Origin of the sequence: Methanobacterium bryantii, from assembly GCF_002287175.1 — an archaeon.
Classification (GTDB): Archaea; Methanobacteriota; Methanobacteria; order Methanobacteriales; family Methanobacteriaceae; genus Methanobacterium_D; species Methanobacterium_D bryantii.
Map to the genome: position 1 here is coordinate 1 of NZ_LMVM01000003.1, position 88,781 is coordinate 88,781.

Genomic DNA, 88,781 nt, shown 5'->3' on the forward strand with positions numbered 1-88,781 from the left:
AAGCCGTCGAAAATTCGTAGAATTTTTGGGCCGCAAAATTAGAAATTTTGCAAGCTGTCAAAATCTTTGATTTTGACGCGACAAATACGAATTATTTGTCCGCTGCGATTTTTACGGTCACAAAAACCTTCGAAAACTCTTCAATCTTTGATTTGACGCATCGAAAATTGTAAATTTTCGAATGCTTTGTTTTCGAGGTTTCAAAAATCGAAAATTTTTGAAGACCGACAGTTTTTGTGAACATGAGCGTAAATTAAATATCATTTAATCTAAAAGCAGTATTTAATAGCTTATTTTAAAAAATAAAATTAATTTTTTGTTTTATATTGTTATAAATTTATATATCCTTTATTTTTATAAAAAAAGATTTAATACTAAGATTAGAGGGCATTTAATAATTTTAATTCTTTTAATATTGCCATAAATTTTATTAACATATTTTTATATATTATTACATAGTGCAAAATGGAATAATTTAGTAAGTAATTAATTCCAGTTGATAAATCTCCAGTATATTTGAAGGAGGCCAATATGTCTAATTCACCATTGCAGCCTTCAGGCATTGAAGAGGCAGGGTATAGATTAAGTAAAGAAGAAGCTGCAAGAAAGATGGGAGTTTCCCCTGAGGAAGGGCTTAGTTCTACTGAAGCCGCCAGCCGATTAAAGAGTTATGGGCCCAACATACTTGAAGAAGAAAAGGAAAAACCCGCCTGGAGAAAATGGTTAGAGCAGTACAAGGCTTACATGCAGATAGTCCTCGTTATTGCAGCTATAGTAGGCCTTTTAATTGGTGAGATCAGAACTTTTATACTTCTTATTCTTTTAACAGTTTTCATTGCTAATTTGGGATATCGTCAGGAGGCCAAGGCTTCAAAAAGCGTTGCTGAACTTAATAAAATGATGAAAGTTGTTTCTAAAGTGCGCAGGGATGGTTCTGTTTCCTCGATTGATGCTGATAAAATTGTACCTGGAGATATGGTGATTTTAGATGCTGGTGATCGTGTCCCTGCTGACGGCAGGGTGATGGTCTCTGCCAATCTCCAGGTGGAAGAGGCTGCCCTTACTGGAGAGAGCATGGCTGTGGATAAGAAAACTGATATGATCACCAAAAAGGATATTCCACTTGGCGATAGGGTTAACATGGCTTTCATGAACACTAACGTGACCAGGGGACATGGGGAGGTCTTGGTTACCCAAACTGGCATGAGCTCAGAAGTGGGGCACATTGCCACCATGCTAAAAGAACATAAAGCAGGGAAAACGCCCCTCATGCAGCAGATCGACAGGGTCACATTATTTATTATAGGAATAGCAGTGATTGCATTTATATGTATTCTAACAATTGGGCTTTCCCAGGGAGGATCCTTCACAAACCTCTTCAATATAGGCATATCCCTAGCTATAGGTTCTATTCCTGACGCACTGCCAGCTGTCGTAACCACCATATTGGCCATGGGCATGGTGGCGATGGCAAAGAAAAATGCCATCATCAAAAACCTGCCTGCAGTAGAAACGCTGGGATCCACCTCAGCAATCAATTCAGATAAGACTGGGACACTGACAATGAACCAGATGACTGTACGGGACATTTCAACAGCACAACACCATTACACTGTCTCTGGGGAAGGTTACAGTTTTGATGGAAAAATAAAAAGAACTGAAGGGGGACCAGAAGAGAACCTTGATTATGTCCTTTTTCCATGTGCTCTTTGCATTGACACTGATATTAAGGATGGAGAAGTTGTTGGAGACCCGACTGAAGCTGCTCTTTATGTACTTGCTGAAAAAGGAGGCCTGAATGTCAGGGAGTTCCGGAGGAATAATCCTCGAATTGCAAGCATTCCATTTGATTCAGAATATAAATTCATGGCAACCTTCCATAAAATGAAAACACGCGAAGGTATGCCTGTAATTCGAGCATATGTTAAGGGGGCTCCTGATGTGATCATTGGGTTGTCTTCATATGGACGGATGCCTGATGGATCGGCTCATGAGCTTAGTACAGACAGCAGAAAGAAAGTTGAAGATGAAAACGAACGTATAGCAGGTGAAGGATTAAGGGTTCTTGCCCTTGCCCAGAAAGATTTTGACCCTTCATCTTTTGATCCCAATCGTGAGTTGATGCCCCTCATGCAGGGGCTCATGATGACTGCACTTATTGGGGAAGTGGATCCACCACGTGCAGAAGCAAAGGATGCAATTATGAAGGCAAAAAGGGCAGGTGTTAGGGTCAGAATGATTACGGGGGACCATGCAGTTACAGCTGAGGCAATTGGCCGGGAACTGGGTATTGATGGAAGGACGATTACTGGTGCAGAATTTGCGGCACTAAGTGACGGGGAAGCTGAAAACCAGATCGACGAAATTGGAGTTCTTGCCAGGGTTGCGCCGGAACATAAGGTCAGGCTGGTGAAAACTCTTAAGAAGAAAGGTAACATTGTGGCAATGACTGGCGACGGTGTAAATGATGCTCCATCAATCAAGGCAGCAGATATAGGTATTGCAATGGGTATTACAGGTACTGACGTAGCTAAGGGGGCTGCCAAGATGATCCTTGTTGATGACAACTTTAAAACCATCGTAACAGCCATAGAAGAAGGGCGGAAGATCTATGATAACCTGCAGAAGTTCCTTAGAATCCAGATCGCCAACATGTTCATGTTTATACTGGCATTTTTGGGGTCTTCAATATTTGCCATTGCAGGTACAGCTCTTTTCACTCCCGGACAGGTCTTATGGATCCATATGCTTGTTGTAGCACCAATAGGAGTAATGTTTGGACTTGATATGGCATCACCGGGTATTATGACGCGGAAACCTCGAAAACATGACGAGGAGATCATCTCAAAAGGAATGTATATTCGATTATTTATTGCAGGGGCATTCATGGCAGCGGCATCGCTCTATGTATATCATATGGGACAAATATCTTATGGTTCCATGCAGATTGGCCAGACTATGGGACTTGTATCAATATCACTGATGAATATTTTCCTTGCTTTAAATCTCCGATTTCCTAAAGATACATCATTTCAAAGCGCCACTTTTTCAAATACCCGACTCCTTTATGCGTATCTCTGGATTTTATTAGTTACAATCCTCATTACAGAATCAAGGATTTTTCATGAGCTCTTTGGCACTGTTTCACTTGATGCATACCAGTGGGGCATATGTTTCATTCCAGCAGTATTACTTTTTGTTATAGGGGAAATATTCAAGGGATATCTCCGCTACAGCAATAAAAAACATCATTTAAATCAAAAATAAATATTTAATAAGTTTATAAGCTTAATTAGAAGTTATTGTATCTTTACTAGAGAAAGGAGGTATTATTTTGAGTGAAAAACCAGTTGATGAAAAGAGACAGAAATGGATTACAAGACTTTCTATTCTTGTGGCAATATGGGGAATTTTGAGCCTTGAATTTTCATCCACTGTATTTGGAGTAATATTCATTCTTTTTGCAGTATTGATTTATCTATCTAAAAGTTTCATGGTTATATATATGCTTGGGGCTATTTTATGGATTTTAGGGGCGATACAGTTATTGAATGCAGCAGGTTTTAATACAGGATTTACAGTAAGTGCAGCTTACGGGATTGAACTGGTTATAGTTGCAGTTGCTAACTTTGTAATCGGAGGATTGATTATTTATAGAACAAAGAAACTGGAATAGATTTATATTTAGAAAATTATCATGTTCCTTGATCCCAGTACTTTTAGATCTTAGTTTATCATTTCAGGAGAAAAAATAGATTAATTTAAAAAAATAAAATTATTTATTGATTATATGCTTGGCGAGCCTTTTTGAAAGTGCAAGAATAGTAACAACCGGTGGTGCTCCAGGAGCTTCAGGTAAAACACTCGCATCTGCAACATAAAGGCCTTCTATTTCAGTCTGCAAATTAGTGTCAACAACATCACCTATTGCAGCAGTTCCACCGGGGTGTGCTCCTCTTGCATAAGTTGATACAAGTGTTTCTGGAATTACACCTGTTTCAGTTAATATTGCACCGGCAATAGCGGTTCCACGTGCTAAAAGAGCAATATCTTCTGCAGTGTTGAATTTAATTACATCATCCTGTGTAACTTTACCTGAAGGTTCGTCTTTTATTTTAATCATAAGCCCCAGAACATCTTTTTTACGAGCATTATACTTTTTGAGTTTATTTACTAAAATTTCTGAAAAATGAGGGGCCAAAACTATATCATCTAATTTTATAAGGGTATTCATGGACACTTCCTTGTTGTACTTTATATTTTTAAGCATTCCTCCAACTGTAACAAATGTATCAACAAAAAGGTTGTTACCTGCATCTATCCCTATCTTCTGCAGTAATCGAGGTGTTTGTATTGCACCAGCTGATAAAATTACAATATCAGCTTCAAATATATTATCCTCACTTTTTACGCCCTTTACTTTTCTATCAGAAATAATAATATCAGTAACAGGAGTGTTTTCTACAATTTTTGCGCCATATTCTTCAGCTTCTTCGATAAATTTAATGCTGGTCCATTTTGCATCTCTTGGACAGCCGAAGGCACATTTACCGCAGGGTTTACATAAATCAGGGTATATGAACTTGGGCATTTTTTGAATTTCCAGACCTAAAGATCTGGCAGCGTCCATTATTTTCTGGGTTCCTTCTCCAAAATGTGAGTCTGGAAGAGTATTTATGTGCAGTTCTTCTTCTATTTCTTCAAATTCACTGCTTAAATTAATTCCTAATTTTTTGAAAGACTCTTCACATGTTCTTACCGCATTTCCTGCTGTTACAAGGGTAGTACCTCCTAAACAGACAGTACTTGACACTTCGGTCCCCACATTCAATATATCATAATGTTTATATGCATTTTTAGTGATAGTAGATGGTCCTTTTTCAATTACAGTGACTGAAATGCCTGCTTTAGCAAGTTCTTTTGCAATGATCCCCCCACCTGCACCTGATCCTACAACTATAGCTTTCATTTTATTGGCCTATGATATGGATTGTATATAATATTGTATATTCAATAAAAATAGTTTATTTCTTTTTTAAACTTCTTCTGGGTTTATTATTAAAACTTTTTTGGTGTTTGTTTCTATTTAATGTCTTTCCTGATCCATTACTAAATCTTTTTGGGCGTTTATTTCTATTTAAAATTAATTTTAAATACTTGTTAAAGCTTCTTTGAGGCTTATCCCTCTTTTTGTATTTTTCGGTTTCACTTTTCTTTGTAAATATTTTTTGTACTATTGCCCCTCCGATTGCTCCAAGCCCCGTACAAGTTACAATTAAAACAAAAAATCCGATTAGTAAAGTATATAATCCCCATAATTCTAGTTTAATCATTTTGGAACTGGATAATGTTGGAAGATCAGGAAGTACAGGTGAAACAAAAAAGCCGCATATAAAGACGATAAGGCCAATTGTGCCTCCAGCAATTGCACCTATTAGATAACCTCTTTGATTATTTACAGTGAGATAATTTGCAATAAAACCAATTATAACAATGGCAAATAGGCCTTTAATTCCAAGTAAGGGTAAAATAATAAGACCAACCATTATACTTATGATTATTGCAGCTCCCCTACCAAATCCTGCCATATTTTTTACTTCCAGAAATTTAACCTAACATACCTTTATCCATGAGCTTATTTATATCTATTTCGGAATATATTGAATTTTAGAAAATTTCTTGTATAAAACAGGCTATAAATTAATTAGGGGCATAATAGAATAGCAATAAATAATAATTTTAATTATTTTAAAAATAGGATAGATATGCAAAAGTATATAAGTCATTATGTATGTACTTAAATTGACCATATGTACTCTGGACACTTGCGCATACAGTGTCCAGGATCTTAAAATTGAGAAAAGTTGTTATTTTTAAAATATATGGGTAAATTATCGTTTATAGAAATAAAATCAGCATTTTCTTTATTTTTAAATAAATTGTATAAAGAATATGGGTCTTTATTTTAGTATATGGATTTAATAAAAATTAATTAATTGAATTAATTTCAAGTATTTTATATATGTGGGTTTAAAATGTAAAAATTTCGTCTATAGAGACTTCATCAAAGTCCCTATCAATTAACAGATTTCTAGCAGCATAAATTATGATATATATTAAATGGTTACTCGATATGCAAATATATATAAATCATTAGGGAATATTTTTATATGGACCATAAAAAGTCTCCCTGGACACTTGCCCCTAAAAGTGTCCAGGACATTAACTTAAAAATAAAGTAAAATATTGTTAATTTGGTCGTTAACATTTTATTCCTGAATTCATTATGAGTTCAGGATTAATATTACTTATCAAATTAATTCTAAAATAATTCAAGTCTTAATTTTAAATTCTATTTATATATAGGGCATGCATGTTGGATTTAAATATTATCATCGTTCATGTCTATGACATGCGCATGAAATACTTCCTGTTGCAATTTTAATATAAAAATTAAAAATGCGTAGTTTAGATATTCCCATGAAAATATTACATCACTTCAGGGACATGGGTGTATTTTTTATGCTTATTTATAAAGTAATATTTTAATTTTTAGGCATACCCAAAACTTTATATAGTTTTTCCAATAACTATAGTTATTAATGTTTTAGGTGGACCTAAATGCCAAAGAATACAACAATTAGCGGAAATGTAGAGGAATATCTTGAACTATTATACAAGCTTGGCCCAAACGGAGAAAGGGTTTCAACATCAATGATTTCAGAAAATCTAAAAATTGCACCAGCAAGTGCTACCCAAATGCTTAAAAAACTAGCAGTTAAAGGCTACGTAGAATACTCTCCATATAAAGGAGTGGTATTGACAGAGGAAGGCCTTAAAATTGCAAAAAAAATTACCAGAAAGCATAGATTACTTGAACGATTTTTATGTGACATCTTAAAGATCAAAAGTGATAAGATTCATGACCAGGCATGTGAAATGGAACATGTACTCTCTGACGATGCAGAAAGAGCACTTTGCCATCTTTTAGAACAGCCTAATAAATGTCCTGGTGACAGCGTTATTCCAGAATGTGATTTAAAATTTACAACCTGTGAAGAATGCAAAGAAAGGAAAGAAGTAGATGTAGAAGAAGTTGGAAAGAGGAATGAAAACCTAATCTCAATACTTGACCTTAACGAAGACAAAAAAGGTAGAGTAAGTTTTATAAGGGGAGATCACAAGGTAATTCGAAGGCTTCTAGATATGGGAATTACCATCGGCGCAATTATAAGTGTAATCAAAGTTGCCCCACTCGGAGGCCCTGTTGAAGTTGCAGTTAGAGGATCAAAACTTGCCCTTGGTCGAGATATAGCTTCAAACGTTTTTATTGAAGCTTGTGATGAGATGGGGTGCTGATATTGGCGGGGGCTGGCGAAAACAAACCTCAAAAATCAGGGAATGGAAAAGGTCATGGTAAAAGGCACCAAAATAGACATAAACACGGGCAAAATAATAAAACAGCATCTGATTTTACAATTGCACTTGCAGGAAACGCTAATGTTGGTAAAAGTGTTATTTTTAACGATCTTACAGGTTCCAACCAGATTATAGGGAACTGGCCTGGAAAAACAATTGAGAGGGCAGAAGGTAAACTTCATTTTGAAGGTTATGACATCGATGTAATTGATTTACCTGGAATATATTCTTTTTCTACATATTCACTGGAAGAAATTGTATCAAGGGAGTATATTGCACTGGAAAAACCTGATGTTGTTATTAATGTTGTTGATGCTGCCGTTTTAGAAAGGAACCTATTTTTTACAATGCAACTCATTGAAATGGAAGTACCTCTGGTTATATGTGTTAATCAGATTGATATAGCAAAACAAAAAGGAATTAATATCGATACTGAAAAACTGCAGGCAGCATTAGGAGTGCCGGTTGTAGCTACTGTAGCTGTAAGGGGAGAAGGATTACACGAATTAATTGAAACAGCCACAGAAATAGCAGAAAAAGAGGTAAATAAAGCTGCTACATTGGAATATGGTAGTGAAGTGGAAAATAAAATTCAAGAACTAACTGATTTAATTCAGTCCAAAAATCTGGATTTAGGATATCCATCCCGGTGGGTAGCCATAAAGCTGATAGAAAACGATCCAGAGATTCAAAAGTTAGTGAAGTCCAAATCTGAAGAGGTTGCGGATATAGCATATGTTCTAGCAGAGGAAATAGAAAATATCCATAGGGAGCCTTCTTTTTCAGTTATTGCATCTGAAAGGTACTCTCTTGCAAATAGAATTGCAGAAGGAGCTCAGATGCAGAGCGAAATAAAGATCACATTCTCAGAGAAACTGGACAGGATAGTTACACATAGGGTCTATGGTTATATCACTTCGGCTCTGGTAATAGGTGGCCTACTTTTATGGACATTTGTGGTTGGGAATTTCTTTTCAGGCCTGCTTTCAGACGCTTTTAGCTTCTTCCAACCTGTAGATCCTCAAGTAAGTGGAGGTTTAGCAAGTGTTCTGTGGAACGGTGCATTTGGAGGTATTGTAGCAGGGGTTACACTTGTTATACCCTTTGTAGTTCCATTTTATATAATGCTCAGTCTAATTGAAAATTCTGGAATATTAACCAGGGTTGCATTTATGATGGATACACTGATGCATAAAATAGGGCTGCACGGAAAGGCACTTATCCCTATGATCCTTGGTTATGGCTGCAATGTTCCAGCTATTGACCAGACCCGTATTTTAGAAACACGACGTGAAAGACTGCTTGCATCATTTGCCATTACATTTGCGCCATGTGCCGCAAGAACAATCATAGTTCTTGGTCTTGTAGCGGTTTTTGTCAACATATGGTGGGCGATTGCACTTTATGCCATTGACCTTGCAATTATATTTATAATGGGTAGAATTGCTTTAAAAGTGGTACCTGGCGAGTCAACAGGATTGATAATGGAAATGCATTCATTTAAAGTACCATCCCTATCAACTGCACTCAAGCAGACATGGACACGGACTAAATCCCTGATTTATCTGGTACTTCCAATATATGTTATTGCCAGTGCACTTATACAGGCCCTATATGTTCTCGGCGTTTTAGGACCTATAAATGCCGCTTTAACCCCTATTACCGTTATGTGGTTAGGTCTTCCTGCAATTTCAGGTATTCTCTTAATATTTGGTGTTGTTAGAAAAGAATTTGTTCTTTTAATGCTGGTGACTTTGGTTGGCCCAAATCTAGCTGCCTTTTTAACACCGGTTCAATTTATAGTGCTGGCCCTTGTATCTATGCTGTTCATTCCATGCCTGTCTACCATCACAATATTGATCCGCGAATTTGGAGTGAAAGCCGCGACATATATATCTGCAGCTAACCTTGTCACAGCCATAGTTATTGGGGGGATAGCGTTTAGAGTACTTTCTTTAGTATTCTAAACTAATTTTTAATTTTAGTTAATTTAACCATAATTACAAAAGTAATACTAAGTTAATTGTAAAAATGCTGATTTGGGTGTAATTATGGAATAAATACTTTAAGTATAGCTAGTTAATGTTAAGTTATCGTTAATTTATGAGGAATATAAAATGAAATGGTTATTAATTACATTAGGTATTTTAGCTCTTATTGCAGGTTATTCATACATTACAGTTTCAGATGGTCCTATTGAACCTATGGGAAGGCTTGCATTTGTTAAACTGGCAAATCCAGATATGTATCCTGGCCATATTCATTCTGAACTCCTTGCTAAAGAAGCTGAGGCTACAGGATCTAAGTGTGCATTGGTACTGCAATTGTATGGTGGTTCTAATTATCGTAGTTATCAGGAGGGCAATGTGTATATAATTGAGGTGGCATTTATTGACACTCAGGGTATGGGTTCGATTAATATGAGTCAGGTTAACTATTTGGATTCGTTTAAAGTGGCATTATTTGGCATTCCTGACGGCAGGTATAAATACATGTCTGATGGGCATGTTTATGACACTTACGACGAGATGATGGCTCATGTCAACGAACTTGCTCAAGAACATGGCCAGGAGGGCCCGCTTCCAATGTTTTATAAAGGAACAGTAAGGCAGGGAAATCCTATAATAACTCCGGGAGAAGGGTTCCCCTTATACTTCCAGATATTAACTAAAACATATGGAATTATTCCTGCTTATGTGTATACGTTATCTGGAATGTTTGCACCGTACTTTAATGATCCTTACCGTGATTTTGAGCTTAAGAATGCTTCACAGTTACAAGATGCTTATAATCAGGGATTATTAAACATAAATTATGAGACGGATACAAAGGGTAACAAAACTGCCCTTCAATATTACAAGCAGCTGTACGAAAACAACAGCCAGAGCTATGATAGTGCATGATTTAAAATTATGGTGAATAAAAAATGAAATGGTTATTAATTACATTAGGTATTTTAGCTCTTATTGCAGGTTATTCTTATGTCACAGTTTCAAATGGTCCTATTGAACCTTTAGGAAGGCTTTCGTTTGTTAAACTGGCAAATCCAGATATGTATCCAGGACATCCTGATTCCGAACTTTTGGTAAAATATGCAGAAGAAAGAGGATCTAAATGTGCTCTGGTAGTACATTTTACTGGAAGTTCCAACTACCGCAGCTACAACGATAGTGGTGTGTATATAATAGAAGTAGGTTTTATTGACACTCAAGGTAATGGTTCGATTAATATGAGTCAGGTTAACTATTTGGATTCGTTTAAAGTGGCATTATTTGGCATTCCTGACGGCAGGTATAAATACATGTCTGATGGGCATGTTTATGACACTTACGACGAGATGATGGCTCATGTCAACGAACTTGCTCAAGAACATGGCCAGGAGGGCCCGCTTCCACTGGTATGGCATGGAACTGTCAGGCAGGACAACCCAATTCTAGCTCAAGGATGCGGATTCCCACTGTATTTTCAGATATTAACCCAAACCTATGGAATAATTCCTGCATATGTATATACAATTAAAGGAATGCTTTTCCCTTACTTTAACAACCCCTACAGGGATTTTGAGTTAAAAAATTATGCAACTTTGCAATCATATTATGACCAGGGATTGTTAAATGAAAACTACAAAACAGTTAATGACAGCTATCAGTACAACATATACAAAAATAACCAGAACTATGATTAACCATTAGGTTGATTAACCATTTGATGTGGTTCCTAAAACTAGGGGCTAAGATATGATTGGAATAGTAAAATAAACGTTGACCAGCTCTCGGTTATGGGTCAACTTATATTTTACCTCATTTTCCAATACCTTTACAGGCTATAATTAATTGAAGCATTATACTGTTCTTTAAATAAAAATTGTAATATTGTGGATATCTGCAGGTTTAAGTTCTATTTTAGTTCTAGAAATATCTTCATTCCAGCAAATTAAGTATCATCTGTTTTAAGTGTTCACTTTCGTCTGCAATATTATTAATGGAGTTTTCAATATCAACGTCTAATTTATCTTCATAATCATGTTTTAACTGTTTTGTAATATCTGTAATGATTTCCAGGTGTTCTTGTAGATAATTGGCAGTTGTATAAATAAATTGTTCAGATTCTTCATTTAAATGACTTAATTTATCTAAAAGTTTTTTTAGCTTTTCTTCTGCATCTTTACGTTCTGTAATATCACGGGAAATACCAAGAGCTACTGTTTCTCCTTTAAATTTAAAAATATGAGTATTTATTTCTACAGGTATTCTTCTACCGTCTTTAGTAACGTGGACTATCTCAAATTTAGCATATCCCTTGGTCCAAATTTCTATGGCGTGGCTTGCCATTTCTACTCTTTTATCTGGAGCTACAATATCTACAGGGGATATATTCTGAAACTCTTCATTTGTATAACCCAGCCGATTGCATCCAACTTCGTTTACTTCAATGAACTTTCCAGGCATCCCATTTTCATTCATTTTATGCAATGTGATCATGTCATTTGCATTATGAAATATTTCCCTGAATTTCTCTTCACTTTCTTTTAAAGCATTAACCAGTAGTTTATGCCTTGTGATATCTCGACAAACTGTAAGGTAAACTTTTCTTCCTTTGTATTTAATCACATGTCCATTAATTTCCACTGGTATTCTTCTGCCCTCTTTAGTAACATGAACTATCTCAAAATTGCTGTAACCATTGTTGGTTAGTGCTAATGCATTAAATGGTATTTCTGCTTTTTTATCTGGAGCAACTATATCAACAGGACTCATATTTAATAATTCTTCTTTGGCGTAACCTAATCTTTCAACACTGACTTCATTTATTTCAATATATTTCCCCGGCATTCCATTAGCATCGATTTCACTTAAAGTAATCATATCGTTTGCATTATTAAATATCAAACGGAATTTTTCATCACTTTCTTTTAAAGCCCTCATGATCTTTGCCTGTAGTATTGCAAAATCTTTAAGTGCTTTTTCTGTCTCTTTACGTTTACTTATATCACGAAAAACAACTTGAACTGTGTTTTTCCCATTATAGGTAAATCCAGCTGCTAAAGCTTCTACATCTATGACTTTTCCATCTACCGATAAAAATTTTTCTTCTATTGGTGGAACGGCTTTGTTTTCTATCATATTATTTATACGTTCTATTACTATCTCCCTATAATCTGGATGTACAAAATCAATCAAAGACATATTTACAAGTTTTTCAGAGTTTTTTACACCTAAAAGCTCCATTGCAGTATTATTTGCCCAGATAACTTTTCCTTCGCTATGGAACACAATTGCATCAAAACAATTCTCCAGTAATTTACGGTAGCGGTTTTCACTTTCTTTCAACGACTCCTCTGCTTTTTTACGTTCACTTATATCACGAGAAATTGAAAGGCCGACATTTTTTCCATTGTAATTAATAATATGGGCAGTAATTTCTACAGGTATTCTTTGAGAGTCTTTAGTTGTATGGACAGTTTCAAATGTCACGTGATGTTCTTTAGCTGGTTTTGCGAGGGCTCTTCGAGTTTCATACTCTTTATCTATATCATAGGGAGTCATATCCAAAAATTCTTCCTTACTGTAACCTAATCGTTTAATACCTGTATCATTTATTTCAATAAATTTTCCAGGTGTACCATCTTCATTCATCAGATTTAAACTGATCATATCATCTGCTCTATTAAATATTAAACGGAATTTTTCCTCATTTTCATTTAATATTTCATTTACTCCTTTTTCTCCAATAATTGCAGTTTTTTTTGCAATTTTAATCTCTAAATTGTCATTACTATTTTCTAATTCTTTTTCTTCACCAGTGATCTCTACTTTCAACATGACAAAAAGGTTGTCATGAATTGGGAATCCTGAAATTCGGTAATATCGATTAAATGGAGGTAAATAAGCTTTAAACATTTTTTTGCCAGTAATTATTATATCTTCATATATTTTAAAATAAAGTTCTAAATCAGCATTTCCATATAAATTACTGATATAATTACCAACATAATGTTTATATGAATCACCTGAACCGGCTATTTCGGCAGAATTAACGTATTTCACGATAAAATCACGGATCTTACCTTTATTATCATACACAGGTTCGTAAACTGATATAGCTTCAAGCAGATTGTCAAATATTTCAAAGTTTTTCCCAAATGAGTAATTACCTGCCTTCATCATATTTTCATCTTCTTTTAAGTATTCCCATAAAATAATTAGTTAATATGAAAAGTATTATTATATTATTATCAAAGTTCAATACTAATATATACGTTGTGGTTTTTAGGATACGTTACAGGGATATTTTTAATATCATTACTTATTCTCAAATTATTTAAAAGAAAACGCAGGGTCTGAAAAATTGTAAAAGTAAAATAATCAATAAAGATAATATAAATAAACATCATTTAAAATAGAAATTTTGAAAAATAAATCTTGCAAATTTAAGTTAAAATTTTTTAAGGCAGGAGGTCTTTAATGATTTTTACCAAAACCATTCATATAGAAACTGAAAAACCAGGAGATATTATTAATTTAACACATAAAATTGAAGGTGCAGTGGGCGAGTCTAAGATCAGTAATGGTATTGTACATGTATTTGCTCCACATGCCACTGCAGTCTTTGCTTTAACAGAACTTGAGAGTAATTTAAGGGAAGATATCGAAAAATTACTTGATAATTTGACTCCAAAAGAGGGGTGGAAGCATGATGTAAACGCTTATTCGCACCTCAGGTCAATGCTTCTTCCTCCAGATAGAACACTTCCGGTAAGAAATGGAAGAGTTATCAAAGGAACTTGGCAGGATTTATTTTTTATAGAAGCAGATACTTCAGGCAGGTTAAGAAAAATAGAGGTAACTGTTATTGGGGAATAATCATATCCTTTTAAATTTTAATGTAATTGGAGGCGCTAAATGGGCAAATTAAAGTCAACAGTTGGATTTGTAGGCGAAAATGGAGTTGTACTCAAAGATCATTCTGTATTTGATAAGGGCGACGTTGTGGTATTAATATCTGCTGAAAATATCAACGAGCTTTTAGGGGAATTAATGGAAATAAAAGAAAATATGGATATGAGTAAGCGTTGGATCGATGAGATAAAAGAAATTGAGTAACTAATATTGATGAGTTTTTAGCTAAATTAATAAAATAGAAAGTATTGATGCTAGTAAACATCGAATTGATGAGATAAATTGGGTAGCTTAGAAAGTACTGCTGAGTTTTTAAAGGAAATTAGTGGATAGATGATATCGATGTCAGTAAACTTGATTTGGAATAAAAGGAATTAAGTAGAGTGTCTACTCATTAATTAATTTAAATCTTGCCAATATATTAATAATCAATAAAAAGAGCTCAACTATAGTTGCAATTACTATACCTGTCACTATAAATATTAAAGCAATTGTTAAGCCCCAATCAATCAAAAATGAACTGAAATTGAATGGAAAGACGCTGTAAATGGAATATACTGCAGTAAATGCAAATATATTCAAAATCATCTTTATTATATGCCTAAACCATTCTGGATTGAAGATAATAAACATTATGTTTCCTATGATGGTAGCTATAATTGCAATGTTTATAATCCATAAAACTTCATTAAGCGCGTTGGTGATAAAATAAACCTGCCAGTTAAGTAGATTATTAAAAATATACAATAAAATTACGTTAACAACTATTGCACCAATATATTCTGATCTTTTAGAATTCTTATCTTTTTCCTGGCGCTTTGAAGATAAATTATCCATAAAACTCTTAATTTTATTTTTTTCATTTTTCATGATTTCCACACATTGTAACTTATACATCGCAAAACTATTATATTTAATATAAAAAATTATGAATTAAATTTAAAATATTAGATAAATGTCATGTTTAATTGGTCAATACTACAACTTAATGTATTGTCTACTTTCTAGACTTTATTATGAACATGAACATAACCATATCATTACTAATAATCATAATTTTTGATGTATTATTTTAAGTATAACATAATTAGACAAGTTAAATGATCCTTATTACCCTTTCAGATGTTATAATCATGTTTATTTTTTGATCATGCTCTTCTGTAGGGACTTTGTCTATAATCTGGATTTCATGAACAGTAGTTACAACTGGAGTACTTTGTGTAATAGCTTTTTCGGAAATTAACTCTGATATTTCCCTATCGCCGTAACCTCCTCCTTTTCCAAGTCGGTTTCCAGATTTATCCACTGCTACAGAACCTTCCACTACAAGATCTACTTGAGGGAACTCTCGAAATCTTTGATTTCGGAGCACGAAACGAAGTTTCGTAAGTTCATGGATTTTTTTCCCAAATTTAAAAGCGCCTTTTATGGTTGATGCTGTTTTTTCATCCCCTTTAATGCTAAATGGATCTATTAAAATGAATCCATCTTTAAGCTTGGGTGAAGCCATAATTAACAGCTTTTTATCTAACAGTGCAAATTCACGGACTTTTATCTGGGCTGTATCTGGGCTTGAAAAGATAACTTCTGCATTCTGCCATTCTTCAGTGCTTCTTAACATTCTGGCAGCTTCAGTCGAGCCTGAAAAATCAGGTATTCTTCCATATGGAGATTTAGTATGTTGGGATAAATTATTATTCTCTAAAGTGCTCCAGATTAGGTTTCTTACTCTTTCTTTCTCTTCGGTTATCATTGGTTTTATTATATAGTGTAAGTTAAATAAATCTATAACACTGGACGTATTTCAGTTAAATTAAAGGATTACTACTAAAATTAAGAGTTTAAAAAAGAATTAAAAAAATAGAATTAAATTAAATCACTGATGCAATTGCGAGCACTGGAATCATAGCCATAAGGGCCAGATGTGGGGCATATGCGGGCGATGTCTGGAAATTATATTTGAGCGTTGCCCATGTCTGTGTAAATGCTGTAATAACTGCAATTAACTGCAACAATGCAGCTGCGTAGAGAACCAGCGCATTACCTGTGGCAATAGCTGCAATTGTGGCTATAAGTGCTAGTATCAAAGCACCAAAGTGAGGTGCCAGGCGCATACCTGACATTCTAAATGTTATAAAACCGCTTGCAATACCACTCACCAGTATCGCGAGTATTATTACGGAATATGTAACTTGCATTTTTTTCCTCCATTAAAAGTTTACAACTGCGTATGTAGGGTCACTTAGCAGTGTTATGTATGTTGCAGCCCCTGCAAGGCTGGTACCCTTAACAAGGTCATCCTGTTTCATTCCTCTAAATTCGGCACTGAGCTCGCATACGTAAACTTTAGCACCCATTTCAATAACTTCTATCATTAACTTGTCCAATCTATCGAAAGCTGGATGTTTAACCTTTTTTGCGTTACCTTTTTTGGCTATACTTACTCCATCCATGAGCAGGAATATTGTCACTTTTTTACCCATACTGAGGGCAGCTTTTGAGAATATGAATGTGGCGTATGCACGTTCTGCATTACCTATCCCATTACTTTGTGCAACAAGTACTTTATCCCTATTAGCTACTGCAGTGGATGTTGAAGTAGTTTTTTCTACTTTTTCCAGTAAAATATAACTCTTATTGTCATCTGTACCTTTTTCAACCACTTTACCACTCATTTCTGGAATGGAAATGGCTATATCTTCAATGGCTTCACTACTTTTACTTTTGACCTTTAAGCGTTCTCCAGTTGCCATAGAACTAAGCTTGTCCCCTACCAGTATGATAGGTCCGGGGCATGTTTCTCCAGTAACGTCTAATTCTACTGCTTGTGATTTTGTCATTCTAACTACAACCTGTTTATCTGAATTTTCCATTTCAAATGCGAAACCATATTTCTCTGCTATGTTTTCAAGGCCTTCTTCTGATCCTGGGCTGAGAGTTAAGATAAGCCCATCATCTGCACCGTTTTTTATAATGTTTTCTGCGAGTATAGCTGAATTAGGTGCCTTAATTCCCAGAGCTTGCACTGTTTTCATGGCTGTTTTCTCCTAAAGTTCTCCCCATTTACCTTTAAATGTTTTCAAGGCGTCAACTATATCAACGAAGTTTTTAGGGGGTATGCCTATAACAACTTCTTCATCTGCTACTTTGGCGTATTTACGTGACCCGCTACATCCGAGGGTCATGTTTGGCACTCCTCGCTCTTTTACGGCCACTACTGCATCAGCACACAATGATTGTATACCTGAATAGTCGCTGGAAATTCTACCACCTTTTGCTCTTAAATAAGCTTGAGATACTCTTAAAGCTTGTTTTGGTGTAATTACAAGAACTATTACATCTGGTTCATATTCTGCACTTTCTAAGGGTGAATAAATTGAAGCATAGTAATTTTCGCTGGATTTAGGAATAGCAGCTACGGTTTCCTGGGCACCTTCAGGGGTTTCAAAGTTTCCAAGCTGGTGGTACATCTTTCCAGAAGCTACACTCACAGGTAATGGTTCAATTCCCATTACACCGGCTCCCCCTTTGCACATGTGTTCATCAGAAGTTGCATAACCTTTATTTCCAGTTAACCTTGCGTCCTGGACAAATTCACAGTGTCTTTTCTTTTCACTTATTTTGAGATAACCTTCAGGTATTTCATCAGCGGATTTTACCAGTTTTACAGCTACAGGACTTCCTTTTAGTCCTAACAATTCTTTTAATTCTTTTACTTTTTCTTCATACATTGTATCTGCCCTCTGCAAAATGATATATTTGAACTATACTTTATAGTATAACTATACTTTATAGTATAATTTCTACTATTTAAACTTTGTCCTTTGATAAAATGAAAAACATGCCTATATAAAAGAATAACGCGAAATACGTGCAGTAGGTAATATTTATATATAAGTTAATAAATTATACTATATAGTATAAAGAATTGAGATGGAGATCATGGAAGAATTATCAAATACAGAAAGGCTGATTGTGTCATATATAAGATTTCACCCGCCTGAAGACTGCATGCTGGATAAAATAACGAGGGGTACAAGCAGGAGCCGAGCTACTGTGCTTAAGTATCTTGAAATATTGCATGCAAAAGGAATATTAGATTTTAAATTTGTGGGCAGGAGTAAATTGTGGTTTTTAAAACAAGCTATCCCTGAAAAACCTGAAATCATATCTGAACCTGTTGATCTTGACATTCAAGAAACAAAGGAGCTTGTATCAGCTGCTTCAAGACTGCATGCACTAAGGTCAAAGGAACTGGAACTTAAAATGTTAATTGACAGTCCAGATGCATTAATATTCACTGTTAATATGCATATGGATATCATAACATTTAATAATACGTTTGATACATTCTTTCCAGCAAAAAAGAATCTACGTGACATAATAAGCAGTGAACAAATAAATATGATTGAAAACCTTACGCGATCATTGAGTTTGAAGGATAATATAACCCTTGAAATAGATATGATGGAAAAGTTGGACATATACAGACCCTATAAAATATCAATGCAGCCGATTTTGGATGATAATGAAACTGTTATTGGTATTGTTATTATAGGGGAAGAACTTTCACGATCCAGACGTACAAAGCGCGAGTTAGAAACACTGTTATCAATAGCTCAGGCTGCAAGTTCAGCAAGTAGTGAAGAACAGCTTATGGAAGAAGCAACAGTAAGTATCAAAGATATAATTCCATATGAATATTGTACGATATTTTTAAAGGATAATGGAAATATAATACCCGCTTACGAAACATCGGAGTCAACTGCCGAATTACTTCCACATGTTAAAGGATTTATTGAAAAAAGTATGAATACGCTGGAGGCAAAATCTGCCGGGAATGGAGACTTTTATCTTGAAAATGTCAAATCAGTAATGGAAGACATGTCTATTTCTTTGATGCTGTCTATTCCCATTATCGATGAAGATTCTGCAATTGGTTCTATACTTCTACTGACTACTTTAACTTCAGTTAGCTCTGTAAGCATTGAAAATGTAGAGATGGCTGCCGATGAACTTTCAGGATATCTTAAGATGCAGAGGTTAACCAGTGAGAAAGAGGAATTTGCCAACACTTTGCTTGCAATGAACCAGATTTCAACTGTACTCAATTCCACAAGCAACGAAGATGAAATGCTTGAAAAGGCTGTAAAATCCACTATTAATTCACTGGGCTTTGAAATGGGTTGTATTTATCTAAATGATGATAAAGAAGAATTAACTTTAAGGGTACACCGAAATCTTCCTGAAGGTCTTAAGAATATGTGCATGGCTGGCATGTTTAAAGATCTCTTCAGTAAAACCCTTGAAAAACAGAATTTAGTATATATAACGTCTGAATCTGAAGAATATGAATCCCTTGAACCTGCAGTTAAAGCAAATGGTATAAGAACTATGTTAATATTACCCATTAAAAGCGGCGATAATATAATAGGTCTTTTAAATATGGGCAGCAGACAGATAAAACATTACAATGATATTAGTCTCGAAAATCTTAGTTCTATTGGTTTGCAATTAGGTTTAGCTCTTGAAAAATCAAGATTAGCAATTAAACTAAAGGTAGAAAGTAACAGAGATACACATATTTAATTTTATACTAAAGATAACTCTTAATTAATAATTATATATAAACCAAATTTAGTATTAAATAACATAAAATCGGAGCGCAAAATGACATTTTCATTGTATATACTCATAATTCTAGCAATAATTGGACTTTTTTTAATATGGATATTCTGGTCAAGTATTATAGGTGCTGGATTTCAGCCTACTTCTAAAAAATTGGTTAAACAGATGTTGGATATGGCAGAAATAGGTCCAGAAGATATTGTATATGATCTCGGCTCTGGCGACGGTAGAATTGTGATTAATGCTGTTAAAATATATAATGCAAAGGCAGTAGGGTTGGAAGCAGATCCGTCCCGCGTATTCTGGTCCAGATTAGTCATAACACTTTCAGGTATTGGAAACAGGGCCAAAATTATATGGGGAAATTTTTTCAATCAAAATATCAGTGAAGCTACAGTGGTAACTTTATTTTTAAGTGATACTGCCAATCAAAAATTAAAATCTAAGTTTCTGGAAGAGTTAAAGCCAGGAACTAGAATTGTTTCATATGTCTGGAAATTCAGAGGGTGGAAACCTGTAAAAGCAGATGAAACTGAAGAGATTTATTTGTATGTAATAGGTCAAAGTAACTTATCACTAAAAGAATGTAATATACGCTATTATTAGGCCCATGTTTAATTAGTTAATTCTGACACAATCCAATCATATACTATCTGGTGGACTTTTTCAGAAGATTCATCCAGACAATGTGCATTTCCAGTTAATATAAGTATTTCCTTTGGATCATGTGCTTTATTGTAAACTTGTTTAGAGCAGTTAATGGGAAGAACCGGATCATCAGATCCATGGATAATTAATATGGAAGTACCTTGAGAAAAATTAGAAACTGAATCAGTCCCGTGGCTTTGAGTTGAAAGTGTAACTACAGTCTTAACAGAACTGGATAATGCAGCAGCTTGAATCACCACTGCTCCTCCAATTGAATGGCCAACTAAAGCAATTTTAGATGCCCCTATATTTTTTAAAAACTTAATTCCAGCAAGTACATCATATACCGATTCTTTGATATCATGAGGATATCTGTAGCGGATTCTAAGGGAAGATATGTTATTTTTTTTAAGTTTTTCAGATAGATCGGGGTATAATTCTTCAGCTGGCGTGTCCCAACCTCCACCTACTCCACCTACCCAAATTACGCTTAAATTGTTACTGTCAACTTTATAAAATCGGCAGGATACTTCACCTCTATCAGTTATCAATTCTACAGGAATATAACCATTTTTAGCATTTTCTCCCATAATTTCTTTGATATCTATTTTAATATCCATTATATTTCCTCTTTTTAAGCTTGATATGAATTTATAAATTAAAATACGGTGCTTTAACTGTTTAATAAAATATATTTACTTAAATTTTAGATAATATTAGTAATAATTATTTATATTTTATTATTATAATAATTATCAACAGAAAATGTCCCAAGATGTCTACATATATCCTACTCGAATTTGGTATTCAATTCAATCTTTTTTAGTGGCATCATCTAATCAAAGATATTTTGGCCTCCTAATAAAAACAATCGAAATAAGAGGATTAGTGAATTAAGAAAACAATTAAATATTGATGATGATTCAATTTCTAATGATAGAAGAATGAGAAATCATTTTGAGCATTTTGATGAGCGTATAGATAAGTAGATATTAAATTCAAATGATCACAAATTTAATGATTTAAATATTAGTACTATGCCTTTTATAGGTGAAAATATAGATAAATATGATTTTTTACGTAATTATGATTTAAGTAAACATAAAATTACTTTTTGGACAGATGAATATTTTTTAATGCCTATATTTGATGAAATTATCCAGTTGTATGATAAAGTATCAAAACAAATATTTTGAAACAACCACTGAATACTTTTAACTAACTTAATTATTTAAAACATTCAATAAAATTGTCTAAAATTTAGTATGATCTGTTTAAATTATTATTTTATGTTTATATACTTTACATTTTTATGGACAGATGCAACTGCACATTTATGATTTATTTTTTATTTAAGCTAAGCCAAAATTTTTCTATGGAATTTACTACATTTATATTTTCTTCTAAAGTTTTTGGTTTATATAACAATAAATTAGGGCAGTTTTGTATTTCAAGAGTTTCTATTTCATTTAAAGAACTTAAAATAACAGTAGGGATGCATTTTGTAGCTTCTCTTTTAATAATTATATCTAAAATTTTTTTCCTAACTTCATTATGGTAAGTTATGATATCAGATATTATGAGGTCTGGTTTTCCTGATTTTTTGAATTCATTTGTTTGAAATATCATTTTCAAGGCTTGTTCTGCATTTCCAGCGAAACTTATGTTGTAGGAAAGTTCAGAATATTTGAAAGCTTCAATTAACAGCTCCAAATTTTTTGGATTTCTTTCAATAATCAGAATTTCAACGGGCTTTACATTATTTGGAGTGACCATAATAATATTATTACATAGATATTTAATAAATATTGTGAAATTATTACAAAAAATAACCTGGACATCACAAAGAAGTCCAGGAATACTAATGTTTATGACAAATTTAACTATTGTTATATGTTATATATGCTTTGCATATTTTGTGATAGATGCAGCTGCATATTTATGACATTATTTTTTCAAAAAATTTATAAAATTAATTTTAGTTATATATCAATTATATGAAAAATAATGGAAAACAAAAACAAGAAATTTCTATCATAAAACAAGATAAATTTGCTGAATATGCAGGTATAGAACTACTTGAAGTTGAAGAAGGATGGGCAAAATCTAAAATGGAAATAACTGAAAATCATCTCAATGGGATTGGAACTGTTCACGGCGGGGCTATATTTACTTTAGCAGATTTTACCTTTGCTGCTGCTGCAAATTCTTACAAAACTGTTACAGTAGCCATAAATGCAAATATATCCTTTATGAAAGCCGCTAGATCTGGAACTCTATTTGCAGAAGCAGAAGAAATATCTACAAATCCAAAGCTCGGTACTTATACAATTACAGTTACTGATGATAACAGTAAATTAATAGCAATCTTTCAGGGGATGGCCTATAGAAAAAAAGATAAAATAGATATTTAAATGTTAAATTAAAGCTAAAAAAAACTTATTATTTTTTAATAGGATATCAAAGAGATAAACTGGTGGTTATTTTAAAAATAGTATAGCTATACCTATTATTATCATTGTAACTAAAAAACCAATGATAATAGTACTAATAATTTTAGAACTGTTTTCATATATTTTACATAACAAATCTAAAACCCCTAATAATATATAGATGATGACAAGTCTAACGACTTAAAAAACACTTCTTTAAATTAAACCTAAAAAATTTAACATTTTCTCATCACAAAAATAAAAAGAAATTAATGGAGTTTACCAGTATTTTTTGTATATTCTCCAGTAGTACTGTGCTGCAGTTAATTTTGTTTTGACATAATGTAAATCAACTGGATTTACAAACTGTTTACGGGTTTCTTCATATTTAAGAGTGGTCTTTGTTATTTTTTTAAGTGTTGTAACAGAATTAAAGTTTAATTCATATTTTTTAGTGTTGGGATTTTTATAATAATGATTAGCGTATACTTTTAGGAAATTGTTGTTGTATTGATACGTTTTCCATACTACTTTTACATGATTTGCTGAATCTATATATTTTGTACCGTGATCTACTACTTTTACTGCTGCTGCTGGTTCAGCAAATTGGAAACCAACAAAAAACATAAATAAAACACTTAAAATCAGAAATATATTTTTATTCATATTTTTACCCCTTTCTACATGATATTATCTTTCATTAATCTCTGAGGTCTAAATACTCTCCAGTAGTATTGAGCTCCTGTCAATTTTGTTTTTGTGTAAGTTATTTCAACGGGATCAGTACTGAAATCAGATAATAGCTCTGCTATATTTGTAGTTTTAAGTGATGTTTTTGTAACCTTTGCAAATACAAATTCCTCATCATCACCGTACTCATATTTTTTAGTTTTTTCATTTCTAAGGTATTTTGCAACGTACGTTTTTAAGAAATTGTTGTTGTACTGGTATGTCTTCCAGGTTAATTTGATATAACCATCCTGACCATTCCATGCATATTTTGAGCCTTGATCCACAACTTTTACTGCTGCTGCGGGTTCAGCAAACTGAAAACCGACAAAAAACACAAACAAAACACTTAACATCAAATATATGTTTTTGTTCACTTTTTTACCTCCTTAATTCCTGCATCCAATTTTCAAATATGTAACTTCCAATATTCAGAAGTTACAATTAAAAAGTAACATTTTAAATATATAAATTTTTCTATATATTGAGATTTCTACATGTTTCAAAAAACGTAAATCTAGAAAAAATAAATAAAAATAAATCCTGTTTTTAAATTATAAACCTATCATAATTTTAGCTATTACAAAAACAACAGGCCATAATATAAATTCCATATCAGCTAGGGTGTGGGATACAGTTTCCAGTTCTTTATCATTGGTTTTTTCTGCCTTTTTGATATAGTAAAAGCTATACATACCTAAGAATGCTGAAGCAAGAGCAAACAGTGGCACTGCATTGATGTATACTCCCACAACTAAAGGAATGAATGAAATAATGTTTAAAGCTTGCAGAATGTTTATTGCACCTTTTTTTCCCAGCATTACAGGGAGTGTTTTTAAGCCTTCAGACCTATCATTTTCTATATCCTTCAAATCAAAGAACATAACATTGTTCATGACCCTCATAAATATAAATGAAAATGCTATTATAAAAGATATGTTAATACTCATTGAATAGTAAAAAAGAGGGAAAAATGCCCCTACTAATGCCCATGTTAGTGCTGTGAACATGTTTTTAAATACGGGAATCTTTTTTGTTAGGTTTTTGAGCACCACGTTGTACAGTATCCCACCGGCCATTATAGCCACTATAAAAACAACCATCCCCCAGTTTGAATATAATACCAGCAGAGAAACTAAAAATAAACTGTAAAAAGCAAATACAAAGGGATATCTATCAGCTTTCCTTTTTAAAAAAGTAGCCCTTTCTGAATTATTTTTAATATCCTTATCGATATCTTTATAGTAATCGTAGCTGTAAATTATCAAAGGCAGCAAATATGATATTAGCAGCATGGGTATAGAAATTTTGATATCCAAAATAATCGATGTGGATATTATAAAACAGGGACTGCACAGTGCAGCTAAATATCCTCCATAGGTAATTTCATTTTTTAAATATTTCAAAGATTTAAATTCAATATTTCTATAATTGGCGTTCGAATGCATATTTTTTCCTCCAGATTTTAATACAATTTTAAACATATTTCACTGATTAATAGATATTGACTTCTTGATATTGAATTCTTATTATCTGTTTATTTAGGCGAAAAAAACAAATAAATAAAAGTAATACAATTTTTACGTATAAATAATAACTATTGTTTAAAAATAAACTTTTTTATGAACATATAAGTTAAACTAGAGTCATATATCAAGTTATACTTAAATAATATAAAAAACAAAGTTTAAAAAAGTTTAAATCGGAGAAAAATATCAAATGAACGTATTTGCATTAATTTCACTGGTAGCCTTTATGGTGTGTTTTTTTCTTGGTAATTTTATTTACCATAAAAATCCAAAAAGCCGATTAAATACTATAATTGCGTTAACATGTATATTTGTAGGATTTCTAGCGTTTATAGAATTTGAATACAGGCATGCTGAAACCTTTCAGACAGCATTTTTCTGGTTAAAAATCAGTACCTTATGGCCAATAGTCCCTTCCTTACTTCTGCATGTCTCATTGATATTTACTAAATCTTCCTATTTAAAAAATAAATTAACCTATCTTTTAATGTACCTGCCTGGAATCGCCATTTCTGCAGTTGGATTAACCACTGATTTACTTATATCCGGCGCTTCAAAAGAATACTGGGGATGGACTTACATTGTTCCTACAAATGTAACTCTATATAACATCATGTCACTGTGGACAGTTGTTGCAGTGGTTTTAGCTGGAGGAATATGTTTTGCATATTATCTAAAATCATACGATTTAAAGAAAAAACAGGCTAAATACATCCTTGCAGGCCTTTACATACCTTTCTTTATAAGTTTAGCCACAGACTTCATGTTACCCATTGTATTTTTAAGGGTACCTGAACTGACAATGACCACCATGACCATGGGAATCACCCTTATGAGCTATGGGATCTGGAAATATAAATTTCCTGCACTTACTCCTGCCATCGCTGCAGATAGCATTGTGTCTACCATGTCAAACTTTTTCTTTTTACTTGATGATGACCTGCTTATAGTAAAGGTTAATCAGGCAACTATGGATCTTTTAGGGGTTGTTGATTCAGAATTAGTTGATAAACCTCTTAACACTGTTTTTGCAGAGGATCAAAAGTCTTTATTTAAAAAAAATCCATTTAACGGCGATAAAAAATCAATAACTAATATAGAAACCATGTTCAAGGCTAAAAATGGTCAGTTAATTCCAGTATTTTTGTCCCTCTCCCAAATTGAAATTGATAACTCCCAAACATTGGGGATAGTTTGTATTGGTAATGATATTACTGATATTAAATTGGCAGAAAATAAAATTAAAGCATCCCTTGAGGAAAAAGGGCTGCTACTTCAAGAAATCCACCACAGGGTTAAAAATAATTTACAGATTATAAGCAGCCTGCTCAGCCTCCAATCTAAATATGTAAAAGATGAAGAAGATCTTGAACTTTTTAGAGAAAGCCAAAGCAGAGTTAGATCTATGGCATTTATCCATGAACAGCTGTATCAATCATCAGATTTTACAAATATTGAATTTGGAACATATGTTAAAAATCTAATAAATTATTTGTCCTATTCATATTCCATAGATTCTTCTTACATAAACTTTAACTTAGATATTGATGATGTTTCACTGGATATCAATACAGCAATTCCGTGTGGTTTAATTATCAATGAACTTGTAACTAATTCGTTAAAATATGCATTTCCAGCAGATAACTGCGGTAAATCATCTGGTACAATTTTAAATGAGATATGTATATATTTACATTCTTATAAAGAAGATAAATTCATTTTAGTTATAAGCGATAATGGTGTTGGATTACCAGAAAGTACTGATTTCAAGAATAGTAACACTTTAGGTTTATTACTAGTAAACAGTCTTGTAGATCAACTAGAGGGTTCTATAGAACTTGACAGAACTAATGGAACTAGATTTAGACTAATTTTCAATAAATTAGATTATAAAAATTAATGCCATTTTTAAGACTTTTATCTAAATAAAAGTACATATAACGTGTTTTAAAGGTTTATAGATCTATTTTAGTTATTATACCTAAAAAATAGGCTTATCATCTTAATTTAATCATTTAATAGCATTCTTTAGCTTTTATAGATAAAAATATAAGTTAAAAATTATATAACTTAAATAAATAGTTTTAAATATATTTAGAAATTTCTAAACTTTTGTTTTAGAGGTGTGAAGAATGAAGGCAGATGCAGTTAAAATTAAAGATGATGTATATTGGGTAGGAGTCTTTGACTGGGATTTAAGAAGTTATCATGGATACACTCTAAATGGGACAACATATAATGCTTACTTAGTATTTGGAGAAGACAAAACAGTCTTAATTGATAATACATATCCTGGAACAGCTTCTCAAATGTGGGGTAGAATTGAAGATGCCTGCGCTAAAGAGGGAAAAGAATTCAAAATAGATATTATAATTCAAAACCATGTTGAAAAAGATCACAGCGGGGCCCTGTCGGATGTGCATAAAAAATTTCCAGATGCACCAATATACTGTACACAAAAGGCACTAGAGGGACTTAAAAGACATTATTCCCTTGAAAATGCAAATTTCAACGTTGTCAAAACTGGAGATGAACTTGACATTGGGAATAAAAAATTAGCCTTCCTTGAAGCTCCACTGCTTCATTGGCCTGATAGCATGTTTACACTGCTTGTTGATGAGGGTATACTATTTTCAAATGATGCATTTGGACAGCATCTAGGTTTTAAACAAAGATTAGACACTGAAATTCCAGAAGTTATATTAATGGACGCTGCCAAAAAATTCTATGCTAATTTACTTACTCCGCTCTCCCCTTTAATACTTAGAAAATTTAAAGAAGTTGAAGATTTAGCACTGCTTGATAAAATTGAAATAATTGCCCCATCACATGGCCAGATATGGACAGATCCAATGAAAATCATTGAAGCATACAGCAACTGGGCTACAGGTAAATGTAGAAATAAAGTGACCATTGTATATGACACAATGCACGGCTCAACACAAAAGATGGCCCATGCACTTGCAGAGGGAATCATGAGCGAAGATGTTGATGTGTTCATGTACTTTTTACATGAAGACGAGCGGAGTGAAATTGTAAAAGATATTTTAGATAGTAAAGCTGTCTTATTTGGGATTCCAACAATATTCAACAAACCATACCCAAGTATCGGTGACTTAATGTATTACCTTGAAGGTTTAAGGTTTGATAGAACAGGGTTTAAAAAATTAGCTCTTATTTTTGGTTCCCATGGATGGGCCGGCGGTGGAGTCAGGAAAATAGCAGGTGACCTTGAAAAATCCGGTTTTGAAGTATTTGACAAACTTGAAGTAAACTACGTCCCGGGCAAAGAAGAACTGGATAAATGTTATGAACTGGGTAAAAATGTAGCTGTTGAGCTTAAAAACAGGTAGACAATTTAAGACCTAAAACTTTGATTAACCAGTATTTAATTTTTTTTCTAATTATTTTTTATGGGTTCAAAATGCATTTCTGTCATATTCATAAGTATTTTGATTTTTCATCCTATTTTTGAAAGAATAAATGAAACTATAAACCCTAAAACTGTAATTAAACCTGTAAGATCATGAGTTTCTGAAAAAGCTTCCGGAATCATTGTATCTACAAGCATTGCAAGAATTCCGCCTGCTGCAAGCGCTAAAGTTAATGAGTTTACACCCTGCGGAAGCTGACTGAAGATAGCATAACCTGCAAGGGATGCTAACCCGCTGACAGCTGTAATAAGGAGCCACATACCAAATATTGAACCAGGATTCCACCCTGCATTTTTGATACCGGCTGTACTTGATAAACCCTCAGGTATATTGGATATAAATATTGCAACGACAGTTGCAACACTTACTGCTCCCCCTGTAATTATAGTAATCCCTATAGCGATTGATTCAGGAATCCCGTCTATTACAGAGCCCACAACAATAGCTAAACAATTATCTTCTGACATGCCGTTTGATTGAACCTGTTTACCTGAACGTTTACGGTGCTTCGCCCCATAACGCGCAAGGTAAATATTTATAACTGTAAAAATTAAGGCGCCCAGAAGAAAACCTGTAACCATATTGGGGAATCCTCCAAGGGAAAATGACTCTTCCATTAATTCTAGGGAGATTGCTGAAAGTAAAACACCTGCACCAAAGGCCATTATGGAAGCTACGATACGCTGCGGAATTTCAAATACATATGCAAACAATGCCCCTATTAAAAGAGCGGATCCTGCTATTAAACCCCATAACCCTGCCATAATCCATTCAGGTATCATAATATCACATCTTAGTTGACTTATAGTTTTAGGGGGTTAATATATCTTTCATTAAACTAAAATTAAAGTGATGCAGTGTCAATTAAACCATTGAGTTTCTTCATCATGTGTCCAATACCTTTGCATCCATTTAACGGATTAAGAACTTCTTTTTCACTAAACAATTTTTTCATCATGTGGGTATAATAATTCCCACCAAGAATAGTGATTTTTTCGCATTTATCAAGTTCTTTAAACTTTATCTGTAAAAAAAGATTCTTTAATGTAATTGGATTTGATGTTTTATTGTGGAAACATTCAGTGTACTGTCCCTGGACAACTTCATCTGGAAATAAAAACCCATATTTAGCGGATAAAATGCACCATGAATCAAAATCTGACTTTTTAGCGTATTGAATGCATTTTCGGGTAAATGAACCTGTATACAAATTTTCTGCTTTTACAGGGCCTGCTTCGGGATTTTCATCCCATATTTTCTTTTTCCCACATGAGATTATACATAGAGATTTCATCATGTAATATTAAAAAACATATTTAAAAATAGTTTCGCTATGTCCTGGAGGTTGTAAAATCGAAGATTACACAAAACATAACTGTTTGCATTTGAAAAATAATGTATTTAAAATATCGTTGGGTAAACTAAATATTTTTAAGATAATTCATATATCTAAATTTTAACAGAGGTATTTGTGTCGTCGAAGCGAATAGTTTTATATTTTTTAACATTTTAATATGATTATAAACCAGTTTAATTCATCTGAATCTAAAATAATAACTAAATTAGGCCTTAATTTGCTTAAAATACCCATATAAATATATATAATAAAGAAAACATAAATATGATAAATGGGGACTTAAGTATGAAATGTGAAGAAAACATAGAGCTTGAAGTTATGGATATGCTTAAAAAGTATGCAAAAGCATACGCAGACAAAGATATTGATGCTATGGTAGATCTGTTTATAGATGATCCTAATATTGTAGCGATAGGTACAGGCACTGATGAATGGGTTCATGGCCGTGAAGAGCTTAGGGAAGGATTTAAACGTGATTTTGCCCAGGCCGATAATATCCAGGTTAAATTTGAAAAGGTTACTATTCAATATGAAGGCAATGTAGCATGGTTATCAGCGTTGATGACAATGTACGCCGTAATTTCAGGAAAAGAAGTGCTACTTTCAGGGCGGTTAAGCATGGTTCTTGAAAATAAAAGGAATAAATGGTTATTTGCACACCTGCATTTTTCTTTACCTGCAAATCAACAGGAAGTAGGGCATTCCTTCCCAGAATGGATTATAAGCTGATTAATTAAATACTTATTTATTTTCAGTATTTAACCATAGTTCATCTAACTTACTTTTTAAAACATTGTGAAGTTTTTCAGCCCCTACTATTTCTTCTTTTTCTAAATTCCAGCTCGATGGATATAATAAGAATGGTTTGGACTGTTCACCACCTAATCCTCCATGACTGCCTATCAGTTCTTCAAAAGCAGCTACTTCATTTTTTTCACTGTCATATAGGCTGTTTACCAGAATATCTGGTACATATTTAAAACTGTCTGTCCTTTTTAAATGTAAAGCTGCGTTTTTTCCAAAACCTTTAAGCGGGTTTTCTCCTTCTATTTGATTATCTTTTAAATAATAAACTCCTTTAGATCCAATTACAATAGGTCCTTCCTCAATGGATCGAACCATTATAAATCCAATACCTTCATGTCGTATTAAACCTGGAATTAATTCAGGAAATACAGCATTGATCTCTTCAAAAGTCATTCTACTTTCCCATTTTTTGAAGTAGATCAAGCCAAGGTTACCTGAAGCAAGCACAGTGACATCTGCATCTTTATGATCAATAGGTTTTTCTCGTGGTTTTACTGGAATTTTGAGAGCTTCATTAAATTTTTCCAGCCGTTCACTTATTTTATCATCCTTATCAAGTGATTGCCAGATATTTCCAGTGAATTCTTTACCGCTTTTAACTGCATTTTCCCGTTTTTCCTTCATCCATTTAGTTTCCTGTCTCTCAATTGACTGTTTGATATTTCCGGTGAATTCTTTACTTCCTTTGATTGCATTTTCTCTCTTTTCACTTATCCAGCGTTTTCCATCGGCAATAGGATACGTAATTACCTGACTGAAGTGATCTTCATTTGTATCGAACTCATAATATATTTTTAAGTCCTTAGGAATTAGTTCGCGTACTAACCCTTCTAAAGAAATTCCATAGCGCTGTTTAAATGTTGCTCCATTACTTTGCCCATGATCAGAAAGTATCACAAAGTGATATGGTCTTGAAGCACTCTTTCTTGCATCATCTAGGAGCAAAAATTGTTTATCTAACTGTTTAAGTGCATAAAAAGCATCACTATCTTTTGTACCTGAATGGTGTGCTATTTCATCGTAACCTACATATGTAGCATACACTGCATCAGCCCGGCCTGTAAAAATATCTCCAATGATGGTACTTGTTGTTATCTCGCGTAAAAAAACATTGGCTGTAGCCCTCACAGCTAAATAAATAATGCTGCGGTTCATTCTAGGCCTTACATCTTTTCTCCACTGCCTGAAGCGGGATGCAATTTCCAGAAGAATGTCCCATACAAGCAGCACAATGGTACGTGCAAAGTTGTAGGGATTAGAATAGAAAAAATACCATGCCTTTGTATAAAACTTCGATAAATCACTGAGTTTGCTGTAGGTAAATATGGCATTTAATGCATCTCCAGAAAAAAGATTAGATCTACTTGCTCCATTTATTGCAAGCAATCCTTTTCCATCTGATACACGCCGTTCAAGTAAAGGTGCATCAAATAATCCAGTAGATACCCTTAATTTATTATCATTTTCCTTTTCAACCCACCTGAAAGCAGGCATGTCCTGATTATTTCCATGAAGAATACCCGCCTGGGAAGCACCAGTTTGGGAAGATAAATCAGTTTCCCACTGAAGAATTTTATGACTCCCTTTTTCTACCCACCCTTTAAGTGTGGGCATGTATCCTTTATCTAGAGCGTTTTGTAAGACAGCTTCTGCCAGTCCATCAATTTCTAAAAATATAACGCCAGGTTTATCAGAATGATTATTTTTTGAAAAGCGTTCAGCATATCTCCTTAAAACGGATCTGTAATAAGATGCCTCATCTCCAATAGTTAAAGCTCCAGATACAAGTGTATTAATAAGTGCTATCCCCAGAGGAACTAGAAATAAAGCTGAGTCTTTTATAGTGATTCCAGGGACAAAAAGGCTGATAAACCATATAAGCAAACCATTTAAAAGTAATGTACCTACTCCAAAGGTAAAAACAAGAAAAGGAAGGGTATAATATGATAAAATAGGCCAAAAAATAGCATTTATTATACCAACTAATACAACTACTATCAATGCTGTTTCCCAGCTGTTAATGCTCAGTCCCGGAAGAAACCATGTCATTAACATAAGTCCTGCTACTTCTGATATCAATAGGACTAATGTACGGCCCATCCATAGAATGTTCTGGTTTTTATCCATTTTTAACCTCGGATAAATGCTGATTACTAACTATAATATGAATTTTATCTGGTTATTAATCTTGTGAAGTTATTAATTAGTATATATTTATTCTTCAACCTAGTTTTAGAATTTTTAATGTTATTATATTTATTATTTAGGTGTTCTGAGGTTTATTACAGTGATTTCAGGTGGACAGTTGATTCTAAGCCAGAATATGTTTGTTCCAAGCCCGCGGTTTGTGTACTGGACCATATCTCCTACTTTGTACTTACCGACTGGATATTTTAAGAAGTGGGGACCCCTGATAAATGTTCCGATACCAGGTATCATAAATTGGCCTCCATGGGAATGGCCTGAAATCTGTAAACTGAATCTCCCTGTTGTTGAGCTGATATCTGCAAAGTCGGGTTCATGTGCAAGCAGTATTGCAGGTCCGCAAGAAGGTAATTTATTCATAATCAGATCCAAGCGGTGTTTATTTAAGGTGACACTGTCAACACCTGCTACGTGCAGCACAGCATCTCCACGTTTTAAAGTATAAATATCATTACTGATGTCTATTATATCGCTTTCTTGCAGTATATTACGAATTTTATCGGCTCCAAGCCAATGGTCGTGATTTCCAAGGACTGCTAGTGAAACATCCTTGGGTTGAAGTTTCTTAAGACAGTTAGTTAAATCATCTACAAGATGATCGATTGCATAAGATACAAAATCACCGGTTATTGCTACCATATCTGGATTTTGTTGATTGACAAGATCCATGACTCCATTTAGTCTATCTGTTGATATCCACTGTCCTAAATGAATATCAGTGATATGTGCAATGCTGTAGCCATCAAAAGAAGGGTCCAGTCCAGGAACTGTTATTTCAACCGGCACTATTTCAAAATGACACGAATCAAATTCATGCAATCCCATTTTTTCCATGGACTTGGACATTGCCCACTGTAATTTTTCTCGTATTTTAAAATCCTTTAAGTCATTTGAAGATGTATCCTTCATTTATCAGTTTCTCCCGAGTGGTGATAATATCAAATATGTAAAATAAAATTTATAAATTAATTTAAAATTCTGAAATTCTTTAATCCTCCAAAAGACTCATTAAATATGCCCACATTTCAATTTCTTCCATTGCTATAAAGTCTTCGCTGCGGTATTTAGATTCTTCACTTCTAAATGGATAGTATTCTTCGTTAAAATAGGCAGTCAAATATAAATCTCCGGATTTAAGATCTAATTCTTCTTCAACGCGATTTTTAAGTTTATTTATTGATTTTTCATCGATATCAGTAATTTTATAAGTCACATAACACTTTTTGGGATCATCTGAAACTCCGTAATCAACAACTTTAACTTTCATCTTTAATCTCCATATTTTAAAAAATCACTAATTATATGTTCTCCTTTCTTTATTTCACTTGATCCTACATGTCCAAGTATTGAATCATATAAAAAGAGTTTAGATCCTTTTATTGATTTTGAAAGAGGTATCACATCGGTATCTGGCGGGAAATACTGGTCCTGGTTAACTCCAATAACAAGTGTTCTGGCTTTAATTTTGTGTAATTCTTCTCTTACATCATATATCATAGTAGCTTCATTTTGCCATACAATGTCATTTGCATCAGAATTAGCTCCTTCTAATTCCATTTCATGAATTGATTCAAGAACTTCTTCATTTGAAGAATTTTTATAGTAAGCTGGCGAAAAACCAAATAAATAAAGCATCATCATCGCATTTTGAGGTCCGGTTTGGGGTTTATGTTCATATTTACCATCTAAATAATCCGGATCATTTTTAATGTAGTTGTTCATTATAGTAGATAATGCATAATTTTGACCTTTTGATGAAGAGCTTGTAGTGAGAGGTATGATAAAATCCATAAAATCAGGGTATTTTATAGCCCATTGAAGTGCAAGGAAACCGCCCATTGAAGTGCCAATAATACCTTTTAGGTGTTTAATATTTAATTTTTGAGTTAAAAGGGTATATGATGCATCTACCATATCTTCTACAGTATATTTTGGAAATAGGTGCCCCATACCTGATGTTGACGGTGATGAGGATCCTGGGTTCCCAAGAGATGTAGGACAGATTACATAATAATCATCAGTATCCATAACTTTTCCTGGGCCTAAAACATCTTTAACACGTTTTACAGATGAGTAGTCTCCAGAAGAGCCGTGCAGATAAACTATTCCATTGGTGATATTTCCATCATCATCCAGCTTTTTGGTTCCAAATGTGGCATATTCTATATTTAATTCAGGTAAAATTTCACCAGATTTAAATTTAAAGTTCTTTATAGATTCATATTTTGGTTTTAACATGTTATTCCCTTTATAATCAAAATTAAATTTGAATTTTTATAAAAATAATGTTCCACGAGTACATTATTTGATTATCATAGAAGCTAAACTTATAAATTTTAAATGGTTAAACTTACATTTAACAATTTAAATCACATAAACACGTTTTTTTATAAATCAACGTCTAAAATATGTAATTATTCACTATAATAATATTATAGAACAGCTACTATTTTATTTTTTCTAAATCATCAAAAGTTACACATTTTTAGATTTAAATTTAGTCAATTGTATATTATACCTGACTCTGATTCATATCTTAGTTTTATAAAATTAGTTTGAATTAAAAGAGGCGTGAATTTACTAAAATTAACTTATATAGGGATTATTAAGCTAAATAATAAAAATCTAAAATATTTAAAGACTCTGCTATCTAATAAATTAAATATTCTCTTAAACATGATTTATTAACTTTTAATTTGTTTGTCTAAAGAGTATTAGATACAATTTTTTCTACTGGTCTTGTGAACTCTTCTCCACATTTATTACATCTAAACACTAAGACCTGATTGTACTCATCAAGACCAATAATGCCTATTTTTTTGGTATCACATCTTGGACAATGACTAATCTCAAAATTGTTTCCAACATCTGTGTTTACCATAATATTACCCCTTTAATTATCCTTATTTCTCCATGCTCACACTACGCATTACTAACTTGAAATTAGTAATCATACTGGGCTTATTTATATTATCTGTTAGAGCAGTAGTATATTCTTTTCTGTAGATTAATTGTGTTACTTTTTATAATTCCAGTTTATAAGTAAAATTTAAAAAGGCTCATGTTCACAAAATCTACGATTTTTCACATGCCATAAAAACAAAGTTTTTTTCAATCAGAAAAATAAAAAGTTTTTTCATACTGGTTAATTTAAGTTGAACTTCTTTTAAAAAAATTCCATTTATTTAATCAAAAGTTACATAATAATTTACGCTCATGCCAAATGTTGTGTAAATAATATCGCTTCACTCGTGTGTCTGGTTAAATAAATTGTATTTTTTTTAAGATAAATCCCATATAATCAATTAAAACCACAATTTAACATAAAGTATAACTCATGGACATGAGCGGTAATTTAAATTGTAATATTTGCACAATGCTCCGACATGAGCATAAAATATTATTTTAAACATAGAACAAGACATTTTAACAATATTAAATATATTTAGTATAATTTGAGGCGCTAATCTGGAAACTTTTACAAGTGCAGTTAAGATATTGCAAATAATTAACATTTTAAGTATTTTACTTTCTAAAGTGATGTACTGATGTCTAAAATAATAATAACGAAATATAACATTTTTAATGGATAAAAGACAAAATTATAATTGTATGTATGAAAATGTAGCTGGATAAAAAAATATCCATTTGCTGAAAATGAAAAAGAGGAGAAAACGCATGGTATCTGCAAAGTTTTATGAAAAATTAATGAAAATATCTAAGGTAATGGAAGAAGAGGGAGATGGAATCAGTTATATTCGAAATGAAGCTGATAATTACACCATTGGAACAAGAAAATACAGTGAAAAAATCGCCAAATACCTTGATGAAACAGTTGGAACATGGGAAGGCAGCGAAGCTCACGTGAAAAAAAAGAAATCAAGAGGAAACAAACAGGAAAAACCAAAAAAAGTTGGCTACCTCTGGAAAATTCCAGTAACAGAAAGTTAATTATTAAACATCTAAAGGAAATTAACTTTAAAGAGTTGAAATTGAATTACTACCTAAACCAAATAAATCCAATTTCTTATTCCTTAAATATATGTTTATAAAAACTTCAAGTACATTTAAAGAATATAATAAGTTTCAAGACAAACCTTATTTCAAAAAATATCCAATCCGAGATTTATAATCTCTAATTACATATTTCTTTTAATTTAGAATCTTTTATTTACAGTCTACTTTTTCTAAATTATTAATTATTTATTTTAAATTAACTTAAAAAAGCTTTAATGAGCTGAAACTATCAATTTAATTTATTAACGAAGATAGATCCCCTTTTCCATATGTTACAATTTCATTTTATCTTAAAAATTTAATTAATTTCAGCCTTTGAAAATTCTACAAATTTATGAGATATCTAAAACCAAAGGTTTTTGAATGCTAATCTTCTATTTTTTCAAAAATTTAAAGTATACTTATCGACCTATTATTTTAAGGTCTTCCTATTTGTTATTTAGATTATCTTTTTTAACATATTAAACATATGAAAAATAATAAAAAACAAAAAGAAGAAGTTTTTATCATAGACAAGATAAAGTTAGAGAGAAATGAATGGTATTTTTATCAAATTGGGATTTAAATTAAATCCAGTTCACCTAATCTTTCCTTCGTTTTTTCAACGCCGAGCTGGGCATCGTCTATGGTTTTTGCACCAGTGCAGACTACTTTCCCTGAACCGAACAATAGTAATACAACTTTGGGGTCTTCAACTCTGTAAACTAAGCCCGGAAATTGTTCTGGCTCATATTCTGTATTCTCTAAATCTAATGCTACTGCTTCAAGGTTTAATGTTTTTCCTAAATTTGCAGAAGCAACTATATTTTGTATTGTAATTTCAAATTCTTTTGGTATATCTGCATCTAGCACCCTCATTTTGTCTACAATAATATTTAAAGATTTAATTGAATCTTTTGTAGTTTTTGCACCAGTACCTACTAGTTTTCCTGATCCAAATATAAGAGCTGCTGTTTTAGGTTCTTTAAGCTTGTAAACAAGCCCTGGAAACTTTTCTGAGTTATATTCAACACCTTCTAGTGTCAAAGCTACTTTGGGCAGTTCAATTGACTTTCCAAGAGTTGCAGAAGCTACAATATTTTCAACTTTAATTGGTACATCTGTCAAACACATTCCTCCAGGTTTTAATCCAGATCATTAATTTGATTTTTACATTCCATATATGTTACATTAAAAGTGCATTTTATTATGGAGATATTGGGAAGGGCTAGCATAAAACACATAGATAAAATACATAATTCGAGTAGCCCCATAGAATAAATTATTTTCCCGTTTTAGCCTGTTTCATGATGGTTAATTTTAGGTTATTTAGATTAAATGTGATAACATTTAAAAAATACTATTTTATAAAAAGTATTACTGTTCCTATTTTTATAAATTATTTAAAAATCAATGATTTTACAATATTTGAACTTATTTCATGAAAATAAGTGTTATTAATTCTTTTTTAATTTTTATATGGAAATGGGATCCATGTTAAGATCCATCTGCGGATTTGTAAAAAAGTATTATGCAGTCTGGGACAACTTTATCAAGGAATTAAATGTTAGTGGCCTTACCTAATACTAGTTTTACTGTTGATGTATACTTTACATTCTTATTAGTTGCAACTGCATATTTATGACTTATTTTTCCTAATAATTATTACTACTAATCTATTTTAATAGTTTAAAAGGATTTAAAGATTATTTTTTAAGTATCCGATTTAAAAAATGTATGCAAACTTTAAAAATTTTAAACAACTGAAATTATAAATTTAGTATTGAAAGTTATTTTTAACAGTTTATCTTTTTATCAAATGAATATAATATATGAATTGTGAATTAGCATAAATTAATTGTTATAAAAATAAATAGTTATATTATCAAATTAATTGGGAGGCATAGATAGAGTTGACATGAAGGTGGTTTGAAGTGCCACTATGCCTCCCTTAATATAAATTAGTAATAAAATATATAATCCTTTTGTTTAATTAAAGGTTTTAATATCCAAATTTTGTACAAAGAGGACCCCATATATCTAAAAAACATCTATAAAAGATAGTGATCTAATAAAAAATCAAAAAGAAAAATTATAAAAAATTAAGATTTGTTTACATTTAAATATTTGCTGAAAACAGTCTGGAAAAATTTAGAAACAATTCCTTTACTTGATAAATCATTTTCAAGGCTGTACTTTCCAATAACTCTTGAAGCAAGCCCTAAAATTAACTTAGATGTATCTGATTTAGGATTTTTTTCTAAAATCGAATTTCCTGACGCAGATGCTATATTTAACTCCTTATCTTCTGGAATGATTGCAATTACTGGTATGTTAAGGATAGTCTGGATCTCATCAGGAGTTAAAAATTCTTTACCACTTCTTTCTTTGTTAATAACTACCCCAAGTATCTCCATTCCAATTTTCTCTGCAACAATTTTTGTCTTTAGAGCATCGCTTAAAGAAGTAATTTCAGGTGTTGTAACAAGAACCAGTTCATTTGAAACCTGTAATGCTGCCAGTGCATCCCTTTCAAGTCCGCCGGGTGCATCTATAAGTAGTATATCTATATCTTCGGTAAGTGTTTCCAAGACTTCTTCAAGTCTTTCTAGTTTCATGTCTTTAAGACCATAAAGTGAGAGTCCTGCAGGAACAATTTTTACTCCGCCTGGGCCTTCATATATTGCATTATGTATCATATCTCTTCCGGCCAGGACATCTTGTAAGGTCACTGGTTGATTTTCTAAACCTAAAATCAATTCCAAATTAGCCATTGCAACATCTAAATCAAGGACTACAACTTCTTCTCCCTGAAGAGAAAGAGCTATTCCAAGATTAGCTGCTATGGTTGTCTTTCCGACCCCTCCTTTTCCTGAAGCCACTACTATTACTCTCGCCATTCTTCCACCTAACATTGGATTAATAATCTTACATAACTACTTGTACTCACAATCATTTATTGATGATAAAGATTAATGTGCTTATTTTCACAATAATAAATGCAAATACAAAATTATTAAAATAGTATTAAATCAAAAAATAAATTAGAGAAATACTAATAATTACTCTTTATGGAGATGAGTTCTTGGTAGTGGAAAAATATCATAAATTCATGAATGAAGCAATTATAGAGGCAAAAAAGAGCTTAAAAGAAGGCGGAATTCCAATTGGAGCTGTTTTAGTTGAAAATGAGGAGATAATTGGCCGTGGACATAATAGATTACTGCAGAAAGACTCTTCAATTTTGCATGGAGAAATGGACTGTATTGAAAATGCTGGAAAATTAAAAGGAGAAGATTACAAAAGATGCATACTTTATACCACTTTATCGCCATGTGAAATGTGTTCTGGAACCATACTACTTTATAAAATCCCAAAGGTCGTAATGGGAGAAAATAAAACGCTTAAGGGACCGGAAGATTATCTAAAGGAGAACGGTGTTGAATTAATTAATTTAGATTTAAAAGAATGTAAGGATATTATGAAGGAATTCATTAAAAGAAATCCTGAAATTTGGGATGCGGAAATAGATAGGGTAATTTAAGTATTAAAATATCTATATTTCAAGGCATATAGACTCCAATAAATAACAGCAACTATTTATTTTATATTAATTTTTTGTTCTCTGGCATAAATATAATATATTTTAATATCAAAGCCATAACTATGGATAAAAAGATATGGGCTTTAATAATTATTTTCTTAGTTGCAGCAACTGCATATGGAACCTATAGTTACATTGTAATTTCACAGAAAACTATTGTAGTTGGATATCTACAAAGTGATCACGATTCTGCACTATTTGTAGCAAATGCAAAGAATATGTTTGAAAAAGAAGGATTAGTAGTCAGTTTAGTCCCCTTTAGATCAGGTCCAGATCTCATAAATGCCGCCAAGTTAGGCAAAATAGATATTGGTTATTGTGGAATTGCCCCCGTAACACTGGCCATAACTAATGGAACACCTATAAAAATCGTTGCATCTGTAAATCAGGAAGGAAGTGGAATAGTAGTAGGCAATAATACAAATATAACTGATATCTCTAATTTAAAAGGAAAAACTATAGCAATACCTAAAATAAACTCAGTACAGGATGTTTTATTGACTTACTGGCTGTCCCAGTATAATATTAGCAGGAATGAAGTAAATATAACTGAATCAGAAGTACCATTTATGCCAAGATCTTTACTGTTTAAAAAATTTGATGGGTATGTAGCATGGGAACCTTATGTATCTGTTGCAAGTGTAGAAGGTGATGGAAAAGTACTTACATATTCCAAAAATGATAGCTGGAAAGATTTCCCATGTTGCGTTGTCATAGCTACAGACAGCTTTATAAAAGATCAACCTGGTGCTTTAAGAAAATTTCTGAAGGTACATGTAGAAGCAACTAACTATGTAAATTCACATAAGGATGAAACTGCAGTGATTGTCTCCCAAAAACTTGGTATAAGTGTTCAAATTGAAAAACAATCATTAAAAAATGTTGCGTTTAATATACCGTCTTCTAATGAATTTAAGAAAAGTGTCTTTAAGTTTATAGATATTCAAAAGAAGTTAGGATACATAAAAAATAACGTATCAAACGTATCCTATTTTAATTTTAATTTTTGGCCTACTAAATCATCAGGTTTTTAAATTTACACTTTTTAAAGGCGCCTTTAATTTATATATCTTTAAATTCTTTTTTATTTCGTACGTTAAGGATATGAATTTATAAAAATAGATTGATATCTATGGCAATCCCTCTTTATATTTTTTAAGTGAATCTAAGTCCCCCAAATAGTCTTCATCTTTATCATAATTCTTGTTTTCTTTAGTAAACATACTGAATATAAGAATTAAAAGGCTCATTGCTATGCCTAAAATGAATGCATTTTGAAATCCATTTAAAAGAATTCCAACGGGAGCACTGAATTGAAATGCACCAGTAGAAGGGATTCCTATTAGGTCAGTGATTTCATTACTTATTGTAGTAACGAATATTTCGTTAAAAACAACAATTCCCATTACAAGACCCATATATCTAGCTGTATTTAAAAGACTGGAAACAGAACCTACTTTTTCTTTGGGGCTGTGGCTCATTACTGTTTTGTTGTTTGCAGGGGTAAACATACCTTCTGAAAGTGCCCTTATTCCAAGCGCAGCGAATATAAATAGTATTCCTACTGTTTGGTTTAAGCGGTATAATAGAATAATAGCCATGATAAGTGTTATGCATGCAATAATAGTTGGTATACGTGATCCAAAGTTATCAGAGATATATCCTGATAAAGGTCCTATAAAAATAACTACAAGAGATGGAATCAAAATTATAAGACCTGCAAAATCTGAAGAATAACCCATAATAAGTTCAAGATAGAAAGGTAGAAGATAAATTGTTCCAGTAAGGACAAGAGTAGCTATAAATCCTGCAAGAAGGGAAAGAGTAATATAAATATTTTTTAAAATGGAAAGATCTAGTAAAGGCTCGGAATGTTTTAATTCCCATATAACAAAAGTAATTCCCAGGATCAGGGAGATAACAAAGGTTATAACTATAGAGGTGAACCCCCATCCAAGATTTTCTTCTATGTTAAAAGGCATAATAAATGTTAAAATAGTTAAACCTATTAATAGAGAACCTATAATATCAAATTTCACATTTTGAGCTCTTGTTTTCTGTGAAGGGAGTACTTTAACAGCAAAAATAGTTGCAATTATACCCACGGGCACGACCATTAAAAAAATCCAGTTCCATCCCATATATTGTGTTACGTATCCTCCCACTCCGTATCCTGATGAAAGGCCAAGGGTTGTGGTGAGCGAAATATAACCAAAAACTTTTCCCCTCATTCTAGGAGGAAATACTGTTGATATAATTGCAGGCACCATAGAAAGCAGCATTGCAGATCCTATGCCCTGAATTATTCTAAATATAATTAATGAAACAAAATCGAGGGATATACCACAAAAATAGGATCCCATAGTAAATATGGAAATTCCCATTACAAAAATTTTTTTATAACCTGTAATATCACCTATACGTCCAAAAACGAGTAAAAAGCTTATAAGTGTAATAAGATGAACAATTACTATTAATGAAACCATATCTGTACTTATATCTAAATATTGGGAGATGGTAGGCAATGAAATGTTTACAATACCTGCACTAAATGACCATAAAAACATTCCAAGTGCCAGAGTAAATATAATCCAGTTTAATTTGTGTTCCAAAATATATTCCCTCCGATAGTTAAAATATCACTTTAAAGGGTATAAACCTTATTAAGAGATTATGCTAAAGTTTTAATACTTTTAGTGTTTATTTTAGAAGTTAAATGCTTAAAAATGAGTTTAAATAAATTAAATCTTTAAAAAAGAATTCAATTATTTTATTATCTAAACTTGATATTTTTGAATAATTGGATAATGCTAAATTATAAGCCCTTTAAAATTTCTCAATTCCCTGAAAATATAAAAATAACTTCCAATAAATAAAAAATAGTGCCTGGTTATTATTTAATATGCAAGAAGTGCAATGGATATTATAAAGTTGAAGAAAATGAGTATGAAGACTGTATTCAAAATATGGGATCTAATGACCAAAAAAATTCAGTCTTCTCCAGTTTAAACTCATGCAGCATATGCGGTGGAGATCTAATATTAGTTGAAGATATCTACGACTATTACCAGTATCCACAAGAAAATATAACTAAGAAAAAAACCAGCTTAGGTAAAATACTCTTTATTTTGGCTGTTTTATGCATTTTAACATCTTTAATACTAATTCCAAACAATATTTTCTCAAATTTATTAGGTTTGCACAGTTCTATAACTCCTGATCATTCTTTTTTAGGTTCAAATAGTAAAGGATACGTAATTAAAGATGTTTATTCCAATTATGGTTCATCTGGCCCTAAAATAGCTATCATAACAGGGATGCATCCTCGGGAAATATCTGCTAAAAGAGTTGTGCCCAAGGCCATAAAATCATATGTAAGTAAACATAACGTTGAAATCGTAAATTATGTGATAAACGTTACCAGCAGCCCCAATGATTATACCATAGGTCGTCATAATGGTGAAGGGCTTGTTGCCCAGTATGTGGTCCCAGATATTAAAAAGTCAGATTATGATCTGGTGATAATTTGCCATAATCATAAATATGGCTACGGTGATGGATACTATATAGCCACACCCACTATGGACTCAAAATCAGTTAATCTTGCAGAAGCCATCAAAGATATTTTAACTGATTTCAATTATTATCCAAGAAACACAAATGAAAAAGCAGAGAGCACATCAATTAATAAAGTTGACAGCCCCATAGCAGCTACAGGAACTCCTGTATTTGTTTACGAGATTCCAGAATGGGTTGGGAATTCTGATGTCTATTCCAATTCAAATAGATTAATTGATGCTTGTTTTAATTTTTTAGATAGATAACCTGTTTTTTTTAGATAAGTCAACCTAATAAAGATTTATAATTTAATTTTTTACACAAATAATCTGTTTTTTTAGATAATGCAGCTGAAGATAAAAGTTCTTCAATTTGACACATAACATAAATAATAAATATCATATACTAAATAATAAAATAAACATAGAATTAAAACAAATAATCATAAGGGGTTTCTATATTTGTTTATCCTCCCTATTGATTTAAATTAAATAGTACTGGAGGTAAAATTATGGAGAAAGTCAAAATGTATACTTTAAGCACCTGCCCATGGTGTAAAAAGACTAAAGAATTCTTTAAAGATCACAACATACCTTTTGAATACACTGATTTTGATTTAGCAGATGATAAAGAGCGTACAAAAATACTGGATGAAATGCGTGAGTATGGCGCTAACGGATTTCCTTTTGTAAAAATTGGAGATAAAATAGTCGTAGGGTATAAACCAAACGATTATTCTTACTTAATGGGATTAAAAGAATGATTAAACTATTTTTAATCTTATTTTTTTTATATGTAATTAAATTAAATCCAGACTTACTTCCTTTTATATCTTAAAAATTCCTTTTTATAACCCTTTTTCCTGTCTGATTATTTTACCTTTATCTATCATCTTCTCTAAATAATCCGTTACAAAATTGAATAGTGTACCTTTCTCATCGTTTTCCGCTAAAAAAATAATTATATTAGCCATTTCTTTAGTAAATTGAAAAACATTGGTTAAATCATCTGACTTTTCAATTTCAAGTATATAATTATCAACAGTTGATTCAATTTCTTTAAATTTTCTTAACTCCTTTGATGACCTTTCTAAACTACTTTTATTCTGCAAATCTTGATTATTCAATATTATTACCTCCAGTAGGTTTCATTTCTAGTTTAATAGCCATATATAAAAAATTCTGAACTTATTATTAATAAACTGATATGGTGTTAATAAAGTATATCAATATTGAAGTATAAAAAAGTGCAAGGGGGAGTACAACTGTTAGGCGACTATGTGGAAATTTTATTGGTTGAAGATAATGCGGCTGATGTACGCTTAATAATGGAAATATTTAAGGATTTTACAACATTGAATGAAATGCATGTTGTAAACAATGGTATAGCAGCTATGGATTTTTTATATAAGAAAGGAGAATATAAAAATGCTCCTCGGCCAGATTTGGTATTACTTGATCTTAATCTACCGCGTAAGGATGGCCGTGAAGTCCTTGTAGAGATAAAGGAAGATGAAAGTTTAAAATCTATTCCAGTTATAATTTTAACCACATCTAGTGCTCCTGAAGATATTTCTGAAACATATAACTATGCTAATTCTTTTATAACCAAACCTGCAAATCTTGATAGCTTTATCAAAGTTTTAAAAAGCCTTGAAGATTTCTGGATAGATATGATAAAACAGTCATCATAATCCAAATTATTAGATTTTCTAAAATAAGTCAGTGATTAAATGAAAAATCAGTTTAAACTTGCTTTATGCCAGATGAAAGTCATTGATAATAAAGATTCCAATATAAAGAATGCTTTAAGTATGATTAGGACTGCAGGTCTAAATAAGAGTGATCTGGTAATTTTGCCTGAAATGTTCAATTGCCCCTATGCTAACGATAAGTTTAGGGAATATGCAGAAGAAAAGAAAAACAGTAAAACACTTAAATCAATTTCTAAAGCTGCAAGAAGTTTGAGTCTTTATATAATAGCAGGTTCAATACCTGAATTAGACGGGGATAAATTATACAATTCCAGTTTTATATTTAATAGAAATGGAGAAATAATTGGATATCACAGGAAAATGCACCTTTTTGATATTGATATCCCTGGAAAAATTAGTTTTAAAGAATCAGAGACATTAAGTGCAGGCAATCAAATAACCTTAATTGATACTGAACTCTGCAAAATTGGAGTAGCAATATGTTATGATATAAGATTCCCTGAGCTTTCAAGACTTATGGCCTTAAAAGGAGCAGAACTAATTGTCATACCTGGAGCATTCAACATGACCACCGGCCCTGCACACTGGGAAACTTTAATCAGAGGAAGAGCAATCGATAATCAACTTTATGTAGCTGCTGCGTCGCCAGCTAGAAATGAAAAACTGTCATATGTTGCATACGGTAATTCCTTGGTTGCTGATCCCTGGGGTGATGTTTTAGCTAGAGCTAGTGAGAAAGAAGAAGTAATTTATGCTGATATAAAATTATCAATGATTAAAGAAATACGCGAAAAATTACCGGTATTAAACAGCAGACGTGAAGATATATACAGTTTAATAAAAAAATAAAATAAAAATGGAGATTTATCTTTTAACAAATTTTAAAGATGCCGAATTCATACAGTATCTTTTTCCTGTTGGTAGAGGGCCGTCATCAAATACATGGCCCAGATGAGCGTCGCAAAGGGTACATAAAACTTCAGTTCGAATCATATTATGGCTTTTATCTGTTTCTGTTTTCACATTTTCTTCTGCGATAGGTTCCCAGAAGCTGGGCCAGCCAGTTCCAGATTCAAATTTTGTTTTGGAGTCAAACAAATCAATGTCACAGCACACGCACTTGTAGATTCCATCTTCATGACAATCGTGATATTTTCCAGTAAATGCCAGCTCAGTGCCTTTTTTCCTTGCTACATCAAACTGTTGGGAAGTAAGTATTCCTTTCCACTCGTCATCAGTTTTTTTTACTTTTTCCATAAGTTCTACTTTTCCAGTTTTAGATGAATAAATCCTGATTTTTTCTGGATCAGTTTTCATGTCTTTTTATATGGTATGTCTATATCTAAATAATTTATTATCACTGTATTTAATCACTTTAATGTAAAATAACTCAAAAGTTATATATTAGAAGTTAATATATTCACATCCAATGAAAAATATCCCTGTTTTATACTGCAAACTTAAAAAATATGAAAGAACATCAAAGGCGAAGTCTGAAGATGGTAGTAAAAAGATTACTCGAAGGTATATGATACCTGTTAAAAAAGAGCAGATAGAAGGTACTAATTTTGAAAATATTGAAGATATTGTAATTTTAAGTAAAGCAGATTTCGGGCAGGAATTTAAGGGTTCACAGGATCTAACTTCTAGCATTAATAAGCTGAAGCAGTCATTAAACGAAAAAGATCAAGAAATTCTTAGTTTAAAAGAACTGTTAACATGCAAAGATCAGGAGTTAATGGAACAGGATCAAAAAATAAAAAATATCAATGATTTACACGAAGTACAGATAGAAGAACTTCAATTAGATATTAAAAAGATTAATGACGGGTATCAAGCTGAAATTGAAATGCTCAATAGAGATATAGAAGAACTTAATGCTATTTATAATCAGTATAATAAGTTGAAAACCGTAAATAAAGAGCTTGAAAGAGAAGTTAAAAGATTAACTGATTTACGCACCCTTGAAAAAGAATCTTTGAGGCTCAAAATAAATGAAGTTGAATTAACCAAAGACGAATATGATAAACTAAAGAAAAGTCACGAGCTGCTCTGGGGTGTGGTCCAGGAAAAGGATAATATTATCAAGGAGCTTGAAAAGGGCAGTATTATGGGTAATATTTTTAAAAAAATTAGAAAAAAGGACGGAACTTGATCCATATAAATTATCATTATTAAAAAAATAATTTAAGTAAAATTATTTACCTATTTTCTTTAAAGCTTTGTTTGCAACTTTTTTAAGGTCTTTATCTCCAGTAGCAGCCCTTCTTGCTTTTTTAATTGGATCTATAGCTCTTTCATCACCAAGATCACCAAGGGCTTTAAGTGTAGCTACTTTAACACCCCAATCTTCATCAGTCAATGATTCAATAAGAGGTTCCAGAGCTTTTTTATCCCCTATTTCCCCTAAAGCCTTTGCCGCGAATTTTCGAACTGCAAAGTCGTTATCATTTAAAACATCAATTAATGTATCAACAACGCTGACATCACCGATGTCTTTAAGTGCAAGGGTGATGTATTTTTTTATTTTTCCTTCGTTATCATTTTTTAAAGCTTCTATCAATGGTCCTATTGCAGGATTCCCTATTTCTCCAAGAGATTTAGCAGCTTGGAACCTAACTGCAGGGCTTTCATCGCTAAAAGCTCCAATAAGAGGTTCAATTCCATTTGAATCTCCTGATTTACCAATTTCTTCTGCTGCTTCCTTTCGCCTTTCTACATCGCCATCTTTTAAATTTTTTATGATGGTATCAATTTCATTTGCCATATAAATCACCTTCATTTATAGTAAATTATTAAATAGTACATATTCATTTTATTTAATCACAATAAAGTTCTTAAACCACTCAGCTGTAATCAATTAAAATTATTCCATCTATAATTTAAATAAATTATGTTATTCACCTTTAAAAATGTCTTGCCTATATTGATTAAATACTCAGCTTTATGTGATTACTTTATGAATTCATTTAATATTATCCAATTAGAAGTTATACCGATTTAAAAAATTTTACAACATGTAAAAATCAGAGATTTTTCCGGTTACAAAATTGAAAAATTTTGTGAACATTTTGACATGAGCGATAAAATATATTTACTTCATTATACAAGTTAATGTACTTATCAATTATTTTTAATATATTCATAGAATACCAAAAAAAATATTTTTTTTAAAATCAGGATCAAAATATCATAAGATTTACATGAAAACTAACGAAATATATGGTGCAGAAATTGTTGACTCAGCTCTGCTTATTAAAGACTGTTTAATCATATCAGACATCCATCTGGGTTACGAATATGCTTTAAATAGAGAAGGCTTTATGATCCCCAGATTTCAATATAAAAAAATTATAGCCAGACTTAAAGAAATAATAGGCACTTCAAATGCCAGTAAAATTATAGTTAACGGCGATTTAAAACATGAATTTGGTAAAATCAACAAACAGGAATGGGATGAAGTTATGGACTTCATTAAATTTCTTAAGGAACATTTTGATGAAATAATTCTAATTAAAGGAAATCATGACAATTTTACCGGTTTTATAGCTGAAAAGTGCGACCTTGAGGTATATGAAAATTACTCTGTAGAAAATTATATTATAATGCACGGTGATAAAATACCTCCGGATTTTGAGGAAATGAAAGAAAATACGGTGATTATTGGCCATGAACACCCCAGTATCGGACTTCGAAGTGGAGAAAGGGTGGAAAAAGTAAAATGTTTCTTAAATGGCAAAGTAAATGATAAAAATTTTATAGTAATGCCTTCTTTTAACTTTATAACTGAAGGCTCCGACTGCCTGCAGCAGAAAACTATTTCTCCCTTTTTAAAGGATGTTTCTTTAGGTGATTTTGAAGTGTTTGCGGTTGAAAACTTTGAAGTCATGAATTTTGGGAAGATAAAAAATTTATTGAATATAAAAATATAACCAAATTGATTATAAAATATAAAATACGAATGAAATTAATGCTTAATTAATTCTATTTTGAGTAAATTAAAGTCGGCAAGGATTAAAATGATAAAAAGACAGGAAAAAATCTATAAAGACACTGAAATTAGAGTAGATTGTTATTAGTTACCAGTTTAACTTAAAATTAAGTATTGAAAAAAAATAGTAACATATAATTCATAAAATGTTATAACTGGTATATTTATCTCAAAATTAGTAAATTAAAGTCAATAAAGGATAAAAATGATAAAAAGACAGGAAAAAATCTATAAAGACACTGAAATTTATAAATTATTACATCCATGGGTCAAAGAATGGTTTAAAAGCAAGTTTGACGGATTTACAGAATCTCAAAAGCTTTCCATTATGGATGTACACAAGGGTAACAACATCCTTATTTCATCACCTACCGGATCTGGGAAAACACTTACTGCGTTTCTTTCAATTATAAGCCAGTTAACCATGCTTTCTGACATGGATCAGCTCGAAGATAAGGTATATTGTATTTATATTTCCCCGCTAAAGGCACTCGATAACGACATAGAAAAAAATATCGATGAACCTTTACGTGAAATTGAAAAGATTGCAGGAAAAGAACTTGGTATTAGAAAAGCTGTTCGTACTGGTGATACAACTCAATATGAACGGACAAAGATGCTTAAAAAGCCACCGCATATATTGATTACAACCCCCGAAACACTTTCAATCCTTCTTTGCGCCCCCAAATTTAGAGAAAAAATAAAAGATGTTGGATACGTCATAATAGATGAAATTCACTCACTTGCAGACAATAAAAGAGGAGTACATCTTAGTCTGACTTTAGAGAGGCTGCAGAATCTGGCAGGTAACTTCACAAGGATTGGACTAAGTGCAACCGTTTTTCCCCTTGAAAAAGTAGCCCACTATCTGGTAGGGTCTCAAGACGGCGAAGTTAGGAACTGTAAAATTGTAGATGTAAATTACTTAAAACGACTTGATATGAAAGTTTTATGTCCTGTTGATGATATCATAAACTCGGATCCGGAAGAAATGAACAATGCGACTTATAAACTTCTGGATGAACTTGTACAGAGCCATAAAACTACTTTAATATTTACAAATACGAGGAGTGGTACAGAGAGTGTTGTTTTTAACCTTAAAAAGAGATTTAAAGATATATATGATGACAGCAACATTATGACTCATCATTCTTCACTTTCAAAGGAGTTGCGCCTTCAAACTGAAGATAAATTGAAAGATGGGGAATTGAAAGTTGTTGTATCTTCCACATCTCTGGAATTGGGGATAGATATAGGGTATATAGATCTGGTTATACTTGTAAGTTCTCCAAAATCTGTTTCAAGGGCATTACAGCGTATAGGAAGAAGTGGACACAAGTTACATGAAAAATCCAAAGGGAGGATCATTGTAGTAGATAGGGATGACCTCGTGGAATGTTCTCTAATACTAAAAAATGCAGTTGAAGGGAAAATAGACGAAATTCATATCCCTGAAAACTGTTTAGATGTTCTAGCACAGCATATCTACGGAATGGCAATAGAAAGCAAACAGGACATTGATACAGTATATGACTTGGTTAAAAGAAGCTACTGCTATAGAAATTTATCAATAAATGATTATTTAAGTGTTTTAAGTTACTTAGCTGGTGAATATACAGATTTAGAGGATAGATATGTCTATGCTAAGATATGGGCTGATTATGACACCAATATGTTTGGAAAGAGAGGAAAATTAGCAAGGATGCTTTATTCAACTAACATAGGTACAATTCCAGATAGATCATCTGCAAGGGTTAAATGCGCAGGCCAGGTAGTTGGGCATGTAGAAGAAGATTTTATGGAAAAACTTCAAAAAGGGGACACTTTTGTCTTGGGAGGAAAAATATACCGTTTTAATTATGCAAGGGGAATGACATTAAATGTTACTCCATCTTCAGGACCTCCAAGTATCCCTTCATGGTTTTCAGAACAGCTGCCTCTTTCATTTGATCTTGCACTTGAAATTCAGCGGTTCAGGGCATTGATGGAAGGTAAATTTCAATACGGCCGCAGCAAGGAAGAAATAATGGACTTCATCCATGAATTTCTTTATGTTGATTACAATGCAGCAAACTCTATTTATGAATACTTCAGGGAACAGTACCTTTACGCAGTGATCCCAAGCAATAAAAAGCTCCTTATAGAGTATTACAAAGGTTTTGGAAACAGAAAATTCGTTGTTTTCCATACCTGCTTTGGAAGAAGGGTCAACGACGCATTATCTCGAGCTGTAGCATATATCCTTGCTAAAAAATATAAACGAGATATCATGATTTCAATTTCAGACAACGGGTTCTATTTAAGCTCAGAAGGTAAAATAGGAGGTTTAGAATCTTTTAATGACCTTACATCTGAAAATATTGAAGATATTTTAATTAAAGCAATTGATAAAACTGAAACTTTAGCTGGAAGGTTCAGACATTGTGCTGGAAGAGCGCTGATGATCTTAAGGCATTATAAAGGAAAACAAAAAAGCGTGTCCAGACAGCATATTAAAGGTAAAATACTGTTAAGTTTTGTCAAAGAACTTGATGAAAACTTTTCAATACTTAAAGAAGCAAGAAGAGAAGTTATAGAAGACTTCATGGATCTTAAAAATGCGAAACGAGTTTTAAAAATGATTGAAAGCGGACAGCTTGAGATAAAACAGATAAATACGGTTATTCCATCACCGTTTTCATTTAACCTTGTTGCACAGTGCTATCTCGATGTTTTAAAATACGAAGAAAGAATTGAATTTATAAGGAGAATGCATCAGGCTGTTATTAATCAGATCAGTGATTAAGGTTAGGGTATATGATTGCGCCCTAATTTTATTAAATTTATTCCTTTTTAATTTAAATTAAGTTAATAAATACAGTTTAGGGGCAATAACAAGCAGTTTAAATACTGTTAACCACTTAAAATAATTTAATTTTCTAAACTTCCTGCCTGGTTTTCTATACTAATTATTTCATTTTAGCAAAAGTTTATATATTTAAAATGTTACTTTTTAATTGTAACATAAAAATAATTTACATATTTGGAAATTAAAATTTAAGGAGGTAAAAAAGTGAACAAAAATATATATTTAATGTTAAGTGTTTTGTTTATGGTTTTTGTAGGTTTTCAGTGTGCTCAGCCTGCATCAGCAGTGAAAATAGTAGATCATGGCACTCACTACTTCTGGCTAGATAATTCAAAGATGAAAATGGTATGGAAAACTTACCAGTATGATAATGATTTTTTAAAGACAAAAGCTTTAATTTACTACAAATACAACAACAAGGGAAAATATCACTTAGCCTGGCATGAAGTTATAACAATTGCAAAGGTTACAAAATCAACGGTCAAAATTAGAGATTGGACAGACAGTGATTTTGTCCCGCCAACTACTGTAGATTACAAAAAAACAAAATTAACTGCAGCACAGTATTACTGGAGAATATACAGATCCAAGATGCTATACTGATAACTTACTAATTTTACAATTTCTTTTTAATTTAAATGAGTTATAAAATTAACAGTTCCATATCTAATCAATTAAAACTGTAAAAATAAGCGGATTAATTATTATTTCTTTAAAAATATTTAATTTAAAAAAAATAATTGGATTATAGAGACATTATGCCTCTTTTAATTAAGTTTTAAAATTTATTCTTCAGTAAAATAATGAACAAAGTCATCTGCGTCCATTTCAATGAACCATTGACCATTTGCAGTCATTATAGGAGTTCTGGTTATGACAACTGCAAGATCTTCAGCTTCCATATCATTATCAGTATCCATTTTTTCACTGATTAATTTTAAGGCGTCACCTATTGATTCTTTAGTGTCGAATCCAAGCAACATTTCTCTTACATCCATTCCTACTTCTTCTGACGCGTCTGGATTTTTTGCAACTTCAACACTTTTTAAATTATTGAAAACTCTTACTGCAATTGATTTAATTTCGTTATCTTTCATAATAATCACCAAAATAGGTTTCTGTTAATACAATAAAACTCTTTTTATTTAAATACTTTAAGAACAACTATATAAAGGTTTTTATAGCAAATAATGTAACTTTTTAAACTTAATAAATTTCTTGTATATTGGAAAATCGTAGCTGACAAACACGTTGTGTTTGTCGCGTCAAAAACGAAGTTTTTGACAGCATGCAAAACTCCCAAAACCTTTGGTTTTGGAGCCCTCGAAAATCCACGATTTTTTGGGCGTCGAAAACATTGTTTTCGACAGCACAAATCGTAGCATGCAAAAATCAAAGATTTTTTGCAGGTTGAGGAAAATCCTTTAGGATTTTCCGAACCCCAAAAATATTGAAAATATTTTTGGACGTTTAAAGCAGCTAAATATATTTTTTATAAATTAATTAATCCAAAGCATTGGTTATTCACTATGGTTTATGTTTATGGCTTTAACAAATAATATTTGTATTTAAAATCATATAATAATACAAAGTACTTTTGAATTATTAAATTTAATAATTAAATATTAGGAGCCTAACAATGTTGGAAAGACTGGATAATATAATATACATGCTTTTAGTAGATTTAAAGGAAGGAAATCCCATAATAAAGTTAGCTCAAAGGGAAGATACATTTGAAGAGTTCACCAGGATCAATTTATATATCTATATCGAGCTTAGCAAGGATTTTAATGTCCCAGTTTCATATTTAACAGAGTTAGAACGTTTATTTGGAAGTGGTGTTGGCCTTGTACAGGACAGCAATACGGGATGTAAGATTTTAAGGACAAAGGTACCTCTTGAAAGCATTAAACACTTCGAAGAAACTGAATAAGAAGTTAAATTTTCACTCTTAAATCTTAAATTTCAATACAACAAGTATTAGTTATAAGTTATAACAAAAAAAATCTTAATTATCTTTACTGTTAGTAAATTTATCATGGAAGTTGTAGATTGAATAATTTTAATTTTTTCTGTAAAATGCAGTAAATTTATGGATATGTGTTACAGGTTACACTTAAAGTTAAAGATTGAATAATTAAGTCAAACAGATTTAGATGAGTATTATAAGTTACAGCCTGAATTTGATTCATTATTTAATATCGTTTCATTTAAATTAAGTGAGCAAATTTTAGGCGAGTTTTATATTTAACAGCTTGAATAATTTGACTTATTATCCGATATTTTTAATATATTTAACTTACATATTAATATTATCAATTAGGTGGTTATTATGCTGGATTTAGGGATACAAAAAGGTAGTAAAGATAAGAGTGATGAATATAACACAAAGTTTCTAAATCAACTTGACCCTGGAGAAGAAATAACAGGCGAGATTTACATAGGGGAAATGAAAAAGAGGTTAATTAAAAAAACAGAAGTTGATGAATTTTATGTTATAATTACAGACCATAAAAACAAACAAAAATGGATATGTGGATTTATAACATCTTATTACCCAAAATCAGGCAACATTTATGGTGAAAAAGGAGGCAGGGTATACAGTTTAATTGACAGTTTAAACCATGCCCTCAATAATGTTTCTATGAATGTGCAGGAAAGCTATTCTGTTAATTTTGATACATTTAGAAAGAATATAAATGAAAATGTGGGAAATGTTAAAATTAAAGCAGTTCAATCGTGGAATCCCAATGCCAAAGCATGTAATCTGGAAGTTGTCGATGCAAAAAGTGGTTCTCCTGTAGAAAAAAATGGAACCACAGACCTGGAACAGCTAGCACAAAATGATCCTGCTATTAAAATAGCCCAAGACGGTCTTTTAAGTAAAGACAAAGAAATCACCAAGAAAAATCTAGCTTTTGAACTTAAAACTATGTTAGATAGTGAAGACATAAACAAAACTGAATTTAAAAAAGCACTTCAGAAAATAGATAAATTATAGTATACTGGTTTCTGTTTTATTTGAATATCTTTGAACTTAAAGTATGTTATAACATGGATATATAAAACTGAATGATGCGCCCCAGAAAATAGATAAATTATAATCTTAATTCAACATATCTACTTTTTACTTTCACCTTTTTGACAAAAATAAAGCTTTGGTTCCACATTTTTTAAATTGTTTTCCTTCCAGACAGGGCATTTCTCACATATGCACATTTTTTTCAGATTAATGTCCTTGCATAATGCCTTTCCAGTAGAGCAGTACATTCCAGGGACTCTGTCTGCTTCAAAATACATTCCACTTTCACTTGCCCATGCTATTTCCTGCATTATTCTCCATTTACCTTCAGCACATACACTCTCTGATTGGACAGGACATTGCGGGCACAAACACCTTTTGATGTTCATCACACTGAATTCAACTTTGCTCATATAATTTATTATATCATAACTAATTTTTATTTTTTAATAATAATCCTGAATTTAATAAAAAATTTTTGTAGCCCTCTATTAATAAATATAAGATTTAGTTTATTATTAGAATATTTGATAGGTCCATAAATTTTAAAAATAATTTATGATATTGTTTGCAAATAAAATCATTAACAAGATGGTTAAAAATGATAAGTTTGCAGTTAAATATCATAAAATTACAAATTCGCAAAAATAGCAGTAAATAAGTTTGTTAGTATACATGTAATGATTGATTTATGTTAACTTTTAAGATTTTTATTTTATTTCTAATTTTAAAAAATTTTGATGTTAGCTATTACCTACTTGAATAAAAATAGTACTTTAAAATTTTGAATTTGAAACTGAATATTCAAATTTATGTAATAAGGATATATTGATCCTTATTACATAAAGTGAAGAACTACTGTAATCCTGGATAAAAAATTATTTACTGTAATAGAGCGCTAATTTACTGGTCACAATCATTCTAGCCCTTAAAAGGGTTTTATCAGTGTGATCATTGTTTTTGATTTTTAATTCAATTTTTTGAAGTAAAGGTTCTAAATTATTTGGTTTGCATTTATATGCAGCATCTAAAAAATCATTTGCTATATCCATATCATCAAAATTATCCATTAAGAGACCCCCACTATTTTTAAAGTCGCTCATGCCCATAATGTTGTGTAAATAATATCGCTTCACGCGTGTGTCTGGTTAAATAAATTGTATTTTTTTAAGATCTCATATAATCAATTAAAACCACAATTTAACATACTAGTATAACTCACGCACAGGATCATAGACATGAGCGTTTAAAGTTATAAATATAGTTGTCTTCACAATAGTTTAGATTTTTTGACTAAAAATGATGACTTTTTTCACAGATGATTAAAAGCATATAATTTTACGCTCATGTCCATGATCATGTGTACACTTCATGCATTATGTTAAATTATAATATCAATTAATTATATGAAATTATATTTAGAAGTGTAATTAACCATGTAACTCATAAAAATTCAAAGTAACATCGGCACAACCATTTAGACATGAGCGTAATTTTAAAAGCATATTCCATGTTAAAACGATGTCAAAGTATCAGAAAGCATATGTAATATTTTGTCTTTTTGCAGGCTAAATTTCTAAATAGTCCTATAGAATTTATAGAATTAAATTCCAGAGTATTTTTACGTATAAGCTTAAAATGGTGGATTTAATTTAAAATTAGTAATCTGATAATCTATTAAAAATAAAAAAAAGTAAATGATTAAATTTGTATTGAGTTATCATCACAGTTAAAACCACATGTTGTTCCACATCCACGGGTTCATAAAGTGGTGCATGTGATAGAAAAAAGTGGGAAGTTCCAGGGGTTGTTGAAGAATAAACTGCCACATGTAAACATATTTTCATGTCTTAAATAGATTATACATTGTAATATAATATATTAAAATTGTACTATTAAATTTTTTATATGGATAATAAGATAAAAAAACTTTCTATTTAAAATTATACACATTATCAACTGGTTTAACCAAAAAATACCTCTTAATCTATAATAAATGTTTAATAGAAACATGAAAAAAGTTAAAATTAAGCTTTTTAAGCAATAAATTAATTCTTCTTAAATGCATTGTTTTATATAATATCAAAAATAAAATTTATTCAACCATTTTTTGGTTATATTTAGGATGTGATGAATTGTTTAGAGATAATTACGGAAGAGATAATAGAGGAAGTTCATCTCCTGTAAATGAAGGAGAAGAATACGATGTTAAAATAGAAGATATGGGAAGAAGTGGAGATGGAATTGCTAAAATAGAAGGTTTCATAGTTTTTGTAAGTGGAGCTAAAAAAGGCGATGAAGTTAAAATTAGAATCACTTCCACAAGAAGAAACTTTGCTTTTGCAGAAGTAGTAAAATAGCTTAATTTAGGTTTTAAGTTAATTTTTAATGCTCTTAATCAGTATTAACGCTTTAAACTGCATTACAATATATTAAACGTTTTTTTATTAAGATATTGCATCATCGAAGCTACTGATCATGAGCTTTTAAAATTTAATTTCCATTAGAAATTCCTCTTTTTTTGTATTTTTAGATGAGTTTAATCATATTGTTGCTCACAAGATCGTAATATTTGTAACGGGCTGTGTTGATGGATCCCATTGTTTAATTTTTGCGGTTGAAAATCTTTGATTTCAAACACCGAAAATTGAAAATTTTCACGTGCTTCGTAATATAATGGTAATGTTGGGCAAATGATCGTAATATTAAATCAAATATTTGTGTAGTATCTTAATTCAACCCTCAAAACTTAAAAAAATTCGTGATTTAATTTATTAACGATTATTATATTGTTAACCCTGTGGATTACATAATATTATCTTTAATTTCATGAATGTTCCTCTAAAACATTATGAAATAGGAAAATTATTTATTTCTTGTATATTTAATATATATTACATATTGATCATAAAGAGGCGGTAAAATGGTTGATAGAAATTTCTTTATTACTATAATGCAGGAGCCGGAATAGATGTTTAATCAAAATGAAAAATTATTGAAAGAATATGTAAAAAAAAGGTTAGGCACTAATTTTAGACCCAGTAAGGAAATTAAAGAATTTGTTCGTGCTAATTCTAATGGGAGAAGTGATAGTTCTTTTGCAGTCGTAATACGTTCAAAAATTAAACGAGGTATGGAATCTGGTAGAATAAATACTATTGAAGAAATTGACCAGATTATTGATAATTCATACAAAGAATATAAAGAACGTATAGAAATAAAGAGGAGACTAAATGAAGAACCAACTTTCAGAGTTGTTCATGAACCTCATAAAGATGTTAAAACAGTAAAACCGGTTGATTGGAGTGGTGTAAAAAGAGCCAGTAATGTTGTAGCAGGAGGCGTACTTTTGGGACCTGTAGGTGCATTAGCAGGATATGCTTTAAGTGATAATAAATCACCTGAATCTAAACTTGTTTATAAGACATACATACAAGAGAACTGTATTATCCAAGTATATGCTAACAAATTGAATTACACGAATAAAAAAGCTTCATGGCCCCTTTTTTTTAAAAAAATAGTTTCTATAAAGTTAGATAAAGATCATAATAAATTTGAGATAATGGAAAATAGTGGCTCTAAATTGACATTTCGAGGAGAAAGACCCATAAATAAAGATTACACTAAGAATATATTTGATAAAATAGAGTCAAATTTTAATGAATATCGATCTAAGAATAAATCTAATGATGTAATGGAATCAAAACCTGCTAATTTGAATTCTAAGAGAAATCCTCTCGATTTGATTAAGAAGTTGCATGAACTTAAGGAAGATGGCTTAATTACTAATGATGAATTTGAAGATAAAAAAAGAGAATTGCTAAGCAGAATATAATCCTTATGATAAAAACCAAAAGAGTTCAATAGTATAAAATGAAGTTAACTAAGCTACATCCATTAATTTTTGCTATTAAAAATAGCCTACTATGATTATTTAGATTAACTTTATTATTTTTGGATATAGTCATCGTTATAAAAACATAATATTACTCACAAGATCGTAATAGGAACCTACAATTTAAAAAAAATTTTTAAATTAAGTTTTTATATCACTTCACTCAATCTAACGTTATAATTTATCAATATTTCAGGGTGTGCTAAAAGTGGGTTTTTTTGACTTGTTTAAGAGTCCTAAATCATGGAGTATAAAAGGTTATAAATTAATGAGAAAAGGTAAATACGAGGAAGCTTTGATATATTTGGATAAAGCTTTAGAATTAAATCCAGGAGATATTAACGCTTTACATAATAAGGGTGTAGTTTTGAGTTATCTTGGAGATGGTGAAAATGCTGTTAGTTTTTTGGATAAAGTTTTAGAATTAAATCCAGAAAATGTGAATGCATGGCATGATAAAGGTTTTATTCTAATGGAATTAGGAAAATATGATGAATCAATTAAAAGTTTTGATAGAACCTTAGAATTAGACCCTAAAAAAGTCCCATCATTGTATAGTAAAGGTATACTACTCGGAAAAAATAAAAAACATCAAGAATCAATTGAATGCTTTGATAAAATTTTAGAAATTAATCCAAATAATGCTGAAGCATGGTTTAGCAAAGGTTTAAATCTTTTATCGCTTGAAAAATATGAAGAAGCTTTAAATTGTTATAATAAATCGTTAGAACTTGATCCAAATAATACCATGACATGGAATAATAAGGGCAACACATTAGAAAAACTTGAAAAACACAATGAATCGTTGGAATGTTTTGAGAAAGTTTTGAAAATAGATCCAAATAATTTTGAAGCTTGGTATCTTAAAGGAGAAACCTTTAAAGGACTTCAACAGTACAATGAAGCATTGGAATGCTATAACAAATCAGTGGAAGTGAACACTGATAACCCTGATTTTCAATTTGCATCAAAAGCTAAAGAGGAAGTTTTGAAGTTGATGGAAAAGTAGATTTTTATTATATAAAACATCTAATTTTTTGTATTTTTGGTGTGTTTGTACTTCGTTATATAAGTCTATAACGAAGTCGGCAAAAATTACTTTCAAAATTTACTTCAAATACATTCAATATCAACCATTTAGGTATATGTACTGATATAACTAGGGATCTTTTAAATAATTTATTATATGTTCTAAATTATTCCAAATCAAACAAATCTAGACAGCATAGTATTCATGCATCATATTATAATTTAGTAAATATCATTTTGTGGTCAATGTATCCAAATAAAGCAAATTTCATAAGGATTTCCTTGTTCTAAAATATTTTGATATAACCAGATGCAGGTTCAAGTATCAATCCTTGTTGCTTTAATTTTGTTATTATTTCCTCAACTTTCTCTTTACTCATGTTATACCTGTCTGATATTTCATCTGTAATTATATCAACTGGTATTCTACCACCATATTCATCGCTTGACTCTTTAATAACATCGAGAGTAACTCGGGCTTTATCACGTTCTGATTTAGGTGTACGTCCTTCTACTTTGTCAATATCAACTTTTCCGGTTTCAGGATCATATCCAACTTGTTTCATACATTCCTGCTGTAGTTTAATGGCCCTTTTTGCGTCATCAGCAGTAACTCTTTTTCCTAATCTTATCTTACAGTTTGCCTCAGATAATCTGACCAGTGCTTCAAGCTGACGGGCTGTAATTGGGGCTGGAGAATCTTCATCTTCTGCATCACCCCTCATTCCAACATAAAACTCTTTAAGTACTTCAATGGCCCCATCATTAAGCTCTGGGCTAGGTTGTTTTCTTGCATATGCGATATATTTCATTAGAAGTTCAGGATCAATTACAAATGGAATTTCAGTACTTTGGTGTATATTCAACATGTGACTTGCTAGTTTTCTATCTTTGTCAGCGTCAGGTTTATCTTCCACAAGAAATATAAGGTCAAATCTTGAAAGAATAGAAGGCAGGAGGTCAATTTGTTCTGCAACAGATTTATAACGATCAAATCTTCCAAATTTGGGGTTTACAGCTGCAAGTAGTGAACATTTTAAATTTAAGTTTTGATGATTTAAAACTTCATTAATAATAAAGCTTTGAGTATTGTCATTTGATTTACTGTCTATACATAAAATAAACCACTTTAAATCATTTTTAATTACTTCAGCAGTAATTTCTACAGTGTTTATATCATCTTTGTTTGTGTAAAGCCCTTGAGGGGCAAGTTTTGATGCATATTCAAGTATTTGGGATTTACCAATACCCGGATCTCCTACAATTAATATATTGATATTTCCTCTTATTCTGTTTTTATCTTGAAGTTCTTTTGAAACTCCCCCGAACAACTGTAAAGCTATACCTTCTTTTATTTCTTTATATCCATGAAGCATGGGAGCTATTGAATCAATAATTTTATTATAAACATCAGGATCGGCTGCAAGTTCTTTTATTTTTTTTTCATCTTCTTTGATTATCTCAATATCTTTATATTTTAAAAATCCATTAAATTCAGTATTTTCTAATGTATTATGATGAGATTTGAAATATTCAATGAATTCATACAAAAGTCCTTCATTTTTAAACCATTCTCTTCTAATGTGATATTGTTTAAACAACTTATGGAATAATGATTCAAGTTTATAATCTCCAGGTATCTTATGGATTATATCCATATCTTCATAAATGAAAGCTTTATTATCATTGAACCTTTTTTCAGGATTATTTGCATAACCAATTTTAACAACATCGTCATTCCCAATAAAATAAACATATCCTTCTTGAGATTTCATTTAATCTGCCTCTTTTTACTTATCAAATAGTATAGCAGTTTATTATAGGTATATTTCTAATTGCTTACGATTTGTAAATTTATTCTTGGGTTTATATTTCATAAGATATGGAAGTTCTGGTTTATACATTTCTAAAAGTCTAAAGATTTCGTCATCTTTTCCTGATGGAAACAAAAAATCCTGTTGAGGTGTTTTAAATAGTTCATTGAAGTCTTTTAGAACTATTTTACCAATAAGAAGATCTAAATAGTAATTTATTCCATAATAACTAGATCCATATAAAAGTCCACATTTTTGGCGTTTAATTCTAAGTGGAACTGATAGATTAGCAGATCCGAAAAAATTTATGATATCTTCAGATGATCGAATTCTTGTACCATCATTTCCTTTATAATTTAATGCTTCTGCAAATAAATAAATAACCGCATCATTACATTCATTAATATTTAAAGGTTCATAGCACTGTTTATCTGACGAAAATTTATTTAATGCAAAGAAAAGTGCAATATTTATATCTGAAGTGACATCTAAACATGATGTGGGCATACCATAATGTTGCAAAATCAAAGGTAAAGTATCATGTTTATAATGCATCGAAAACCATTGCCTAAAATCATCTGCTTCATCACTATTAATGGGTCATGTTGAATACAAAACATTAACTCACCAAATTGTTTAGGATCTTCATTCAAAAGAACTTCAGTAAGCTTATTTTCAAAGCCATCCTTATGCTGATACCAATCAGGATTGTTAATTAGTACCCATAATATAAATGCCCACTCCCAGTGCATTGTAGCTCCCCATGCCCATTTTACACTAGAAAACTTTTCATCATTTAACGCAAGGCGAGATAAAGAGGGTAAAAGCGAAATATCTCCTTTTTTATCATTGTTATACCCTAACCAGTCACTTATACCTGCGTTTCGTTTTAAATAATACTCTTTAGGTTGACCCCTAAACCAAAGAGCATGTTGGCCACTTTGTGTTTCCTGTAAATCATGATTAATTTTTGATATCAATAAATTTAGCTCCTCTTGAGATTTAGGATACCAAATAGGTATAGAAAAATCAAGAACCCTCTCTTTAGAGTCAGATAATTTTGATAGCTTTTGACGGATTTCTAATAAATCAAGTCTTTCCACATCTGCAACTGTATGTACATTTGGAAAACCCCTAGGCACAACACTATGCACTTTTGGATAATTCATTAATAGAAGATTGTGCACTTTTGGAAACCCCATGAATATCTTACGGTTATACCAACGGTCTTTTATAAAATGATAGTTAAAAGGATCATCTTTAACTAAAGATTTATTAAATATGGCTACACCATTCTCATAAGCTTCTGTTGCTCTATTTCTATCAAAACCAAATATAGACTGAATAAAAGGAACTTGTTGCTCCTGTTTGAGCCAGTCTTCAATAATAAAACGTCCAGCATCACCAAATGGAAAATCAAGTGAACTTCCTAAATGCATATTATAAACCTCCAAATTTACACAGAAAAACGATAATAAATATACTTCTTTAAATGATTTTTAATTATTTTACATGCATAATAAATTCTAATTCTTTTTTTATGAATAAATTCTAAGTATCATTTTATTTAGTTTACCATTTTTTGTCAAAATCCTTATTAATTTTAAGATTATTTTTATAATCATATTAATCAAGTTATTCTAAAAATAAAATAGCAATAGGTGTATTATGGCAATAAATATCATGAATTAGGGTTAATAATTGATAAAAGCTTAAAAGATGGCACTAAACTGTATAGATATATAAGTTTAAGTCAATTTCTTTCTTTTATTGAAACAAAGAAGATAATATTAAATAACATATAACTGGGAAGATACTTGGAGGCACCTCTTGGTAAGCTTCCGGTAACTATGAATGGAGAGTTGGGACCTGCTTTTTGGTCTATAACTGATGATATGTTTGGGCAGTGCTGGAGCTTAAATGGTAACTCAGAGGCAATGCGGAGAATATATTCTCCATATAAAGAAAAGATATTATTGCAAACTTCAGTAAAAAAGTTTGAATTGATTAAAAATCAAATAAAATATGGAATGTTAGCTCCTGTAACTTATTATAAAAATTTATTGAGGGAACTTAAACATATTGAAACACTCTCATTTCCTATAAATTCATATAAATATGGATTTTTAAAGAGAAATGCGTTTGAACATGAAAAAGAAGTGAGAATAATCACTTTAATTGATAATAAGTATAGAAGTGAAAACTGTAACTACATAGAAATTGAACTTGATCCTTTAAAATTTATAGATGGTATAATCATTGATCCTCGCGCAAGTAATCAACATGTAGATTTAATTAAAAAATATTGTAAAAGAGCAGGATTTACAATTATTCCTGAAAAATTAGATCTTTATTCTGATATTTATGAGAAAACTGGAATATTTTTTAAGCCTTAATAGTTGTAATTTCATAAATAATTTGTATTAATGTCTGCTACTTTAGAGTTTCATATCTAGATAATTTGTTAATATAGTGTTGAATCGATGTGGATATGTTAAAATGAAAAAATGTAAGAAAGCATCGTTTTTTGTATAAAAAGGTTCATCACACTTATTGGCTTTTCCTACCAAATCACTCCATTTAGCTGGAGTATCAGGATATTCTTCATGATATTTTCCATTTTGTGTAAACCAAGCAAATAAATCTTCTGTATTATCCATTTCAAAAGATTCTAAAAATATATTGGATAAATCGTGCCAATTTTTTTCTAGTAAATCTTTTTTATCCCTTCGTACAAGCATTAAAATTAGTGATTCTAAAACAAAAGAACTACCACAGAATTGCTTAAAATCCATATTTTTTAGATTAGATTTATCTAGAACATCAAGTAATGCTTTATTAACACTATTTGGATTTTTACCAACATTCATAATTTCTGGAAGTGCCTCTTGGAGAGTTTTGGAAGTATCTATATCTATAATTTCTTTTAACAGCGCATAAATGCTTTCTATTTCTAAATCTAATCTAGATATACATTCAAGGACATCCTTTGCACTATAATATGGATTTGCGATTCCATAATTGTTTCGAGGTTGATTTTTCTCTATTATCTGGATGAAAATATCTTCTAAAATTTCTTCAGCTAAATCATTTTCTTTATTTAGTTCTAAATATTTGATTAGATTAAAATAATATGGAAAAGCAGATTCACCCCAAAAAAACAGATTGTTTATATTATCCTTTATTAATTTAAAAACATCATTATCGAAAATATAACTACTTTCAGATTTAAAATAATATATCTCTAAAGCTGCTAAAGTGCCAATTACCATTAAAATTCTTGAATTATATATTTTTCTATTTTCGCCTACTATACTGCCTTCAGCAAAATCAGTTTTACTTAAGATTTCTTCTTTTAGCAACAGTAAATTCCGTTCTATTTCTGAAAGGATTAGATTAAAGGATTCAATCCATAATTCTTCTTTTAGTTTTGTTCTTTCAACAAATCTTATTACAGAAGATGCTAAACAGGTCCAAGCTTCAAATAATGCATAATAATTATTTTCGCGCTGAAAAGGATCTAATAAATAGCTTACAATGATTAAACTACTACTAATTGCATTGGATCTATCTGATTTCCTTTTAGGAATCTTTTTAAAAATAATATGATCTAGAAAATCTAAAAACTGTTCTTTGGGTAAAAAATCTTTTCCATCTAGTGTGAGAAGGTCTAAAAATAGATAAAAATCATCAAATTCTTTAGGAATGAATTTTCCTTGTGCATCAATAAATATTTTAAGTAAATTGTTTTTATCACAAATATTTAATTTTTCATAGCCACGTTTAACATACTCTTTATTATACTTATTAATTTTCTCATTAGCAAATGAGTCAACTAGGCCGTTTGTAACTAAATATGATTTATGGAGTTTATCCGGATCAAAAGAAGGGTGATCAATACTTATTTCAACTAACTCATCAATTTGTGATTTAATTTTTCCATATTCTGTTGTATTGATATCTCCTCCTTTAAGTTGAAACGCGAAATAATTGTTATTAGAATCTATTGAAATGACATCTTTTCCATGTTCAAGAGGTCCATGTGTTTTAAAAACGTGATGTCCCTCGTTTAAAAGTACTTGACAAAATGCTACAAGATAATTAATTTCATTTGTATTAATCAACCAATTTTCTATTGCTTTCTCTATCATTCCAATCTTTCCGCTTATTTTCAATTATTTCTTCTAGCTTTTTTTCATATTCTCCCATATGTCTAGGATTTTCTTTTAAATACTTTTGTAAACGTTTATCATGCTTTAAAACATCATTAGGATGCATGGCCAAGCTTGGCAAGAATGGATTACCCTTTTCATCAAAATCTATCTGAATTTTTTCTAATCCATCTAAATAAATTTCGGTAATCAATTTTTTACTTGTATTAATTTGTGTTCCTGCTTTGGCAGTAGCAATATCTACTTCTTCAAGAACTTTTTTTGTCATTTTTTGTTGAAGTTCACTAACTGCATTCAAAGATTTTTCTAAATAAACTGAAAGTCCTTTATCTAATATTTCCTCAAGTTTAAGAGAAAAATTAGTGCTTGTTTCTTCAATTTCTCTTTCAACATAATCTCCACAATTATCAATAAATGAAATTCCACTACCTTCAAAACACCTTTTTTTATTAACTTTAGATAATAATGGACTTCCATAAGTTTTTTCACTTACAACTAGGGTTGTAGCATTTTCTATTTTTGTTTTAACAGAGGGAAAATCTGGAAGCATTTGAACACCTTCATGTTATATATTGTATGAATACTTTAATTTTAACAAACATATAATTTGGTAATCTGGGAACTGCTAAAAAGATTGATAAATCCTATAGAAATAATTCCTAAATTAACATCAAAAGAATAAATTCTTTAAAAGGTATTTTTACATTACATTCAATAAATTTAAGAAAATGATAATATCTTAATTATTTTTTTCCTTTAAACAATCTAAAAGTTGATTTAGATATAACACTTTTTTTGTAAGTATATGCTTTTTAATTAACTTTTGACATTCTATTTTCCCAGATAATTCGAATACGGCTTTATTAAACCATTCTTCAAACTGATGGATATTATTTTCTTCTAAATAGACATTTCCAATAGTTATTATTACATATATTTCAAATAAATTAGGTAATACAATGGTATATTTATTAAATTTCTTTTTTTCATAATTAAGATAACATGAAGCAATTTCTTCAATATCCCATGGTAATTCTTTATTTAAAAGTATACGTGTTATAATTGATTCAATTGAGCATTGTTTTAGTATATTTCCATATTTTTTCATAAAGTCTTTATGATTTGAGCTTTTAGGAAAAGTTTCGATAATTTGGTTTTGTGAAAGATATGAATTTATCATTGGCATATAATATTCCTTTTTAACAACGTATTTTAGGCCATTATCTAAAATATCATTATATTTATCTGAAATAAGATATCTACTTGAATTTAAATATCCCGGGCTCGCCAAACTGTAATATAAACAATATAAAGAAATCATCGATGCTTCAAATTCTTTTTTTACACCTCCTTTCATTAATTTTTCTATCTTTAATGTTAAAGCTATTAAATTCTCCATTACATCATCATTTAAAAAAGAACCAGAAAGCATAGAAAGAAATTTAGAGAAAAAGTATACTGATTGATTAGATGTGAATTCATCAGCTTTCCAAATCCAATGTTTAGGATGTATTTCCATCGTAATTATTCCCGGAATATCCTTTCTCCAATTATATTCTTCAGTTTCCAAACTTTCTTGTTTAGAAATAAAATTAGATATAACATGGTGAACCAAACGAGTTAATCCCCTAAATGTTAAGTAGGGTTCATTTTCCCAAAGAATTATGTCTCCATCTACTAATTGGGGGATTTTTAAGTGATTTTCTATTTCTTCTAATTTATGAACGTAACCTGACCTCATATCATATGCATTTTTTAAAACACGTTCTAATTCTGATTTTTTAAGTGGATTTTTTATACCATCCGCATCCTCTAAGAAATATTTATCAGAAATATTTTGTAATGAAAAAGAAATAAAACGTTTCATTAGTTTCAATTCCTTACTATTTACCAATACTTCTTGAATTTCATTGATAGTAGTTTCTGATAAATTTTTTTCTTTAAAAAGTTTATCAAGTTTATCTCTAATTGGAGGATCGTAACTTTCCCAATCTGGTTTAAAATTATCGTGTCTTTGACTCAATGACTCTAAACAATATATCATCATGGAATATGCAAGATCCATATTATAATTTAAGAATTGTAGTGAATGTGAAAAGGCTTTAAGGCTTTCAATAACAGAAATATATGTTTTTCTAGGCAGCGAAATAACTTTTTCGACGAAAATTACAAATTCTTCTATTTCCTTTTCATTGCTTTTTACAGGTAAATTAAAAAATCTAGACACAAATAGAGTAGGTATGAATTCATCAGCTGAATTTCTTGGTACATATCTACAATTCATCTCAACGTAATTTTTATCACTGTCAAAAAATGCTTGTAATCCAAAAGTACATAAAAGCTGAAATTGTTCCAAAATCTCAGAGTTACCAGCTTTTACCTTACCTGAACTTTTCTCAATTTGATGTTTATAATTAATTACATAAGATGAAGCAGATGAGATGTTTATATCAACGGGTTCAATAGTAGCAATGCATGTTTCTATTGGGGTCCACCAATGAAAATTAGAATAAGTAATTCCAGTTCCTTTATGAGTGATTAATTCTTCATTTTTAAAAAATTTACCTGAAATAATCTGTAACATGAAAATAACCCTCTGTTTTACAAAATATATCAATTTAAGGTATATTTTATATATTTACATTTATTATTTAATTATATCTTTCAATGGATTATGCTCATTTTTCGTGTCAAATGAATATAACAAATTCCTTAAGTTCAACAATAATATTATTTAGTTCTTCTTCTTTTTAGGTCTTTTATACCATTCTGACTCCAATTAGCTGAACCATCTTGGTGGATAAACTCCTTTACCTCTAATTTCCTCAACATCAATTATTTCAATATCTCCAGGATTATCTTGATTATATTTTTCATAGGTTCTCGTGCCATATTCAACTGCAGAAAAGAAATCAGATTCTCCCATAAAAGTTGCTTCTAAAAATATAAATGAAGATGGAGACGAAAAACTCTTCCATCCCACGAAAGCATGATCTGGAGTAATAACTATCAACGGCTTTATATCAATATTTTCTAAGCAACTCGCAAAAAGAACAGATAAATCAATACAATTTCCAGAATTTTCAGATAATGTTTGTTTTGGAGATAAAATACGCTGAGTGGAAACATGTTCATTACTTCTAAAACTAAAATGTCTACTGACATATCTTATGTCTTCGGAAATTGTATCGTATATTGCTTTAATTTCATTTGTCATGGAACTGTCATTGTTGAAAGCACCCATTGCACCAATTTTTCGTGCAGCACTCGAAATAACTTTATCCACAGCAGGAGTATGTGGAGTAATCCATGAAACAACTAACTTACTTAAATCAACTGTCCAAGATTTCCCGGGATCTTCAATCTCCCATATCATGGTGTCTCTAGCTAAAACTTGAATTGATTCGTTGCGTCTTAAAATGGGTTTTCCTTCAGATTCTACTTTTATTCTCATTGAAGTATCCATTATATCATGTAATTTTTCAATTACATCAACATTTAAATTAGGTGTTATTCTGACAATTTCTTGACTATATGATCCAATAACAATATCATTTTCAAATACATTAGATATTCCTTCTATTTCTGCGGTTATGGATGCACTAATAGTATGATCCGAATAATTAGAAACAATAACAATTGCTGGAGCAAACTTTTCAGAATGTAACTTATAAATTGAATTATATATGCTTGATGGAATCGGATACGTAGTTACAAATGATAATGCTTCTTTTTCGACTTTAGGCATATATTCAAAACTTAATTCTAATATTTTATATGAATCTAAATTAATTTTATTAGAAAATAATAGATTTTCAGTTGAACTATAACTAATATCTTCTATCATTTCGGGATCAGGTCCTTGATGTAATTTAATTGTATTAGTTGGATTATAAAGGGTTATACTTGGATCTTTAATTAATTCAAAACCTGGAGGAATAATGTAGTTTATATCTTCAACAATTACATTTTTGAATGGAAAAAACAGTTTTAGTGGAAAATTAAGTTTTAAATTTGGATCAATGTTCATTTCTGGACGTGAAATAACAAATTTTAATTTTAAATCCTTATTAAATGGTATTGGGCTAAAAATTGAATAATTACGCCCTAAAAAGCCAGAACCATTAATATATTCTTCTATTATATTTTCGCCAGATCTCCGCAGAGTTTTAGATTTTATATTGGAACATGGTAATCCCACAGTCCAATGAACATTACTATCTGTAAAATCTAAACTACTTCCATCAACTTCCAATTCCGTTTTTAAAGGATAAACTTTGTTTATATTTTCAGTAAAAACAAAAAATAGGGGGTGATAATCATATAGATATTCCATGTGATGATCAGATAGATATTCCTGACTTCCCCAATTTTCTTCTTTTTTCCATCTTTCCTTAAAATAGATCTCCTCTGAAATTCGGTCAGATTTTAAGTTAAAAGTAACTTCAATAGATATAGTTTGTGAATTAAGGAATTTAATATTCAGATTTTTAACTATACATGTAACAAATTCGTAAATGTTAGATAAAAAACATTTTAAAGGTAAGCGTATAGTTTCTCCATTATCCATCGTGAGCGATATATGGCTCATTCTAAATTCAAATAAATTTTCTTTCTCTTCTTCAGGGAAATTTCCACATAATACATTGCAATAAGCCCACGACTGATTAGATTTACAACACCTACGACAAATTAAACTTTCTCCATGAGTTAAGCAGGGCATTTTGCCTTTCCGTTCACATAGTATACATTTTTCCATTTAAATCCCTATTCATAATTATCTTTACATCTAATTCTAATATTTGCTTATAACAAATATGTTTTGCTATAATTCTAAAAGAACTAAATAAATCATTAAAAATGAGAGTTTTATATTGCATGACAACCATTTTAATGAATTATCCGATTTTAGGTTAGAAAGATGGTGCATATCTCAAAGTGACTTTAAAAAAGACTCAAAGAGGACAATTTTACAGTATGAGTTGTTATTCAAGTAAGCATCATCCCAATCAGCAAGAGGAATTTCATAAATCAAGATTAATTTGATTAATGACAATAGGGGATTTTACTTAAATTTTCCTGATTTTCTCTTTATTCCAGTGTATTTTTTCGTTTTATCCTCATATTGTTTTTTTATATTCACATATTGTATGAATAGGCCATCTTAATCTATAATCAATGACAATATCTTTCCCATTAGTTTTTTTTTAATTACTTTTACGATAGTAGTACCCCCTTTATTTTTTAATTAGTTAAATTTTTAATTATTTCTTATATTTAACCGTAATAGAAAATTCATAGTCTCCCAATAAATAAACTGTAAAAACTACAGTTTATTAATAAATAAAATAAATATTAATTTAATTTATAACGTGGAAATAATATCTATAAATAGTTTATTTCCAGTATATTATCATAATTATATTTTAAGTGACCTAAATGCCTGTAGAAGTAGAATGTAAACAATGTGGAAAAAGATTAAGTATTAAACCATCTAGAGCTAAGACTTTTAAATATTGTTCTCAATCTTGTTATATAAAAGCACAAATAAAAACACCGATGAAAGATAAGAACTGCGAGTATTGCGGTAAACCTCTTAAAAGGAGAAATAAAGAAAAACCAAATCAATTCAATAAAAGAAAATATTGTAATCAAAGATGTGCGTATAATTCAAGAATAAGAAGTGAAAAACGTGTATGCCCTATTTGTAACAAAGAATTTAAAGTGCCTCAATGGAAAATTAAGAAGGGTGAGGGTATTTGTTGTAGTCCGGTTTGTGCAGGTATATATAAATCAAATAAATTGAGAGAAACTGTTGTTTGTAAAGCTTGTGGTAAAAACTTTACAATTCCGGCTCACCTAAATAAGGGCAACAGAATAAGAAAGTTTTGTAGTCATGAATGTTATGTTAAATCAAAGGAAGAAAAGTATAACATCTTTAAAAAATGTGCTAATTGTGGAAAAGAATTCAAGGTTCTTAAGTCGAAGGCTGATAGGGCAAATTATAATTATTGTAGCGTAAAATGTAGAGTTGAAGCTCATAAAGTAGTTATTAATTGTGCTTATTGTGGAAAAGAATATACTACAACTAAAGGGGCAGTGAAACATGGCAGAACAATGTGTAGTATAGAATGTAGAAATAAAGCACAAAAACAGTATAAAGGATCAAAAGCTGCAGGATGGAAAGGAGGAATTTCTTTTGAACCATATTGCCATAAATTTAATGAAGAATTTAAAGAGCGTGTACGTGAGTTTTGGGGGCGTAAATGCGGCATTTGTGGAAAAACAGAAAAAGAAAATAAAATAAAATTATCAGTACACCATTGCAATTATTTGAAAATGTCCTGTTGCGATCTAGATATACCCCCATTATTTATGTCTATTTGTAAATCATGTCATGGTAAAACTAATCATAATAGAGAATATTGGGAAAAAATGCTCACAGAGTACATTATGATTTGGTTTGATGGTGAAAGCTATATTAAATAACTAGATAATTCTTTTCGTGTTTTTGGTAATTCTAATGAAATCTAAATATTAAATTAGGTGATTAAATGGTACTAAAATACATAAGTTTGGAAGAAGAAACAGAATTTAATAAAATAGTACATAGATTATTGGAAGAATATGATAAAGGATACCTTGTGGGCATAGAAATCCAATTACGCGATGTTACATATGATGAATGGTTACTCTCAAGAGTTATTTATCCAGAAAAGGCGGAAAAACTATTTTTGAAGTCATGATAGATGAACAAGAAACAGTTGAAGAGTTATCCAATGAAGCATATGCAATTATGACTGGAACAGAAAAAAATGAATTTATAATATTACCGAACTTTTGGTCCACAATATAAATCGATGAAGTTCATAAAAACCATTTAAGCATAAGAAGAAAACAAGAAACTTGTTTTTAGATTTGAAGCAAGTATCAATAGTCTTTAATAATAATTAGTTTATATTAAATGTTTATTCTATGCACGTTAGAGCATTAGACCTATGAAGGATTATTTTATAAAATCATAAGGTTATACTTAGAAATATAAATTAATTTATGTTTTTGAAAGTTTTATATCTATTTAAAGGTACATTTGAGCATATTTATTGTATTTAATTAACTTTGATTCCCCTATTATTCTTGTTTCTTAATTTTAGATTTATTAAGGTTAAAAAAGATTTATTATTTTGTTCTTATATCATTAAGAGTTTAATGTCATTAGTATCATATTTATAAGTAATTAAAGCGTATTTTATATATAGAAACTCAAATACGAGAATTTAAACATACTACTAGGCTTAAAATTGTTACTTTATCTCAAAATTAAGCTATAACAAGTTCAGAATGGAAGGGGAAGTATAAATATGGCTATAGATCTTAAATTGGATGTTGAAAATTTTGGCCCGCATACTAATTTGCAATATCAAGGTAGAATTAGTTCAGTAAAGATTGGAATGTTTGCTAACAATGGAGTTGGTAAGACATTTATTAGTCGTGCTTTCAGACTAGCTTCCCCTTTGAATGGCTCTAAAACATCGAATAATATCTTAACCACAAATCAAACAGAAGGCAAATTCATATTTGAACTTGATAATCCAAATGATTCGGTTAAACAAACAAGAAATTTAGAAATTACATTGGTTAAGGACTCTAAACCAATAATTAATAATGATACGGGATATTTGTTTCATGTTTTTAACAGTGATTATGTCACTGACAACTTAGAATTAAATAATTATAATCCTCCAAGTGATGATATTCAGGGATATATTTTAGGCGAAGCTAATATTGATGTAACAAAAGAAAACTTAGAGCTAGAAAAATTAAAGAAACAACAAGTAATAATCCACGATAAAATAAAAGAAGCCATTGAAAAAGCTATTAAAGATTTGGATACTCTTAAAATTAATAAAAATACCAAAGAATATAAAAATATTACTTTTGAGAGAGTAATTGAAGGTATCATTGTAGAAGAACGTGAAAGTTTTGATTCTCTTAAAGATATGCATCAAAAATTGAAGTCAATGCCTGATGATACAAAAGATGTGCCTATCATTTATTATACTATTGATAGCTCTGTTTTAAATGATATCGAATCGCCGTTATGCACTGCTTTTGACAAATCAACCCTACATCAAAATTTTGTTGATGAAATAAAATCAAAACAAGATTTTATTGAACATGGATTGAATTTACACAGATCAAATAAAGAATATTGCCCATTTTGTAAACAAAATTTAAATGAGAATGCAATTGAAATTATAAATCAATATAACCAATATATTCAAGATTCAGAAGCAAAAGCAATAAAACAAATTGAAAATACGATTAAAAAGTTAGAAAAACTTAAATCAGACATTCAAAAATACCATAATGATTTCAATGAAATCAATACAAAGTTCAACAAAGTTAAAACATATTTACCATCACAAAAAAATGAATTAAAGAGTCTAGACGACAATGAACCGATATTAAGCAAAATTGAGGAAATAATAGAGATGTTTATCACCAAAAAAGATGATATTGCATTTACTGATTTTGATTTTAAAGAACAAATAAATGATATTAATCATTATTTGGAGCAGTTGAAACAAGATTTGAAAGAACACGTTGAAGAGATTAATGCGTTAAATAATACTAAAAACTCCATTAAAAATGAAAAACTTCAATTGAACAAAAGGCTTTGCAACGCTCGATATTTAGATATTCTAAAAGAGCAAAAAACCAATGTTCAAGAAAGTGAAAGTTTAGATTCAGAAATATCTGATCTTGATAGCGATATTAAAGAAAAAGAAAGGAAAACCAAAATTGACAAAAAGCAAAAAGTTATTGAATCGTTGAAATATTTTTTGAATTTTTTCTTTCATGAAAAATACAGTTTTGACGAAGAAAATTTCTGTATAAAATTTAAGGATGAAATTCTTTCTGATAACGCGACACATGTATTAAGTGACGGTGAAAAAGGTATTGTTGCATTTTGCTATTATCTTGCTACTGTTCACACAATTATTGAAAAAAAAGAAGATTATAAAAATCTATTTTTCGTTATTGATGACCCTATTTCAAGTATGGATTTCCATTTTGTTTACGCAGTTGCACAAAGTATTAGAAAAATAAATAAACATTTAGCTCTTGAAAGTAATGACAGGTTTATTATACTTACACATAATTTAGAGTTCATGAATTTATTAATGAGGAATAAAGTCGTTAAAGAAAAATACATTCTTAAAAAGAGTATCATTAGTAAATGGACTAAAGAATCGATGTTACCATATGAAAATCATTTATCAGATATATTAAAGATATCTAAAAGAGAAGAACCGCCATCACACACAACCCCCAATTCTATAAGACATGTTTTAGAAACTATTTGTAAATTTGAGAATCGAGATAAAAACATTGGAGATTTTATGTCTGAAAATCAGAAATTGGAAAATAATGGCTATATCTATTCTGTAATGCAAGATTTATCACATGGTGTGCTTCGTTCCCAACCACCAGTAACCGATGAAGATGTTATTGACGCTTGCACAGTCGTTATAGATTTTATTTCAGATAAATATCAGGGTCAAATTGAAGGATTAACATGAATTGAACCTGAGAACTGGTAATATAAATTTTATCGAACATTTGACCTACAATATAATGGTTTAACGAACTAAATTTATATTGTAATTACAAAAATATTCCAAATACCATTAATTTTCAACTATTTAATTTATGATATTCCAATAATTCTATTCTTATATTTTTTTATTTAGTCTTAAATAATATTAAATATTAACACATGACAATTCAATGCAATACGGTTCAATTAAAAGAGCTGCCTCTTTAAGAATATCCCGATCAATATTTCTTTTGGAATTCAAAATAAACTGAGGTATAGTAGAAGGGAATAAAACATTGTAATGCTGCGGTATTTGTTCAATTTTAAAATTACGGTTTATGAGTGTAACAATAGAATTAATCCATACGCCACCCATATCCATGCCATTATCTTCCAAAAACTTCCTTAAAGACATTGAATTAGACATCACCTGTTTTCCAGGCTGTCCCATTGCTTTTTTAACTCTGTTGCCATTTTTGTAGAAGAATTCATTACCTTTAACTAAGAAGAACCCTTCATAATTTTTAGTTTCAATTACATATATCCCTGTAGGTCCCACTACTACATGATCTAGATTTCCATAACTTCCAGGGAACTTAACATCATTAAAAACAAAATAATCTTCAGGTAACTGGTTTAAATATTCTGCTACGATAAATTCTCCTTTTATTCCCTTATTCCAGCTTTTACCACTATTATATCCATAATAAATCAATCCTGTACCAATAATCAAAATCAATAATGATAAAAAAGTAACTATAAACCCAAATAATCCAATTAAGCAAAAAATAGCCCCTATGATTAATATAAAATTATATTTTGAGCTCTTTTTTTCAGCATATCCTTTACCGACAGCTATTTTTTCCCTTTGAGTTTCATTCTTTTTGTTATAATAGTCATCAAAGCTACTGTAAAATTTTAATTTATTACCGCAGTTTTCACAAGTATCCAAATCATTAAAATCTTCATCCGCTTCATAGTAAATATCGCAGTTATCACAGATCAAGTATCCCATCATAATCCCCTTTAATTAAGTATTTGTTAATATATTATAATATTATTTATTATTTTTGGAATATAAAAAAAGTTATTTAACTAAACTACAAATTAACCATTTTAAATAATTAATTATTATTTTAAAAAACCTATAAACTTCTATATATTTAAAAAATACATATACATAAACTTGTATACTTTTAACCATTATAAAAACTTAAATAATTGATAAATAAAGATTAAAAAAGTTAAACAGCTGTTAACTCATTCTTTTAGACAAAAATTAGATAGTAAAATTTATTTTAAACCAAAGGACAAATACTTTTGAATTGTAGTTGTTTCTTCAGAAAAGGAGTTTATTTCGATAATTCTAAAGCTATATATAAGTTTCAGTGGTAAAAAACTTATTTAAAACAAAATTTCAATTTTATACTCCCAAATTCACCTTAAAAAAATGTGAAGTATAAAATTCATTAAAAAATCCAAATTTTACCCTCCAAGGTTTAGATATCTTAAACAGATTCAAGAGCATCTTCGCAGCCTATTTTTTCTTCTTCCATTTCATCGCTCATGTATATATCTTTTAGGAAGAAACATAGCAGTAATCCCATTATGTTCAGTACTGCAGCTATCACAAATACATTGTGAACAGCTGTGGCGAGTAAGGATGATGAAACATGTACTGTGGTATTCTGTAAGTTGAGATTCAAAGTCATGTTTACAACGGTCCCTAAAACAGCTAAACCAATTACACTTCCAAGCTGTTCGATATACATCGATGATGAGGTTACAGCGCCTAAATCTCGTTTTGCAACTGCATTTTGAGCTGCAATAATGAACAGCGGCATTGCTAAACCTGCACTTATCCCTGCGATAATTTCATAAATGATTATTTCCAGGTTAGAAGTGTTTTGAGTCATTGTTGAAAGTAAAAACATGCCTACAGCGCTTATGGCAAAAGATATGAGGGCTAGTTTTTTATAGGTGCCTGTTTTTGAGATTATTTGACCTGATAAAATTGCAGCTATGATCATTGTAAACATCAATGGAGTTAGATATGCCCCTGAAGATGAAGGACTTAGACCCTGGACTGATTGTAAGAAAAGTAGAATGTAAACCGTACTCGCTAATGTTGTAGCACCTGACAAAAACACTGAAACACTTGAAATAGTAAATACAGAGTTTTTGAATAGATATAATGGCAGTACAGGTTCTTTAGCTTTTCTTTCAGCATATATAAATCCAGAAAACATAATTACTGCAAATATCCATAATAAATCCAGTAGTGCCTGCGAGATAACAGTATTTAGCTGGCTAAAAGTTAAAGCCGCTAAAAATGATGTTATAGTGCCTGTAAAAGTTATAATACCCAGATAATCCATTACTTTTTCTTTTACAATTGCTCTAAATTCTGGAAGATATGGAATAATTAAACTTAATGCTATGATTCCTATTGGAACATTTACAAAGAATATCCACTGCCATCCAAGTGAATCTGTTATAAAACCTCCCATTGTAGGACCTACTACAGTTGAAATACCGCCTGCAATACCGAATAATCCCATATATTTTCCTCTTTGTCTTGGTGGGACCATCTCAGCGATGATTTTTTTTTGGCACGGTCACAATTACACCTGCACCCAATCCCTGCAGTGCTCTAAATAGTATTAGTTCTGTCATATTTTGTGAAAACCCGCAAAGAACTGAACCAAATATAAAGACAAGTAATGCACCTGTCAATATTTTTTTACTTCCATAGAAATCAGACAGCTTACCGGAAAGCATGGCGGAAATTATTACAGCCGTAAGGTAAATGGTAACTGGCCAAACATAGTACTGCAGACCACCTAAACTTGCAATAATTTGAGGCATAGCAGTAGTAGTAATGGTACTGTCTAATGAAACAATTAAGAGACTAATCATGAGTCCCGAAAAAATCAATTTAAAATGTTTTAAAACATTATCCTCTGTGTTCATATGTTAATTCCCCTTAATTTTGATTAAATTTGAATATTAATTTAGATTTTTGCTTAAAAAAACTGATAATTAACTGATTTTTAGGATCTCTGTTAATTCAATCTGACTATCTACATTTCCAGTTTCATTTATCATGTTTATTGTTTTAGTCCTAATTTGAAATTTAAAGAGAGCTGTCGCTAACATGGCTCTAAAAATTAAAAATGAGGTAGTAAATTCGCTTTTCAAGCGTTTTTTATCGATAATTTTATTATTTAAGTGATTCTTTTATTTTTTTAAGTCTTTCAATGAGTAATTCAATTGATTCTTCGTGAGGTGCAATTTCCTCTTTATCAAGTTCTTCCATGTAAGATGCATGCCAGTTCATTGCTTCTAAGGAATTTTCTACAGAAAGAACTCCCTGATTAATATGTTCATTTCGCTGTTGAAAATGTTCAAATAAATTAGTTACTATAATTTTCCCATTTTCAGTTAAATCATATTTTCCATCATCCTGTTTGATTATTAGACCTTCAGATACCATTTTTTTAAGCATAGGATATACAGAACCAGGTAAAAGCTTTTTCGATTGCACGTTATGATGTGGGTGTATATGATTGCCTTTACGTTGCCATTGAACCTGCAAATCATAATGTTTTTGGACATTGGCCATAATTTCTACACCATTACTAGGTCCAAATTCGCCTATTACGTGTAATATCCACATTCTTAATCCTCCAACCTCTGTCATTCCATATCCTCCTTTTTCATGTAATTTATGAGTTTTTTAAATTATTTTATTAGTTGATATAGCACTTTTTCCCTCAAAGTTTAAATTATAACTGTTACCACCCAGTTATAAATATCAAATTTTTAAATCAAAAATTTGATATAGATTTTTGATATCAAATAATTGATATTATATGACATATATACTTTGTGCTAATTCAAAGCTTTTAAAAATGTAATTGAAAAATAGAACTCTTCTGTTTATAAAATACTTTAAAAAAATAAGTTTAAAGTTTAATCCCTTATATATAGATTGAAAAAGGAATGAATTGCCCTTAAAAAAGACCATGATCCGTCTAAAATAAAAATAGTTGCAATAAAGAGGATTAACTGCATAGGTATGTTCCCAAAACTTTGAAGGGCACTTAAAACGGCAGGATTTGGAAGTATATATATTAAAACTCCTAAAATAAAAAATCCCATGATAATAGATATTGAACTTTGGAAAAATAGTCTTCCAATCAACTTTAAAGTTTTGAAGTTGTATATTTCCATGGAATACTCTAAAAGTGTTAAATTTTCAACCAGCTCATTTTCAAGGTCTTTTAATTTCTCATTTAAATTTAAGGCTTCTTTTAAATGAGATTTAATTTCATCATTTTCGAGTTCTTCCAGGTTATCATCAAAAACGTTTAAATCGTCACTGATTTTCATTAATTTAGACTCAATCATATAAACAGGCAATCTACTGTTCCTATCCATCTCTTTCATTTTATGCACATCATTTTTTCTTTTTGTGTGCATTTTCATTTCATCAGCTGTTTTTTCTTGTTCAGCTAAACTGTTAGTCTCTATTTTATCGATGTATTTTAAGAGCTTCTTTTTCTGGTTTTGTAGATGTTCAGATTTAGTTTTCAGCCCATCTTTCCAGTTTTTAATTAAGTAACTTATCTCAGCAGGTGATTTATCACTGACAATTTCTGTCCCCTTTAAATCCATTGAACCTTTATCATCTTCTTTAATAACCAGAATATATGTAAAAGACAGTAAGGAGAGGGTAGCATCAACCAATATAACCGTTAAAATAAAAACCATGAAATCAAGTCTGTTTTCCACACTAGAAAGAAAATTCAAGCTGTTAAAATAAAAAAATATCACTATATTTAGTATTATTGCACCTAAAAATAAAATTACAGCATATCCATTAATTCTATTCATTAGATATTTACTGATCTTATCGCTGTTCATTATAAATATGTATTTTTTAAGTCTATCCCTATCCATATTCTTTCTCCAAAAGATGACTAATTATTGATTTATTTAGAATTATGGTGTGTATAAAACTATTCTATTTTAAGTACTTTAAAAATATAGGGATTTTTATTATCATACAATAAGGAAAATAAGCTGATTTAGACCGAGATCTGATACATTAACTACTGTATTTTTTGTGGTTATAATAAAGTTTGATTATTATGCATCAAAATAAAAAAAAATAATTTTAAAAGTATTTGATTAATCATATTTAACTTTTTTAACTCACTATTAATGATACACCAAAAATTATAGAAATTAATATGAGTACTGGAGGTATAAACTTCTTTATAATCACTCTATCAATTCTACCTAATAAACTAACAATGCTACGCCTGAAATAAGCATGATGCCCATGGTCAAAGGCCCGTAGATTTTTTCAAAATTTTTGGGGTTAATTTTTTTAAGCAATTTAGGTCCTAAAAAGGCACCTACAACTGATCCGCATCCAAGGAGGAGTACCAGAGGTATATCAAGCCTTCCTAATAGTAAATATGTTCCTATACCTGTAACAGAGTTAAAGATAAGTACAAATATAGTTGTACCTACCACCATCATGGCAGGCAGGCCTAAACTATAAAGCCCTGCAGTAACTGGCGGTGTTCCGCTTAGTCCAAAAACTCCCGCCAGTATTCCACCTGCCACTCCGAAAAGAGAAGCTATAATCCTTTTAGGTCCAGTAAGTTTTGAAGATTCTTTTTTAACTTCATTTTTGTTTTTACGTCTTTTAAGCATACTTCTCAGTGTTGGAATCAGCATTATCAACATAAAAGCGCCTAAAATCTTTTTTAAAAGCACTGGAGGTATCATATTGGCAATATATGCCCCTATTACTGTACCCACTATTCCACCAATTCCTAAAATTAATCCTGTGCGAATATCTACATTACCTTCACGATAATGACTTAAGGCGCCTGCGGCAGTGGTGGGTAAAACGGATGCTAAAGATGTGGCCACAGCCACCTGCGGAGTTACACCAAAAATCAACGTCAAAACAGGTACATACAACCCTCCTCCGCCCCCACCTAAAGTGGACACGAAGAGGCCTATAAGAAATCCAAATAAAGGGATAAGAATTAAATTAAAATCAAACATTCAAATTACGCCTCATCCTTATTAAACTCTTTAATTTTCTGGTTGGGGTTATCGTTAAACAGGCCTCCATGGTAAGTTATCACATTCTCAACATCATATTTTTCAAACTTTTTAAGCGAAGCTGCGGCTGTTTTTGCATCTTCTTCTGTTAAAACCAAGTTATTTGTCCCGACAAGTTGTCCTTCAGAGATATTCATTGCATCTCCCACTATGAGAGTTTTAGTTGCTTTATGGTACAAGCATATGTGTCCTGGTGTATGGCCTGGAGTGTGAATGACTATAATTCCTCCGCAGTCTGCAAGCTCTTCTCCATCAGCCAAAGTTATATCAACTGGTGCATTGGTATTTTCAAATATATACAAAACTTTTTTCTGTTCTTCTTCTGATAAATCGCTTATACGTTCCATAAACTTTGCGTTTACTCTTACAAGCTTTTTTTCACCTTTAATGTAGGGTTTATCTTCCTCGTGTGCAAGCACTTGGACTTCATGTAATTCGTCAAGGATATCTTTAATGCTGCTGATATGGTCAATATCCTGGTGTGTAACTATAATTTTATCAAGACGTTCGGGTGGCACGCCAGCATCTTCCATTGCTTTTTTAATTACTGGTAAATTACCTGCCAATCCCGCATCGACCAAAATAGCTGTATTTTCATCCCATATGAGAGTTGGATAAATTGTACTTTCTCTTCCCATCAGGTTCATAGGTATTTCTATCATCTCTATTCCATCTGCTATTTTCACTTGTATCGCTCCATTTTATATCAATCTTGACTGTCTAAATTTTCAAGTATTTTAAGCGCATAATCTCTCATTACATCGCTTTTAAAGATTATGAGCTTCTGATTTTTGTCTCTTCCGAAGACTACTAAATTATCTCCAGGTTTAATATCAAATCTATCTCTAGCTTCTTTAGGAATAACGATTTGTCCTCTCTCTTACCTTAACACTGCCCTAAAATGGTGATCCTTATAATTTCCCATGACGGTATCTCCTCTTTATTTACAGAATCGAATTTAACATATGTTGTATGTTAAATCATGTATTTCATACAATTCATATTTAAACAAGTATATTCTTGAATCAGTACTTAAATCTTACGATCCAAATTTACAAATTAATGGATGAAAACAGAGAAAAAAACATTAAATAACAAAAAATTGATTGAAAATAATTAAAAGTAATATTTAAAAATAAAAAATGAATTAATCTTGACTATCTAAGTCTTCAAGTATTTTAAGCGCAAAATCTCTCATTACATTCTCTTTTACAATTACAAGCTTTTGGTTTTTATCTTTTCCAAAGACTACCAGGCTGTCTCCAGGTTTAATATCAAATGTATCCCTGGCTTCTTTAGGAATAACTATTTGTCCACGTTCACCAACTTTAACACTGCCGAAAAAATGATTATCCTTATAACTTCCCATAATATATTCCTCCATCATTTCATATAAGTAATATTTATCATACAATTCATATCTAAACTACTATATCCAAGAGTCTTTATTTAAACTTTGTGGAGCTAGAATACTGAAATTTGCGATAGAATTTTAAATTAATGTATTTTAAATCCAATATTTTCTTTAAAAATATTCCAAACTAGAAATATATCATTTTTATTTAATTACATGTTAATTCAAAAATTTTACTTATCTGTAGATTAATATAATCAGTTAAGAAAATTACATTTTTCTATTAAAATAAATTAGACCTACAAAATATCTGATATTTTCAAATGTATAATATTTTCTATGCTGAAAATATTAAAAAAAACAATATACTTATAAAGTTTGAAATATGATAAATGTAAAAGTATAAAAGCCCAAAATTCCAATAAGAGCATAAATTATTAGGAACAATAAACTTTTGGAAATGAATACATGGAATACGAAAATGCCCAGAAATTAAAGGAAAAACTGTTAGATGATCATGATGGAATAGCCCTTGAGGATCTAATAAATGGAAACGAAATTGTCACTGATAGCGGCACTTGTTACGATATAGAAAACCGATCCACGCTTAAATTTAATATGTTACATCAAGAAAAAGCAAAAGAAAAAATTTTATCAGATTTAAAACTATTAAATGGAATTGGAGTATCAAGGGAACTAAAATTGCAGAGTGAAGGGTACAAAACTATTGAAGACCTAGTGGAGCATGAAAGGTTTGGTATGGAGGCATCTAATTTATTAAAAATTGTTAATGGGTGCAACAAATGTGATATATCTGATAGGATCTCAGAATGTTACCCAAAATCACATCCTATGTCCTTATTTTCATCTAGTTTTTCTAATGATGAAGATTTCATCTTTTTAGATATAGAAACTCTGGGATTTAGTAACGTTCCCATAATCCTTTTAGGTGTTGCCAAGCTTCATGGAAATGAGATATGCGTAAACCAGTACCTGTCACGGAGTGTAGGGGAAGAAAGTGCAGTTTTAGATGCTTTCTCATCTCATGTTGAAGATGAAAGTGTATTTGTAACATTTAATGGGCAGACATTTGATATTCCTTATATTCGAAACAGAATGAAATATTTCGGCATTAAAAAGAATTTAAACATGCCTCACTTTGATTTACTTCACTTTTCACGGCGTACATGGAGTGATGAATTACCAAACTGCCAGTTAACAACAATTGAAAACCATTTATTTGGTATAGAACGAATAGATGACGTACCAAGTGGATTAGTACCTGCATTTTATAAGACCTACATTAAAACTCAAAATATTGGACCTTTAGTTCCAATAATTGAGCACAACAGACAGGATATAATTACTCTGGCATTGATATTCTCCAGACTACATGCTGAATATTCTACATATTAACCACTTGAGATCTATATATTTACTAGAATAATTCATAAATCAGTTCCCATATAAATTATTACAAAATTACACTTAACATATTTATATCATGCACTTGTCTCAGTTATGGAGGCGGAAATATGAATAGTAAACCTATCAAAATTTTATTAATAGAAGATAACAGAGAAGATGCTGTAATCATAAGGGAAATGTTAAAAGAAACACCAAATATCTCGTTTGAATTAAATCATGTTGATAGACTTAAAAATGGATTTGAAAGTCTTTTTAATGACACATTTGATGTTTTACTCCTTGATTTAAATTTACCTGATAGCTGGGGATTTGATACTTTTATTAGAACTTATGATCAGACCCCGGAGTTACCTATAGTAATTATGAGTGGATTTGATGATGAAGATATTGCTGTTAAGGCTGTTCGTGAAGGTGCACAGGATTATCTAATTAAAGGACAGATCGACGGTCGGTTGTTGGCTCGTTCAATTTCTTACGCTATTGAACGTAAAGAAACTGAAAAAGAATTAATGAAAAGCCATAAAGATCAAAGAGAACTGATTGAATGGCATGAAAAAGAACTGCTTGAAACAGAAAGAAAACTGCAGGAAGAAATTGAAGAAAAGGAAAATGTAGAAAATAAATTGATTGATGCGCTCAAAACTGTAGAAATAGAAAGATCAAAACTGGATACTCTAATCAACAATTTATCTGTTGGAATTTTAATTGTAGAAGCCGCTTCGGGTAAACCTCTTATTAAAAATAAAAAATTGGAGGATATCTGGGTTGATTGTTTAGAGATAGAAGAACTTGCTGAATACTGCTATTACAATTGCTCCCATCCTGATGGGAGGCCCTATGAACTTGAAGACTGGCCATTAACACGTTCTATTACAAACGGTGAAGAAGTTGAAGAAGAAAAGATCATTATTTCAAAGGAAGACGGTACAAAAAGCATAGTAATTAGTAGTTCTGTACCCATACGTGATACTAACGGCCAGATAGTAATGGGAATGTCTATTTTCTCAGATGGAGATTAATTTAATTATTTATATTTATTTTGGGCTAGGATATCTAGACCTTGAAAATTTAGAAACTCTATGGCTGATTTTGATGATTCTAAAATTAGTCAAGTATGTCTAGACATCCCATTTAATTTAAGTAATTCCAATTATAAAATAATTACTACTTTTTAATTTTAAAGTATGATATTATAAGTTAATTTTAAAAATTAAATAAAACAATTTTAACTTATTTTAAGCACTGTAACCAATTATTATTTATTCCAATTTTTTAAGAGCTGCTTCAGTAAATGCAGGAATATCATCAGGTCCACGACTTGAAATTATATTGCCATCTTCAACAACTTCCCTGTTTACATACTCTGCTCCAGCATTTTTAATATCCTGAACAATAGATTTCCACCCGGCTACTTTTCGTCCTTCAATAACCTGGGCTGTAATTAAAAGCTGAGGAGCATGACAAATTGCAAAAACTGGCTTATCACTTTCAACAAATTCTTTCACAAACTCCACTACATTCTCATCTTCTCTTAGTTTATCTGGAGAACATCCACCTGGAATAAAGATCGCGTCAAAATCATTTACTGATACATCTCCTGCTGATTTATCAACAATGACTTTTGTTTTTTCTTCTTTTCCTCCTACTGTTTGTCCTCTTTTTAATCCTATATGAGTTAATTCATGCCCCTTTTCTTTAAAAGATTTTGAAGGTTTAGTATATTCTATATCTTCAAATTTTGGTCCTATTAAAACTCCTATTTTGCTCATTTAATTCACTCCTGCTTCTCTATATTAATTTCCAATATGTTGTTATTAATTTTATACTTAATATTATTAAAATAAATCGTGCATAACTTAAATAGATTAATTAACTCACAATTAACACTGCAAATATAATTAAACTAAATAGAATTAATTTTTAAAATTAAATCTTTAAATCTGTTTATAAGTTTAATACACTTTTAAAATATTAAAAGCACGCCCCACATAAATACGTTTTTGCATATATTCTAAAAAAGCAAAAGTATAAATTAAGTATAAATTAAGTTCAACCTGTGGGAAGATTTTAAAGAAAAAGACTTCATCTATGTGCGTCTTCCCACCATTAAAATAGATTTAATAAATTAGTGTGTTTATCAGTTTATTTGATTTAATTGTACTATTTAATATAGAATTATCTATTTTTATATTTTATAAAACGCTCATGTCCATGTGCATGAGTTATACTTTATGTTAAAAACAATTTTATATTTTAATTAAAAAAATCGACGTTAAATATTCCTTATTTAGGGTAAAATACAGTATAACAGGTTCGATGTATTTAATATCAATATCTATACTCCAAAATCATTTAAGTAACTATCTTCTGTTTAAAATCTAAACAAAAATGTGGAGGAATAATAATATATTTTTTGGCTCTGTAGAAATCATCAGATATTTGTGAAATTATTCTTAAATTTTGTGTAGTATATTTAAATGTCATACTTGAACCACACAATATTATCTAATTTTTTCAATGTTTTCTACAGAGCCATTATTTTATATTATCATTCCAATCACATTGATTAAACTATCAAACCAATCATGTACAGTTATAATGTAAAAGTTTAACTATTTAAAATTTGCCATAATTCTATTTTTGACATGTAGCCGAATATAACTCATTAATTAAGCGTTAATTTATTTTTTAGAAAGTAAAACCATGAATGTATTCAGGCATATTTGTCTCTATTTTAAAAAAATAAACATTATTTGCGGCATTTGCATTTTTAATATCTGACTTTTCGATATGCAAAGGTATATAAATCAGGAGGATCTACTATCTAACTGTATCATAAAAAGTTCCATTTGGTCACTACTCCCAGATAGTGACCAATACCTATTATTTTCAAATAGCTATTCAGTCCACTCCTTGCACATGATACATTACCTTGTATGTATTCCTTGAAAAAAGAGCATGTCAGTTATCCGAAAATATCGGGTAACTAAATCTGCTCTTGATAATTTTCTCTATTTTGCGTCTATCAAATAAAAGATCTAGTTTTAAACCAAGTTCGAGAACTTTTATTATACATTTCTAACTTTAATTCTTTTTACAACTAGATTAAAATATATAATTAGAAAAAATAGGAAATATGTTAAAATTATTTACGCTCATGCCTAAAATGTTTTGTAAATAATATTGCTTCACTCGTGTGTCTGGTTAATTATATTGTATTTTTTAAGGTAAATCCCATATAATCAATTAAAACTACATTTAACATAAAGTATAACTCAAGCACAGGATCATGGACATGTAAAAATCTCTCAAAAAACCGAAGGTTTTTTGGAGCGCAAAATTAGAAATTTTGCAAGCCGTCGAAAATTCGTAGAATTTTTGGGCCGCAAAATTAGAAATTTTGCAAGCTGTCAAAATCTTTGATTTTGACGCGACAAATACGAAGTATTTGTCCGCTGCGATTTTTACGGTCACAAAAACCTTCGAAAACTGTTAAATCTTTGATTTGACGCATC

The 88,781-nt window shown here is 30.8% G+C and carries 84 protein-coding genes; 36 read left to right on the top strand and 48 right to left on the bottom strand.

Annotated features, from left to right (window positions below; all coding sequences use genetic code 11):
* Window positions 1–380: 380 nt before the first annotated feature.
* The gene (locus ASJ80_RS16875) at window positions 381–563 is read right to left on the bottom strand and encodes a hypothetical protein (RefSeq protein ID WP_176720320.1); all 183 of its coding nucleotides are present in this window, start codon (window positions 561–563) and stop codon (window positions 381–383) included.
* Between ASJ80_RS16875 and ASJ80_RS03920 the strand changes: the two genes are divergently transcribed.
* Together ASJ80_RS03920 and ASJ80_RS03925 are read left to right on the top strand one after the other, a co-directional pair.
* Window positions 532–3,267 (top strand): cation-translocating P-type ATPase, encoded by a 2,736-nt coding sequence (locus ASJ80_RS03920; RefSeq protein ID WP_069585266.1) that lies wholly within the window; start codon window positions 532–534, stop codon window positions 3,265–3,267. The two genes, ASJ80_RS16875 and ASJ80_RS03920, sit on opposite strands and share 32 nt — an antisense overlap.
* Before the next feature lie 67 nt (window positions 3,268–3,334).
* Complete coding sequence (locus ASJ80_RS03925; protein ID WP_069585267.1) at window positions 3,335–3,676, top strand: hypothetical protein; 342 nt, start codon at window positions 3,335–3,337, stop codon at window positions 3,674–3,676.
* Window positions 3,677–3,775: 99 nt separating this feature from the next.
* Here the strand turns inward: ASJ80_RS03925 and ASJ80_RS03930 are convergent, their stop codons facing one another.
* Together ASJ80_RS03930 and ASJ80_RS03935 are read right to left on the bottom strand one after the other, a co-directional pair.
* Window positions 3,776–4,969: an FAD-dependent oxidoreductase gene (locus ASJ80_RS03930; RefSeq protein WP_069585284.1), complete on the bottom strand. Its 1,194-nt coding sequence runs from the start codon at window positions 4,967–4,969 to the stop codon at window positions 3,776–3,778.
* 55 nt (window positions 4,970–5,024) lie between these two features.
* The gene (locus ASJ80_RS03935) at window positions 5,025–5,588 is read right to left on the bottom strand and encodes a hypothetical protein (RefSeq protein ID WP_069585286.1); all 564 of its coding nucleotides are present in this window, start codon (window positions 5,586–5,588) and stop codon (window positions 5,025–5,027) included.
* Between the two features lie 1,033 nt (window positions 5,589–6,621).
* Between ASJ80_RS03935 and ASJ80_RS03940 the strand changes: the two genes are divergently transcribed.
* The 4 genes from ASJ80_RS03940 to ASJ80_RS03955 all read left to right on the top strand — a co-directional run bounded on the left by ASJ80_RS03940 (window position 6,622) and on the right by ASJ80_RS03955 (window position 11,104).
* Window positions 6,622–7,359, top strand: a complete 738-nt coding sequence (locus tag ASJ80_RS03940) for a metal-dependent transcriptional regulator (protein WP_069585288.1) — start codon at window positions 6,622–6,624, stop codon at window positions 7,357–7,359.
* A gap of 2 nt (window positions 7,360–7,361) precedes the next feature.
* Window positions 7,362–9,386, top strand: a complete 2,025-nt coding sequence (gene feoB / locus ASJ80_RS03945; RefSeq protein WP_083241052.1) for a ferrous iron transport protein B — start codon at window positions 7,362–7,364, stop codon at window positions 9,384–9,386.
* 150 nt (window positions 9,387–9,536) lie between these two features.
* Window positions 9,537–10,322 (top strand): hypothetical protein, encoded by a 786-nt coding sequence (locus ASJ80_RS03950; RefSeq protein WP_095651973.1) that lies wholly within the window; start codon window positions 9,537–9,539, stop codon window positions 10,320–10,322.
* Between the two features lie 23 nt (window positions 10,323–10,345).
* On the top strand, window positions 10,346–11,104 hold the full coding sequence (locus ASJ80_RS03955) for a hypothetical protein (protein ID WP_095651974.1): 759 nt from the start codon (window positions 10,346–10,348) through the stop codon (window positions 11,102–11,104).
* Between the two features lie 235 nt (window positions 11,105–11,339).
* Here the strand turns inward: ASJ80_RS03955 and ASJ80_RS03960 are convergent, their stop codons facing one another.
* Complete coding sequence (locus ASJ80_RS03960; RefSeq protein ID WP_069585653.1) at window positions 11,340–13,586, bottom strand: PAS domain-containing protein; 2,247 nt, start codon at window positions 13,584–13,586, stop codon at window positions 11,340–11,342.
* Window positions 13,587–13,883: 297 nt separating this feature from the next.
* Between ASJ80_RS03960 and ASJ80_RS03965 the strand changes: the two genes are divergently transcribed.
* Both ASJ80_RS03965 and ASJ80_RS03970 read left to right on the top strand, forming a co-directional pair.
* Window positions 13,884–14,282 (top strand): secondary thiamine-phosphate synthase enzyme YjbQ, encoded by a 399-nt coding sequence (locus tag ASJ80_RS03965; RefSeq protein WP_069585652.1) that lies wholly within the window; start codon window positions 13,884–13,886, stop codon window positions 14,280–14,282.
* A gap of 39 nt (window positions 14,283–14,321) precedes the next feature.
* Window positions 14,322–14,522 (top strand): hypothetical protein, encoded by a 201-nt coding sequence (locus ASJ80_RS03970; RefSeq protein ID WP_069585651.1) that lies wholly within the window; start codon window positions 14,322–14,324, stop codon window positions 14,520–14,522.
* A gap of 183 nt (window positions 14,523–14,705) precedes the next feature.
* On the opposite strand, the gene ASJ80_RS03975 is transcribed toward ASJ80_RS03970, so the two are convergent.
* The 5 genes from ASJ80_RS03975 to ASJ80_RS03995 form a co-directional block, all read right to left on the bottom strand.
* Window positions 14,706–15,188, bottom strand: coding sequence for a hypothetical protein (locus tag ASJ80_RS03975; protein WP_095651975.1), 483 nt, complete (start codon window positions 15,186–15,188; stop codon window positions 14,706–14,708).
* 226 nt (window positions 15,189–15,414) lie between these two features.
* Entirely contained in the window at window positions 15,415–16,071 is a 657-nt protein-coding gene (locus ASJ80_RS03980; protein ID WP_069585649.1) for a 5-formyltetrahydrofolate cyclo-ligase, read from the bottom strand.
* 118 nt (window positions 16,072–16,189) lie between these two features.
* The gene (locus ASJ80_RS03985) at window positions 16,190–16,516 is read right to left on the bottom strand and encodes a DUF5400 family protein (RefSeq protein WP_069585648.1); all 327 of its coding nucleotides are present in this window, start codon (window positions 16,514–16,516) and stop codon (window positions 16,190–16,192) included.
* Between the two features lie 12 nt (window positions 16,517–16,528).
* Window positions 16,529–17,353, bottom strand: a complete 825-nt coding sequence (locus ASJ80_RS03990) for a DsrE family protein (protein WP_069585647.1) — start codon at window positions 17,351–17,353, stop codon at window positions 16,529–16,531.
* Window positions 17,354–17,365: 12 nt separating this feature from the next.
* Complete coding sequence (locus ASJ80_RS03995) at window positions 17,366–18,049, bottom strand: DUF169 domain-containing protein (protein WP_069585646.1); 684 nt, start codon at window positions 18,047–18,049, stop codon at window positions 17,366–17,368.
* Between the two features lie 211 nt (window positions 18,050–18,260).
* Between ASJ80_RS03995 and ASJ80_RS04000 the strand changes: the two genes are divergently transcribed.
* Together ASJ80_RS04000 and ASJ80_RS04005 are read left to right on the top strand one after the other, a co-directional pair.
* Window positions 18,261–19,907 carry a GAF domain-containing protein gene (locus ASJ80_RS04000; protein WP_069585729.1) on the top strand — a complete coding sequence of 549 codons (1,647 nt, stop codon included), beginning with the start codon at window positions 18,261–18,263 and terminating at the stop codon, window positions 19,905–19,907.
* 81 nt (window positions 19,908–19,988) lie between these two features.
* Window positions 19,989–20,552 carry a class I SAM-dependent methyltransferase gene (locus ASJ80_RS04005; protein WP_141705221.1) on the top strand — a complete coding sequence of 188 codons (564 nt, stop codon included), beginning with the start codon at window positions 19,989–19,991 and terminating at the stop codon, window positions 20,550–20,552.
* Between the two features lie 8 nt (window positions 20,553–20,560).
* Here the strand turns inward: ASJ80_RS04005 and ASJ80_RS04010 are convergent, their stop codons facing one another.
* On the bottom strand, window positions 20,561–21,214 hold the full coding sequence (locus tag ASJ80_RS04010) for an alpha/beta hydrolase (RefSeq protein WP_069585728.1): 654 nt from the start codon (window positions 21,212–21,214) through the stop codon (window positions 20,561–20,563).
* 721 nt (window positions 21,215–21,935) lie between these two features.
* Window positions 21,936–22,370: a response regulator gene (locus ASJ80_RS04015; protein WP_069585727.1), complete on the bottom strand. Its 435-nt coding sequence runs from the start codon at window positions 22,368–22,370 to the stop codon at window positions 21,936–21,938.
* A gap of 221 nt (window positions 22,371–22,591) precedes the next feature.
* Here ASJ80_RS04015 and ASJ80_RS04020 point away from each other — a divergent pair, with 221 nt between their 5' ends.
* Window positions 22,592–23,008 (top strand): PaaI family thioesterase, encoded by a 417-nt coding sequence (locus ASJ80_RS04020; RefSeq protein ID WP_069585726.1) that lies wholly within the window; start codon window positions 22,592–22,594, stop codon window positions 23,006–23,008.
* 297 nt (window positions 23,009–23,305) lie between these two features.
* Here the strand turns inward: ASJ80_RS04020 and ASJ80_RS04025 are convergent, their stop codons facing one another.
* The 3 genes from ASJ80_RS04025 to ASJ80_RS04035 all read right to left on the bottom strand — a co-directional run bounded on the left by ASJ80_RS04025 (window position 23,306) and on the right by ASJ80_RS04035 (window position 25,203).
* A complete protein-coding gene (locus ASJ80_RS04025; protein ID WP_069585725.1) occupies window positions 23,306–23,692 on the bottom strand; it encodes a hypothetical protein in 387 nt (128 codons plus the stop codon).
* A 14-nt stretch (window positions 23,693–23,706) separates the two neighbouring features.
* Window positions 23,707–24,132, bottom strand: a complete 426-nt coding sequence (locus tag ASJ80_RS04030) for a hypothetical protein (RefSeq protein ID WP_069585724.1) — start codon at window positions 24,130–24,132, stop codon at window positions 23,707–23,709.
* Window positions 24,133–24,309: 177 nt separating this feature from the next.
* On the bottom strand, window positions 24,310–25,203 hold the full coding sequence (locus tag ASJ80_RS04035; protein ID WP_069585732.1) for a UbiA family prenyltransferase: 894 nt from the start codon (window positions 25,201–25,203) through the stop codon (window positions 24,310–24,312).
* Between the two features lie 271 nt (window positions 25,204–25,474).
* Between ASJ80_RS04035 and ASJ80_RS04040 the strand changes: the two genes are divergently transcribed.
* Together ASJ80_RS04040 and ASJ80_RS04045 are read left to right on the top strand one after the other, a co-directional pair.
* The gene (locus ASJ80_RS04040; protein ID WP_069585723.1) at window positions 25,475–27,184 is read left to right on the top strand and encodes a histidine kinase dimerization/phosphoacceptor domain -containing protein; all 1,710 of its coding nucleotides are present in this window, start codon (window positions 25,475–25,477) and stop codon (window positions 27,182–27,184) included.
* Between the two features lie 232 nt (window positions 27,185–27,416).
* Window positions 27,417–28,637, top strand: a complete 1,221-nt coding sequence (locus tag ASJ80_RS04045) for an FprA family A-type flavoprotein (protein WP_069585722.1) — start codon at window positions 27,417–27,419, stop codon at window positions 28,635–28,637.
* Window positions 28,638–28,744: 107 nt separating this feature from the next.
* Here ASJ80_RS04045 and ASJ80_RS04050 read toward each other — a convergent pair whose 3' ends face one another.
* Window positions 28,745–29,500 (bottom strand): ZIP family metal transporter, encoded by a 756-nt coding sequence (locus ASJ80_RS04050; RefSeq protein WP_069585721.1) that lies wholly within the window; start codon window positions 29,498–29,500, stop codon window positions 28,745–28,747.
* A gap of 62 nt (window positions 29,501–29,562) precedes the next feature.
* Complete coding sequence (locus tag ASJ80_RS04055; RefSeq protein WP_069585720.1) at window positions 29,563–30,012, bottom strand: DUF6884 domain-containing protein; 450 nt, start codon at window positions 30,010–30,012, stop codon at window positions 29,563–29,565.
* 348 nt (window positions 30,013–30,360) lie between these two features.
* On the opposite strand from ASJ80_RS04055, the gene ASJ80_RS04060 reads away from it, so the two are divergent.
* Window positions 30,361–30,804, top strand: a complete 444-nt coding sequence (locus ASJ80_RS04060) for a nuclear transport factor 2 family protein (protein ID WP_069585719.1) — start codon at window positions 30,361–30,363, stop codon at window positions 30,802–30,804.
* A 12-nt stretch (window positions 30,805–30,816) separates the two neighbouring features.
* Here ASJ80_RS04060 and ASJ80_RS04065 read toward each other — a convergent pair whose 3' ends face one another.
* The 5 genes from ASJ80_RS04065 to ASJ80_RS16880 form a co-directional block, all read right to left on the bottom strand.
* Complete coding sequence (locus ASJ80_RS04065) at window positions 30,817–33,009, bottom strand: phage holin family protein (RefSeq protein ID WP_069585718.1); 2,193 nt, start codon at window positions 33,007–33,009, stop codon at window positions 30,817–30,819.
* A gap of 132 nt (window positions 33,010–33,141) precedes the next feature.
* Window positions 33,142–33,996, bottom strand: a complete 855-nt coding sequence (locus tag ASJ80_RS04070; protein WP_069585717.1) for a metallophosphoesterase — start codon at window positions 33,994–33,996, stop codon at window positions 33,142–33,144.
* Between the two features lie 79 nt (window positions 33,997–34,075).
* On the bottom strand, window positions 34,076–34,354 hold the full coding sequence (locus ASJ80_RS04075) for a DUF5750 family protein (protein WP_069585716.1): 279 nt from the start codon (window positions 34,352–34,354) through the stop codon (window positions 34,076–34,078).
* Between the two features lie 2 nt (window positions 34,355–34,356).
* Window positions 34,357–35,325 (bottom strand): alpha/beta fold hydrolase, encoded by a 969-nt coding sequence (locus tag ASJ80_RS04080; RefSeq protein WP_069585715.1) that lies wholly within the window; start codon window positions 35,323–35,325, stop codon window positions 34,357–34,359.
* Window positions 35,326–35,791: 466 nt separating this feature from the next.
* Entirely contained in the window at window positions 35,792–35,968 is a 177-nt protein-coding gene (locus tag ASJ80_RS16880) for a hypothetical protein (protein ID WP_176720340.1), read from the bottom strand.
* A 797-nt stretch (window positions 35,969–36,765) separates the two neighbouring features.
* On the opposite strand from ASJ80_RS16880, the gene ASJ80_RS04085 reads away from it, so the two are divergent.
* Window positions 36,766–37,038, top strand: coding sequence for a hypothetical protein (locus ASJ80_RS04085; RefSeq protein WP_048082603.1), 273 nt, complete (start codon window positions 36,766–36,768; stop codon window positions 37,036–37,038).
* A 627-nt stretch (window positions 37,039–37,665) separates the two neighbouring features.
* Here ASJ80_RS04085 and ASJ80_RS04090 read toward each other — a convergent pair.
* Both ASJ80_RS04090 and minD read right to left on the bottom strand, forming a co-directional pair.
* On the bottom strand, window positions 37,666–38,211 hold the full coding sequence (locus ASJ80_RS04090) for a TATA-box-binding protein (RefSeq protein ID WP_069585714.1): 546 nt from the start codon (window positions 38,209–38,211) through the stop codon (window positions 37,666–37,668).
* Between the two features lie 974 nt (window positions 38,212–39,185).
* Window positions 39,186–39,983 (bottom strand): cell division ATPase MinD, encoded by a 798-nt coding sequence (gene minD / locus ASJ80_RS04095; RefSeq protein WP_069585713.1) that lies wholly within the window; start codon window positions 39,981–39,983, stop codon window positions 39,186–39,188.
* Window positions 39,984–40,141: 158 nt separating this feature from the next.
* Between minD and ASJ80_RS04100 the strand changes: the two genes are divergently transcribed.
* A complete protein-coding gene (locus ASJ80_RS04100; RefSeq protein WP_369802135.1) occupies window positions 40,142–40,627 on the top strand; it encodes a nucleoside deaminase in 486 nt (161 codons plus the stop codon).
* A 122-nt stretch (window positions 40,628–40,749) separates the two neighbouring features.
* Window positions 40,750–41,721 (top strand): ABC transporter substrate-binding protein, encoded by a 972-nt coding sequence (locus tag ASJ80_RS04105; protein WP_069585712.1) that lies wholly within the window; start codon window positions 40,750–40,752, stop codon window positions 41,719–41,721.
* Window positions 41,722–41,817: 96 nt separating this feature from the next.
* Here the strand turns inward: ASJ80_RS04105 and ASJ80_RS04110 are convergent, their stop codons facing one another.
* A complete protein-coding gene (locus tag ASJ80_RS04110) occupies window positions 41,818–43,299 on the bottom strand; it encodes an MFS transporter (protein WP_069585711.1) in 1,482 nt (493 codons plus the stop codon).
* 270 nt (window positions 43,300–43,569) lie between these two features.
* Between ASJ80_RS04110 and ASJ80_RS04115 the strand changes: the two genes are divergently transcribed.
* Together ASJ80_RS04115 and ASJ80_RS04120 are read left to right on the top strand one after the other, a co-directional pair.
* Entirely contained in the window at window positions 43,570–44,511 is a 942-nt protein-coding gene (locus ASJ80_RS04115) for a hypothetical protein (protein WP_069585710.1), read from the top strand.
* 245 nt (window positions 44,512–44,756) lie between these two features.
* Window positions 44,757–45,008, top strand: coding sequence for a glutaredoxin family protein (locus tag ASJ80_RS04120; RefSeq protein ID WP_069585709.1), 252 nt, complete (start codon window positions 44,757–44,759; stop codon window positions 45,006–45,008).
* Window positions 45,009–45,092: 84 nt separating this feature from the next.
* Here ASJ80_RS04120 and ASJ80_RS04125 read toward each other — a convergent pair whose 3' ends face one another.
* A complete protein-coding gene (locus ASJ80_RS04125; RefSeq protein ID WP_069585708.1) occupies window positions 45,093–45,371 on the bottom strand; it encodes a hypothetical protein in 279 nt (92 codons plus the stop codon).
* 105 nt (window positions 45,372–45,476) lie between these two features.
* Between ASJ80_RS04125 and ASJ80_RS04130 the strand changes: the two genes are divergently transcribed.
* On the top strand, window positions 45,477–45,938 hold the full coding sequence (locus ASJ80_RS04130; protein WP_245837447.1) for a response regulator: 462 nt from the start codon (window positions 45,477–45,479) through the stop codon (window positions 45,936–45,938).
* A 39-nt stretch (window positions 45,939–45,977) separates the two neighbouring features.
* Window positions 45,978–46,808, top strand: coding sequence for a carbon-nitrogen hydrolase family protein (locus ASJ80_RS04135; protein WP_069585707.1), 831 nt, complete (start codon window positions 45,978–45,980; stop codon window positions 46,806–46,808).
* 15 nt (window positions 46,809–46,823) lie between these two features.
* Here the strand turns inward: ASJ80_RS04135 and msrB are convergent, their stop codons facing one another.
* Window positions 46,824–47,276 (bottom strand): peptide-methionine (R)-S-oxide reductase MsrB, encoded by a 453-nt coding sequence (gene msrB, locus ASJ80_RS04140; RefSeq protein ID WP_069585706.1) that lies wholly within the window; start codon window positions 47,274–47,276, stop codon window positions 46,824–46,826.
* Window positions 47,277–47,388: 112 nt separating this feature from the next.
* Between msrB and ASJ80_RS04145 the strand changes: the two genes are divergently transcribed.
* Window positions 47,389–48,114, top strand: a complete 726-nt coding sequence (locus tag ASJ80_RS04145; RefSeq protein ID WP_069585705.1) for a hypothetical protein — start codon at window positions 47,389–47,391, stop codon at window positions 48,112–48,114.
* 42 nt (window positions 48,115–48,156) lie between these two features.
* Here ASJ80_RS04145 and ASJ80_RS04150 read toward each other — a convergent pair whose 3' ends face one another.
* Window positions 48,157–48,726, bottom strand: coding sequence for a HEAT repeat domain-containing protein (locus ASJ80_RS04150; RefSeq protein ID WP_245837448.1), 570 nt, complete (start codon window positions 48,724–48,726; stop codon window positions 48,157–48,159).
* Window positions 48,727–49,162: 436 nt separating this feature from the next.
* Between ASJ80_RS04150 and ASJ80_RS04155 the strand changes: the two genes are divergently transcribed.
* The 3 genes from ASJ80_RS04155 (at window position 49,163) to ASJ80_RS04165 (ending at window position 53,401) form a co-directional block, all read left to right on the top strand.
* The gene (locus ASJ80_RS04155) at window positions 49,163–49,891 is read left to right on the top strand and encodes a metallophosphoesterase (protein WP_095651978.1); all 729 of its coding nucleotides are present in this window, start codon (window positions 49,163–49,165) and stop codon (window positions 49,889–49,891) included.
* 264 nt (window positions 49,892–50,155) lie between these two features.
* Window positions 50,156–52,735 (top strand): ATP-dependent helicase, encoded by a 2,580-nt coding sequence (locus ASJ80_RS04160; protein ID WP_095651979.1) that lies wholly within the window; start codon window positions 50,156–50,158, stop codon window positions 52,733–52,735.
* A 267-nt stretch (window positions 52,736–53,002) separates the two neighbouring features.
* Window positions 53,003–53,401 (top strand): hypothetical protein, encoded by a 399-nt coding sequence (locus ASJ80_RS04165; RefSeq protein ID WP_095651980.1) that lies wholly within the window; start codon window positions 53,003–53,005, stop codon window positions 53,399–53,401.
* A 182-nt stretch (window positions 53,402–53,583) separates the two neighbouring features.
* Here the strand turns inward: ASJ80_RS04165 and ASJ80_RS04170 are convergent, their stop codons facing one another.
* A complete protein-coding gene (locus ASJ80_RS04170; RefSeq protein ID WP_095651981.1) occupies window positions 53,584–53,895 on the bottom strand; it encodes a hypothetical protein in 312 nt (103 codons plus the stop codon).
* Between the two features lie 542 nt (window positions 53,896–54,437).
* Between ASJ80_RS04170 and ASJ80_RS04175 the strand changes: the two genes are divergently transcribed.
* Window positions 54,438–54,731: a hypothetical protein gene (locus ASJ80_RS04175; RefSeq protein ID WP_069585702.1), complete on the top strand. Its 294-nt coding sequence runs from the start codon at window positions 54,438–54,440 to the stop codon at window positions 54,729–54,731.
* 399 nt (window positions 54,732–55,130) lie between these two features.
* Complete coding sequence (locus ASJ80_RS04180) at window positions 55,131–55,799, top strand: hypothetical protein (protein WP_069585701.1); 669 nt, start codon at window positions 55,131–55,133, stop codon at window positions 55,797–55,799.
* Between the two features lie 119 nt (window positions 55,800–55,918).
* Here ASJ80_RS04180 and ASJ80_RS04185 read toward each other — a convergent pair whose 3' ends face one another.
* Window positions 55,919–56,233: a DUF2769 domain-containing protein gene (locus ASJ80_RS04185; protein ID WP_069585700.1), complete on the bottom strand. Its 315-nt coding sequence runs from the start codon at window positions 56,231–56,233 to the stop codon at window positions 55,919–55,921.
* A 465-nt stretch (window positions 56,234–56,698) separates the two neighbouring features.
* Window positions 56,699–56,890 carry a hypothetical protein gene (locus tag ASJ80_RS04190; protein ID WP_069585699.1) on the bottom strand — a complete coding sequence of 64 codons (192 nt, stop codon included), beginning with the start codon at window positions 56,888–56,890 and terminating at the stop codon, window positions 56,699–56,701.
* Between the two features lie 1,065 nt (window positions 56,891–57,955).
* Between ASJ80_RS04190 and ASJ80_RS04195 the strand changes: the two genes are divergently transcribed.
* From ASJ80_RS04195 to ASJ80_RS04205, 3 genes are all read left to right on the top strand, one after another.
* On the top strand, window positions 57,956–58,180 hold the full coding sequence (locus ASJ80_RS04195; protein WP_069585698.1) for a TRAM domain-containing protein: 225 nt from the start codon (window positions 57,956–57,958) through the stop codon (window positions 58,178–58,180).
* A 611-nt stretch (window positions 58,181–58,791) separates the two neighbouring features.
* Window positions 58,792–59,655, top strand: a complete 864-nt coding sequence (locus ASJ80_RS04200; protein WP_069585697.1) for an SHOCT domain-containing protein — start codon at window positions 58,792–58,794, stop codon at window positions 59,653–59,655.
* A gap of 268 nt (window positions 59,656–59,923) precedes the next feature.
* Window positions 59,924–60,724 (top strand): tetratricopeptide repeat protein, encoded by an 801-nt coding sequence (locus tag ASJ80_RS04205; protein WP_069585696.1) that lies wholly within the window; start codon window positions 59,924–59,926, stop codon window positions 60,722–60,724.
* 307 nt (window positions 60,725–61,031) lie between these two features.
* Here ASJ80_RS04205 and ASJ80_RS04210 read toward each other — a convergent pair whose 3' ends face one another.
* The 3 genes from ASJ80_RS04210 to ASJ80_RS04220 are packed head-to-tail and all read right to left on the bottom strand — an operon-like array spanning window position 61,032 to window position 63,997.
* On the bottom strand, window positions 61,032–62,519 hold the full coding sequence (locus ASJ80_RS04210; RefSeq protein ID WP_069585695.1) for a GIY-YIG nuclease family protein: 1,488 nt from the start codon (window positions 62,517–62,519) through the stop codon (window positions 61,032–61,034).
* Between the two features lie 42 nt (window positions 62,520–62,561).
* Window positions 62,562–63,065: a hypothetical protein gene (locus ASJ80_RS04215; RefSeq protein ID WP_245837449.1), complete on the bottom strand. Its 504-nt coding sequence runs from the start codon at window positions 63,063–63,065 to the stop codon at window positions 62,562–62,564.
* 17 nt (window positions 63,066–63,082) lie between these two features.
* Window positions 63,083–63,997 carry a hypothetical protein gene (locus tag ASJ80_RS04220; protein ID WP_069585693.1) on the bottom strand — a complete coding sequence of 305 codons (915 nt, stop codon included), beginning with the start codon at window positions 63,995–63,997 and terminating at the stop codon, window positions 63,083–63,085.
* A 411-nt stretch (window positions 63,998–64,408) separates the two neighbouring features.
* Between ASJ80_RS04220 and ASJ80_RS04225 the strand changes: the two genes are divergently transcribed.
* Window positions 64,409–64,954 carry a hypothetical protein gene (locus ASJ80_RS04225; protein WP_176720339.1) on the top strand — a complete coding sequence of 182 codons (546 nt, stop codon included), beginning with the start codon at window positions 64,409–64,411 and terminating at the stop codon, window positions 64,952–64,954.
* Window positions 64,955–64,996: 42 nt separating this feature from the next.
* On the opposite strand, the gene ASJ80_RS04230 is transcribed toward ASJ80_RS04225, so the two are convergent.
* The 4 genes from ASJ80_RS04230 to ASJ80_RS04245 all read right to left on the bottom strand — a co-directional run bounded on the left by ASJ80_RS04230 (window position 64,997) and on the right by ASJ80_RS04245 (window position 71,489).
* On the bottom strand, window positions 64,997–66,709 hold the full coding sequence (locus ASJ80_RS04230) for a hypothetical protein (protein WP_069585692.1): 1,713 nt from the start codon (window positions 66,707–66,709) through the stop codon (window positions 64,997–64,999).
* Entirely contained in the window at window positions 66,675–67,280 is a 606-nt protein-coding gene (locus ASJ80_RS04235; protein WP_069585691.1) for a hypothetical protein, read from the bottom strand. The genes ASJ80_RS04230 and ASJ80_RS04235 overlap by 35 nt, the downstream gene beginning before the upstream one ends.
* Window positions 67,281–67,469: 189 nt before the next feature.
* Window positions 67,470–69,314 (bottom strand): hypothetical protein, encoded by a 1,845-nt coding sequence (locus ASJ80_RS04240; RefSeq protein WP_069585690.1) that lies wholly within the window; start codon window positions 69,312–69,314, stop codon window positions 67,470–67,472.
* 195 nt (window positions 69,315–69,509) lie between these two features.
* A complete protein-coding gene (locus ASJ80_RS04245) occupies window positions 69,510–71,489 on the bottom strand; it encodes a transglutaminase-like domain-containing protein (RefSeq protein WP_069585689.1) in 1,980 nt (659 codons plus the stop codon).
* Between the two features lie 680 nt (window positions 71,490–72,169).
* Between ASJ80_RS04245 and ASJ80_RS04250 the strand changes: the two genes are divergently transcribed.
* From ASJ80_RS04250 to ASJ80_RS04260, 3 genes are all read left to right on the top strand, one after another.
* The gene (locus ASJ80_RS04250) at window positions 72,170–73,219 is read left to right on the top strand and encodes a hypothetical protein (protein WP_069585688.1); all 1,050 of its coding nucleotides are present in this window, start codon (window positions 72,170–72,172) and stop codon (window positions 73,217–73,219) included.
* A gap of 65 nt (window positions 73,220–73,284) precedes the next feature.
* The gene (locus ASJ80_RS04255; protein WP_069585687.1) at window positions 73,285–73,476 is read left to right on the top strand and encodes a hypothetical protein; all 192 of its coding nucleotides are present in this window, start codon (window positions 73,285–73,287) and stop codon (window positions 73,474–73,476) included.
* A gap of 615 nt (window positions 73,477–74,091) precedes the next feature.
* Window positions 74,092–76,317 carry an AAA family ATPase gene (locus ASJ80_RS04260; RefSeq protein WP_069585686.1) on the top strand — a complete coding sequence of 742 codons (2,226 nt, stop codon included), beginning with the start codon at window positions 74,092–74,094 and terminating at the stop codon, window positions 76,315–76,317.
* 183 nt (window positions 76,318–76,500) lie between these two features.
* Here ASJ80_RS04260 and ASJ80_RS04265 read toward each other — a convergent pair whose 3' ends face one another.
* The 9 genes from ASJ80_RS04265 to ASJ80_RS04305 all read right to left on the bottom strand — a co-directional run bounded on the left by ASJ80_RS04265 (window position 76,501) and on the right by ASJ80_RS04305 (window position 83,853).
* Window positions 76,501–77,349 carry a nuclease-related domain-containing protein gene (locus ASJ80_RS04265; protein WP_069585685.1) on the bottom strand — a complete coding sequence of 283 codons (849 nt, stop codon included), beginning with the start codon at window positions 77,347–77,349 and terminating at the stop codon, window positions 76,501–76,503.
* Window positions 77,350–77,842: 493 nt separating this feature from the next.
* Complete coding sequence (locus ASJ80_RS04270) at window positions 77,843–78,895, bottom strand: MFS transporter (RefSeq protein WP_255360722.1); 1,053 nt, start codon at window positions 78,893–78,895, stop codon at window positions 77,843–77,845.
* Window positions 78,896–78,926: 31 nt separating this feature from the next.
* Window positions 78,927–79,307: an MFS transporter gene (locus ASJ80_RS17635; RefSeq protein ID WP_083241071.1), complete on the bottom strand. Its 381-nt coding sequence runs from the start codon at window positions 79,305–79,307 to the stop codon at window positions 78,927–78,929.
* A gap of 250 nt (window positions 79,308–79,557) precedes the next feature.
* Complete coding sequence (locus tag ASJ80_RS04280; RefSeq protein WP_069585684.1) at window positions 79,558–80,037, bottom strand: PadR family transcriptional regulator; 480 nt, start codon at window positions 80,035–80,037, stop codon at window positions 79,558–79,560.
* Window positions 80,038–80,309: 272 nt separating this feature from the next.
* Window positions 80,310–81,299, bottom strand: coding sequence for a hypothetical protein (locus tag ASJ80_RS04285; protein ID WP_069585683.1), 990 nt, complete (start codon window positions 81,297–81,299; stop codon window positions 80,310–80,312).
* A 342-nt stretch (window positions 81,300–81,641) separates the two neighbouring features.
* The gene (locus ASJ80_RS04290) at window positions 81,642–82,424 is read right to left on the bottom strand and encodes a sulfite exporter TauE/SafE family protein (RefSeq protein WP_069585682.1); all 783 of its coding nucleotides are present in this window, start codon (window positions 82,422–82,424) and stop codon (window positions 81,642–81,644) included.
* 5 nt (window positions 82,425–82,429) lie between these two features.
* Window positions 82,430–83,170, bottom strand: a complete 741-nt coding sequence (locus tag ASJ80_RS04295) for an MBL fold metallo-hydrolase (RefSeq protein WP_069585681.1) — start codon at window positions 83,168–83,170, stop codon at window positions 82,430–82,432.
* A gap of 20 nt (window positions 83,171–83,190) precedes the next feature.
* Window positions 83,191–83,352: an AbrB/MazE/SpoVT family DNA-binding domain-containing protein gene (locus ASJ80_RS04300; RefSeq protein WP_095651983.1), complete on the bottom strand. Its 162-nt coding sequence runs from the start codon at window positions 83,350–83,352 to the stop codon at window positions 83,191–83,193.
* Between the two features lie 279 nt (window positions 83,353–83,631).
* The gene (locus tag ASJ80_RS04305) at window positions 83,632–83,853 is read right to left on the bottom strand and encodes an AbrB/MazE/SpoVT family DNA-binding domain-containing protein (protein WP_069585680.1); all 222 of its coding nucleotides are present in this window, start codon (window positions 83,851–83,853) and stop codon (window positions 83,632–83,634) included.
* Between the two features lie 453 nt (window positions 83,854–84,306).
* Between ASJ80_RS04305 and ASJ80_RS04310 the strand changes: the two genes are divergently transcribed.
* The gene (locus ASJ80_RS04310; protein ID WP_069585679.1) at window positions 84,307–85,254 is read left to right on the top strand and encodes a ribonuclease H-like domain-containing protein; all 948 of its coding nucleotides are present in this window, start codon (window positions 84,307–84,309) and stop codon (window positions 85,252–85,254) included.
* 119 nt (window positions 85,255–85,373) lie between these two features.
* On the top strand, window positions 85,374–86,285 hold the full coding sequence (locus ASJ80_RS04315; RefSeq protein WP_069585678.1) for a response regulator: 912 nt from the start codon (window positions 85,374–85,376) through the stop codon (window positions 86,283–86,285).
* 240 nt (window positions 86,286–86,525) lie between these two features.
* Here the strand turns inward: ASJ80_RS04315 and ASJ80_RS04320 are convergent, their stop codons facing one another.
* Together ASJ80_RS04320 and ASJ80_RS16610 are read right to left on the bottom strand one after the other, a co-directional pair.
* Window positions 86,526–87,035, bottom strand: a complete 510-nt coding sequence (locus tag ASJ80_RS04320; protein ID WP_069585677.1) for a type 1 glutamine amidotransferase domain-containing protein — start codon at window positions 87,033–87,035, stop codon at window positions 86,526–86,528.
* Window positions 87,036–88,524: 1,489 nt separating this feature from the next.
* Window positions 88,525–88,740, bottom strand: coding sequence for a hypothetical protein (locus tag ASJ80_RS16610; protein ID WP_143747715.1), 216 nt, complete (start codon window positions 88,738–88,740; stop codon window positions 88,525–88,527).
* Window positions 88,741–88,781: the final 41 nt, after the last annotated feature.

What these genes read in the sequence shown, in the direction of transcription:
- ASJ80_RS04310 (WP_069585679.1), top strand. Translation starts at nt 84,307, where the DNA reads ATGGAATACGAAAATGCCCAGAAATTAAAGGAAAAACTGTTAGATGAT.
- ASJ80_RS04265 (WP_069585685.1), bottom strand. Translation starts at nt 77,349, where the DNA reads ATGGGATACTTGATCTGTGATAACTGCGATATTTACTATGAAGCGGAT.
- ASJ80_RS04305 (WP_069585680.1), bottom strand. Translation starts at nt 83,853, where the DNA reads ATGGGAAGTTATAAGGATAATCATTTTTTCGGCAGTGTTAAAGTTGGT.
- ASJ80_RS04170 (WP_095651981.1), bottom strand. Translation starts at nt 53,895, where the DNA reads ATGAAAGATAACGAAATTAAATCAATTGCAGTAAGAGTTTTCAATAAT.
- ASJ80_RS04150 (WP_245837448.1), bottom strand. Translation starts at nt 48,726, where the DNA reads ATGGCAAATGAAATTGATACCATCATAAAAAATTTAAAAGATGGCGAT.
- ASJ80_RS04135 (WP_069585707.1), top strand. Translation starts at nt 45,978, where the DNA reads ATGAAAAATCAGTTTAAACTTGCTTTATGCCAGATGAAAGTCATTGAT.
- ASJ80_RS04190 (WP_069585699.1), bottom strand. Translation starts at nt 56,890, where the DNA reads ATGGATAATTTTGATGATATGGATATAGCAAATGATTTTTTAGATGCT.
- ASJ80_RS04280 (WP_069585684.1), bottom strand. Translation starts at nt 80,037, where the DNA reads ATGACAGAGGTTGGAGGATTAAGAATGTGGATATTACACGTAATAGGC.
- ASJ80_RS03940 (WP_069585288.1), top strand. Translation starts at nt 6,622, where the DNA reads ATGCCAAAGAATACAACAATTAGCGGAAATGTAGAGGAATATCTTGAA.
- ASJ80_RS16875 (WP_176720320.1), bottom strand. Translation starts at nt 563, where the DNA reads ATGCCTGAAGGCTGCAATGGTGAATTAGACATATTGGCCTCCTTCAAA.
- ASJ80_RS16880 (WP_176720340.1), bottom strand. Translation starts at nt 35,968, where the DNA reads ATGGTAAACACAGATGTTGGAAACAATTTTGAGATTAGTCATTGTCCA.
- ASJ80_RS04085 (WP_048082603.1), top strand. Translation starts at nt 36,766, where the DNA reads ATGGTATCTGCAAAGTTTTATGAAAAATTAATGAAAATATCTAAGGTA.
- ASJ80_RS04060 (WP_069585719.1), top strand. Translation starts at nt 30,361, where the DNA reads ATGAAATGTGAAGAAAACATAGAGCTTGAAGTTATGGATATGCTTAAA.
- ASJ80_RS04250 (WP_069585688.1), top strand. Translation starts at nt 72,170, where the DNA reads ATGCCTGTAGAAGTAGAATGTAAACAATGTGGAAAAAGATTAAGTATT.
- ASJ80_RS04245 (WP_069585689.1), bottom strand. Translation starts at nt 71,489, where the DNA reads ATGGAAAAATGTATACTATGTGAACGGAAAGGCAAAATGCCCTGCTTA.
- ASJ80_RS04315 (WP_069585678.1), top strand. Translation starts at nt 85,374, where the DNA reads ATGAATAGTAAACCTATCAAAATTTTATTAATAGAAGATAACAGAGAA.
- ASJ80_RS03935 (WP_069585286.1), bottom strand. Translation starts at nt 5,588, where the DNA reads ATGGCAGGATTTGGTAGGGGAGCTGCAATAATCATAAGTATAATGGTT.
- ASJ80_RS04020 (WP_069585726.1), top strand. Translation starts at nt 22,592, where the DNA reads ATGAAAAATAATGGAAAACAAAAACAAGAAATTTCTATCATAAAACAA.
- ASJ80_RS03970 (WP_069585651.1), top strand. Translation starts at nt 14,322, where the DNA reads ATGGGCAAATTAAAGTCAACAGTTGGATTTGTAGGCGAAAATGGAGTT.
- ASJ80_RS04220 (WP_069585693.1), bottom strand. Translation starts at nt 63,997, where the DNA reads ATGCATTTAGGAAGTTCACTTGATTTTCCATTTGGTGATGCTGGACGT.
- ASJ80_RS04185 (WP_069585700.1), bottom strand. Translation starts at nt 56,233, where the DNA reads ATGAGCAAAGTTGAATTCAGTGTGATGAACATCAAAAGGTGTTTGTGC.
- ASJ80_RS04050 (WP_069585721.1), bottom strand. Translation starts at nt 29,500, where the DNA reads ATGATACCTGAATGGATTATGGCAGGGTTATGGGGTTTAATAGCAGGA.
- ASJ80_RS04215 (WP_245837449.1), bottom strand. Translation starts at nt 63,065, where the DNA reads ATGCCCACATCATGTTTAGATGTCACTTCAGATATAAATATTGCACTT.
- ASJ80_RS03985 (WP_069585648.1), bottom strand. Translation starts at nt 16,516, where the DNA reads ATGCAAGTTACATATTCCGTAATAATACTCGCGATACTGGTGAGTGGT.
- ASJ80_RS03950 (WP_095651973.1), top strand. Translation starts at nt 9,537, where the DNA reads ATGAAATGGTTATTAATTACATTAGGTATTTTAGCTCTTATTGCAGGT.
- ASJ80_RS04070 (WP_069585717.1), bottom strand. Translation starts at nt 33,996, where the DNA reads ATGAAGGATACATCTTCAAATGACTTAAAGGATTTTAAAATACGAGAA.
- ASJ80_RS04160 (WP_095651979.1), top strand. Translation starts at nt 50,156, where the DNA reads ATGATAAAAAGACAGGAAAAAATCTATAAAGACACTGAAATTTATAAA.
- ASJ80_RS04235 (WP_069585691.1), bottom strand. Translation starts at nt 67,280, where the DNA reads ATGCTTCCAGATTTTCCCTCTGTTAAAACAAAAATAGAAAATGCTACA.
- ASJ80_RS03920 (WP_069585266.1), top strand. Translation starts at nt 532, where the DNA reads ATGTCTAATTCACCATTGCAGCCTTCAGGCATTGAAGAGGCAGGGTAT.
- ASJ80_RS04015 (WP_069585727.1), bottom strand. Translation starts at nt 22,370, where the DNA reads ATGGTCACTCCAAATAATGTAAAGCCCGTTGAAATTCTGATTATTGAA.
- ASJ80_RS03930 (WP_069585284.1), bottom strand. Translation starts at nt 4,969, where the DNA reads ATGAAAGCTATAGTTGTAGGATCAGGTGCAGGTGGGGGGATCATTGCA.
- ASJ80_RS04180 (WP_069585701.1), top strand. Translation starts at nt 55,131, where the DNA reads ATGCTGGATTTAGGGATACAAAAAGGTAGTAAAGATAAGAGTGATGAA.
- ASJ80_RS04270 (WP_255360722.1), bottom strand. Translation starts at nt 78,895, where the DNA reads ATGGGATTATTCGGTATTGCAGGCGGTATTTCAACTGTAGTAGGTCCT.
- ASJ80_RS04075 (WP_069585716.1), bottom strand. Translation starts at nt 34,354, where the DNA reads ATGAAAGTTAAAGTTGTTGATTACGGAGTTTCAGATGATCCCAAAAAG.
- ASJ80_RS03980 (WP_069585649.1), bottom strand. Translation starts at nt 16,071, where the DNA reads ATGATAACCGAAGAGAAAGAAAGAGTAAGAAACCTAATCTGGAGCACT.
- ASJ80_RS04055 (WP_069585720.1), bottom strand. Translation starts at nt 30,012, where the DNA reads ATGAAATCTCTATGTATAATCTCATGTGGGAAAAAGAAAATATGGGAT.
- minD (WP_069585713.1), bottom strand. Translation starts at nt 39,983, where the DNA reads ATGGCGAGAGTAATAGTAGTGGCTTCAGGAAAAGGAGGGGTCGGAAAG.
- ASJ80_RS04010 (WP_069585728.1), bottom strand. Translation starts at nt 21,214, where the DNA reads ATGGATATTAAAATAGATATCAAAGAAATTATGGGAGAAAATGCTAAA.
- ASJ80_RS04285 (WP_069585683.1), bottom strand. Translation starts at nt 81,299, where the DNA reads ATGGATAGGGATAGACTTAAAAAATACATATTTATAATGAACAGCGAT.
- ASJ80_RS04005 (WP_141705221.1), top strand. Translation starts at nt 19,989, where the DNA reads ATGACATTTTCATTGTATATACTCATAATTCTAGCAATAATTGGACTT.
- ASJ80_RS03965 (WP_069585652.1), top strand. Translation starts at nt 13,884, where the DNA reads ATGATTTTTACCAAAACCATTCATATAGAAACTGAAAAACCAGGAGAT.
- ASJ80_RS04040 (WP_069585723.1), top strand. Translation starts at nt 25,475, where the DNA reads ATGAACGTATTTGCATTAATTTCACTGGTAGCCTTTATGGTGTGTTTT.
- ASJ80_RS04255 (WP_069585687.1), top strand. Translation starts at nt 73,285, where the DNA reads ATGGTACTAAAATACATAAGTTTGGAAGAAGAAACAGAATTTAATAAA.
- ASJ80_RS04155 (WP_095651978.1), top strand. Translation starts at nt 49,163, where the DNA reads ATGAAAACTAACGAAATATATGGTGCAGAAATTGTTGACTCAGCTCTG.
- ASJ80_RS04145 (WP_069585705.1), top strand. Translation starts at nt 47,389, where the DNA reads ATGAAAAATATCCCTGTTTTATACTGCAAACTTAAAAAATATGAAAGA.
- ASJ80_RS04025 (WP_069585725.1), bottom strand. Translation starts at nt 23,692, where the DNA reads ATGAATAAAAATATATTTCTGATTTTAAGTGTTTTATTTATGTTTTTT.
- ASJ80_RS03990 (WP_069585647.1), bottom strand. Translation starts at nt 17,353, where the DNA reads ATGAAAACAGTGCAAGCTCTGGGAATTAAGGCACCTAATTCAGCTATA.
- ASJ80_RS04000 (WP_069585729.1), top strand. Translation starts at nt 18,261, where the DNA reads ATGGAAGAATTATCAAATACAGAAAGGCTGATTGTGTCATATATAAGA.
- ASJ80_RS04175 (WP_069585702.1), top strand. Translation starts at nt 54,438, where the DNA reads ATGTTGGAAAGACTGGATAATATAATATACATGCTTTTAGTAGATTTA.
- ASJ80_RS04260 (WP_069585686.1), top strand. Translation starts at nt 74,092, where the DNA reads ATGGCTATAGATCTTAAATTGGATGTTGAAAATTTTGGCCCGCATACT.
- ASJ80_RS17635 (WP_083241071.1), bottom strand. Translation starts at nt 79,307, where the DNA reads ATGAACACAGAGGATAATGTTTTAAAACATTTTAAATTGATTTTTTCG.
- ASJ80_RS04045 (WP_069585722.1), top strand. Translation starts at nt 27,417, where the DNA reads ATGAAGGCAGATGCAGTTAAAATTAAAGATGATGTATATTGGGTAGGA.
- msrB (WP_069585706.1), bottom strand. Translation starts at nt 47,276, where the DNA reads ATGAAAACTGATCCAGAAAAAATCAGGATTTATTCATCTAAAACTGGA.
- ASJ80_RS04225 (WP_176720339.1), top strand. Translation starts at nt 64,409, where the DNA reads ATGAATGGAGAGTTGGGACCTGCTTTTTGGTCTATAACTGATGATATG.
- ASJ80_RS04290 (WP_069585682.1), bottom strand. Translation starts at nt 82,424, where the DNA reads ATGTTTGATTTTAATTTAATTCTTATCCCTTTATTTGGATTTCTTATA.
- ASJ80_RS04210 (WP_069585695.1), bottom strand. Translation starts at nt 62,519, where the DNA reads ATGAAATCTCAAGAAGGATATGTTTATTTTATTGGGAATGACGATGTT.
- ASJ80_RS04240 (WP_069585690.1), bottom strand. Translation starts at nt 69,314, where the DNA reads ATGTTACAGATTATTTCAGGTAAATTTTTTAAAAATGAAGAATTAATC.
- ASJ80_RS04200 (WP_069585697.1), top strand. Translation starts at nt 58,792, where the DNA reads ATGTTTAATCAAAATGAAAAATTATTGAAAGAATATGTAAAAAAAAGG.
- ASJ80_RS04230 (WP_069585692.1), bottom strand. Translation starts at nt 66,709, where the DNA reads ATGATAGAGAAAGCAATAGAAAATTGGTTGATTAATACAAATGAAATT.
- ASJ80_RS03955 (WP_095651974.1), top strand. Translation starts at nt 10,346, where the DNA reads ATGAAATGGTTATTAATTACATTAGGTATTTTAGCTCTTATTGCAGGT.
- ASJ80_RS03960 (WP_069585653.1), bottom strand. Translation starts at nt 13,586, where the DNA reads ATGATGAAGGCAGGTAATTACTCATTTGGGAAAAACTTTGAAATATTT.
- ASJ80_RS04035 (WP_069585732.1), bottom strand. Translation starts at nt 25,203, where the DNA reads ATGCATTCGAACGCCAATTATAGAAATATTGAATTTAAATCTTTGAAA.
- ASJ80_RS04065 (WP_069585718.1), bottom strand. Translation starts at nt 33,009, where the DNA reads ATGGATAAAAACCAGAACATTCTATGGATGGGCCGTACATTAGTCCTA.
- ASJ80_RS04120 (WP_069585709.1), top strand. Translation starts at nt 44,757, where the DNA reads ATGGAGAAAGTCAAAATGTATACTTTAAGCACCTGCCCATGGTGTAAA.
- ASJ80_RS04080 (WP_069585715.1), bottom strand. Translation starts at nt 35,325, where the DNA reads ATGTTAAAACCAAAATATGAATCTATAAAGAACTTTAAATTTAAATCT.
- ASJ80_RS03975 (WP_095651975.1), bottom strand. Translation starts at nt 15,188, where the DNA reads ATGAAAAATGAAAAAAATAAAATTAAGAGTTTTATGGATAATTTATCT.
- ASJ80_RS03995 (WP_069585646.1), bottom strand. Translation starts at nt 18,049, where the DNA reads ATGTATGAAGAAAAAGTAAAAGAATTAAAAGAATTGTTAGGACTAAAA.
- ASJ80_RS04105 (WP_069585712.1), top strand. Translation starts at nt 40,750, where the DNA reads ATGGATAAAAAGATATGGGCTTTAATAATTATTTTCTTAGTTGCAGCA.
- ASJ80_RS04320 (WP_069585677.1), bottom strand. Translation starts at nt 87,035, where the DNA reads ATGAGCAAAATAGGAGTTTTAATAGGACCAAAATTTGAAGATATAGAA.